This is a genomic window from Streptosporangium sp. NPDC023615 (assembly GCF_040640155.1).
Lineage (GTDB): Bacteria > Actinomycetota > Actinomycetes > Streptosporangiales > Streptosporangiaceae > Streptosporangium.
Genome location: NZ_JBFABE010000012.1, coordinates 57118 through 171279, shown reverse-complemented (window position 1 = coordinate 171279; position 114162 = coordinate 57118). Strand labels below are relative to the sequence as shown.

The following is a 114162-nucleotide window of genomic DNA, read 5'->3' as shown; positions in this document are numbered from 1 at the left end:
TGATGACCGAGGGGTGGGCCACCATCGCGGTCGCCCGTCCCTCGCGCTCGGTCCTGGCGCACAGCTCGGCGCGCAGCTCCTCGTCGAGGATCAGGGGGAGGCGGACCTCCTTGACCGCCACCTCGCGGTTGAGCAACTCGTCGTGCGCTCGCCAAACGGTGCCCATGCCGCCTCGGCCCACCGGTTCCGACAACCGGTAGCGCGCGGCGAGAAGGTATCCGGGTGGCGCACGCATGTGGTGCAGCTTACCGATTTGCGTAATGCGACCAGTAGAGACCGGGCCGAATCTTCTTGCCAACTTCGGTCAGATTTTCGCGCTTGTGATTGTTGAGACACGAAGCGTGACATCCGATAATTTTGGTACGTCGACGGATCGCGCCGTTCCGGAGCCGGCCGGTGCAGGGCACCGGTCAGCGACGGCCGATGCTCAGGACCGGGCCGGTGGAGTCGGTGAAGAAGTCGTTCCCCTTGTCGTCGACCACGACGAACGCGGGGAAGTCCTCGACCTCGATCCTCCAGACGGCCTCCATGCCCAGCTCGGGGTATTCGAGGACCTCGACCTTCCTGATGCAGTCCTGGGCCAGGCGCGCGGCCGGCCCGCCGATGGAGCCGAGGTAGAAGCCGCCGTGGGCCTTGCAGGCGTCGGTGACCTGCTGGGAGCGGTTGCCCTTGGCCAGCATGACCTTGGAGCCGCCGGCGGCCTGGAAGCGCTCGACGTAGGAGTCCATCCGCCCGGCCGTGGTCGGGCCGAAGGAGCCGGAGGCGTAGCCCTCGGGGGTCTTGGCGGGGCCGGCGTAGTAGACCGCGTGGTTCCTGAGGTATTCGGGCATCTCGCCGCCCGCGTCCAGGAGCTCGCCGATCCTGGCGTGGGCGATGTCGCGGGCGACCACGAGCGGCCCGGTCAGCGACAGGCGGGTCTTGACCGGGTAGCGGGTCAGTTCGGCGAGGATCTCGTCCATCGGCCGGTTGAGGTCGATCCTCACCACGTCGTCCGACAGCTGCTCGTCGGTGGTCTCCGGCAGGAACCGGGCCGGGTCGGTCTCCAGCCGCTCCAGGAAGACCCCCTCCGGGGTGATCTTCGCCAGGGCCTGGCGGTCGGCGCTGCAGGAGACCGCGACGGCCACCGGGCAGGAGGCACCGTGGCGCGGCAGGCGGATGACGCGGACGTCGTGGCAGAAGTACTTGCCGCCGAACTGGGCGCCGATGCCGAGCTTCTGGGTGAGCTCGAAGACCTTGGCCTCCAGGTCGGTGTCGCGGAAGCCGTGCCCGGACGGGGAGCCCTCGACGGGGATGGAGTCCAGGTAGCGGGCGCTGGCGTACTTGGCGGTCTTCAGGGCGAACTCGGCGGACGTGCCGCCGACGACGATCGCCAGGTGGTACGGCGGGCAGGCCGCGGTGCCGAGGGAGCGGATCTTCTCCTCCAGGAACCGGAGCATCCTGGCCTCGTTGAGCACCGCCTTGGTCTCCTGGTAGAGGAACGACTTGTTGGCGCTGCCGCCGCCCTTGGCCATGAACAGCAGCTTGTAGGCGTCCGCGTGGCCGCCCGGGTCCTCGGCGTAGAGCTCGATCTGCGCGGGGAGGTTGGAGCCTGTGTTCCGCTCCTCCCACATGGTCAGGGGGGCCATCTGCGAGTAGCGCAGGTTCAGCCGGGTGTAGGCGTCGTAGACGCCGCGGGAGATGTGCTCGGCGTCGGCGCCGTCGGTGAGCACGTGCCGGCCGCGCTTGCCCATCACGATCGCGGTGCCGGTGTCCTGGCACATCGGCAGGACGCCGCCCGCCGAGATCGAGGCGTTCTTGAGCAGGTCCAGGGCGACGAACCGGTCGTTTCCGCTCGACTCGGGGTCGTCGATGATCTTGCGGAGCTGGGCGAGGTGGGACGGGCGCAGGTAGTGGGAGATGTCGTGGATCGCGGTCTCGGTGAGCAGCCGCAGCGCCTCGGGCTCGACCTCCAGGAACCTGCGCCCCGCGGCCTCGACGACCCGTACCCCCTCGGGGGTGATCAGGCGGTACTCCGTCTCGTCCGGGCCCAGGGGGAGCAGGTCGGTGTAGTCGAACTCGGGCATCGTCGTCGATCCTTCGCGCGAGGGTCATCTCCGTTTTCCCTAGAGGGTAAGGCTTCGCCCGCACGCCCGATCGTGGTGGTCGGCCAGGGGGCGTTCGCCCCCCGCCCGGGCAAACAGACAGGGACATATGTGATGAAACCCGAATATTCAGGACAAGGGTCGGTGGGGTATGAGGCTTTTGTCCCTAACTGTCCGGAGAGAGGGAGGAAGCTGGAAGCAGACCGGGCCGCGCGTCCGGTGGAAGCAGGAGGGGCACCATGGACATCGGAAACACCGTCCCGGCCGGCAGCATCGTCATGCTGGTGCTCGTGGCCGTCTTCATCGTGGCCGGGCTGACCGTGTCGCTGATCGCCATCACGCTGACGAGCATCAAGGAGAACGACGGGCGGACGCCCGAGTGGCCGGTGAGCTGGCCGAAGACACCCGTCGCCCTGTCCGGGCAGCGGATCGCCGTCTCCCCGGGACGGCCGCTCGCCGTGTCGTCCTCGTCGTCCTCGTCGTCCTCGTCGTCCTCGCGGTCGGGCCACCCCGGCTGGCGGGTCAGCATGCCCCATCGGGCCGGTGACTCCCCGCGCCGGGCGAACTCCTCCCGCTGGGCCGAGGCCTCCCGGTGGCGGGTGAGCCCGCCGCGGCGGGTCGACGCGCCCCCGCAGCGCGTGAGCGTGCCCCGGCAGCGGGTGAACCCCTGGGGCTGAGGCGGGCGGGCGGACCCTCCGGGCCGGGGGCGGCGGGCGAGCCCCCGGAACCGGGACGGGCGGGTGAGCGCCCCGGACCGAGCCCGACGGCGATGCCCGCCACCACGAGCGCGGCACCGAGCAGGTCGGGTCCCGAGGGGGCGCCCAGGCCCAGGACCGCGCCGGTGGCGATGGCGCCGACCGGGATCAGCCCGGCGAACAGCCCGGCGGTCCCCGGGCCGATCCGCGGCAGGGCGTCGTACCAGAGGAGGAACGCCACGCTCGTCACGACCACCGCCTGGTAGGCCAGGCCCGCCGCCTCGACCGGGGTCGGCACCCTGATCGGCGCGGTACCGTCCGCGACCAGCCCGGCGACCGCCAGCAGCGGCACGGCCAGCGCCGCCGAGTAGGCCGAGACACGCACCGCGCCCAGCCTGGGCAGCAGCGGCAGGGCGAGCACCGAGAAGCAGACCTCGCAGCCCAGCGCGCCCAGCGACCAGAGCAGCCCGTCCAGGTCACCGCTGCCCAGGCCGGTGGCCACCGTCGCCCCGGCGACGACGACCGTCGCCGCGCCGAGGAGCCGGGGCGAGGGCCGCCCGCCGATCAGGGCCAGGGCCAGCGGGACGGTGCCCAGGACGGTGCCGACCAGGGCGGGCCCGCCGTGCCGGGTGGCCTCGATCACGCACACGTTGAACAGCACCAGCCCGGTCAACGCCAGCGCCGCCAGCAGCGCCGTCTCCCGGGCGGTGGGCCGCACCGGCCGCAGCCCGGCGAGCCGGACGACGGCGAACAGGATCACGGCCGCCACCAGGTACCGCAGGGCCTGGCCGCCGTGGACCGGATAGTCGCCGATCACCCCGGACACCCCGGCCAGGGTGCCCACCAGGAACATCGCCGCCGCGGCCTCGACGAGCCCGCGGAGCTCGCGCGGCTCCGGCCGGGACGCGGGGAGGCTGACAGTCCGCTTCATGTACGCGATGCTAGGAAGCCAATGGTTCGCCCGCCGGGTCCAATGACCCTGAGAAAAAGAGGGCCAATTGGCCGATCTCCATCTCGCCGTCGACCGGGCGGCGGGCGGCGTCGCCGCCCAGATCGCCCGCGAGCTCCGCGAGGCCGTACGGCACGGGCGGCTGGCGGCCGGGGTCCGGCTGCCCGCCAGCCGCGAGCTCGCCAGGGACCTCGGCCTCTCCCGGGGCGTGGTGGTGGAGGCCTACGAGCAACTCGTCGCCGAGGGCTTCCTGCTCTCCAGGGTCGGCGTGGGCACCGTCGTGGCCCCGGCCGCGAGCCGCCTCGCCGCGCCCGGCCTCCCCGGGGGCGGGGACGCCCCCGCGACCGGGGACGATCCGTACCGGGGGCGCCGCGCCACGGCCCCCGACCTGGGTGCCTTCCCCCGCCAGCGCTGGCTGGCCTCGATGCGGCGGACGCTCACCTCACTGCCCTCCGACGCGCTGGACTACGGCGACCCCGGCGGTGTCCTCGCCCTCCGTGAGGAGCTGGCCGCCTACCTCGGAAGGGTCCGGGCGGCCGACACCGGCCCGGACGACCTGGTGATCGTGGGCGGGGTCGCCCAGGGGATGAGCCTCGCGGTCCAGGCGCTGGCGGGCCGGCTTCCGGTGACCGCGGACCGGCACGGCCTGGGCTGGTTCGTCCGCGACGGCACGCGTCCCGCGCCGCGTCCGGGACGGATCCGGCTGGCGATCGAGGACCCCACCGGCGTCCGCCAGCTCCCGCTGCTCCGCGCGGCCGGCGCCGACCTGGTCGCGGTCGGCGTGGACGACGAGGGCGTCGACGTCGCCGCCCTCGCCGCGACCGGGGCGCGGGCCGTGCTGCTCACCCCCGCGCACCAGTACCCGACCGGGGTGGTGCTCTCCCCCCGCCGTCGCGCCGAGCTGATCGGGTGGGCCGTCGCGACCGGCGCGACGATCCTGGAGGACGACTACGACGCCGAGCTGCGCTTCGACCGCGACCCGGTGGGCTGCCTGCAGGGGCTGGCCCCCGACCGGGTGATCCTGGTCGGGAGCGTCAGCAAGTCCCTGGCGCCGGGCCTGCGCCTGGGATGGGTGGCCGCCCCGGCACGGATCGCCGGGTCGCTGCGGCTGGCCCGCGGCGAGCTGGACCTCGGCTCGCCGGTGCTGGAGCAGTACGTCCTGGCCGACTTCATCGCCACCGGCGGCTACGACCGGCACCTGCGCAGGACGCGCCGGGAGTACCGGGCCCGCCGCGACGCCCTCGTGCGTGCCCTGGCCGGGAACCTTCCCGAGATCGTCGTACGGGGCGTCTCCGCCGGGCTCCACCTGCTCGCCGAGCTGCCGGCCGGCTGGGACGAGGAGGGGGTGGCGGCGGCGGCCCTGGCGTGCGGGCTGGCGGCCGAACCGGTGGCGCCGATGAGACACGCCCCGGGCCCGCCCGCGCTGGTGATGGGCTTCGCGCGCCTGCCGGTCCACCGCGCCGACGAGACGGTCAGCGCCTTCGCGCGGGCCCTGCCCCGCTGAGACGGATCGTCCTCATGTCCTGACAAATTCTTGACGGCGACCGGCTCCTCGCCTAGAACTGGAGACCGAACGCTCTCTCCTTCCGAGGAGGCACCATGCGTGTTGGGCTGCTGGGGCTCGGCAGGATCGGGGCGCTGCACGCCTCGACCCTGGCGGCGCACCCCGGGGTCGACGAGCTGGTGGTGGGCGACGCCGACGGCCGCCGGGCGGCGGGGACGGCCGCACGGCTGGGAGCCCGGGTGGGAGACCCCTTCGAGGCCGACGCGCTGGTCGTCGCCACCCCCACGGCGACCCACGCGGAGCTGCTGGTGCGCGCCTGCGCCGCCCGGGTGCCGGTGTTCTGCGAGAAACCGGTCGCGTCCGGCGTGGCGGAGACCCTGCGCGTGCTCGACGCCGTCAGGCGGAGCGGCACGGTCGTGCACATCGGGTTCCAGCGCCGCTTCGACGCCGGCTACGCCGCGGCGCGCAGGGCGCTGGGCGACGGCGAGCTGGGCACGCTGCACCGGGTGCACATGCTCAGCGCCGATCCCCGGCCGCCCGACCCCGGGTACGTCCCGCTGTCGGGCGGCATCTACCGCGACTGCCACATCCACGACTTCGACCTCCTGCGCTGGGTCACCGGCCGCGAGGCCGAGACCGTCTACGCGACCGGCGCCAACCGGGGCGAGGCGTTCTTCGCCGAGGCGGGCGACGTGGACACCAGCGCCGCGCTGCTCACCCTGGACGACGGCACCCTCGTCACCGTGCAGGGCTCCCGCTACAACGGCGCCGGGTACGACGTGCGGATGGAGCTGGCGGGCACCCTGCGGACGCGGGTGGTGGGCCTCGGCCCGCGCACCCCACTGACCGGCGCCGAAGGGCCGCTACCGCCCGGCGAGCCCTGGCCCGACTTCGCCAGCAGGTTCGAGGCGGCCTACGTGGCCGAGCTGGACGCGTTTCTCGGCGCGGCACGCGGGGAGACGGAGAGTCCCTGCACGGTCGAGGACGCCCTGGCCGCGCTCTACCTCGCCGAGGCCGCGGAGCTCTCCCGGCGCGAGGAGCGCCCGGTGCGCGTCGCGGAGGTGGTCCTGTGAGAATTGCCGGTGCGCCGATCTCCTGGGGTGTCAGCGAGGTCCCCGGCTGGGGGTACCAGCTGGACCGGTCCCGGGTGCTCGCCGAGATGAGGGAACTGGGCCTGACGGCCACCGAGCTCGGCCCGGAGGGCTTCCTGCCGCCCTCGCCGACGCGCTGCCGCGCCCTGCTCGCCCAGTACGGGCTGCGCGCGGTGGGCGGGTTCGTCCCGGTGGTCCTGCACGAGGACGACCACGACCCGCTCCCGGTGGTCCGGGCCGCGATGCGCGCCTTCGCCGACGGCGACGTGGACACGGTCGTGCTGGCCGCCTCCACCGGCGGCGAGAGCTACGACGCCAGGCCCGAGCTGGACGCCGCCGCCTGGAAGACCCTGATGACGAACCTGCGCCGGATCCTCAGGAGCGCCAAGGAGTTCGGCCGCTCCGTCACCCTTCACCCGCACGTCGGGACCGTGGTGCAGGACCCGGACGAGGTGCGGCGGGTGCTCGACGGCAGCGCCGTGCAGCTCTGCCTGGACACCGGTCACCTGCTCGCGGGCGGCACCGACCCCGCCGAGCTGGTCTCGCGGGCCGCCGGGCGGATCGCCCACGTCCACCTCAAGGACGTGGACGCCGCCATGGCCGAGCGGGTCAGGGCAGGAGAGCTGCCCTACGGCCGGGCCGTCAGGGAGGGCCTCTACCGCCCGCTGGGCCGGGGCGACGTGGACGTGCCGGCCATCGTCTCGGGCCTGACCGCGGCCGGGTACGACGGCTGGTACGTGCTGGAGCAGGACGTCGCGATCGCCCCCGGCGACGCGGCCCACGCCGACCCCCGGGAGAACGTCGCCGAGAGCCTGGCCTACCTGAACGGCCTCGCCGGCCCCCGCGACGGGGCGGGCCCGTGATCGAGGTCCTGACGATGGGGCGCGCCGGCGTCGACGTCTACCCGCTGCGGGTGGGCGTCTCGCTGCGCGAGGTGGAGACCTTCGGCAAGTACCTGGGCGGCAGCCCCACGAACGTGGCGGTGGCCGCCGCCCGGCTCGGCCGCGCCAGCGCCGTGATCACCAGGACCGGCGACGACCCGTTCGGGCTCTTCGTGCACGACGCGCTGCGCGAGTACGGCGTCGACGACCGCTACGTCACCGCGGTGGCGCACCTGCCGACCCCGGTGACGTTCTGCGAGATCATGCCGCCGGACGACTTCCCGCTGTACTTCTACCGCCTGCCCAAGGCGCCGGACCTGGAGATCCTTCCCGAGGAGCTGGACCTGGAGGCCGTCACCGGGGCGCGGGTGTTCTGGGCCACCCTCACCGGCCTGTCCCAGGAGCCCTCCCGCGCCGCGCACTTCGCCGCCTGGCGGGCCAGGGGCCGCACCCCGCACACCGTGCTGGACCTGGACCACCGCCCGATGTTCTGGCCGCGCCCGGCCGAGGCGCGCGACCTGCTGCGCGAGGCCCTGCGGCATGTCACGGTGGCGGTGGGCAACCTCGACGAGGTCGAGGTGGCGACCGGCACGCGCGTCCCGGAGGCGGCCGCCGAGGCGCTGCTGGAGGCCGGAGCCGAGCTCGCGATCGTCAAGCAGGGGCCGGCAGGGGTGCTCGGCATGACCGCGGCCGAGACCGTGCGGGTGCCGCCGGTGGAGGTGGAGGTGGTCAACGGCCTCGGCGCCGGGGACGCCTTCGGCGGGGCCCTGTGCCACGGCCTGCTGGAACGCTGGCCGCTGGAGGGCGTGCTGCGGTTCGCCAACGCGGCCGGGGCGATCGTCGCGGGCCGGCTGGCCTGCGCCCCGGCGATGCCCCGGGAGGAGGAGGTGACGGCCCTGCTCGCCGCCCGGCCGGGCGGGCCGTCGTACGGGGTGCACGTCTTCGGCACCGGCCCTGGCACGGCGACGGGCGCGGCGGCGGACGGCGTCCCGGGCCCGGTGCCGGGCCGGGTGCCGGGCCGGGTGCCGGTCGTGGCGGCCGGGCCGGTGGGGGACGGGCCGGCGGGCGTGGTGGCGGGCATACGGGCACGTCACCCCGGCCGGATCGCGGAGGCGGCGGCGGCGCGCGAGCGCAGGAGCCTGTTCCTGGATCGCGACCGGCTCCTGATCGTCGCCGCCGACCACACGGCCAGGGGCATGGTCGGCGTCAGGGGCCGTCCCGCGGCCCTGGAGAGCCGTGCCGAGCTGCTGGAACGGCTCTGCGTGGCGCTGGCGCGGCCAGGCGTGGACGGGGTGCTGGGCACCCCGGACGTGGTGGAGGACCTCCTGCTGCTCGGCGCGCTGGAGGGGAAGATCGTCATCGGGTCGATGAACCGGGGCGGCCTGCACGGCTCGGCCTTCGAGTTCGACGACCGGTTCACCGCCTACGACGCCTCCTCGATCGTCCGGGCGCGCCTGGACGGCGGCAAGATGCTCTGCCGGATCGGCGTGGACGATCCGGTCACCGCCCGCACCCTGGAGGAGTGCGGCCGGGCCGTCACCGAGCTGGCCTCGCACGACCTGGTCGCCATGGTCGAGCCGTTCTGGTCGCGCAGGGTGGGCGGCGAGATCGTCCACGACCTGTCGCCCCAGGGGGTCGTCCGGTCGGTCCACGTCGCCCAGGCGCTCGGCGCGACCTCGGCGCGCACCTGGCTGAAGATCCCGGTCGTGGACGACATGGAACGGGTGATGCGCGCCACCACGCTGCCGACGCTGCTGCTGGGCGGCGACCCGGGCGAGGCTCCGCAGGTCGTCCACGCGGCCTGGCGCCGCGCCCTGCGGCTTCCCGGCGTGCGGGGGCTGGTGGTGGGCCGCGCCCTGCTGTACCCCGCCGGCGACGACGTGGCCGCGGCCGTCGACGTCGCCGCGCAGATGCTGGAGGAGGCCTGAACGGGCGATCGGACCGCCTCGGCGGCCCGCACCGCGCCGCCGGGCCGTCACGTGAGGAGAGAACATGACCTTCGTACCGGCGGGAAGCACCGCGCGGACGCCGTGGGCCCTGTCGATCACCCCCGAGGCCGCCGGGTGGACCTATTCGGGACTGCGCGTGCTCTGCCTGTCCGGCGAGAGCGCGAACTTCGACACCGGGGACGAGGAGATGATCGTCCTGCCGCTCTCGGGGGCGTGCGTGGTCGAGTGCGAGGGCGAGCGGGTCGCGCTGAACGGCAGGGCCTCGGTCTTCGAGGCGGTCACCGACTTCGCCTACGTGCCGGTCGGCGCGAGCGTCCGGATCACCGGGTACGGCCGCTTCGCGCTCCCGTCCGCCCGCGCGACCAGGCGCCTGCCGGTGCGGTACGGCCCGGCGGGGAAGGTCCCGGTCGAGGTGCGCGGCGCGGGCCCGGCCTCCCGGCAGGTCAACAACTTCTGCGCCCCCGAGGCGTTCGAGTGCGACAGGCTCGTCGCGGTCGAGGTGCTCACCCCCGGCGGCAACTGGTCGTCGTACCCGCCGCACAAGCACGACGAGGCCTCCGAGCACGAGGCCGTCCTGGAGGAGATCTACTACTTCGAGGGCGGCCCCGGCTACCAGCGGGTCTACGGCGCCCACGAGGTGCTCGCCGAGGTGTCGTCCGGCGACGTCGTCCTCGTGCCCAGGGGGTACCACGGCCCGTCGATGGCCGCCCCCGGCTACGACCTGTACTACCTGAACGTGCTGGCCGGGCCCGCGCCCGAGCGGTCGATGGCCTTCTGCGACGACCCCCGGCACGCCTGGGTCCGCGACTCGTGGGCGGACCGGCCGGCCGATCCCAGGCTCCCGATGACGGAGGCGCCGAGATGAGGCTCACCGTGGCGCAGGCGCTCCTGCGCTTCCTGGCGAACCAGTGGTCGGAGCGCGACGGCGCCGAGCAGCGGCTGGTGGCCGGGTGCCTGGGCGTCTTCGGGCACGGCAACGTCGCCGGCATCGGGCAGGCCCTGGCCGAGCGGGGCGCGGGCACCTCCGGCGACCTGCCGTACTACCCGGCCCGCAACGAGCAGGCCATGGTGCACACCGCCGTCGGGTACGCGCGGGCCCGCGGCCGGCTGTCCGTCCTGGCCTGCACCAGCTCGATCGGCCCCGGCGCCACCAACATGGTCACCGGCGCGGCGCTCGCCACGATCAACCGCATCCCGGTGCTGCTGCTGCCCGGCGACGTCTTCGCCACCCGCGTCGCCGACCCGGTGCTGCAGCAACTGGAGGACCCGCGCCTTCCCGGCGCGAGCGTCAACGACACGCTGCGCCCGGTCTCGCGCTTCTTCGACAGGATCGACCGGCCCGAGCAGCTCCTCGCGGCGCTGCCGGCCGCGATGCGGGTGCTGACCGACCCGGCGGAGACGGGCGCGGTCACCCTGGCCCTGCCGCAGGACGTGCAGGCCGAGGCCTGCGACTGGCCCGGGGAACTGTTCGCCCGCAGGGTGTGGCACGTGGCGCGGCCCGTCCCCGAGCCCGCCGCGCTGGCGCGGGCGGCGGAGCTGGCCCGCGCCTCGCGCCGCCCGCTGATCGTGGCCGGGGGCGGCGTGGCCCACTCCGGGGCGTGGCCGGAGCTGGCCGCCTTCGCGTCCCGGCACGGCGTCCCGGTGGGCGAGACCCAGGCGGGCAAGGGCGCGCTGCCGTACGACCACCCCTGCGCGGTCGGCGCGATCGGCCACACCGGCACCGCCGCCGCCAACGAGCTGGCCCGCGAGGCCGACCTGGTCATCGGGGTCGGCACCCGCTACACCGACTTCACCACCGCCTCGCGCACCCTGTTCGGTTCGGCCCCCGGCGGGGTCCGGTTCCTCAACGTCAACGTCGCCGCCTTCGACGCGGCCAAGAACTCCGGCGAGATGCTCGTCGCCGACGCCCGCGCGGCGCTGGAGGCCCTCGGCCCCGCCCTGGACGGCTGGCGGGCCGACCCGGACTGGACGGTCAGGGCGGCCCGGCTGACCCGCGCGTGGCAGGAGCAGGTCGCGCTGCTGACCACCGGGGACACGCTGACCCAGCCGGTGGTGCTCGGCATGCTCAACGAGGTGGCGCGGCCCACGGACGTGGTGGTCAACGCGGCCGGGTCCATGCCCGGCGACCTGCACAGGCTCTGGCGGGCGAGCGACCCGAGGTCCTACCACGTCGAGTACGGCTACTCCTGCATGGGGTACGAGATCGCCGGAGGGCTGGGGGTGAAGCTGGCCGCGCCCGAGCGGGAGGTGTTCGTGCTGGTCGGCGACGGGTCGTACCTGATGATGGCCCAGGAGATCGTCACCGCCGTGCAGGAAGGTGTGAAGCTCGTCGTGGTGCTGGTCGACAACCGGGGCTTCGCCTCCATCGGCGGGCTGTCGGAGGCGGTCGGGGCCGACCGGCTGGGCACCGCGCACCGGTCGCGCGGCCCCGGGGGCGAGCTGGACGGGGCGTTCCTCCCGGTCGACCTGGCGGCCAACGCGGCCAGCCTGGGCGCGCACGTGCTCCGCGCCGACGGGCCGGAGTCCCTGCGCCTGGCCCTGGCCGAGGCCAGGCGGGCGACCGGGACCACCGTGGTGCACGTCGAGACGGTGCCGGGTCCGGCGGCGGAGACCACGGCCTGGTGGGACGTGCCGGTGGCCGAGGTGTCGGGGCGGGAGGGGACCCGGCGGGCACGCGCCGCCTACGAGGAGGCCAGGAAGGCCCGGCGCCCCTACCTGTGAGCCGCCCCTAGGACCGCGCGCCGGGCTCGCGTGGCGCGGGTCCCGGGGAAGGGCCGGGGGCGAGCGTGGTCTTGCGCGAGGGCTCGGGGTCCGGCCGGAAGCCCCGGGCCAGGAAGACGATCAGGGCCACCAGCACGACGGCGGGCACGAACGCCACCCGGACGTTCACCGTGTCGTTGAGGGTGCCGATCACGGCGGCCCCCACCAGGAAACCGACGTAGTTGAACAGGTTGACCCGGGCGATCGCGGTCTCCGCCCCGGCGCCGAGGCGCCCCGCGGCCGAGAACGACTGCGGGGCGATGACGGACAGGCCGATGCCGACCAGGCCGAACGACACGACCGCCACCACGACGCCCGGCGCCAGCACCAGGCCCAGCATGCCCGCCGCCGCGATCACCGCGCCCGCGCGCACCACCGGCGCCGGCCCGTACCTGCGCACGGCGAGGTCGCCGGGGACCCGGGCCAGCAGCATCGCCGCCTGGTAGACGAGGTAGCCGAACGGCACCAGCCACCCGCTCGCCGCCAGCGCCTTCTCCATGTAGACCGTGCCGTAGTTGGAGACCGCGGCGTCGCCGACGTACAGGAACGCCATCGCCAGGCAGAGCGGGATGATCGGCCGCCACGGCGCCCGGGAGGCCACGGCCTCCAACGGCGTCTCGACCCCCTCCTCGTCGCGCCGGTAGAGGCGGGGGAGCATGACCACCGAGATCAGCGCGCCGATCGCCACCGGGACGGTGAACGACCAGCCCAGCGGCACGCCGAGCGCGCTGAAGGCGGAGTTGAACCCGGCGCCCAGCATCGAGCCGACGCTCCACACGGCGTGGAAGCCGGTCAGCACGCTCATCCCGTACCTGCGCTCGACCGCGACCGCCTGCATGTTCATCGCCGCGTCCACCGCGCCGACGAACAGGCCGAACGTCGCGCTGAGCGCGTACAGCCCGACGAGGTCGGTGTTCCAGCCGGACAGGATCACGGCCGTGCAGACGCCCGCCTGGGAGATCCGCAGCACCGGGCCGCTGCCGTACCGGCTCGCCAGAGGGCCCGCGACCGCGCTGCCGACACCGGCGATGACCGGCACGAGCAGCAGGACCAGCGTGAGGTCGCCGTCGCTGAGGCCGAAGCGGCGCTGGAGGTCGACCACGTGGGTGAGCAGCGTGGCGAAACAGAGCCCCTGGACGAAGAACGCCGCCCAGGTCGCCACGCGTGCCTGCCTGTCACGGGGGGTCGGCATGACGATCTCCGAAAACATGAGAGGGCTTCAAGTTCCCGTCAGGGTATGGGCGGCGTACCCGGTGGTCAATGGCCCGTCACCTGCCGGTTCCGCCCGCCCGTGCGCGGATCCGGGGCGCGCCGGGAGGGGCGCCGGAGCCCGGCGGCGTCTATGGTCGAGGGGTGGAGAGTCACCGGTCCCCCGCCGTCCGCCGTCACGTCCCCGAGCCGCGTCCCGCCGACCTCAGAGCCGGGGACGCCGACCGCGAGAGGGTGGCCGCCGTGCTCGGCGACGCGCTCGCCGACGGCCGCCTCGACCACGAGGAGTACGAACAGCGCGTCGAGGCGCTCTACCGGGCCCGGACGCTGGGGGAGCTCTCCGGCCTCACCGCCGACCTGCTCCCGCCCGAGGCGCAGCCGCTGCGCACCGACGTCCGGCCGGTGACGGCGTTCTTCGGCTCGGAGAAACGCTCGGGCCGCTGGGTGGTGCCGACCAGGTTCTCGGCCACCGCGATCTGCGCCAACGTCACGCTCGACCTGTGCGACGCGCTGCTGCAGTCCAGCCGGGTGACCCTCCAGGTCACGGTGATGGGCGGCACCCTGACCCTGATCGTGCCCGAGGGGGTGCGGATCGAGATGCCCGCCTCGGCGTTCATGGGCGGCAAGAGGAACCAGGTCCCGGGGTCGCCCGACGGCCCGGTCATCGAGATCACCGGCGTCGTCACGCTCGGGAACATCGTGGCCAAGTCCCCCAAGCGTCCCCGCCGCTCCTGGTTCCGCCGCTGACGGCGGTCCCGGTGACGGCGGTCCCGGCGGCGCGTGGGGTTCCGGCGGCGCGTGGGGTTCCGGCCGTGCGAAGGGTGGCGGCGGCGCAGGTCCCGGCGGCGCGAGGGGTTCCGCGCCGCCGGTCCCGGTGTCCTCAGCGGGCGTGCTCGAAGTCGATCGCGCTGTAGGCCCGCAGCTTCCAGAGCTGGTGCTCGCTCTCGATCTTCCGGATCGTCCCGGACCGGCCGCGCATGACCAGGGAGTTGGTGACGGCCCGTCCGGCCCGGTAGCGGACCCCCTGCATCAGCTCGCCGTCGGTGATCCCGGTGGCCGCGAAGAACACGTCGTCGGAGCTGACCAGGTCGTCGGTGCCGAGCGTGGCGTCCAGGTCGAGGCCCGCGTCCAGCGCCCGGCGGCGCTCGGCCTCGTCCTGCGGCCACAGCCTGCCCTGGATGACGCCGCCCATGCACTTGAGCGCGCAGGCGGCGATGATGCCCTCGGGGGTGCCGCCGATGCCGAGCATCAGGTCGACGCCGGTGCCCACCCTGGCCGCCATGATCGCTCCGGCCACGTCGCCGTCGGTGATCAGCCTGATCCGCGCGCCGGCCTCCCGGACCTCCCGGATGATCTTCTCGTGACGGGGCCGGTCCAGGATGACCACGGTCACGTCCGAGGGCTCGCCTCCCTTGGCGCGCGCCACCGCGGCGATGTTGTCGGCCACCGGCGCGTCGATGTCCACCGACGAGGCGGCCTCGGGGCCGGTGACCAGCTTGTCCATGTAGAAGACCGCCGACGGGTCGTACATCGAGCCGCGCTCGCTGACCGCGATCACCGAGATCCCGTTCGGCATGCCGAGCGCGGTCAGCCGGGTGCCGTCGATCGGGTCGACGGCCACGTCGCACGCCGCGCCGCTGCCGTCGCCCACCTGCTCGCCGTTGTAGAGCATCGGCGCGTTGTCCTTCTCGCCCTCGCCGATCACCACCACGCCGCTCATCGACACGGTGTTGATCAACTGGCGCATCGCGTTCACCGCGGCGCCGTCCGCACCGTTCTTGTCACCCCGCCCGACCCAGCGGGCCGCCGCCATCGCGGCCGCCTCGGTGACCCGGACGAGCTCCAGGGCGAGGTTGCGATCAGGTGCGTGTTCACCCGTGGCGAGGGCGGCGGGAACGGACGTCTGATCGGACATGGTGGGAAACCCCTCTCGTGGTTTGTTGCAACGATCGTAGTTGGCACCCCTGTGAGCGGTCGGCGGAGGATAATCTGCCCACCATGAGCAGTGACACGGAACGGCTGGTGAAGGGCGGGGGTGCGCGGACCTCCGAGCGGGGTGCCGCCACGCGCGTCGCGCTCCTGGCCGCGGCCAGGGAGACGTTCGTCACGAGCGGCTTCGCCGAGGCCGGGGTCACCGACGTGGTCTCCCGGGCGGGGGCGAGCGTGGGCAGCCTCTACCACCACTTCTCCGGCAAGGCCGACCTCTACCTCACCCTCTTCGACGAGTTCCAGACCCGGCAGACCCAGCGGACCAAGCAGGCGGTCCAGGAGGCCAGGGCCGGGGGCGAGGGCGACCCGATGCGGTTGTTCATCGCCGGGGCCCGCGCCTACCTGGAGGGCTGCCTGGCCGAGCGGGAGCTGTCGGCCCTCTTCCTGCGCGGCGACGGGCCGCCGGGCTTCGAGGTCATCATGCGCGACCGGCTCCGCCAGTGGGCCAAGCGCAACGCGGCCCTGTTCGAGGGCGACGAGGGCGCGCTGGTCGTGGTCCTCACCGGGGCGCTCGCCGCCGCCGTCTCCGAGGTCGCCCTCTCCGACGACGAGGACGCCTCCAGGGCGCTCGCCGAGGACGTGCTGGCCATCGTCGCGCAGATCCGGCGCCCCTGAGGGGGGACCACCCCGCGGAACGGATAGTGTCGGTGGTCGTGCGAAAGTTCACTGAGGGCTTCTACGGCTACGCGTTCGCGATGGCGGTCTGCCTGGCGGCCGTCGGCCTCTTCCTGCTCATCACACCGCAGAGCAGGACCGAGCACATCCCGAAGGTCGACTACGCGCTCACCCTGTCCGACCTGCGGCGTACGGCGCCCTTCCAGGTCTGGGCGCCCGAGCCGGTCGCCGCCGGGTGGGTGCCGAACAGCTCCCGCAGGACGAACGACGACGGCCGGACGACCTGGAGGCTCGGCTTCGCCACCGCGAAGCGCGCCCACGCGATGCTCGCCCAGAGCGACGAGAAGCCCCCCGCGGAGTTCGCCAACCGGCTCTCCAACACCTCCACCGTCACCGACACCGTCCAGATCGGCGGCGCGACCTGGGAACGGCGCGTCCGCGAGGACAAGAACCAGCGTTCCCTGGTGCGGTTCCTGCCCGACGCCACGGTCGTCGTCACCGGCACCGCCGCCTGGGACGAGCTGTCCGCCCTGGCCGGATCCCTCAGGCAGCAGTCGAAGATCACGTCCTAGCGGCGGGCACGGGACCCCGGAAAAGGCGCGTCCGGCCGTTCGGAGGGGGCCCGGCCCGCCCGGCAGGGGCGCGGCCGCCCGCCCGGAAAGGCGACCACCACCGCCCGCCCGGAAAGGCGAGCACCACCGGCTGTCCGGGACGGCGCGCGGCCGCTCGTTCAGAAGGGCGCGTCCGCGGCGGGGTCGGGCTGGCGCCGCTGGGCCATGGCGGCGGCGAGCTTCACCCGGGCACCCTGGAGCCACTCCTCGCAGAGCGAGGCCAGCCTCTCCCCGCGCTCCCAGAGCTCGATCGACTCCTCCAGCGTGAGCCCGCCCGCCTCGAGACGGCGGACCACCTCGGTCAGCTCCTCGCGCGCCTGCTCGTACGACGGTGTCTTCTCATCGGCCACGGACCCACCTTAGATCGTCCCACCGGCATCCCCGCCCGGCTCACCACCACCCCCGGCTGGCAGAATTCCCGGATGAGCGTTCGTGACGCGACCCCCGCCGACATCCCCGAGCTGGTGCGGCTCCGCGAGATCCTGGCCGACAGGATGGCCCAGGACGGCACCCTCCCGATCGAGGAGGACTGGCGGAAGGCGTACGCCGAGAGCCTCGCCGAGAGGCTCGGCAGCGCCGACACCGCCGTCTACGTGGTGGACGCCCCCGGCCGGGGACTGGCGGCCTGCGGGATCGGCCTGATCTTCGAGCGGATGCCCGGGCCCAGCCTCCCGGACGGGCGCTACGGCTACGTCCAGGGCATGGCCACCGACCCCCGCCACCGGCGCAGAGGTCACGGCCGGGCCGTCGTGAACGCCCTGCTGGACTGGTACCGGCGGAACGGGGTCCGCCGGGTCGACCTGCACGCCACCTCGGACGCCGAGGCGCTCTACCGGGAGCTCGGCTTCGTCGACGACGGCTACCCCTCGCTCACCTGGTGGAATCACTCCTGACCGTCACCCGGTCGTCGGGGAAGCGCACCGTGAGCTCGTCACCCGGGGAGATCTCGCCCGCGCGCCGCACGACCTCACCCGAGGGGCGCTGGACGATCGCGTAGCCGCGCTCCAGCGTGGCGGCGGGCGAGAGCGAGACCAGGCGGGCCCGCAGGTGCTCCAGTGAGTCCTGGGCGCGGTCCAGGGAACCGGTGAGGGAGCGCCTCGCCCGGTCCCTGAGCTGCTCGGCCTGCTCGGCCCTGCGCTCGACCTCGCGTACCGGGTCGGCGAGGGCGGGCCGCGAGCGGGCCGCGGACAGCCACGCCGTCTCGCGGTCCAGCCAGCCCTTGGCCACCCTGCGGCCCCGGTCGCGGAGCTGGCGGATCAGCGTGAGCTGCTCGCCGACGTCCGGCACGACCTTCTTGGCCGCGTCCGTCGGCGTGGACGCGCGCACGTCGGCGACCAGGTCGAGCAGCGGGTTGTCCTGCTCGTGCCCGATCGCGCTGACCACCGGCGTACGGCACGCCGCGACCGCCCGCACCAGGGCCTCGTCGGAGAAGGGCAGCAGGTCCTCCATCGACCCGCCGCCCCGCGCGATCACGATGACGTCCACCTCGGTGTCGGCGTCCAGCCTGCGCAGCGCCTCGATGACCTCGCCGACCGCGTACGGCCCCTGCACGGCCACCGGTTCCACGGTGAACCGCACCGCGGGCCAGCGGCGCCGCGAGTTCTCCAGCACGTCGCGTTCGGCGGCCGAGTCACGGCCGCAGATCAGCCCGACCGTGCCGGGCAGGAACGGCAGCCGCCGTTTCCTGTCCACCCCGAACAGGCCCTCGGAGGCGAGCAGGCGGCGCAGGCGCTCCAGCCGCGCCAGCAGCTCGCCGACCCCGACCGGCCGCATCTCCAGCGCGGTGAACGCGAAGGAACCCTTGTTGACCCAGAAGTCGGGCTTGAGATGCGTCACGATCCGGGCACCGTCGACCGGGCGGGGGACCGTGGCCTCGTAGACGCCGCGCGGGCAGGTGACCCGGGCCGAGACGTTGGCCACCGGGTCACGCAGCGTCAGGAACACCGTGCCGCCGCGGGCGGTCAGCTCGGTGATCTGCCCCTCGACCCAGACGGTGCCGAGCTTGCCGATCCAGCCTCCGACCATCTGCAACACCGTGCGGACCGGGAGGGGCTGCTCAGGGGTGGTCTTGGAGCTCATGGGCGGGAGCCTACGCGCCGGGCGCGACTATTCCCCGGCCTCCAGCTTGGCCAGGCGGTTCTCGTACATCCGCACGACGGTCTCGCGGGCGGACGTGGCCCGCTCGTAGGCGATCAGTTCCCTGATCTGCTCGGCCGTCCTGCCGCGCATGCGCGCCCGCAGCGACGCCACCGTCAGGCCGGCGTAGCCGGGCAGCGGCTCGGCCGGTACGGCACCGGCCGCGGCCACCACGTCGGCGACCGGCGCGGCGATTGGCCCGGCCGTCTCCGGGGGAGCGACGCGGGTGCCGGTCACCTCGACCAGCGCGGCGTCCCGGGTCTCCGGCTTCGCCACCTTGACCTCGGCGAGCTCGACCCTCGTCGCCGGGGGCGTCTCGATCACGACGTCCGCCGGGACGCCGTCCCCGGCGACCTCGGGGACCTCGGCGTCCCCGGTGGCCCCGGCGTCCCCGGTGGCCCCGGTGGCCCCGGCGCGCTCGGTGTCCTCGGTGAGGGCCTGGGCGTTCGCGGGAGCCTTGGCCTTACGGGTCCGGGCGGCCGGCGTGGCCGCCGCGCCGGACGTCGGGGCGGCCTTCTCGGCGGCCTTCGTGCCGGTCCTGCGGGTGGCGGGCTTCGCGGTGGTGGCCTCGGACTCGGTACGCGGGCTCCCGGTCTCGGCGCTCCCGGCCTCGGCGGTCTCGGCGGCGGCTGGGGTGGAGCCGGCCCGCGTCGCCTCCTTGGCGGGCTTGGCCGCCCTGGTGGCCCTGGGCTTCTTCGTCGCGGGCGTCCCGGCCGGGATGGCCGTCTCGGTCCCGGCGGCCTTCGCGCCCTCGGTCTCGGCCGTGGTGCCGGCGGCCTTCGTGCCCCTGGTCCTCGCGGAGGCGGTCTCCTCGGCGGCGGACCCTGCGGGAGCGGCCTTCGCGGCCTTGGGGGTCTTCGCGGCCTTGGGGGTCCTGGAGGGCCTGGGCTTCGCGGCGGGCGCCTCGGGGACGGGAGTCGCCTCCGCGGGAGAGGTCTCTGTGACGGAGATCTCGCCGGCCGACGCCTCGCCGGCCGAAGGCTCGGTGACCGGGGTCACGACGGCAGGCCCGGTGACCGGCTTCTGGGGAGCGGCGTCGGCCACGGGGGTCTCGACGGCCGGCGCCTCACCGGTGTCCCGGGTGCCGGCGGCCGGCGCCTCGGACTCGGCGGACTCGGGAGACTTGGCGGACTCGGCGGGTGCCGCGGGCGTGGAGGGCGCGGCAGGTGCGGCGGGTGCGGCCTCGGCCGGGCTGAGGACGACCGGCTCGGGGGAGGTCGCGGTGCCGTTGCTCTCGGCGGCGGGCGCCTTTTCCGTGGCCTTGGACGGCCGCGGCGCGAAGATGACGGGCTCGCGGCGGGCGGGCCTGTCGCTCTCCTCCGCCTGCTCGGGGGCGCTGTCCTCGGTGTCCACCGGCACGTCGGCGGCCGTCTCGCGGGACCCGTCGAGGTCCTCCTCGCGGTCGGAGGTGCCCTTGATCTTGTTCCGTACCCGGTCGCCGAGGAGCAGAGCCTGGCCGACCCCGCTCAGCGCCGTCTGCAGCATGTGCAGCGGCAGGTCTTTCGCTTTCTGTGTGAAACTGCGGATCATGTCGGGGACTGACATGGCGTCTCCCTGGAGGTCTGTGTCGGGAAGGGTGGGCGGTGCGGGAGCGGGCTCTGCCGACGGCGGCGCTTCGCGTCGCGGCCTCGCGGGTTCAAGGGCTTAAAGGCTTACGGGCTCGTGGGCTCACGAGTTTAGGAGCTCATGGGGAGTACGGGCTGTCTCGTGGGCGTGTCCACGTAGCATAAGAGCATGACTTCCGAGAGCCCTGCGAACCGGCGTGTGCTAGTGGCGAAGCCCCGTGGCTACTGTGCGGGGGTCGACCGTGCGGTCCAGGCCGTGGAGAAGGCGCTGGAGCAGTACGGCGCGCCGATCTACGTGCGCAAGCAGATCGTCCACAACACCCACGTGGTCAGGACGCTGGAGGAACGCGGCGCGATCTTCGTGGACGAGACCGAGCAGGTGCCCGAGGGCGCCATCGTGGTCTTCTCCGCCCACGGCGTCTCCCCGGAGGTCCACCGCGAGGCCGCCCGGCGCAGCCTGAAGACGATCGACGCGACCTGCCCCCTGGTGACCAAGGTGCACAACGAGGCCAAGCGCTTCGCCTCCCAGGACTACGACATCCTCCTCATCGGCCACGAGGGCCACGAGGAGGTCGAGGGCACCGCGGGCGAGGCCCCCGACCACATCCAGCTCGTCGACGGGCTGGGGTCGGTCGGCACCGTGCAGGTCAGGGACCCCGAGCGGCTGGTCTGGCTCTCGCAGACCACGCTCTCGGTGGACGAGACGGTCGAGACGGTCTCCCGGCTCAAGGAGCGCTTCCCCAACCTCATCGACCCGCCGAGCGACGACATCTGCTACGCCACCCAGAACCGTCAGGTGGCGGTCAAGGAGATCGCCGCCCAGGCCGAGCTGGTGATCGTCGTCGGCTCGGAGAACTCCTCCAACTCCAAGCGGCTGGTCGAGGTCGCCCTCGACCACGGCGCCGACGCCTCCTACCTGGTCGACGACGCCTCGCTCATCCAGGACGCCTGGCTCGACGGCGTCACCACGGTCGGCGTGACGAGCGGCGCCTCGGTGCCCGAGGATCTCGTCGCCGGGGTTCTCGCCCGCCTCGCCAGGAACGGGTTCGAGGACGTGGAAGAGGTCGAGTCCGTCGAGGAGAACGTGCGGTTCGCGCTCCCGCACGAGCTCCGCAAGAACCTGCGCGTCACGGCCTGACCGGTCCCGCGACCGGCGGGGACCCGGGAGACGGCCGAGCCCCGAGGCGCGGCCGGATCCCGGGGAGGCGGCTCAGCGGTCGTCGCGCGGCGTCCCGTACACCTTGGGCTCGAAGTACCCCTCCGGCTCCGGGGCGAAGGCGGTCTCCCCGGTCCTGGGGCGCGGCACGGAGGCCTTGGCCGCCCTGAGCTCGTCGCGCAGCTCGCGGACGCAGCGCGTCAGCCCGCGGCGCCAGGCGATCACCACCACCAGCAGCGACCCGCCGAACAGCCACGGGGCCCCCTGGGACAGCGCGGTGTACATGCCCAGCCCGAAGGCCTGGACGGGGGAGGCCGCGAACAGGGACCGGACCGTCTCGACGAACATGGTGGCCACGAAGAAGACCAGGGGCGGGGAGACCACCAGCGAGAGCAGCTCCCTTGGGTTGACCAGCACCGTCGCGACCGCGCAGCCGCCCACGAACGCCAGGCCGGTGAGCATGGACGGCCCCAGCAGCGCCTGCAGTAGGCCACCCGCCAGGGTCGCCACCAGCACGAGGACCAGCGCGCCCCGGACGGTCAGCCGGATGCCGCCGGGCCGGTCAAGCTCACTCATGCGATCACCCCGCCGGGCGGCTGCGCGCCGCCTCGCTCGTCCACCACTCGCCCCCCTGACCTCGGCCCCCGCGTCATCGGTCCCGTCGCCTCCAGTGTCCGGCCAAAGGCGTCCTCGGGGAACGGTTTCAGGGCAGGTCGTTGGTCAACCTACCGTTCAGGCGGGATACGAGAGACGGGCTTGGCTCCTCTTCCGCGAGCAGTTCGGGTGAGGTCAGGGCGCGCGGCAGGTCCTCCAGCGGCCGCGGCCCGTCCAGTTCCTCCTCGACCAGGCCCAGATCGTTGAGCTTGCGCGCGCTCACCAGCACCCGGGTCTCCAGCGACCCGACCGTCCTGTTGTACGACTCCACCGCCCGGCTCAGCGAGCGGCCCAGGGCCTCGACGTTGCGGCCCATGCTGCTCAGCCGCTCGTACAGCTCCTTGCCCACCTCGAAGATCGCCCGCGCGTTCTCGCTGAGCGCGGCCTGCTGCCAGGCGTACTGCGCGGTGCGGAGCATGGTGATCAGCGTGGTGGGGGTGGCGATGTGGACCCGCCGCCGCATGGCGTACTCCAGCAGGGCCGGGTCGCGTTCCAGGGCCGGGGCGAGGAACGCCTCCCCGGGGATGAACAGCACCATGAACTCCGGGGCCGGGCTGAACGCCTGCCAGTAGGACTTGGAGGCGAGCCGGTCCACGTGCTCGCGCACGTGCCGGGAGTGGGAGTCGAGCCGGGCCGACTGGTGATCGGGATCGGTCGACTCGGCGGCCTCCAGGTAGGCGGCGAGCGAGACCTTGGAGTCGACCACGATGTTCTTGCCGCCGGCCAGCCGCACGATCATGTCGGGCCGCAGGACGCCGTCCGGCGTGGTGACGCTGACCTGCTCGTCGAAGTCGCAGAACCGCTGCATCCCGGCGATCTCGGCCACCCTGCGGAGCTGGAGCTCCCCCCACCGTCCCCGGGCCTCGGGCCGTTGCAGGGCCCGTACCAGCGCGCTCGTCTGCGCGCGGAGCTGCTCGTTGCTCTGGCGGACGACGTCGATGTGCTTGGCCAGCTCGGCGTGGGCGGCCCGCTGGCCCGCCTGGGTGTCGCGCAACTGGGTCTCGACGCGCGCCAGGGTGTCCTTGAGCGGCTCGATCAGGTGCTCGACGGCCTGCTTGCGCTGTTCGAGCTCACCGGCCGCCTCGGCCCGGCCCGCGGCCAGCCTGGTCTCGGCCAGCTCCAGGAAGCGAAGGTTGTTGACGTCGAGCGCCCGGGTCGACAGGGCCTGGAACCGGTCGGCGAGCTGCCCCTCGACGTAGGCGAGCTTCTCCTCGGCGATCTTCGCGCGGGCCTCGGCGTCGGCCAGCCGCGCGGCCGTGGCGTCGGCCCCGGAGGCGCCCCGCGCCCGGCCCAGCAGGAACCCGATCGCGAGTCCCGCGGCGAGACCCACCGCGAGCTGGAAGGAGAGCGCCATGAGGTCCACCCCGGCATGATTCCAGGCCCGGCCCCTTCTGGCGCGCCGACACGCCTCCGGAATCGGGCCGATCGCCCCCGGTGACGGGTCCGTGGCGATCGGCCGACGGGCCCGTGGCGACCGGCACCGGGTCATTCCGCGTAAACTCGGCTCACGTGAGCCTGAGCATCGGCATCGTCGGATTGCCCAACGTCGGCAAGTCAACGCTTTTCAACGCGCTGACGAAGACCGCCAACGCCCTGGCGGCGAACTACCCGTTCGCCACCATCGAACCCAACGTGGGCATCGTCGGCGTCCCCGACCCGCGTCTTGAGAAGCTGGCCGAGATCTTCGGGTCGGCGAAGATCCTGCCGGCGAAGGTCGAGTTCGTCGACATCGCCGGGCTCGTCCGCGGCGCCTCGGAGGGGCAGGGGCGGGGCAACCAGTTCCTCGCCAACATCCGTGACACCGACGCGATCTGCCAGGTCATCCGGGTCTTCGACGACCCGGACGTGACCCACGTGGACGGCGGTGTCTCCCCGGGCCGCGACATCGAGACGATCAACACCGAGCTGATCCTCGCGGACCTGCAGACGCTGGAGAAGGCGATCCCCCGCCTGCAGAAGGAGTCCAGGACCAACAAGGACCGCAAGTCCGCGCTGGACGCGGCCGAGGCGGCCTTCAAGCTCCTCGACGGCGGCACCACCCTGTACGCCGGGGCCAAGGGCGCGGGAATCGACCCCGCGGACCTGCGCGAGCTGCACCTGCTGACCGCCAAGCCGTTCCTGTACGTCTTCAACCTCGACGCCGACGAGCTGGTGGACGACGCCCTCCGCGCCAGGCTGTCGGAACTGGTCGCCCCGGCCGAGGCCGTCTTCCTGGACGCCAAGATCGAGTCCGAGCTCGTCGAGCTCGACGAGGAGGAGGCGCTGGAGCTGCTGCAGTCCGTCGGGCAGCAGGAGTCGGGCCTGACCCAGCTCGCCCGGGTCGGTTTCGAGACGCTGGGCCTGCAGACCTACCTGACCGCCGGCCCCAAGGAGACCCGCGCCTGGACGATCCGCAGGGGCGCCACGGCCCCCGAGGCGGCCGGGGTCATCCACACCGACTTCCAGCGGGGCTTCATCAAGGCCGAGATCGTCTCCTACGACGAGCTGGTCGAGGCCGGCTCCATCGCCGCCGCCCGCCAGGCCGGCAAGGCGCGGATCGAGGGCAAGGACTACGTCATGCGCGACGGCGACGTGGTGGAGTTCCGCTTCAACGTCTGACCGCCTCACCCTCTGACCGCTTCACCGCCCGGCCGCCCCTCTCCCGCCCCTTCATATGGGCGAGAGGGGCGGCCGTGCCGGTTTTCGGCTCTTCGTCCTCCGGGTCGTGTTCGTCGGCCTCTGCGCCGGGTTGCTGGCCGACTCGCTGCTGAGGGGGCGCAGGTCGCCGGGCTCCGCGGGCTCCGCGGGCTCCGCGGGCTCCGCCGGCTCGACGGGGGCGCGCGACCACGCCGGACGCGTGTAGGTCTCCCGGGCGCCGGCCGGGCACGCCCACCGCCTCGGGGGCGGGGCTCCCCGGCCGGCGCCTCTGCGAACATTCCGCACTTGTCACACTCGGTGACGTATTTCGTATTAAATGCGCAGGTCGCGACAGTCCGGGAACCGTCCAGTTAGCAATGGGTGGCCTTTGAGTAATCGACCCGCGCCCTGGCCAGGGGTAATACACATTCGGCCGGGCATCTGCGGCATCGGCGGCCTGGCCGGGGTTCAAGACCCGGTTTGCTCAGTCATCACGATGCCTGCAGCATAGGCGTGGCTTTCCTGGAAGAATCGGCGGGGCGGCTAGAGTAAGTGCGTCACCCTGGCAGGCGGGATCGGCGGCAAGCGGCAATACGACACCGCACCGGCCGGGAGTGACGCGAGCGGAGGCGTGATGGCTCGAAGGTCGACGGTCCAGCGTGATCCCCGGATCGCTGGCGACCCCGAGCTGTCGGCATACCCGGATTCTCCGGATGATCCCGACCTCGACCGTCCTCCGGCGCGGCGCAGGGGCGCGTCCCGCAACCGCTGGTCCGGCGGCGGCGGCCGCTGGCTGGTGTGGACCGGCCGCGCCGTGCTCTGGGCGCTGATCATCGTCATCGTGGTGAACGGGGTGCGCGTCCCCTTCGACCGCATCACCCGGTCGAACGCCCCCGTCGGCACGGCCCCCGCCGCGGGGGAGAGCTTCCCCAGCGTCAGGGGCTCGGCCTTCGCGGCCCAGTTCGCCGAGGTCTACCTGAACTTCGACGGCGCGCGCCTGGAGGAGCGGGAGTCCAGGCTGGCCCCCTACCTGCCCGAGGGCGTCGAGGCGCAGTTCGGCTGGGACGGCCTCGGGCGCATGAGCGCTGGAGCGGTGCAACCGTACGGGATCGAGGTCGTCGACGACGAGAACGCCGTCGTCACCGTCGCCTACCAGTCGGAGAACCGCCGCCAGCTGCTGTCGGTGCCGATCTACCACGACCGGTCGGCCGGCAGGTTCGTCGTCGCGGGACGGCCGGGCATCCTGCCGGCGCCCAAGGCGGCCGATCTGCCGCCCAAGCCCGCCCCCGACCGCGACCGTGCCGCCGAGCAGGAACTGCGCGCCTCCCTGGAGGGATTCTTCAAGGCCTACGCGGCGAGCGACACCGCCTCCCTGCGCCTGTACGCCGACGCCGGCACCACCCTGGAGGGATTCGCCGGCGCGTTCACCTTCCTCCAGCTCAAGGACCTCGTCGTGCCCCTTCCCGCGAGCACCACCCGCCAGGTGACGGCGACGGTCTCGTGGGGCGTCCCGGCCAGGACGACGGCGCCGTCCGCCGACCCGGAGCCCGCGGACCCCGGTCAAATGGGGGGCAAGCTCGAACAGGCCTACCTGCTCACCATGGTCAAGCAGGGCGACAAGTGGTTCGTCAAGGACATTCGCGGCGCATATCGATCCGTGGCGGGGTAACTCATGATCGAATGGTGCCGGTCCACGGTGAGCAGACCCCCCTTGATCGATGATCCACCGGTCCGGGCTCCCGCGCGTACGCGCCGCGGGCCCGTCATCACCCGGCGGGCACGATCGTGAGTACGGAGGACAAGAAGTGATTCTCAAGACCATGTTGCTGAGCGCCATGGAACTCGCTCAGCCCACAGCTCCTCCCGCGGGCGTCAACACCGAGGGCCTCGCCGACTTCCTCCGCGGCTTCTTCGCCCCCCTCTTCCTGGTCATCGTCTCGGTGGTGGCCCTCTTCTTCCTCTTCACCCGTGAGATCACCAGGTTCGTCCAGTTCATCATCCTGGCGATCGCCATCGGAGTGATCTTCTACGTGCCGAACATCATCGAGGTGACGGCCAAGGCGATCGCGGGCGCACTGGGCATCTCGGGGGGTTGAGACCGCGCTCGAACGGTCAAACAAGGAGAGGCGGAGAGGAGGATCACGTGGATCTGCCCACGTACACCAATATCTGGAGGATCGAGAAGCGGCTCTACAAGCTGTACGACCTACGGCTGCCGATGCCGCTCCCGATCGTCTGGATCGGTGGGTTCGTGGGAGTACTGGCCCCGTGGTCGCTCCTGCTCTACCTGCTCGGTCTTCCCTTCGCGGCTCCCTGGCACGTCATCTACCTGGTGCCCCCCGGCGTGGTCACCTGGCTCTCCACCCGGCCGGTGATCGAGAGCAAGAGGCTCACCGAGCTGCTCCAGTCGCAACTGCGCTACGTGGGCGAGCCGCGTACCTGGTGCCGTATGGCGCCCGTCTCCGAACCGGCCGAGGTCGCGCTGAACGGCCGCGTCTGGCGTGCCGCGCCCCAGTACGGATCGGTCAAGGTCAAGGCGTCCCGCAAGGTCCGCCAGGCCCAGGCCAAGCGCGCCGCGGCCCGCGAGGTGCGTCCGGCCGTGGCCGCCGCGGCGGCTGCCGCCGCCACCGCCCCGGTCGCCCGCGAGCGGATCGCCTGGAGCGAGACCCGCGCCCAGCGCCAGGGGGTCGCCCCCGCGCTCGGCCAGGCCACGGCCGTCGAGACGGCACCGGTCGCGATGCCGGCCACGCTGCCGGTCACCGTGCCGCCGGTACGGTCTGTGCCACCGGTGCCGTCTGTGCCGTCTGTGCCCGTTCCCGCCGCGGGCGCCGCCACGGGGCCCTCGACGAGGTCCGTCACGTCCGAGAGGACCGAGGATCCGGAGAGCACGGGGAGGGCCCGGGAGCGTGTTCCCGCCTCTTCGCAGACGCCGGGAAGGTCGGAAACGCCGGAAACACCGGGGACGCCGGAGTCACCGCGGACACCGGAGGTGCCGGCGACCCCGGCGGCCGCCCAGGCTTCGGCGGCGTCCACGCCCGCGTCCGCGCCCGCATCCACGTCCCCGTCCCCGTTCCCGTCCGCGCCCATCGGCGCCGAGGCGCTGCGCCGCCTGCGCAGGCTCGCCGCGTCCGCCGACGCCCAGCGCGCCGCGGCGGCCCCGCAGGCCCCGCAGCCCTCACCGGGGCACGCGGCTCCGCCGGTGCCACCGCCCTCGCCGGTGCCATCGGTGCCGTCGGTGCCGTCGGTGCCGCAAGCGTCCGTCCCGCCCGCATCGGTTCCGCCCGCCGTGACGATCGTGCCCGCCGAAGGGCGGGAGCGGCCCGGCGCGCCCGAGCGGTCCGGACGCGCCGGAGGGCCAGGACGGCCCGGCGCCGTGCCCGTGCCCGTGCCCGGTCCCGTGCCCGACCCGGCCGACCCCGTCGTACCGTCCCTCGTACCGAGGTTCGTCGGTCCGGTACCGGCCGGCACGGCGCGCACGACCGACCCGGCCGGCACGGCGGACGCGACGGAGACGGCCGACGCCTTGAACAGGACGGACACGGCGGACAGGACGGACACAGCGGACAGGGCAGACGCAGCGGACGCAGCGGACGCGGTGGACGCGGTGGACGCCGAGGAGAGCGCGCGGCGCAGGCACCGCAGGGGACGGCCCGCCCCCATCGGACGGCCGGCCGACACGTCGAGGACCTGGCCCCCCGAGCGGCCCTCGGGTACGCAGACGGGTCCCGCCGCTCCGGCCGGGGGCGGCACCCAGCAGGGCGCCGGGATGTCGATCCGCGCGGTCCCCTCGGGGTCGGCCAAGGCCGATCCGGTGACGCCCGCGACCCCGGTTCCCGCCTCCGCCTACGGAGAGGCCGAGAGCAGGGCCTCCGCCTACGGCGAGAACGAGACCCGGGTCCGCCGCGTGGAGTCGGTCGTCGGCCGGGACTCCTCGGGAGGCTGGCGCCGGCTGGCCCAGGTGGTGATCGGACCCGGCGGCGGTGGCCGTACGGACGGCTCCGAGGTCGACGAGGCGCGGGCACGGGCGGTGTTCAGCGGCGGGCGCCGGGTCGTGGTCCTGGGATGCACCGGCGGCGCCGGACAGACCACGACCGCGCTCATGCTCGGCCACACCCTGGCCCGCTACCGGGAGGACCGGATCCTCGCGGTCGACGCCAGCACCGGCTCGCACGCCCTGTCCGGCCGGATCCAGGGCGAGTCGCCCGAGACGCTGAGCTCCCTGCTCGCCGGGCTCGACGGCGTCCAGGGCTACCTGGGGATGCGGGCCTACACCAGCCGCTGCGCCTCGGGGCTGGAGGTCGTCTCCGGGGACAGCGACGCCGGGGCCGAGCAGCGCCTGGCCGACCGCACCCTCTTCTCCGACCGGCGGCTCGGCCAGACGATGGACATGCTCGACCGGTACTACAAGATGATCGTCCTGGACCCGGCGGCGGCCCTGGCCGCCCGTGTCCTGCCCTACGCCGACCAGCTCGTCCTCGTCGTCCCCGCCAGCGAGGACGGACCGGACGCGGTGGCCATGACCTACGAGTGGCTCGACGGGCACGGCTGCGCCGACCTCCGCCGGCGGGCCGTCATGGTGGTCAACGGGGTCAGCCGCCGCAGCATGGAGGACGTGGAGCACGCCGAGTCGGTCGCGCGGGGCAGGTGCCGGGCGATCGTCCGGATCCCCTGGGAGGACGCGCTGGCCCCCGGCAGGGACGACCGGGTGGAACCGTCCCACCTGAGGGCGCCGGGCCGCCGGGCGTACCTGGCCCTGGCGGGCGTCGTGGTGGCGGGTTTCGGAACGGTGCAGTCGAGCCGACCCAGCGAGGAGGAAATAGCCCAGTGATCCCCCGGGCACGAGGAGATGTGGTGAACGGGCCGGACCGGACGCGGGCGAGCGTGCCGCGCCGGCGCCGGGCGGGCGACCCGGCGAAGGACCGCCCGGGTGCGGCCGTGAGCGGTTCGGGTAGGGCCGTGAACCGTCAGGGTGCGGCCGTGAGCGGTGCGGGCGCCGCCGGACGATCGGTCGGGGAGGGCCGGTGAGCCGCGCCTCCCGGGCGCGCAGCCGCCTGGCCGTCCGGTACTTCGACGATCGGATCCTGCTGACCGACTCGTCGGTCTGGGCCTACTTCAGGCTGCCCACCGTGAGCTACGAGTTCATCACCCCGGAGGAGCGGGAGGCGCTGGCCACCAACATCACGATCGCGCTGGCCGCGATCCGGATGCCCGACGCCGAGGTCCACCTGCGGGTGGCGCACCGCACCTACCCGGCGGCCGAGTGGGCGATGGCGTTGAACGCCACCTCCGACGAGGGACCGGGCTGGCGCGACTACCTGGAGGACATGTACCGCCACGTCTGGGCCAAGGACTTCTGGACCAAGGAGGTCTACCTCGGCGTGCGGCTCGGCCAGCGCGGACGCCAGCTCGGGACCGGGGTGCTCTCCCAGCTCTTCGGCTTCTACCAGCGCAGCGAGAAGGTCCTGGGCATCGACGACGACCACGTCCCCAAGGCGGAGATCGCCAAGTGGTCCGAGCAGGCCGAGCGGCTGGGCCGCGCGCTCTCGGCCAGCTCCCTGTACGCCAGGCACGCCACCTCCGTCGAGCTCGCCTGGCTCTTCCAGCACGCCGCGACCGGCTCGCTGGGGGATCCGCCGGCCTCGGCGAGCCCCAAGCGCAGGTGGGGGCAGGGGGAGATCGAGTCCCTGGTCGAGGGGCAGATCCACAACGGCAGGGCGCTGCTGCGGATCGAGCAGCCGCACGGCGACTCCTACGTGGCGCACATGTCCTTCGCCCGGTTCCCCGACCTGATGCCGTTCCCCGACGGGGAGCCCTGGATGCACTTCGCCGACCAGCTCCCCTTCCCGGTGGAGATCAGCTCCAGGATGCGGCTGATCCCTCCGGTCAAGGCCAGCAAGGACGTGGCGCGCCAGCTCGCGCACGCCCGCGACATGGACATCCACATCCGGGAGGCCGGGGCGGAGGCGCCGCTGGCGCTGGCCGAGCAGATCGACGCGGCCCGGATGCTGGAGCACGGCATCACCAAGGAGCGCCTGCCGTTCGTCTACGGCTGGCACCGCCTGGTCGTGTCGGCCCCGACCGAGGAGATCTGCGTTCAGCGGGTCGAGGCGGTCGTGGAGCACTACCGCGACATGGGTATCGACATCGTCAACTCCACCGGCGACCAGTTCTCGCTGTTCTGCGAGACGCTGCCGGGCGAACGGGTCCGGGTCAACGCCTACGCGCAGCGGCAGCCGCTGCGTACCATCGCGGGCGGTATGGCCACCGCCACCGTCGACCTGGGCGACCGGGCCGACGAGGGCGGCTCGGGCTGGATGGGGCCGTACATCGGGGAGACCCTGGGGCGGGCCCGCAGCATCGTGCACTTCGACCCGCTGGTGGCGGCGACGCGCAACCGGCCGACGGCCATCGCCATCACCGGCGAGCCCGGCGGCGGCAAGACCACGCTGGCGCTGCTGATGATCTACCAGATGGCGCTGCGCGGGGTGACGGTCGCGGTCATCGACCCCAAGGGCGACGCCGACTCGCTGGTACGGCTGCTGCAGCAGCGCGGCAGGAAGGCGCGGATCATCCCGCTGGGCTCGGCGGCGCCGGGCCTGCTCGACCCGTTCTCCTTCGGCGACGACCTCGCGGCCAAGAAGACGATGGCCACCGAGACCCTGCGCCTGCTGCTGCCGCGCATGTCGGAGGAGCGCGAGTCGGCGATGATCCAGGCGGTCGCGGCGGTCTCCAACGCCGACGACCCCTCGCTGGGCAAGGTCGTCGACTTCCTGGAGCAGGCCGGCGACGCCGCCTCCAAGAACCTGGGCGCGGTGCTGCGCTCCATGTCGGACATGCATCTGGCCCGGCTCTGCTTCGACCCCTCCGGCGGCGACCAGATCGACACCGAGGGCTGGACCACGGTCTTCACCCTGGGCGGCCTGACGCTGCCCGACGCCTCCACCGGCCGCGACGACTACTCCTACGAGCAGCGGCTGTCGGTGGCGCTGCTCTACCTCGTCGCGCAGTTCGCGCGGGGCCTGATGAACGGCCTGGACCGCCGGTCACCCAAGGCGATCTTCCTGGACGAGGCGTGGGCGATCACCTCCACGCCCGAGGGCGCCAAGCTGGTGCCCGAGGTCAGCAGGATGGGCCGCTCCCGGAACACGGCGCTGGTCCTGGTCTCCCAGAACGCCGGTGACCTGCTGAGCGAGCAGGTGACGAACTGCCTGTCGTCGGTGTTCGCGTTCCGCTCCACCGAACGGGTCGAGGTGGAGCACGTGATGGCGCTGCTCGGTGTCGAGCCGTCCGAGGAGCACAAGGCTGTGCTGCGCTCGCTCGGCAACGGCGAGTGCGTCTTCCGGGACCTGGACGGCCGGGCCGGCCGTATCGGGGTGGACCTGGTCTCGGACGAGTTGCTGCGCTGGCTCGACACGAATCCCACCCGAGACAGACCCGACGAGAAAGTGCATGATCTTCCTGGGGGCGGCAGAGTCGACGGTCCGGGGGCTGCGGCGCTGGAGGTGCGGTCATGAAAGGCTCCCGTGAGGGAATCGAAGGCTCGCGCGGGCGGGACCCGGGCGGGCAGGACACCGGCGGGCGGCGCCCGCGCGGGCAGGGATCGGGCAGGGCCGGTTCCATCCGGGGACCGGGATCGCCGCGAGGGCGCGTCCTCGGGCGGCTCGGCGGGCCGGGCGGGCGGCTCCTGCGGCGCGGCGGCGAGGGCCGCGTCCGCAAGGGACGGCCCGGCAGGCGACTCGGCAGGCGGATCGCCATCGGGCTGGTGGCGCTGGCGGCCTTCCTCGCCCTTCCGCTGGTCCTGCCCTCGGAGACGTCCACGGCCGCGGCGGCGGCGCCCTGCGACATGTCACCGGACCTGTCGCCGGACATCGTCGAGGGAGGCGTGGACGGGCTGATCAAGCCGCCGGTCCCCGACGCCGCGCCGGGCACCCTGCCGGCACAGGCCCCGGGGACGCAGAGCAACTACGCGACCTACGGCATGAGCGGCCAGTTCTGGCACACCCACCTGCTCGGCTGCGACGACATCGCGGCGGTGATGGGCAACGCCATGGCCAACACGGTCTTCCTGTGGGCCAAGGCGCTGGACCGGCTGACCATCACGACCTACCAGGCGGCGGCCACCGAGGGGCCGCTGGAGCCGATCAAGAACGTGGTCGACGACATGGTGACCCGGCTGGCCGACGCCATGTACTGGCCGTTCCTGCGGCCGCTCGTCATCCTCGGCGCCATCTGGCTGGCCTGGTACGGGCTGATCCGCAAACGCGCCACCACCACCGCCGAGGGCGTCATCTGGATGGTCCTCGCGGTCACGGTGGCGGTCTGGTTCTTCAGCCGCCCCGGCGACCTGACCGGGGTCGGCAAGATCGTCACCGACAAGACCGGCGAAGTGATCAACTCGGCCTTCTCCGGGCTGCCCGGGGCCGGCGGGGCGTCCTGCCTGCCGGGTCCGGGGGAGACCGCCCCGCGGGCGCAGGGCGGCGGGTACGGCCAGAACGGCGTGCCCGGCGTCGAGCAGAACGCCGACGCCCTCTGGTCCACCCTGGTCTGCAAGCCGTGGCTGATGGGCCAGTTCGGCACGGCCGACGCCGGCTCCGACATCGTCGAGAAGTTCGGCGCCAAGACGCTGGAGATCCAGACGATCGACGCGGCCGAGCTCAGGGCGTCCGAGACGCCCGACGCCGCCTCCCACCAGGAACGGTACGAGACGGAGGTCGCCGACAAGCTGGAGAACACGCCCGTCTTCCCGCTCTTCCAGGGCAAGGACTGGACGAACCGGCTGGGGGTCGCGATCGGCGCCCTGATGGCCGCGGTGGTCGCCGGGCTGCTGATCTTCCTGGTGGCGGTCTCGTTGCTGGTGCTCAAGGTCGGGTTCCTGCTGCTGCTGATCCTCGCGCCGGTCTTCCTGCTGATCGGCGTCCATCCGGGGTCCGGGCGGATCATCGCCATGCGGTGGGTGGAGATGCTCATCGGCACCCTGCTCAGGCAGGCGGTGCTGGCCCTGGTCCTGGGCGTGCTCGTGTACGGCTACGCACTGATCATCTCCACGGCGATGCCGTGGGGCATGCAGGTCATGTTCATGGCGATCCTGACGATCGCGGTGTTCTTCTACCGGCGGCCGTTCCAGCACCTGTTCGCGTCCATGGACGGGCACACCCTCACCACCCGGATGCTGGGCGACGCGGCCACCGCGCCGACCCTGCAGCGGGCCGCGTCCGCGCTGCCGCCGGTGGCGGCGGCCAGGGTGGGCCGGTGGGGCATGCGCAAGGCGGAACCGATGCTGCAGGCGGCCGCCCTGGCGAGCGGGGCCTCGGTCGGCACGGCGGCCGCGGCGGTCGCCCAGGGCAGGGGCCGCGGCGAGGAGGGCGGTGCCGCACCGGCCACCCCGTCGGGCGCCCGGGTCCCGGCCGGCGCGCAGCCGGCCCCGCTCGACACCGACGCCCAGGCGGCCGGACGGCGCAGGGGAACGGGCCGCCCGGTCACCGCGGCGCGCCCCGGTGCCGCGCCGCCGCTCAACCTCTCCGGCGCCGGCAGGGGCGGCGCGTCCTCGGCCAGGTCCGGCGGCTCCTCGGCGCGGGGTTCCGGCGGCTGGTTCGGCGGGCGTTCCGGCGGCTGGGCGCCACAGGGCGGCTCGGGGGCCGGTTCGGGGTCCGGTACGGCCGGCCGTTCCGGTGGCTCCTCCGGTTCCTCCGGGGGCAGGTCGTCCGGTTCCCCGTCGGTCAGGCCCTCGGCACCTCCGGCGGGCAGGTCCTCGGCGCCCTCCTCGGGATCCTCGGGAGGCGGCAGGCAGGGCGGGAGCATCTTCGGCGGGGGTTCCTCCCGAGGCTCGTCCGGCTCCTCCGGCTCGTCCGGATCCTCGTCCGGTTCCTCGAGGGGCGGTTCCCCGCGGGGCTCGTCGGGCGGGAGCATCTTCGGCGGCGGCGGCGGCGGGGGCGGTGCGGGCTCCGGTGGCCCGCGGAGCTCCTCGGGCGGCTCGCGGAGCTCAGGTTCCGGGGGCAGGTCCTCCGAGGCGCCCCCGCTCTGGATCACCAGGCGTTCGGAGCGCGGCGAGGAGGCCGGTGACGCGGCGCCGCCGTTCTGGCTCCGCCCGTCGAAACCCCGTAAGGACTGACGATGGCCGAGCTGGGCAACCGGAGGGGAGTCGTCTTCGCGGTACTGGTCGCGCTGCTCGCCGCGGTGGGCGTCTACCTGACCATGGAGTCGGCTCCCGGCGGCGGGACGGAGGGCCGGGCGGACCCGACCGGCGTCACCCGTACCGTGGCCGGGGCGCAGGAGTCGGCCGAGCCCGCGCGACCGGCGGCCACGGCCAGCGACGCCCCGTTCGACGTCTACTCCTACCTGCCGATGACCAGGCAGGAGCTGGCCGCCGCCGCCGACTACGCGCGGCGTTTCACCGCGGAGTACGGCACCTTCGGCCACGACGAGGACCCGGCGGTCTACGGCGACCGCCTCAGGGGCTACACCACGGCGGAGTTCTCGGGCGTGCTGCTGCGGACCGTGACCTCGCCGGGCACCATCGAGGCGAACAAGGCCGACCAGATCGTCTCGGTCGGGACGGCGCGGGTGAAGGAGATCCGGCAGATCGACAGCGCCTCGGTGGTGTTCGTGGTCGTCGGCACCCAGAACGTCACGTCCAGGAGCGGGGCGGAGCAGAGGACCGCGGAGTACGCCGTCACGCTCATCCAGGCCGGTGCCGAATGGCGGGTCCACGACCTCCAGCCGGCCGACTCCGGTCAGGAGGGAGACGACCAGCCCTTCGAGACCGGCGAGACCGGCGAGACCGGCGAGACCGGCGAGGGCGGGTGAAGGGCGGCACCGGCGAGGCCAGGAACGGCGGGATCGGCCGGATCGGCCGGGTCGGCCGGGTCGGCGCGGCCATGAGAGGCGTGGGCCCGCCCGGCGGCATCACGTACGGCGGAAGCACGCGCGGCTGGGCCACGCACGGCGGGATCGGATGAACGGCGAGGTCGTATGAAGGAGAACAGGCATGTCCGCCTCGCGCTGGTCCTCGGGGTCGCCGCGATCTGCATGATCACGCTCATCACGGCGCCGATGATGATGATCGGCGGTTTTCCCTCGTTCCCGTCCATCAGCGGCCCGGAGGCACAGGCCGCCTGCGAGGAGAGGGCGCAGACCGTGGGCGACGAGTCGGAGACGGCCACCTCCGACATCCCCGAGAAGTACCTGAAGCTCTACCGCGAGCACGGCAAGGAGATCGGCGTGCAGTGGAACGTGCTCGCCGGGGTCGGCAAGCGCGAGACCGACCACGGGCGCTCCACGCTCCAGGGTGTGCGGAGCGGCGTCAACTACGCCGGTGCCGCCGGGCCGATGCAGTTCCTCATCAGCACATGGGGCGGCAAGGCGAAAATCAAGATCCCTTCCACGTTCAACGGCTACGCCTCCGACGGCGACGGAGACGGCTGGGCCGACGTGTACAACCCGGCGGACGCCATCCTAGGCGCGGCGAAGATGCTGAAGCGGAACGGCGCGCCGGAGGATGTGCGCCGCGCGCTGTTCGTCTACAACCGGGCCTGGTGGTACGTCGACCAGGTCATGGAGATCGCCGGGAAGTACGCCAAGGACGGTGAGGTCGCCACGCCGCCCGAGGCCGACGAGAGCTGCGACGACACCCTGGTGGAGGCGGCGCCGACCGACACGGTGGCCGCGATCCTCGAGTACGCGATGGCCCAGCGGGGCAAGCCCTACATCTGGGGCGGCACCGGGCCGGCTGGCTACGACTGCTCCGGCATCATCTACATGGCCTACCGGAGCGTCGGCCTGACCATCCCGCGCACCACGTTCGGCCAGTGGCCGTTCGGCGTGCGGGTGGCCGCGGGGGAGGAGCAGGCGGGAGACCTCGTCTTCTTCAACTCCGGCCCCGGCACCGGCCCCGACCGCCCGGGACACGTGGGCATGGTGGTCTCGCCGGGCAAGATGGTCGAGGCCAGGTGCAGGTTGTGCGGGCCGATCAAGGTCACCACCTACCGGGACCGCACCGGGATCGTGGGATACACCCGGCCGCTGCAAAACCCCCAGATTCTCGAGCAACTCAGATTGAAGGAACAGGGCTGAAAGAATCGGGTGCTATGGAAAAGGTCGTTGTGGGCGCCGCCATCGTCGACGGTGCCGGGAGACTGCTCGCCGCCCAGCGCGCCGACCCTCCCGAGCTGGCCGGGGGCTGGGAGCTGCCGGGCGGGAAGGTGGACCCCGGGGAGGGCGAGCACGCGGCCCTGGTCAGGGAGTGCCAGGAGGAACTCGGCGTCCTGATCGAGGTGGGCGAGCGGGTCGGCGGTGACTGGGCACTGGCCGGCGGCTACGTCCTGAGGGTCTGGATCGCGGCCATCGCCGAGGGCAGGCCGGAGGCCAGGGAGCACCTGGACCTGCGCTGGCTGGGTGCGGACGAACTCTACGATGTCGCCTGGCTCCCGGCGGATCTTCCCATCGTGCGGGCGGTACAAGGCCGGCTCAACGATGGGCAAGATCGGTTCAATATGGATTGATCGACTCCGTGGCGTGACATAACTGCTACTGGACGTGGCGATGTCGCGCGCCCGTACTCGGGGGAACGGAGATATGCGGTGACCGGATGGTGGCGTGGTACTCGGATCGTGTCGGCAGTCGGAGCGGGGGTGCTCGTCCTCGGCGGTACCACGGGGGTACACGCCGTCCAGAGGGACGAACCGGTCAGGCCTCCCCTCGACCTGGCCGCCGCCGCGGATTCCCGGACGGCGCCGGAGGAGCGCGGTACCGGTGAGCTCATTCCCTTCCGCATCCGGCTCGAGGGGCCGGGCACCGGCGTCCTGCTGGCGGTCGCCACGGCTCCGCCCTGGGCGCTCAGAGGCGTCCTGTGCCCGACGAGGGTCCAGTCGCCGGTGCCGATCCCCCGGGGGGTGGCGGTCTGCCGGGTCGGCAACCTGTCCGCCAGGGGCGGTTCGATCGACGTCCTGCTCGACGTGCCCGCGTACGCGCGGGACGTCATGGTGACGGCGGTGGCGCGGATGCGCGCCCCCGGCGGCGCGACGGTGACGCAGCAGGCGCGGGGCATGATCAAGCTCCCGGCCACGCGGACGCGCCCGATCCAGCCGGCGCAGGGACAGACGCAGGGACAGGCGCAGGGACAGGCGCCGGGGCGGGGCGCGGTGGGAGGCTCCGACACGCTGGACCTCACCCGCCCGGTGGGAGAGCTCCGGCTCATGACGGCCGAACCCGCTCGGGGCACGGTCCCCGGCACCACGGTCCCCGGCGCCACGGCCCCGGGCACGCCGCAGGGCGCGGTCCCCGGCACTCCCGGCACCGCCGGTATCCCCGGCGCCCCCGGCACTCCCGGCAGGCCTTCCGGTGCGGTCCCCGGTGCTCCCGGAGTGCCGTCACGCGCGGTTCCCGGCACTGCCGGTACGCCGTCGGGTACGGTTCCCGGTGCTCCCGGCACGCCGTCCCGTGCGATCCCGGCCGCCCCCGGCCTCCCCGGGGCCCCGTCGATCGGCTCCGTGAGGGGCCAAGGCGCTCCGGGTGCCCCCACGGCAGGGGTGCCGGGGGCCGCGACCGCCTCCGGTCCGGGGACGGGGACCGGTCCGGTTCCCGGACGCGCGGGCGCGTCCGCCGGAAGCGGCGCGTCCGGTGTGACCGCCCCGGTTCCCACGCCCCCTCCCGGGGCCGGGCAGGCCGACGCGGCCTCGCGGAACGTGACGGCCGTGAACGTGGGCGAGGCCGACCAGCGTGTACTGGTGGCCCTGCTCGACGCCCTGGCCGGACGGCCCGTGGCCCAGGCGGCCAGCCCCGCCGCACCGGGAGCGGGCGCCGCGACGACCCCGGGGAACCCGGCGTCGGGGACGGTCGCCGGCGCCCCCGGCACCCGGGGAGGACGACCCGCCGCGAGCGCCGTCGCTCCGGGCGGTACGTCGCAGGCGAGGGGCGGTGCGCCCGGCACCGCGTCCATGCCGGGCGGTACGGCCGCCGGCGGGACCTCGGGGACATCCGGGTCCACCGCCGGAGGACCCGGCGCGCCGGGAACGACCGGCGGCCTGCCCGGTACGGCTCCGGCCGCCGGGCGGCAGCAGGCGGAAACGCCCGTCACCCCCGGCGCTCCTCGGGCCGGCGAGAACCCGGGCAACCTGGCCCTGGGGCCCGGCACGGCCCGTGACGCGGGCCGCAAGGCCGCCGGGCAGCAGCGGGCCACCGGCCGGGCCGGAACGGGTCGTCAGGGGACCACCCGGACGGCCGGACCCGGGCGTGCGGGAGGCGGTCAGAGGACGGCCGGTCGCGCCGGTGCGCAGATGCCGCAGACCGGACCGATGGTCGGCCGGCCGGTCTTCCCCGGCCAGGGCATGACGCAGGGCATGCCGCAGAACATGATCCAGCAGCTCGGGGCGTTGCCCCCGGGGACGGGCGCCCCGATGACCGGCCGGCAGCCGGGCGGAGCGGGGCGGAAAGCGGCCGCCCGGCAGGCGAGCGGGCTCGCGGCCGGGCCGATGAGCGCGCCGATGGGGCCGGGCCACCCGGCGATGGGCCACCCCGGCGCCGGTCACCCCGGCTACGGTCCGGGCATGACCGGCGGGGGCCAGGGAACGGCCGGCCCGGCCGGTCAGGCCGAGGCGATGCGGCAGATGGGCGGAGCTCAGATGCCGGGCGCGCAGATGCCGGGCATGCCGCCGCAGGGAGCCCCGGGAGCCCCGGGAGCACAGGGGGTCCAGCCGGGGCAGGTGCCGCCGATGGCCATGGGCATGGCGGGGACGATCCAGATGCCCGGCACCGAGAACGGCTCCCAGCTCCGCCTGCCGCCGGCGGGCCCCTTCCCGGCCGGCGCCCAGGGCTCCGCGCAGGCCTCCGCGCCGCAGGGCGCCCCCCTCCCGCAGGATCTGGGCACCCCGGACGGCCAGTCACGGCCGATGGCGGAGTCAAGGTCGTCGCTGACAGGGATCGGCGGCCTGCCGGTGGTCGCGCTGGCGGTGGCGACGCTTCTCGGCCTTCTCTGGCTGCAGAGGAGGATCCAGCGCCGCCGTCGGTCACGTCCCGTTTTGTAAAACGCGGTTTACTGTTACTTTGGCCCAACTAGTATTTCCTTGACGTGTTCATGATTGATTGCGTGGAGGACACCGGTGACGCGAACGCGGCGCAGGGCAGCCGTCTCCGCCGTTGTGATGTCCCTGGGACTCAGCGGTGCCGTTCTGCTCGTCGTGGCGCCGCTCACCGGTTTCCCGGCGGCAGGCGCGACGGTCAGAACGGTGCTCGCCAGTCCGTCGGAGATCCCCGGATGTGACATCGACCCGGCCGGTCCCTGCGAGGAGCCCACGTCGACCGTCACCGTCACGATCACCGAGGATCCGCCTCAGGACCCGCCCCAGGATCCTCCCGCCGTGCCGCAGAAGACCGTGACCAGCACGGTGATCGTCACGCCCAGGAAGACGAAGGCGCCGAAGGTGCCGAAGGCCACGGCGACGCCCCGGCAGGACACGGTCCAGGAGCCTCCGCCGGTCCAGCAGACCACGCCCCCTCCCGCGCTCGACCCGCCCCCGGTGATGGAGACCACCTCTCCTCCCGACACGGCGGGCGAGCAGGAGCCGGACGTCCAGTTCCCGCCCAACACGCCGGAGAACACCAGCCCGCTCCCGGCCGCCACCCCCACCGAGACCGCCACGTTCGACGACGGCGCCGCGGGCTCCTCGGTGTACGAGATCCGCAACGCCGGTTCCGAGTTCGACGGGGCCACGCTGAGCCGCCAGCTCGGCATCCCGGCGCTGATCCTGGTCCTGCTGGTGCTCTTCGCCGTCCTGATCTTCGAGGGCAGGCTGCGCCGCCTGGCCCACGCCGCCGCGGTCCGCAGGGCCGGTCCCCGCATGGCGGGCCCCCGCGGGGAGCCGGTGGACCCGATGATGTATCCGGCCGGGTCGGCGTTCGTGCCCGCCCACTACCAGTCCGGCACGGCGTACGCGCCGATCATCAGCCTCGTCCCCATGCAGATGTACGGCCCGCCCTACCCTGAGGGCTACGTTCCCGAGCAGTATCACCACGGGTACGCGCAGCCCACGGCGTACATGCCGGCGCCGGGCTACGAGCAGCCCGGCGGGCACGTCGACCCGTACGGCCGTCCCGTCCATGGTCCGGCTGGTCCGGCGGGTCCGGTCGAGCCGTTCGGCCACGACGGCTCGACGACCGCCTTCCGGGAGACCGCGCCGTCCGGGCCCAGGACCGATGAGAAGGGCTTCCCGCCCGGAGCCGTGGTCGAGTACCCGGGAGCACCGTTCCCGCAGGAGCCGCCCCGCGGTGGTACGGACCTCGGCGGCCCGCGCTTCCCGAACGGCCCGCGCGACGATTTCCGGACTTTCGGTTCTGGTCCGAAGGACACCGCCGGGACCGCGTCCGGCGCTCCGGGGACCTCCGGGGACCCGGGCGGAGGCCCGAGCGCTTTCGAGGTTCCCGGCGCTTCCGGGGACCGGCCGGCCGCGGGTGAGAAGCCCGCGGAGCCGACCCGGACGGCGGCCTACCCGCTCCAGGGGCAGGCCGGTGGAGAGGCCGGCACGGGTGAGGGCGGCGACAAGGAGCCCGGCAAGAAGAAGCGCGGCCTCTTCCGTCGCTCCTCCTGAGTCCGAGCCCGGACCCGGGCGGCCGCCTCACGTGACCCTGTGCCCCCTTCGTGCCGTCCTCGCCCCGCGTCCGCCCCGGACGATCGCCGGTCCACCCCTGGACGTTCCCGGCCGTCAGGGCGCGACCTCCGACCCGGCCGTCGACGGAGCGGGAAGCAGGGGGCTCAGCAGCGCGGCCAGGGCGAAGACGCCGACGTTGTACCAGAGCGTCGTCGCGGTCGCCGCGCCGAACCGGTCCGTGAGGTCGCCGGTCCCCGCGGCCACCAGGGCGAAGAACACGACCCCGACGATCGTGATCCCGGCCGCGGTGCCGAACTGGATGCCGGTGTTGACGACACCGGAACCGGCGCCGGCGTCGTCGGCGGGGACGTCGCCGAGCACCACGCCGGTGAGGATCGGCACGCACAGTCCCATCCCGAAGCCGATGACCAGCTCGGCGGCCACGACGTGCGGCCAGGCCAGATCGGCTCCCAGGGCCCGTACACAGACGATCATGACGAGGGTGCCCGCGGCCATCGTGAGCGCGCCCGCGCCGATGAGGCGGCGACCGTGCGCCGTGCCGTGGCGCAACGCGAGGTGGGTGGTCGCGGTGATGCCGACGGGCCAGGCCAGCGTCACCAGCGCCGTGCGCAGCGGCGTCCACTCCAGGCCGGACTGGAGCTGGTAGGTCAGCACCAGGAAGAACGACGTCACGCCGGAGAAGACCAGCAACACCACGATCACCCCGGCCGTGAAGGATCTCCGCCGGAACAGCGGGGGAGGGACGAGGGCGGAGCCGTCCCGGCGGTGGCGCCACCGCTGCTGGACGACGAACAGCCCCAGGGTCACGACGCCCGCGGTCATGACGGCGAACGTCCAGGCGGGCCGGTCCTCCGCCTGTCCCCGCACGAGGGGGTACATGATTCCCAGCGTGGCCAGGGTCACCAGGGCCACCCCCGTCAGGTCGAGCCGCAGCGGCCGGTCGGAGCGGGTCTCGGGCATGAACCTCGCCGCCGCGCAGAAGGCGAGGATCCCGACGGGAACGTTGACGTAGAAGATCGCACGCCAGCCGGTGCCCAGCACGTCGTACTCGGTCAGCAGCCCGCCCAGCAGCGGAGCGCTGACGCTGCCCAGGCTGAGGACCGCGCCCAGCAGCGAGAACGCCAGGGTCCGCTCGGCGGGGCCGAACATGGCGACGATGACCGACATGACCTGGGGCACCATCAGCGCGGCCATCGCGCCCTGCGCCAGGCGGCCGCCGACGAGGGCCCCCGGCGTCATGGCGGCGCCGCACGCGACGGAGGCGGCGGTGAACCCGGCGACGCCGATCAGGAAGAGGCGCTTGCGGCCGAAGATGTCACCGAGGCGCCCGCCGGTGATCAGCAGCAGGGCGAAGGCCAGGGCGTACCCGGCCAGGCTCCACTGCGCGGCGGTGTGGTCGGCGCCGAGGTCGCGCTGGATGCGGGGCAGCGCGATGCCGATGATGGTCGCGTCGACGTTGTCCATGAAGGCGGCGCTCAGCACGATGCCGAGGGCGATCCAGCGCCGCCGGGACGGGGGCGGGACGGTTCGGGGAGGGGATGGGGGCATGGCTTCTTCCCGGGGGATCGACTAGGCTTCCTGAACCAAAATAGAGACTCTCGAATTTAGAGCCTCTCTAATTCAGAGAGAGTAGGAAAGGAGGCCTGCCGTGTCAACGGAGCCGGGAAGCCGCACGGAGATGATCGCGGCCGTGTCCGATCAGGGACGCCTGACGGCCATGAGGGCGGCGCTGTTCCACGTCGGCATCGCCGGGCGGGCCGGGATCAACGTGACCGACTTCAACTGCCTGGCCCTCCTCGACAAGGAGGGACCGCTGACCCCCCACGATCTCGCCCTGCGGATAGGGCTGACGCGCGGCGGCGCCATCACCGCGGTCGTGGACCGCCTGCAGAAGGCGGGGTACGTGCGCCGCGACCGGGACGGCGCGGACCGGCGCCGCGTCCTTGTCGAGCTGGTACGCGAGGGCCCCTACAGCGCGTTGCAGGAGATCCTGGCGGACGTCAACCGGGCCTACGCCGATCTCGCCGGGAGCTACGGCGACGCGGAGCTGGCGATCATCCATGACTTCGCCGTCCGCGCCAACGACGTCATGCGGGAGCAGACCCGCCGGCTGTGGCGGGACTGAGGGCGGGAACGCGGCGGTCGCGGCGGGAGCGGGGGCGGGAACGCGAGGGCCGTGGCGGGAGCGGGGGCGGGAACGCGAGGGCCGTGGCGGGAACGGGGGCGGGAACGCGGCGGTCATGACGGGGGACCGAGGGGGGAAACGCGACGGCGCCGCCCGGGAGTCCCCGTGGCGGCGCCGTCGTGAGAGGCGGGACGGCTCAGCTCTTCGAGTTGGGACGCCTGAAGATCTTGTTGCCCAGCCAGACCAGCGGGTCGTACCTGCGGTCGACGACGCGCTCCTTCATGGGGATCAGCGCGTTGTCAGTGATCTTGATGTGCTCGGGGCAGACCTCGGTGCAGCACTTGGTGATGTTGCAGTAGCCCAGGCCGTGGTCCTCCTGGGCGGAGTCCTTGCGGTCGGCCACGTCGTAGGGGTGCATGTCCAGCTCGGCGATCCGCATCAGGAAACGCGGGCCGGCGAAGCCGGGCTTGTTCTCCTCGTGGTCGCGGATGACGTGGCAGACGTTGTTGCACATGAAGCACTCGATGCACTTGCGGAACTCCTGGGACCGCTCGACGTCGATCTGCTGCATGCGGTACTCGCCCGGCTTCACGTCGGACGGAGGGGTGAAGGACGGGATCTCCCTGGCCTTCTGGTAGTTGAACGACACGTCCGTGACCAGGTCCTTGATCACCGGGAACGTCCGCATGGGCGTGACGGTGATCGTCTCGTCCTCGGTGAAGGTGGACATCCGGGTCATGCAGCCGAGCTTCGGCCTGCCGTTGATCTCCATTGAGCAGGAGCCGCACTTGCCGGCCTTGCAGTTCCACCGGACGGCCAGGTCGGGGGCCTGGGTCGCCTGGAGACGGTGGATGATGTCGAGGACGACCTCGCCCTCGTTCACCTCGACCGTGAAGTCCTCGAGCTTGCCCTCGCCGCCCTCGCCCCGCCATATGCGGAACTTCGCCTTGTAACTCATGGTTACTCCTTGGCCAGCGCGTCGAAGGCGGCCAGCTCTTCCTCGGTGATGTACTTCTTCAGCTCGTCACGCTCGAACAGCGTGATGAGGTCGTCCCGCATCGGCTGCTGGACCTTCTCCTCGACGGTGACGCCGGAGCCGTCCGCGGCCAGGCCGCAACGCAGGATCTTGGTACGCCACTCGGCCGACATCGCGGGGAAGTCGTCGCGGGTGTGGCCGCCGCGGCTCTCCTCGCGCAGCAGCGCGGCCTTGGCCACGCACTCCGAGACCAGGAGCATGTTGCGCAGGTCGAGGCAGAGGTGCCAGCCCGGGTTGTAGATCCGGCTCCCGGCCGCGCCCACGCCCTGGGCCCGCTCCTTGAGCTTCTCCACCCCCTCCAGCGCCTCGGTGACCTCCTCGGCCTTGCGGATGATGCCGACCAGCTCGTTCATCGTCCGCTGCAGCTCGTGGTGGACCTCGTAGGGGTTCTCGCCCGACCGCTCCAGGGGGGCCAGCGCCTCGGCGGTCGCGGTCGCCACGCTCTCCTCGGAGATCCTCGGACGGGCCGCCAGGGCGTCCACGTACGCCGCCGCGCCCGCGCCCGCGCGGCGCCCGAACACCAGCAGGTCCGACAGGGAGTTGCCGCCCAGCCGGTTGGAGCCGTGCATGCCGCCGGAGACCTCACCGGCCGCGAACAGCCCGGGGACGGCCGCGGCGCCGGTGTCGGCGTCCACCTCGACGCCGCCCATGATGTAGTGGCAGGTCGGGCCGACCTGCATGGGTTCGGCGGTGATGTCGACGTCGGCCAGTTCCTTGAACTGGTGGTGCATCGACGGCAGCCGTCTGATGATCTCCGCGGCGGGCAGCCGGGTGGAGACGTCCAGGAAGACACCGCCCTGCGGTGATCCGCGGCCCGCCTTCACCTCGGAGTTGATCGCCCGGGCGACCTCGTCACGGGGGAGCAGCTCCGGGGGACGGCGGTTGTTGGCCTGGTCGTCGTACCAGCGGTCTGCCTCCTCCTCGGAGGTGGCGTACTTGTCCTTGAACACCTCGGGGATGTAGTCGAACATGAACCGCTTGCCCTCGGAGTTCCTCAGCACCCCGCCGTCGCCGCGGACGGACTCGGTGACCAGGATGCCGCGGACCGAGGGCGGCCAGACCATCCCGGTGGGGTGGAACTGGATGAACTCCATGTTGATCAGCTTCGCCCCGGCCAGCAGGGCCAGCGCGTGACCGTCGCCGGTGTACTCCCAGGAGTTGGACGTGACCACGTAGGACTTGCCGATCCCGCCGGTGGCCAGCACGATCGCCGGGGCGTCGAACAGGATGAGCTTGCCGTTCTCCCGCCAGTAGCCGAAGGCGCCCGAGATCGCGCCGCCCTCGCCGGCGGCGTCCGCGTCCTTGAGCAGGCGGGTCACCGTGCATTCCTGGAAGACCTTGATGAACGCCTCGGCGTCACCGTGCAGCCGCTCGTCCTCCTGCTGGAGCGCGACCACGCGCTGCTGCAGCGTGCGGATCATCTCCAGGCCGGTGCGGTCGCCGACGTGGGCCAGCCGCGGGTACTCGTGCCCGCCGAAGTTGCGCTGGCTGATCCTGCCGTCCTTGGTGCGGTCGAACAGCGCGCCCCAGGCCTCCAGCTCCCAGACCCGGTCCGGGGCCTCCTGGGCGTGCAGCTCGGCCATCCTCCAGTTGTTGAGGAACTTGCCGCCGCGCATGGTGTCGCGGAAGTGCACCATCCAGTTGTCGTCGCTGTTGACGTTGCCCATGGCGGCGGCGGCGCCGCCCTCGGCCATGACCGTGTGCGCCTTGCCGAACAGCGACTTGCAGACGATGGCCGTCCGCTTGCCCTGCTGGCGGGCCTCGATGGCCGCCCGCAGGCCCGCACCGCCGGCGCCGATGACGACGACGTCGTATTCGTGACGCTCGATTTCCACAGTGATCCTTATGCGAACGAGAAGGCGATGATGCCCTTGGCCACCAGGCGGACGTAGAGGTCGGCGCCCATGACGGAGAACATGGAGACCAGGGCGAGCTGCGAGTGCCTGGCGTTGAGCTTGGAGACGAAGCCCCAGGCCCGGTAGCGGATCGGGTGCTTGGAGAAGTGGTTCAGGCGCCCGGCCGTGATGTGGCGGCAGGAGTGGCACGAGAGCGTGTACAGGTTGATCAGGACCGCGTTGACGATCAGGATCCAGGTGCCCAGGCCGCCCGGCCTTTCGAGCAGCGCCTTCACCGCGTCGTAGGCCAGGACGAGGCCGATGACGATGGCCGCGTAGAAGAAGTAGCGGTGCACGTTCTGCAGGATCAGCGGGAAGCGGGACTCGCCGGTGTACTTCTTGTGCGGCTCGTTCACCCCGCACGCCGGCGGGGAGAGCCAGAAGCCGCGGTAGTAGGCCTTGCGGTAGTAGTAGCAGGTGAAGCGGAAGCCCGCGGGAAGGCCGAGGATCAGCAGCCCGGGGGGCAGGGTGTACCAGTCGCCGAAGGGCGCGAAGCCGAACAGCCGCGCGTCCGGCGGGCAGCTCGTCGCCAGACAGGGCGACGCGAACGGCGCGTGGTACGGGGATACGAAGTAACTCTTATCGAAGATCGCCCATGTGGCGTAGACGAGGAATGCCGTGAAGATGATGAAGGTGACCAGTGGATAGCGCCACCACTGGTCCGTACGCAGGGTGCGCTCCTTGATCTGCGCACGCTGTCTCCTGGCCGGGCTCTCGGCCGTTGTCTGGGTCATCGAGACCTCTCCACCTCCCGCGGACCCCGCTCGCCCAGGGGTCCGGGTCGTTTCAGTTCTGCCACGTGTCGGGCCATGGTCGCGCCGGCTCACACGTGCGCGCGCATATTGGTGGGGGATACGTTACGACGGAGCCCGGGGCTTGTGTGAGAGGGGTCACTCACAATTTCACTGACCCGGTGTGATTCCTGTCACGTTGGCAGCCAAGGCGCCCCGCCTGCGGCTTCTCAAGGGGTGGATGATCACGATGAGGTCTCGGGGGGCCGTGGGGACGGCCGCCGCGCGCCGGGCGGGGCCTCAGTAGTGCTGGTTGGAACTGGGCAGCTTGACGACCGTGACGAAGAAGTCGTCGATCCGCCGCACGACGCTGATGAACTGGTCGAAGTCCACCGGCTTGGAGACGTAGGCGTTGGCGTGCAGGTTGTAGCTGCGCAGGATATCCTCCTCCGACTCCGACGTGGTCAGCACGACCACGGGGATCCCGCGGAGCCGCTCGTCGGCCTTTATGTCCTGGAGCACCTCCCGCCCGTCCTTGCGGGGCAGGTTGAGGTCCAGCAGGATCAGGTCGGGCCGGGGCGCGTCCTCGTAGCCCTCCTCCTTGCGCAGGAAGGCCATGGCCTGCTCGCCGTCGTTGACCACGTGCAGCTTGTTGCGGACCTTGTTGAGCTCGAACGCCTCCCGCGTCAGCAGGACGTCACCCGGGTCGTCCTCGACCAGGAGGACGTCGATCCAGCGCAGGTCATTCATTGGTGTCTCCAGTGGGAAGGGTCCAGCGGAAGGTCGTGCCGGGCCGGTCGGGCTCGTCGGTGTCCAGCCAGATGCGGCCGCCGTGATACTCGACGATCTTCTTGCAGAGCGCCAGCCCGATGCCGGTTCCGGCGTAGGCGTCCCGGCCGTGCAGGCGCTGGAAAATCAGGAAGATGCGGTCAGTGTATTTACTGTCGATGCCGATGCCGTTGTCGGCACAGGAGAACTCCCACATGTCCCCGTCGCGGCGCACCCCGATGTGGATCTCCGGCGGGGCCTGCCCGCGGAACTTGATCGCGTTGCCGATGAGGTTCTGGAAGAGCTGGGTGAGCTGGACCCGGTTGCCGTGCACCTCGGGCAGCTCGTCGTGGGTCACCGTCGCCCCGGCGTCCTCGATCGGCGCGCCCAGGTTGTGCAGCGCGGCCTTGAACGGCACCGTGGAGTCGATCGTGACGCGCTCGCCTGCCCTGCCGACCCGGGAGAAGTCGAGCAGGTCGTTGATCAGCAGTTGCATGCGCTTGGCGCCGTCGACCGAGAAGGAGATGTACTGCTTGGCGCGCTCGTCGAGCTGGTCGCCGTAGCGCTGTTCCAGCATCCGGGTGAAGCTGGCCACCTTGCGCAGCGGCTCCTGGAGGTCGTGGCTGGCCACGTAGGCGAACTGCTCCAGCTCGGCGTTGGAGCGCCTGAGCTCGGTGGCCTGGTCCTCCAGCTTCCGCTGCGTGTCGGAGGCACGCCGCCACTCCGACAGGATGCGGCGGCGCATCGCGTCGACGTGGCCGGAGAGCTCGGCCAGCTCGGCCGGGCGCTCCACCGCGAGCCGGTGGTCGAAGTCGCCCTGGGAGACCGCACGGACCTGGTCGGTCAGCTCGGCCAGCGGGCGCAGCACCGCGTGGCGCACGATGAGCACCGCGGCGATCCCGGCGACCAGCAGCGCCACCGCGACCCCGACGAGCGCGATGTAGAGCGCCTGCCAGCCGGCGTCGAACCGGGCGGTGCCGCTCTCGTGCAACCGGTTCAGGTGGTCCTGCAGGACCGACAGGGAGCCGCGGACCTCGTTGAACCGGGTGGCGTTGATGGCGGCGTTCTCGCGGGCGGCGTCGGTCTTCAGCGTGGGCACTGCGGCGATGACCCTCTCGGCGTAGTCGCGCCGCCACTCCTGCCCTGCCGCCCTGAGGCGGTCCACCTCCGCGCCGACCGTCTCGCGCTCCGGTATCCGGGGGACCAGTGCGGCGAGCGCGTCCAGCGCGACCTTCTCGGCGAGGACGGCCTCGCGGTAGGCCGCCAGGGAGGTCTCGTCGTTGGTCCTCCCGTACGCCCGCACCGCGCTCTCCTGGGAGGTCAGCGCGTTGGTGGCCTCCAGGGTGCGCAGCGCCGCCGGGTCGACGACGTCGATCAGGCTCTCCCTGGCCTGGCGGGTCTCCTCGATCGCGTTGAGCGTGACGGCGGCCGAGATCATGAAGACCAGCGCGATGCCGACCCCGGCGAGCAGGAACCAGCGCCTCACCGGCAGCCGCCGGGCACCTCCGGGGGAACCGGGCCCGGAGGCGGGCACCGAGAGCGGGCGGGGGCTGGTGTCGGCCCTGGAGGGGCCCGTCGCCGGGGCGTCCTCGGGGAGGGGGCCGGCCGGGGAGGAGGCGGTCACCGGTGCGCGCTCCGGGAGATGAGCACGGTCGCCAGGTCGTCGCTGAGCGCGTCGCGGTTCAGCTCGATGACCCGTTCGATGAGGCGGTCGAGATCGATGCCGCCCTCCTCCTGGACGAGCCTGAGCAGGCCCTCGGTGCCCAACAGGTCGGGACCGCCGCCCACGGTGGCCTCGATCAGGCCGTCGGTGTAGAGCAGCAGCGACCAGTCCTCGCCGAGCGGGACGTCGATCGCCGACCACTCGATGCCCTGGAAGATGCCCAGCGGCGGACCCGAGGGGGTGCCCGGCACCACGCCGATGACCCCGTCGCGGATCAGCAGCGGCGGCGGGTGACCCACCACGTGCATCCGCGCGTGGTCGAGCGCGGGGTCGATCGTGACGATGCACAGGGTGGTGAAGATCTCAGCGGACTTGCGCTCCAGGCGGAGCACCGACTCCAGCGTGCCCAGCAGTTCGTTGCCGGTGTGCCCGGCCAGCACCAGGGTCCGCCAGGCGATCCTGAGGGCGACCCCCAGGGCGGCCTCGTCGGGGCCGTGCCCGCACACGTCGCCGACCACCACGTGGACGGCGCCGTCGGGGCTCTGCACGGTGTCCCAGAAGTCACCGGCGAGCAGGGCGCGCCTGCGGCCGGGCAGGTAGCGGGCCTGGTGGTCCAGCCCGTCCGAGGTCAGCAGCGGGACGGGGAGCAGGCCGCGCTCCAGGCGGGAGTTCTCCTTGGTGAGCAGCTCCACCTCGACCAGCCTGCGCTGGGCCAGGTCGGCGCGCTTGCGCTCTATCGAGTAGCGGATGGCCCGGGCCAGCAGGCGGGCCTCCACGTCCTGCTTGACCAGGAAGTCCTGGGCGCCGGCGGCCACGGCCTCCACGCCGACGTGGGTGTCGTTCAGGCCGGTCAGCACGAGCACGGCGGCGTGCGGTGCCATCGACAGCACCTGCTCCAGCGCCTCCAGGCCGGACGCGTCGGGCAGCGACAGGTCGACGAGCACGCACTGCACGTCCTCGGTCAGCCGCTCCCGGCTCTCGGCCATGCTCCGCACCCAGATGATCTTGGGGGGCTGCTCCGCCTCGCCGAGCAACTCCTCCACGAGGAAGGCGTCGCCCGCGTCGTCCTCGATGAGAAGAAGCGTGAGCGTTTCGTTGGCGGGGGCGGTCACTGACGCCTCTTCGTGAGATCGGGAGAACCTTCGACGCTACGTAGAATAGTGGGATCGTTCCGGTACTGAGGATGCCTGGGTGCGGTGACTTGTCTCCCGCCGTGAACCGAAGACGGTGAAGCGGGTGCGAAGGATCTCGATGATGTCGTCGTCGAGAACCGCCGATACCCCCGGGGAGTCCAGGGTCCGCACCATCGCGTACAGCACGTCGGCGTGTGGTTGCCGCAGAAGAGCGCCCGCTCGCCCGGACGCCCGCTGATGCTCACCGCCGGCCAGAAGCCGCGCGTAGCCACGGAGCATGTCCTCGCACCGCTCGAAGGCGTCCCTGCGTGCCCGCTCCAGCTGCCAGCGGTTCAGGCGGAAGGTGATGATGGTCGCCTCCCCCTTGGGGGTCCTCGCCCGGTAACGGCCGGTACGCAGGATGAGCCGGAGATGATCGTAGGGATCTTCGACGGACGGGTCGATGAGCAGGCGCTCACCGCTCACCGGGTCGCACGGGTAGTCGGCGCGCTTGGCGTTGCTGTCGCAGTGGTCGCAGGCGAGGAAGTGGTTGAGCCAGTCGAAGGCCCGGAGGGGGGCCAGCGTGATCGGTTCGAAATGGTCGATCGCCGTGCCGAGGCTGTCCCCGCAGTACATGCAGCGCTCCATCCCCGGCGCCATGGGCCGTAACGCCTCGCGCAGGGCTGCCCGGTCCGCGGAGGCGCCCTTCCACCGGCCACGGGCCGCGGCTCCGTCCGCCGAGCGCGCACGGAGGTGATCGCTGTGCGCCCGGAGCCGGTCGGCGAGCCTCGGGGAGAGAGACGTGCGGGTCAGCGGGATCACGAATCGGGCCCGAGGGGCTGGGATACCTCCCGCACCCGGGTGGCGGGCGAACTCGCCGGCGTCCGGCTGATCCGTTCGTACTCCTCGATCTCCGCGGGTGTGGCATCCCCGTCGAGGACCTTGACCTCGAGATCGCCCAGATCCTCGCGGAGCTCGTCCGAGCGGGGGGAGTACGCGGAGTCGACGCCGAACAACTCCGTCACGACGGCGTCGTCGCCGCTGCCGTAGACGATGCGGCGGTAGAGGTCCTCGTCCACGACGCGTGCGGAGTCCTCCTCGTCCGGTCCCGGCAGGCGGATGAGACCACCCGGGCTCGCGCTCTGGCAGACGTAGGGGCTGTGCGTGGTGACGATGAACTGGATCCTGGGGAAGTGGGCCTTCAGCCACTCGCCGATCTTCTGCTGCCAGCTCACGTGAAGGTGCGCGTCCATCTCGTCGATCAGCACGACTCCCGGGTACGTGAGAGCGGGGGCCCGGTTCACCTGGCCGAGCCCGAGACCTCCGTAGGCCAGGTACATCTGCCGCACGATGTCGAGCACGAGGGCCGTGACGGCTCGGTAGCCGTCACTCATCCTGCGCAGCGGGACCTCCTCGCCACGCCTGTCGACCCACAGGCCGTCGGAGTCGACCCGGCGTATCCGGTGGTCGTCGGGAAGAAGTCCGTCGGAGAGAAGGGTGAGCACGTTCTCCAGGAGGGACCCGGCTCCCGGCTTCTTCTCAAGCTGGAGAAGGTGCTGCTCGATGAGCCAGTCGACTCCCTCGGTCAGGGCGGCGTCCTCGTCGAACAGCGTGCTCATCCCACCGTCGTGACGCCCTCGCCGATCGTGGCCCCGTCTGATCGGGGATCCTCCGGACAGGCGGCGGAACGGGCCGTAGCCGACGCACAGCCAGCCGCGGCCGCCGCGGCCGCCGTGCCCGCCGATCGGCGGGCCGGAGAGCCCGTCGTCGGTCTCCCGTCTGACCCCGTGGTCGGGGTGCCAGTGGGTGGTCATCGTGACCGAGCTCTGAAGACCGGTGAAGAGACCGGCGTCGTCGAGGTGCTCGTCGGGGACAACCGTGACGCTCACCGTGCGGGGCTGATCGCCGGAAGGCGGGTCGGCCCATGCCTCCACGTCGGCACCGGGCATCAGCCAGGACCCGCTCATCGCCAGGCCGATGGCCTGGAGCAGCGTCGTCTTCCCCGCCCCGTTACGGCCGGCGAGGACGGTCCAGCCCGCGTACGTCCGGTCGGGACGGGCGAAGGCGAGGTTCACCTCGCGGGCGCCGGAGAAGCCGCGTACGCCGGAGATCTTCAGATGTGCGATTACACGTCACCCTCCTCTTCCCTTCTCGCGCTCGGCGGTGCGTGTCCCGGCCGTGCTCGCGGCTCACTCTAGGCGTGCGCCTGTCCCAATGTCCTGATCTTGGTCGGTGTACGGGGTCATGTCTCGGTGATCAGGTCCAGGCCCTCGGGGAGGCTGCCGTCGCGGGCGGCGTCGGTGAGGAAGAGGAGCAGGGTCGCCCGGAACGCCTGGGCCGCGCGGGTGGGCTCGACGTCCTTGCGGTGCGCGATGGCGACCGTCCGGCGCAGTCCCGGGGGCGCCAGCGGCGTCCCGGTCAGCCCCGGCCGTCCGTCCAGGACCATCGAGGGCACCAGCGCGACCCCGAGCCCGGCCTCCACGAAGCGGAGCACCGCGTCCATCTCGCCCCCCTCCACCGCGAACCTGGGCTCGAACCCGGCCTGCCGGCAGGCGCTCAGCGTGGCCTCGCGCAGGTCGTACCCGCGCCGGAACATCACCATCGGGCGGCGCCGCAGTTCCTCGATGCGCGCGTACGGCCTGCGGGCGTGCCCGGCGGAGGGGGAGGCGACGACCAGGTTCTCGCTCAGGATCTCCTCGGTGACCAGGGCGGGGTCGTCGCTGTGCAGCGGCATGATGATCAGCGCCAGGTCGAGCTGGCCCCGGGCGAGCGTGCGGACCAGGTCGCGGGAGCCGCCCTCCTCCACGAAAAGCTCGATGCCGGGATAGGCCCGGTGGAACCTGGCCAGCACGTCGGCGAGCAGCCCGGCGCACAGGGAGGGTGTGGCGCCGAGCCGGACCCGGCCCCGGCGCAGCCCGGCCAGCTCGCCCACCTCGCTCCTGGCGGTCTCGGCGTCGGCCAGCATCCGGCGGGCCAGCGGCAGCAGCGCCTCGCCCGCCGGGGTCAGCGTGACGTTCCCCCGGGCGCGGCTGAACAGCGGCGCGCCGAGCTCGGCCTCGAGCGCCTTGACCTGCTTGCTCAGCGAGGGCTGGGCGACGCGCATCCGCTCGGCGGCCTGGGTGAAGTGCCGGGTCTCGGCGACGGCCACGAAGTAGGCCAGTTGCTGGAGCTGCACGTTTCCCTAGCGTAGGGGGTGGACCTCCCGGAGGCCCGGCTCCCCGCGCATCGGGCGCCGGGGCCCGCGGCGGCGGGGTCCGCGGCGGTGGGGCGGTGGGGCGTATAGCGCACCGGGATGCCGGGGGCGGATCCGGGGCGGCCGGACGGGCCGGGGAGGATGTGAGATTGCTCGCACCAGGCAGAACGCCGCGAACCCGCAGAGGCGGGAAAGCAGAGTCAATAGCCACAGGCTATGGAAACCACATCCACGATGACTTGGACGGGGGTAAACCCTCCTGCCTACCGTCACGGTGTGACTGCCACTATTGAGCGCGGATCCGCCACCGCGCCGGTGAACCCCCCCGCGGGCACCGGGAAGAACGGGAAGAAGAGCGCGAAGCCCGCCCGGCCCGGGCGCAAGGGCGGCTTCCTCGCCTCCACCAACGGCAAGAAGGTCGTGATGGCCGTCACGGGTGCCGTGATGGTGCTCTTCCTCGTCGGGCACATGGCCGGGAACCTCAAGAGCTTCCTCGGCGCCGACTCCTTCAACGGCTACGCGGACTTCCTGCGGACCATGGGCGAGCCGCTGCTGCCGCACCGCGTCCTGCTGACCGTCGTCGAGGTGGGCCTGGTCGTCGCGGTGGCGCTGCACATGTGGTCGGCGGTCTCCCTGGCCCGCCGGGCGCGCAAGGCCCGCCCGGTCAGGTACGCGGTCAGGCGCAGGTCCCGCTCGAACGGCTACGCGGTCCACACCATGCGCTACGGCGGTGTGATCATCGTGCTGTTCCTGGTCTACCACCTGCTGGACCTGACGTTCGGCACGGCCAACCCCGCCGGGCCGGCCTCCACCCCCTACGAGCGCCTGGTGGAGGGCTTCGCCCCGTCGCGCTGGTGGGTGACCCTGTTCTACGCGCTCGCGGTCGTCATGGTCGGCCTGCACCTGCGCCACGGCCTGTGGAGCGCCTTCCAGACGCTCGGCCTGGCCAGCCGCCGCAGCTACCGCGCCCTGAGGGCCTCGGCCTCCGGCCTGTCGCTGCTGCTGGTCGTCGGTTTCCTGGCGGTCCCGGCCGCCGTCGTGATCGGAGTGATCAAGTGAACGGACCCGTCGGGAGATACACCGTGGGCGAGCCGATCCGCGACACCAAGGCGCCGGACGGCCCGATCGAGGACCGCTGGGAGAAGCGCAAGTTCGGCGCCAAGCTCGTCAACCCGGCCAACAAGCGCAAGCTGAACGTCATCGTGGTCGGCACCGGCCTGGCGGGCGGCTCGGCCGCGGCGACGCTCGGCGAGCTCGGCTACAACGTCACCTCGTTCTGCTACCAGGACTCCCCCCGCCGCGCGCACTCGATCGCGGCGCAGGGCGGCATCAACGCGGCCAAGAACTACCGCGGCGACGGCGACTCGATCTACCGGCTGTTCTACGACACGGTCAAGGGCGGCGACTTCCGCGCCCGCGAGTCCAACGTCTACCGGCTGGCCCAGGTCAGCGTGAACATCATCGACCAGGCCGTGGCCCAGGGCGTGCCGTTCGCCCGCGAGTACGGCGGCCTGCTCGACACCCGCTCCTTCGGCGGCGCGCAGGTCTCGCGGACCTTCTACGCCCGGGGCCAGACCGGCCAGCAGCTCCTGCTCGGCGCCTACCAGGCGCTGGAGCGGCAGATCGCGGCCGGCACCGTGACCATGCACACCCGTCACGAGATGCTCGACCTGATCGTCTCCGACGGCCGGGCGCGCGGCGTCATCGTCCGCGACATGGTCACCGGCGAGATCCAGCGGCACCTGGCCGACGCGGTCGTGCTGGCCACCGGCGGCTACGGGAACGTGTTCTTCCTGTCCACCAACGCCAAGGGCTGCAACACCACGGCGATCTGGCGGGCGCACCGGCGCGGCGCGATGTTCGCCAACCCCTGCTACACCCAGATCCACCCGACCTGCATCCCGGTCAGCGGCGAGTACCAGTCGAAGCTGACCCTGATGTCGGAGTCGCTGCGCAACGACGGCCGGGTGTGGGTGCCGCTGGAGCGGGGCGACGCCCGCCCGCCCGCGGAGATCCCCGAGGCCGAGCGCGACTACTACCTGGAGCGCATCTACCCGGCGTTCGGCAACCTGGTCCCGCGCGACATCGCCTCCCGCGCCGCCAAGAACGTCTGCGACGAGGGGCGCGGCGTCGGCCCCGGCGGCCTGGGCGTCTACCTCGACTTCGCCGACTCGATCACCCGCCTGGGCCGCGACGCGGTGGAGAAGAAGTACGGCAACCTCTTCGAGATGTACGAGCGCATCACCGGCGAGGACCCCTACACCCAGCCGATGCGCATCTACCCGGCCGTCCACTACACGATGGGCGGCCTGTGGGTGGACTACGACCTGCAGTCCACGATCCCGGGCCTGTTCGTGATCGGCGAGGCCAACTTCTCCGACCACGGCGCCAACCGCCTCGGCGCGTCCGCGCTGATGCAGGGCCTGGCCGACGGCTACTTCGTGCTGCCGACCACGATCGGCGACTACCTGGCGAACGGCCCGTACGGGGAGGTCGACGAGGAGGCCGTGGCCGAGGCCGAGATCGGGGTCCGCCGCCGGATCGACGCCCTGCTGACCAACGACGGAGACCGTACCGCCGACTCCTACCACCGCGAGCTCGGCAAGCTCATGTGGGACTACTGCGGCATGGAGCGCACCGAGGAGTCGCTGCGCAAGGCGCTGGAGCGCATCCCCGAGCTGCGCGAGGAGTTCTGGCGCAACGTCAAGGTCTCCGGCGAGGCCGGCGAGCTCAACCAGGCGCTGGAGCGGGCCGGCCGGGTGGCCGACTTCTTCGACCTGGCCGAGCTGATGTGCGTCGACGCGCTGCACCGCACCGAGTCGTGCGGCGGCCACTTCCGCGCCGAGTCGCAGGACGCCGACGGCGAGGCCCTGCGCGACGACGAGAACTTCGCCTACGTCGCCGCCTGGGAGCACTCCGAGAACGGCCCGGTCCTGCACAGGGAAGACCTCGACTACGAGTACGTGACGATGAGCCAGCGGAGCTACAAGTGAACCTCACCCTGAAGGTCTGGCGGCAGAAGAACCCCGACGACGCCGGGCGTATGGTCACCTACCGGGTCCAGGACGTGTCCCCGGACATGTCCTTCCTGGAGATGCTCGACGTCCTCAACGAGCGGCTCATCCTGGAGGGCGACGACCCGGTCGCCTTCGACCACGACTGCCGCGAGGGCATCTGCGGCATGTGCGGCATGGTCATCAACGGCGTCGCGCACGGCGAGCAGGTGGCCACCACCACCTGCCAGCTGCACATGCGCCACTTCGAGGACGAGGCCGTCATCACCGTCGAGCCGTGGCGCGCCGCGCCCTTCCCGGTGGTGAAGGACCTGGTCGTGGACCGCTCGGCGTTCGACCGGATCATCCAGGCGGGCGGCTTCGTCTCCGTCCCGGCCGGATCGGCCCCGGACGCTCACAGCGTCCCGGTCAAGAAGGAGGACGCCGACGCGGCGTTCGACGCGGCCACCTGCATCGCCTGCGGCGCGTGCGTCGCCGCCTGCCCGAACGGCTCGGCCTCGCTGTTCACCGCGGCGAAGATCACCCATCTGAGCCTGCTGCCGCAGGGACAGCCCGAGCGCGACTCCCGCGCCAGGGCCATGGTCGAGCAGATGGACGCCGAGGGCTTCGGCGGCTGCACCAACACCGGGGAGTGCACCGCGGTCTGCCCCAAGGGCATCCCGCTGGACACCATCGCCCAGATGAACCACGACTACCTGCGGGCCTCCAGGTAGCGGGGACGGCCCGGCGAAGGACCGGCGGCCCGTGGGGAGCGGGGCGTCAGCCCAGCTCGGTGACGACCTCCCGCCGCAGGCTCGCCGCGTCCACGCCCGCGTCCTTCAGGACGCGGGCGGCCAGGCCCCCGCTCTCGCGCAGGAGGCCGAGCAGGATGTGGCCGTCGCCGATGTAGTTGTGCTTGAGGTTCAGCGCCTCGCGCAGCGACAGCTCCAGGGTCTTCTTGGCCCGGGGGCTGAAGGGGACGTGGGACCCGCCGAACCACCGGCTCCGCCGGTCGGCGGGCTCGCGGTCCAGGGCGCCGGGACCGAAGGCGGCCTCGACCTTCTCCCTGATGGCCGCCAGGTCGATGCCGATCGTCTCCAGCGCCTCGGCGTCCAGGGCCGCGGCCGGCCGGCGCTGGGACAGGTGGGCGACGGACCGGAAGGCCCGGTCGTGGTCGAGGCCGTGGCGGCCCAGCACCCTGGCCGACAGGCAGCCCGGCTGGTTCAGCAGGCCGAGCAGGAGGTGCTCGGTGCCGATCACCTCGTGCCGCAGCCGGCGCGCGTTCTCCTGGGCGAGGATCACCGCCTGGCGGGCCTCGCGATGGAATCTCTCGAACATCGTCACCTCTCCCTTCTCAGCAGCCCTCGGCCGCCCGCGTACTTCTTGTGGACCGCCTGCCTGGTGACCTCCAGGCAGTGGGCGATCTCCTGCCAGGACCAGCCCTGGTCCCGCGCGTTCTCCACCTGGAGTGCCTCCAGCCGGTCGACCAGCGTCCGCAGCGCCCGCACGGCCCTCAGACCCACGGCCGGATCGCGGCTGCCGGCGTCGGAGGCCAGCTGTGCCGTATCGCTCATGCCGTCAATTTAGGTTGACGCAGCCCGTATGTCAACCAGAATTGACGTGGTCCCGCTGTCAGTAAATGGTTTGCCTGACGAGGGAGGGCTTTGTCAGGCTGACAGGGCTATGCGCTCCCTACCCGTCGCCGATCCCGGCGTTCCCGACGCCCGCAGCCCGGCCGACTACCTGCGGTGGGTGGTCCGCACGCAGAGGGGGCCGTTGCTCCTCGGCACCTTCTACGCCACCCTGTGGTGGCTCACCATGGCGCTCGTCCCGGCCGCCATGGGAAACGGCATCGACGCCCTCCGGCACGAGGACGTGCCCGGCCTGCTCACCTGGGGCGGGGTGCTGCTCGCGCTGGGCGTCGCGCAGGCCGTCACCGGCATCCTGCGCCACCGGATGGCGGTCTACAACTGGCTGGCCGCCGCCTACCGGACCGTCCAGGTCACCGCGAGGCAGGCGACCCGGCTGGGCGCGACCCTGCCCAAGCGGATGTCCACCGGCGAGGTGGTCAGCGTCGGCAACTCCGACATCGCCCACATCGGCAACGCGATCGACATCCTGCTCCGCGCCGTCGGGGCGCTCGTCGCCATCGCCGCGGTGACCGTGATCCTGATCCGCACCTCGCCGACGCTCGGCCTGGCGGTCCTGCTCGGCCTGCCGCTCATGGCCGCCGCGGTCGGCCCCCTGCTGCGGCCGCTGCACCGCCGCCAGAACGCCCACCGCGACCTGCAGGGCGACCTGTCCACCCGCGCCGCCGACATCGTCGCCGGCCTGCGGGTGCTGCGCGGCATCGGCGGCGAGAGGGTCTTCGCCGACCGCTACGCCGCCGAGTCCCAGCGGGTGCGCCACGCCGGCGTGCGGGTGGCCGCGGTGGAGTCGGTGCTGGAGGGGGCGCAGGTCCTGCTGCCCGGCCTGCTGATCGCCGGGGTGACCTGGCTGGGCGCGTCCTTCGCGTTGCGCGGCGAGATCAGCGTCGGCCAGCTCGTCGCCTTCTACGGCTACGCCGCGTTCCTCATCGGCCCCATGCGGACCCTCACCGAGGCCGCCGACAAGCTCACCAAGGGCCACGTCGCCGCCCGCCGGGTGGTGCGCATCCTCTCCCTGCGGCCCGAGGTCGAGGGCGGCACCGGCCGTTCCGAGGGCGGCCTGCTGCGCGACGTGACCTCCGGGGTCGCGGTCCGCCCCGGCATGCTCACCGCCCTGGCCGCGGCCGCCCCCGAGGAGGCCACGGCCATCGCCGACCGCCTCGGCCGCTACGGCGACGGCGACGTCGACTTCGGCGACGTCTCGCTCGACAGCCTGCCGGTCTCGGAGGTGCGGCGCCGGATCCTGGTCGCCGACAACGACGCCCGCCTCTTCGCCGGCGTGCTCAGGGACGAGCTGGACGTCACCGGGACGGCCTCCGCCGACGAGCTCTCCCATGCCCTGTGGGCGGCGTGCGCCACCGACATCGTCGAGGCGCTGCCCGACGGCCTCGACGGGCACGTCGCCGAGGCGGGCCGGGAGTTCTCCGGAGGCCAGCAGCAGCGGCTCAGGCTCGCCAGGGCGCTCGTCCTCGACCCCGAGGTGCTCGTCCTGATCGAACCCACCAGCGCGGTCGACGCCCACAGCGAGGCGCGCATCGCCGACCGGCTCGCCAAGGCGCGCGCCGGCAGGACCACGCTGGTCTGCACGACCAGCCCGCTGGTGCTGGACCGCGCCGACCACGTCGTCTACGTCGAGGGCGGCGTCGTGCGCGCCCAGGGGACCCACCGGGAGCTGCTGGCGGCCCACCCCGGATACACCGCCGTCGTCACCCGGGGAGAGACATCGTGAGCAGACAGATCCTGCCCGTCGCCGACCGGGCGCAGGTGCGCGCGTACGCCCGCAGGCTCGCCCTGAAGTACCCCCGCGAGCTGGCCGTCGCGCTGGTCCTGCACGGCCTGGCGGCGGTCGCCGGGCTGGCGGTGCCGTGGCTGCTGGGCGGCCTCGTGCGGGGGCTCCACGAAGGCACCGGCGTCGACGTCACCGCGGTGTCGCTGGGCATCGGCGCCTTCCTCGTCGCCCAGGCCGTGCTGGTCAGGTTCGCGGTGTACGCCTCCTCCCGGCTGGGTGAGAAGGTCCTCGCCGAGCTGCGCGAGGAGTTCGTCGGCCGGGTGCTCGGCCTGCCGCTCTCCACGGTCGAGCGCGCCGGGTCCGGCGACCTGATCTCGCGGACCTCCCGCGACGTCGACGCGCTCTCGCGCACCGTGCGGCACGCCGTCCCCGAGACGCTGATCGCGCTGGTCACCTGCGTGATCACCATCGGCGCCCTGGTGGTGGTCGGGCCGCTGCTCCTGCTGCCCTCGCTGCTGGCCGTCCCCCTGCTGTGGATCTCGACCCGCTGGTACCTCAAGCGCGCCAGGGACGGGTACCTGCGCGAGAGCGCCACGTACGCCGACATGACCGACGGGCTGGCCGAGACCGTCGGCGGCGCGCGCGCCGTGGAGGCGCTGGGCCTGCAGGAGCGCCGGCACCGGCGCACCGACACCGACATCGCCCGCTCCTGGGCGGCCGAGCGCTACACCATGGGGCTGCGCACGGTCTGGTTCCCCTCGATCGAGCTCGGCTACGTGATCCCGGTCGTGGCGACGCTCGTCATCGGCGGCGTGTTCTACGTCAACGACTGGGCCGCGCTGGACCAGGTCACCACGGCCACCCTCTACGTCCAGCAGCTCATCGACCCGCTCGACCGGCTGCTCATGTGGATCGACGAGCTCCAGGTGGGCGGCGCCTCCATGGCCCGCCTGCTGGGCGTCTCCGAGGTGCCCGACGACCGCGAGCCCGGCTCCGCCGAACCCGAGGGCAGCAGGCTGGAGGCCGACGGCGTCCGCTACGCCTACCGCGAGGGGCACGACGTGCTGCACGGCATCGACCTGACGGTCGAGCCGGGGGAGCGGCTGGCCATGGTCGGCCCGTCCGGGGCGGGCAAGTCCACGCTGGGCCGCCTGCTCGCGGGCATCCACGGTCCCCGCACCGGCTCGGTCACGGTCGGCGACGTCCCCCTGGTCGAGCTCCCCCTGGAGGACCTGCGCGGCCACGTCGCCCTGGTCACCCAGGAACACCACATCTTCCGGGGCTCCGTCCGCGACAACGTGCTGATCGCCCGCCCCGGGGCCGGCGACACGCGGGTCCGCGAGGCCCTGGAGGCGGTCGACGCCTGGGAGTGGGTCGAGACCCTGCCCGAGGGGCTCGACACGGTCGTCGGCTCCGGCGGCGAGCCCGTCCCGCCCGCCCGGGCCCAGCAGCTCGCCCTGGCCCGGCTGGTGCTGGCCGACCCCCACACCCTCGTCCTGGACGAGGCCACCTCGCTGATCGACCCCCGCGCCGCCCGCCACCTGGAACGCTCGCTGGCCGCCGTGCTGGAGGGCCGAACGGTGATCGCCATCGCCCACCGCCTCTACACCGCCCACGACGCCGACCGGGTCGCGGTGGTGGAGGACGGCCGGATCAGCGAGCTGGGCTCCCACGAGGAGCTGGTGGCGGCGGGAGGCTCGTACGCGGCGTTGTGGGGGAGCTGGCACGGCACGTCCGGTCAGGGCGACGCCGCAGAACTCAGGGCCGCCGCGGGGCCGAAGGCCCTCTAGCGCCGGAAGCTACACTCTCGCCCCATGGGTATAGGCCGCATCCTCTATCTCACCTTCGGTTCCCTGATGCTGATCTTCGCCTTGATGTGGACGTTCGACGACGACGAACCCGCGAACATGCAACGGGCACACGTCTTCGCGCTCGGGAGCATCGGGCTGATGGTCGCCGGAGCCGCCTGCGGAGCCGCCGAGCGCAAGAAGACGTACCTTCCGCCGGCCGTCCCGCGGCCCCCGGCCCAGCAACCCCCGGCTCCGCAGCTTCCGGTTCCGCAGCCCTACCTCCCGCAGGGCCACGACCCCCGGCAGGGGTACGCCGCACCGCAGCCGTACGACCCCCGGCAGGGCCACACCCTCCCCTACCCTCCCGGTCAGAACCACTGACGCCGGCCGGCCACGCCCGCGAACGGGCGGAGGACGTCCGGCGGGCGGGGACGTCCGGGCGGTGACCTCCCCGGGAGGGCCCCGGACGGGGCCCTCCCGGGGAGACCTCACGACAGGGACCTCTTCAGGAAGTCGACCTGGAGCAGCAGCAGGTTCTCCGCCACGACCTCCTGGGGGGTCATGTGCGTGACGCCCGACAGCGGCAGCACGGTGTGCGGGCGGCCGGCCGCCAGCAGGGCCGAGGAGAGCCGCAGGGTGTGCGCGGCGACCACGTTGTCGTCGGCCAGGCCGTGGATCAGCAGCAGCGGGCGGTCCAGCTTCGCGGCGTCGCCGAACAGCGACGAGGAGTCGTAGTGCCCCTCCTCGGGCAGGCCCAGGTAGCGCTCGGTGTAGCAGGTGTCGTACAGCGACCAGTCGGTGACCGGGGCGCCCGCGACGGCCGCGTGGAACACGTCGGGGCGGCGGAGCACGGCCAGCGCGGCCAGGTAGCCGCCGAAGGACCAGCCCCGGATGCCGACCCGGGAAAGGTCGAGGTCGTCGGGGAACCGCTCGGCGGCGCCGTGCAGGGCGTCGATCTGGTCCTCCAGGACCGGGCCGGCCAGGTCGTGCAGGACGGCCCGCTCGAACTCCGGCCCGCGGCCCGGGGTGCCGCGCCCGTCCGCCACGACCACCGCGAACCCCTGGTCGGCGAACCACTGGCTGGTCAGGTACACCCCGGAGGCGGCCAGCACGCGCTGGGCGTGCGGCCCGCCGTAGGGGTCCATCAGCACCGGCAGCCTGGCCGAGCCGGGCACGTGGCCCGACGGCAGGAGCACGGCGGTGGACAGCTCGCGCTCGCCCGTCCTGATCAGGGAGACCCGCAGGTCCAGGCCGGGGCGGTCGGCGTGCGAGACGATGTGGCCGCGGGGCGTGCCGTTGTGCAGGACGCGGGTGACCGAGCCCTCGCCGGTCAGGGTCTGCCCGGTGAGCACCAGGGTGCCTCCCGCGGTCCGGCCGCTGTAGACGCCGCTCTCGGCCGGGCTGACGAGCGTGATCCGGCCGTTCCGGTACGCCCACACGGCGATCTCGGTGGGCTCGCCGCTCGCCCGGAAGAGCACGGTCTCGCCGTCGATGCCGAGGATCTCGCGGACCTGCAGGCTGGGCGGCGTGACCGGCTCGTCGCCGACGATCAGCCGGTACCCGCCCTCGGAGACCGCGGCCCAGACCAGGCGGCCGTCGGACAGGTGGCCCGGGACGCCGGTGACCACGTCGACCCAGGCGGGGTCGGTGTCCTCGCGCACCACGGTGGAGGCGCCGGTGGCCGGGTCGACGTCGAGCAGCCGGATCGTCCGCTGGTCGCGGGTCATGGTGACGACCGACAGGCCGTGGGCGTCCCAGGCGGCGTTGACCAGGTACTCGTCGTCGAAGGGGACGGGGACGCGCCCGCCGGTCAGGGGCAGCACGAACAGCTCGACCGTGGCGTTGGGGGTCCCGGCGGAGGGGTAGCGCTGCTCGACGGCCGGGCGGTCCGGGTTGGCCGGGTCGGCGATGTACCACCGCTGGACCGGCGCGTCGTCGGCCCGCTCGACCAGCAGGGCGTCGCCGGACGGCGACCACCAGTACCCCCGCATCCGGTCCAGCTCCTCGGCGGCGACGAACTCGGCCAGGCCGTAGGTGACCTCCGGCGTCTCGGGCCGGGCCAGCGCGTGGTCGCTCCCGTCCCGCAGGTCCCGGACGTGCAGGGCGCCGCCGGTGACGTAGGCGACGTGGGAGCCGGCGGGGGAGACGCGGGGGTCGATCACCGCCCCGCCGGTCTCCAGGTGGCGTACGCGCGCGCTCGCGAGGTCGACCACGTAGAGGCCGCCGGAGAGCGCGAACGCCGCCACGGTCACCGCGGCGTCGGTGCCGTACCCGACGATGCCGCCGGCCTGCTCCCTGCTGCGCTCGCGGCGCGCCCGCTCCTCGGGGGGCAGGTCCTCGTCGTCCGCGGCCAGGGCGCGCGGGTCGACGACGAGCCGCTCGGAGCCGCTGAGCACGTCGTACTCCCACAGGCAGGTCACGGGGTCGGAACCGCCCCGGGTCCGCAGGAAGACGACGCGGTCGCCGCCCGGGGCGATCGTGAACCCCCGGGGCGCCCCGAGGGTGAAGCGGCGGGTCCTGGCGTGCAGGCGAGGGAAGGTCTCACTCATACGGCCATCTTGCCAGCTCCGTCCCGCCCGCCTCGTTCTCCGGCGGCGACGGACGAAACCGATCCCGATATGTCCATCGATATCGACGTCGGTACCCTCGACCCATGACGGAGCGGCTGACGGATCGGCGCCTGATGCTCGTGCACGCCCACCCGGACGACGAGACGATCGGCACCGGGGCGACCATGGCGAAGTACGCCGCGGAGGGGGCGCGCGTCACGCTGGTGACCTGCACCCTCGGCGAGGAGGGGGAGGTCATCGGCGAGGAGCTGGCCCACCTGGCCGCCGACCGGGACGACACCCTGGGCGCGTACCGCGTGGGGGAGCTCGCCGCGGCCTGCGCGGCGCTGGGCGTCACCGACCACCGGTTCCTGGGCGGGGCCGGCCGCTGGCGCGACTCCGGCATGATGGGCGCCGCCACCAACGACCGGGAGAACGCCTTCTGGCGGGCCGACCCGGACGAGGCCGCGGGCGAGCTGGCCAGGATCATCCGCGAGGTCCGGCCGCAGGTCCTGGTCACCTACGACGAGAACGGCTTCTACGGCCACCCCGACCACATCCAGGCCCACCGCGTCGCCCGGCGGGCCGTCGAGCTGGCGGCGGACCCGGCGTTCGGCCCGGGAGCCGGCCCCGGCCCGGCGTCCGGGGAGTTCCCGGCGTCCGGGGAGTTCACGGCGTCCGGGGAGTTCCCGGCGTCCGGGGAGTTCCCGGCGTCCGGGGAGGGCGCGGTGACCGGGGAGGGCGCGGGCGCGGCCGGGGGAGGGCCGTGGCGGGTCGCGAAGTTCTACCACACCGCCGTCCCCAGGTCGGTCCTGCGCAGGAGCGCGGAGGCGCTGCGCGGGAGCGGCACGCCCTTCCTGGTCGAACCGGTCGAGGACCTGCCGTTCGGCTGCGCGGACGAGGACGTGACCACCGAGATCGACGCCCGCGCCCACCTCGGCCGTAAGATCGACGCGATGCGGGCGCACGCCACCCAGATCAGCGTGGCCCCGCCCTGGTACGCCCTGTCCAACGACATCGGCCAGGAGGTGCTCGGGGTCGAGCACTTCGTCCTCGCCTCCGGCGTGCCGGGCCCTCCCGGCCGGGGGGCGCCGATCGAGACGGGAGGGCTCGGCGAGCCGTACGACCGCGAGGACGACCTCTTCGCCGGGATCCACTAGCCTCGGTGCTTGTGATGGAGCAGGTGCCGGCGGTGCGCGGGCCATCGGAGACGGTCGTCACCGTGGCGGCCTGTGCCGTGCTCGTCATGCTCGGGCTGCTGACGGGCCTCCTCGGCGGTTTCCAGCACTCCTGGTACGTCGGCCCCGTCCCGGTCTCCGCCGTCGGCTGTGTCGCCCTGCTGTTCGCGATCTCCTACGGGGCGGGCCGGCTGGCGCGCGGCAAGGCGGTGGGCCTGTCGTTCGCGGCGGGCTGGATGCTGGTCACCGTGATCTGGGCCGCCGGACGGCCCGAGGGCGATCTGGTCATCGCCAACGACCTGTCCGGGTACGTCTACCTCTACGGCGGTCTCCTCGCGGTCACGGCCGGGGTGCTGCTGGCGCCGTCCGCCGGGAACGGGTCGTGGCTGCTCACCCCGCACGGGTACGGGCCGCGCCCGCCGGTCACGCCGGCCTCCACGCCACCCGGCCCGCCCGGCCCGTCCGCCCCGCCCCACCCGCCGGCCGCGCCCGGCACACCCTTCCCGCCCGGCACACCCTTCCCGCCGGGCCCGCCCACCTCGCCGGGCGCGTCCGCCGCCGTCTGAGACGGGCGGCGAGCGCTCCCCGACGCGACAGGCGCTACCGCCGGACATCCGGATGGCGCACAATCCCGGTATGCGGCGGTTCCATCGGATACGGCGGGCACTGAACTACGTCAACCTGTCGACCCCCCTGGGGTTGCTCCTGGCACGTATCGGCCGTGCCCGGCCGTGCCCGGGGCCGGACGGGCTGATCCTCGCGTACGGCTACCGCTTCCGGTTCCCGATCGCCTCGGCCTTCACCGTGGGCAACGTGGTGCTGACCAAGTACGAGGAGGGTTTCCTCACCGGCGCCCTCCTGCGGCACGAGGACCGGCACGCCTCCCAGTACATGCTCTGCCTGGGGCTGCCGATGCTCCCCCTCTACCTCCTCGCGGTGGCCTGCTCCATGGCGATCTGCGGGAACCAGGCCTCCTGGAACGTGTTCGAGCGGCTGGCGAACCTGGAGGACGGCAACTACCTCCGCAGGTCGCCCTGGTGGCGCCGGAGCGGTCCCCCCGGCCCGGAGCCCCCTCACCCGGAGTCCCCTCACCCGGAGCCCTCCCGGCAGGAGTGTCCTCCCGGGGCGGAGTGACCCCCGAATCGGAGGGCCTCCTCGGCCGGAGGGACCCCGCGGCCGGAGAGTCCTCTCGGGGCAGGAAATCCCTTCGATCAGAGCAGATCCCCTCGAAAGGTATGAACTCCCGTGTGAGGGGATCAACAGGGAGTGAGCCGTTGATGACCGAAGGGGGCCGCTCATGCCGCAGACACCCCACCCCGAGACCGCCTCACGTATCGCCGAGAAGCCCGCCTCCCCGGTGGTCCCCGCACGGCCGGCCCGGTCGCCCGCCACCCCGAGGACCTGGCCGGGCGGCTTCAGGGACCGGCTGACCTCGCCCATTCCCACGTTCCGGGAACTGCTGGCGGTCGCCTGGCACGGCACGCTCCGCTCCGGCGTCGGGGACGCCGATCTCATCCCGGTCCACCGGGACGGCCTCCCCCGCCCGGCCGGGACCGACGCGGTCGTCACCTGGGTGGGCCACGCGACGTACGTGGTGCAGGTCGGCGGGCTGACCGTCCTGACCGACCCGGTGTGGGCGAGGAGGATCCCGGGCGTCCGCCCCCGGCTCACCCCGCCCGGCGTCGCCTGGGCGGACCTGCCCGGGATCGACGCCGTGGTGATCAGTCACAACCACTACGACCATCTGGACGCGCCGACCGTACGGCGGCTGCCGCGCGACACGCCCGTCCTCGTCCCGGCCGGGCTGAGGTCGTGGTTCACCCGGCGCGGATTCCGCGACGTCACCGAGCTCGACTGGTGGGAGAGCGCCCGGATCGGCGGCGTCCGCTTCGACTTCGTCCCGTCCCACCACTGGAGCCGCCGGTCGGTCTGGGACACCTGCAGGACGCTCTGGGGTGGCTGGGTGATCGCCTCCGGCGATCAGACGATCTACTTCGCCGGGGACAGCGCGTACGGCGAACGCTTCGCCCGGATCGGGGCGCGCTACCCGGGCGGCGTCGACCTGGCCCTGATGCCGGTGGGCGCGTTCGAGCCCCGCTGGTTCATGAAGGCCGCCCACGTCGATCCCCAGCAGGCCGTGCGGGCGTGCCTGGACGTGGGGGCGCGCCGGATGGCGACCATGCACTGGGGCACGTTCGTGCTGTCCGGCGAGCCGCTGCTCGCGCCGGTGGAGGAGGCCCGCGCGGCCTGGGCGGCGGCCGGCCGGGACCGCGCCGACCTGTGGGACCTGGCGATCGGCGAGTCCCGCGTGCTGACGACCTGAGCCGCGGTTCCCCGGCGCACCGGCACCCCGAACCACCGCCGTACCGCCGTACCGGGAAGGGAGCCCGGCCGCCGGAGGAAGGCCCGGCCGCCCGGGACGGGTCCCGTCCCCCGGGAAGGCCCGTCCCCCGGGAAGGCCCGGCCACGGGAGAGCGGCCGGGCCGGTTCTCAGGGGGTGAGGACGAGCGTGTGGACGGCCGCCTTCTTGATCGATTCCGGGCGGGCGAGCATCGGCACGGTCCGTCCGGCCGCCCACAGCGGCGCCTGGTCCCAGTAGTCGTCGTGGAAGGCGTGCCCGGAGGCGCCGGTCAGGTTGATCCAGCGGGACCCGTCCATGTCCGCCAGGTCCACCACCATCCGCATGGACGGCAGCCAGCTCACCGTGTAGCCCTTCTGCACGTCCCAGCCCGCGGCGTTGACCGCGTCGTCGCTGCCGGCCACCGGGAACGGCCCCCGGTTGAAGAGCCGTTCGATCGGGCCGATCCCCGACGTGCCGAAGGTCTGGTGGACCAGTTCGAGCGAGTGCAGGTCGCCCCAGCGCCAGTCCCGGGGTTCCGGGCCGAGCCGGGTGGTCAGCTCGTCGTAGGCGACGGCCGTCGCCCGGCGCAGCATGTCGTCGCGCGTCTCGACCCGCGAGGTGGCCCGGTCGTCCCAGAACGCGTCGTCCGGCCGCTCCAGCATGACCCGTACGACCTCGAACCAGCGGTCGCCGCCGTCGGGCCGGGCGCCCTCGGGCAGGTCGTCGTTGAAGGTCTCGATGAGCAGGTGACGCCAGACGGCGTTGAAGTACGCGGCCGGCGCCGAGTCCGCGCCCTGCGAGTGGTCCCATCCGCGCAGCAGCGCGAGGGCGTCCCTCGAGGGCCCGGCCACCTCCAGGGCCGTCAGCCTGGGCACCAGGAAGCGGGCGAAACCGGTGTGGCTGTCCTGCTGGAGCGCGCTCATCGCCGCGACGTCCACCTTGCCGTCCTTGACCGCCTGGCCGAGCCGGTCCTCGATGCGCCGGGAACGGTACCCGTACGCCCAGTCCTCGGTGAGGAGGTGCGGGTAGCGGCGGGGGTCGACGACCGCGTTGTTCGCGGTCACGATGTAGCCCTCCGGCGGGTTGTAGACGCTGGGCAGCTCGTCGAAGGGGATCGTCGACCGCCAGTCGTACTCGCCGGTCCAGCCCGGCACCGGCCAGGTGCCGTCGCCGCGGGTCCGCACCGGGATGCGCCCGGGTGCCTGGTAGCCGATGTTGCCCGCGGTGTCGGCGTAGACCAGGTTCTGCGCGGGGACCTCGAACCCGCTCGCCGCCGCCCTGAACTGCTCCCAGTCCTGCGCGGTGTTCAACGCGAAGATCGCGTCGGCGGTCCTGCCCGGCTCCAGGGCGGTCCACTTCAGGGCGACCGCGTCGGCCTTCTGCCCGGAGACCGCGTCCATGCCGGGCAGCGTGCCCTTGGCGTCCTTCATGACGTCGGAGACGATCGGCCCGTGCTCGGTGTCGCGCACCGTGAGCCGGACGTCGGCGCCGCCCGCCACCTTGATCGTCTCGACCCTGGTGGTCATCGGCTTCCAGGCGCCCATGAACAGGTAGGTGTCGTCCCGGGTCCGCTCCAGGTAGAGGTCGGCGACGTCGGGGCCGAGGTTGGTGAAGCCCCAGGCGACCCTGTCGTTGTGGCCGATGACCACCCCGGGCACGCCGGAGAAGGTGAACCCGGTGACGTCGAACGGGCACTCGGGGTTCTTGACCCGGCAGTGCAGCCCGGCCTGGTACCAGACCGAGGGCATGCCGGCCGACAGGTGGGGATCGTTGGCGAGCAGCGGCTTGCCGGACTTCGTGTGCCCGCCGCCGACCACCCAGGAGTTGGAGCCGATGCCGTTGCCGCCCGCGGGGTCGCCCATCAGGCTCGGCACCGCGCGCATGGCCGCGGCCGCCCGGGTCAGCGCCCCGACGCCCTCCTCGCCATCCGTCCCGGCGCCCGCTCTCGCTCCCGCGTCCGCACCGGCGCCCGTGCCGGCCGCCCGGGCCGGTCCCTCGGTCGGCAGGGGGGCCTGCTCGCCGGGCCCCTCGGTCGGCTCGGGGGCCCGCTCACCGGGCGACCGGGTGGAGCTCGTCCTGGGGTCCGCCGTCCTGGGGTCCGCCGTCCCGGGGTCCCTCGCCCCGGGGTCCGCCGTCCCGGGTTCCGCCTGCTGGTCGAACCCGTCCGGGCCGACCGAGCCCCGGGTGACGATCGGCGGGTTGGTGTCGTACGGGTAGTCGGGCCAGAGCTGTTCCACCCGCCCGCGCGGCAGTCTGCTCGCCGCGAGCGCGCGGCCGATCTCGCTGCTCATGTTGGAGCGCAGGTCCCAGGCCATGGCCTTGAGCCAGGCCAGCGAGTCGACCGGGGTCCACGGCTCGGGACGGTAGTCCGGGCTGGTCGCCCGGAGCAGCACGTACTCCAGGCTCCGGTCGGCGAAGCCGTCGCTGTGCCGCATCCAGGTGTTCACGCCGGCCGCGTAGGCGTTCAGGTAGCGCCGGGTCCGGTCGTCGAGCAGGAGCAACTCCTTCTCGGCCACCCGCCGCCAGCCCATGGTCCGGATGACCCTGTCCTCGACCAGCGTCGCCGCGCCGAACATCTCCGAGAGCCGGCCGGCCGTCACATGGCGGCGGAAGTCCATCTCGAAGAAGCGGTCCTGCGCGTGCACGTACCCCTGGGCCCTGAACAGGTCCTCGGGGGAGTCGGCGTAGATGTGGGGGATGCCGTTCTCGTCCCGGTAGACGGTGACCTTGGCGGTGAGACCGTCCATGGAGAGCTCGCCCCCGAGCTGGGGGAAGGAGGACCGCACGGCCCACACCCCGGTGCCGGCGAGCAGCAGCCCGAGCACCACGAGAACGGTGAGCACCCGCGCCGGCCATCTGAACGGGCGGGGCAGCCGGGCATACGGGCGGAACCTCACGAAAACCTCCTAGACGGCATGCTCCCGCAAGTGTGGCACTACCTCCGCGGTCCCGGCGTGACGATCATCAATGAGGACGCGGCTCCGGGACCGCCTCTCCCGAGAGGCGGTCCTGGAAGGCCGATCAGGTCGGGCCGATCCCCCACCGGTGGGCGACCCGGCCGCCCGGGACCAGCCGGACGACGTCCTCGCCGGTGGCGAAGGCGTTCGGCGGGCAGCTCATCGGCTCCACCGCCAGCCCCCGGCGGCGGTGCCCCTCGGGCAGGGTGTCACCGGTGTAGAGCTGGAGCCACTCGATGCCCTCGCCCGCCCAGAGCTGGATCCCGCCGTTCTCGCCGGTCCCGTCGCCGCAGGTCAGCCGGACCCGGACCAGGCCGTCGTCGCCGCGCTCCAGGTCGGTGAACGCGGTGTCGAGCTCGGTCCCGCCGATCGGGCGGGCGGTCCGGAAGTCGTACTCGGTCCCCTTGACGTCCTGGCGGCCGGTGGGGACCTTCCGCTCGTTCACCGCGATCCACTGCGCGGCGGGGAGTTCGAGCACGGTCTCGTCAAGCGGGCAGGAGTCGCCGAGGGTCAGGTAGGGGTGGGCTCCGAAGCCGTACGGCGCGTCGGTGGCCCCGACGTTCTCCGCCTCGATCTCCACCTCCAGGCCGGCGGGGCTCAGCGCGTACCGGATGGAGAGGTCCAGGATGTGCGGGTAGCCGACCTGCGGGAACAGCCGCAGCCCCATCCGGATCGAGGCGTCGCCGTGGGAGAGGACACGCCAGGGGAACGTCCTGGAGAACCCGTGGATCGCGTTGCCCGTCTTGGGCTCGCTCAGCGCGAGCTGCCGCTCCTCGCCGTCGAAGGTGTAGCGGCCGTCCTCGATCCTGTTCGGCCAGGGCAGCAGGGGCAGCCCCGCCCCGCCGATCGGCGGCTGGTCGGCGGGAAAGCCGACGACGAGCGGCCTGCCTTCCTGGGTGAGGCTCCTGAGGCCTGCCCCGAGCTCGGTGATGACGGCCTCGAAGCCGTCGGCCGCGATGGTGTGCTGGGTCCCGGTGGGCGCGATATTCGTCACCCGGTCATTGAACACCCATCGATCACGGTCGTATCCCCGCCCCGGTCACGACGGGGCCGGAGGGGAGCCGGCGCCGGAGGGCGATCACCCCCCGGCGCGGGCCTCAGGACCAGGTCTGGCCCTCCGGGGTGTCGGTGACCTTGACGCCCAGGGCGGCCAGCTCGTCGCGGAGCCGGTCGGAGGCGGCCCAGTCCTTGGCGTCGCGGGCCCGCGAGCGCCGCTCCAGCAGCTCGGCGGCCCCGGCGGGCAGGCTCCTCGGCCTGGCCGCCCTGCCGATGTCGATGGAGAGGTCCAGGGCGAGGATCTGGTCGAGGTGCAGGAACGCCTCGAAGCGGGAACCGGGGGCCACCGACTCGTCGCGCTCCAGCTCGCGCAGGAGCCGCAGCGCCAGAGGGGTGTCGAGGTCGTCGTCGAAGGCGGCCTCGATCCGGGAGACCCGGTCGGCGGGCATCGGCCCGCTGGGCGACTCCGACCACTCGGCCACCTGGGCGCGCCAGCGCCGCAGTGTCCTGTCGGCGGCCCGCAGGGTGTCCCAGGTGAGGTTCATCTGCTGGCGGTGGCGGTGTTCCAGCAGCGCCAGCCGCACGGCCAGCGGGTCCAGCCCGGCCTCCGCGACGTCCTTGAGCAGGACCACGTTGCCGGTGGACTTCGACATCTTGCGCCCGTCGAAGAGCAGGTGCTCGCCGTGCACCCAGTGCCGCACGACCTCGTGCCCGGCGGTGGCGTCCGACTGGGCGCGCTCGTCCTCGTGGTGCGGGAATCGCAGGTCGATGCCGCCGGTGTGCACGTCGATGCGCTCGCCGAGGAAGCGCAGCGACATGGCCGAGCACTCGATGTGCCAGCCGGGGAAGCCGCGGCCCCACGGGGTCTCCCAGGTCGGCTCCCCCCGCGAGGGCTTCCACAGCGCCCAGTCGGCGTGGAAGCGCTTGCGCGCGTCGACGGCCTCGATCCGGTGGGCGGGCCGCAACCGGTCGAGCCGGTTGCCGGAGATCTCCCCGTACGTCGGGAAGGAGGTCGCGTCGAAGAAGACCGAGCCGTCGGGCACCGCGTACGCGTGCCCCTTCTCGATCAGTTTGGCGATCATCTCGACCATCAGGTCGATCGTCTCGCTCGCCCGGGGCGAGTGGTCGGGCGGGCGGATGTTCAGCGCGGCCGTGTCCGCGAGGAAGGACTCCTCGTAGAAGCGCGCGACCTCCAGGGGGCTGCGCCCCTCGGCGCGGGCCTGGGCCAGCACCTTGTCCTCGCCCGAGGCGTCGATCTCGGTGTCGTCGACCAGGTGGCCGACGTCGGTGATGTTGCGGCAGACCACCACCCGGACCCGCTGCCGCTCGCTGACCCGCCTGATCAGGTCCGACAGCAGGTACGACCGGAGGTTGCCGACGTGGGCCGACCTGTAGACGGTCGGGCCGCAGCTGTACATCCGCAGGGAACGGCTCCCCTCCGGCACGATCTGCTCGATCCGGCGATTCCGCGTGTCATACAGGCGCAACATGCGTCGAGCCTACGCGGCCCGCCGCGTCCCGACCCGGGCGCGGCCGTGCCCGGACCGAGGAAGGCATGGCCCGCGGGCGCCCGGGTCCGCGGAGCGGGCGCCATGAGCACTGTCATCCCTCCAGGAAGGTGAGGATCTCCCGGTCGCCGCGGTCGCGGAGGCGGGTGATGACCTCCTCGCGGGTGCAGCCCTCCGGCAGGCCGATGCGGGCGCCGATCAGCCGCAGGCCCTCGGCCTCGGAGGCCACCGGCGCGGTGTAGCCGATCAGGTGCAGCGCCCGGTTCAGGGCGGGCAGGGTCGGCGACGCCGCGGGCAGGTAGCGGGTCAGCAGCTCGCCGCCGTCGGAGACCGTCAGGAACACGTGGTCGCCCTCGGAGGCGTTGGCGGCGATCAGGACGGGCCGGATGGAGCCCATGGTCGGCTGGTTGTGCCAGCTGATCACCACGTCGCCCGAGGGGGTGGAGGCGGTGAGCTGGCCGCCGGGGGCCATGCCGAGGTGGGCGGCGAAACCGGTCGGCAACGGGGACCCCGAGCCGCGCAGGTGCTCGGCGTTGACGTCCACCCGGTGCCACCAGCGCCCGTCGCGGCTGCGGAAGCAGCGCCGGGTCTCCGAGACGTCGCGGCGCGGCTGGTACTCGGCCTGCTCGGCTCCGGCGACCCGGATCCAGCCCCGCTGCGTACGCTCGAAGCCGGGACCGCCCGCGTACGCGCGGACCGAGCTCTCGCTCACGTCGTAGCGGCCGGTCAGGTTGGTGACGATCGTGTTGACCGACGCCTCGCCGTTGGACCGCTCGATCTCCCTGACGATCATCTCCCGGATGCCCAGGTACTGCTCGCCGCCCCAGCGCGTCAGCCCGTACTTGTTGCGGTCCACCCGCAGGAAGCGGTCGTCGGCGGTGAGCTGGTTGCGGATGCCGACCAGGCTGTAGTCCTCGCCGATGCGCTCCTGGATCTCCTCGGGGCTCAGCGGGTTCCCCGCCACCGCGAGCACGGCCTCGGCCTTGTCGTTCACGCTGCGCGGCCAGGGCACCACGTGGCCGTCCAGCACCCGTAGCTGGGGGACCGCGATGAGCCAGCGCTCGGCCACGTCCTCGCGGATGCCGAGCTGGCTGGCCAGCGTGACGGCCTCGTCCAGCGGGCGGGGCCCGTCGGTGAAGAGCTGCCGGGTCTTCTCCCTGAGCTCGTCGGCGCCCCCGGCGACCAGCCAGCCGTCCACCTGCTCGTAGCCGGTCAGCAGGGTGCGGACGAACCGCCAGGCCGGGATGCCCAGGGTGGCCAGGTCGCTGCGGTGCCAGGGCACGGCCGCCGCCAGGTCGTCGGCGGGGACCGCCGAGCCCAGCCGCCCGCGCAGCCACGAGACGTGCCCGGTGAGGGGGGCCGCCTCGTCCTTGGCGAGCCAGGCCTCGACGTGGTCGCGCAGGTCGCGCTCGATCTGGCGGATGCGCTCCCGGGTGACCGAGAACCGCTGGGCCAGGTCGTCGAGCGTGGCCCGCTGGGAGGCGTACAGCCGGTCCCTGGCGATGGCCCGCTGCCGCTCGTCCAGGCCGGCGAAGACCTCGTCGATCAGCTCCGGCAGCGGCCGGTCGGGCCGGGACGGGCGGATCCTGGCGACGCTCTCCTCGGTGACCGGTTCGAGCAGTCGCTCCAGCACCCCGGTGAACAGCTTGTGCACGGTCTCGCGGCCGAGCCCCTCGGGCGTGCGGACACCGGCGGCCGGGTCGGCGAACCTGAGCAGCGGAAGGACGTCGCCGAGCATCAGGTGGCCCCAGCAGGCCAGGGCGAGGTCGGTCAGGCGTCCGGCGACCTCGGAGGTCCCGATGGTGGAACAGGCCCGGTCGAGCGGAAGCGCCTGCCACCACGCCTCGGGGAGGCGGGGGTCGGTGGCGATCGGCGCTACCTGGCCGGGAGAGGTCCAGCGCAGGGGTGGCGCGATGTCGCTCAGGCTGAGGTTCATTGAGGTCCAACCGGCAAAGGGGAATATATCCGCAGTTCAGAGACTATGTGATCAGGTGGGAAGGAAGGGACTGGCCCGGCCGGAATGGGACACGTAAAGAAATTCCGTGGCCCGGGTGCAGGCCACGTAGAGCAGGCCGCGTTCCCGCTGCAGGTCGTGGGCCCTGGCGGCCGGGTCCTCGCCGACGGGGGTCAGTGCGTCGGGGTCGGGCACCACCCCGTCGCCGACGCCGATCACCGCGACGCGCCGGAACTCCAGCCCCTTCATGCCGTGCAGTGTCGTCACCCGTACTCCCAGTTCGCGCAGGGCGGCCCGTGCGTCGCGCACGAGACCGGAGGTCCTGGCGGCCACCGCTATCTCCTCGGGAGGCACACCCTCGTCCACCCACTGTCCCACCTGTGCCACCAGCCCCGTCAGCTCATCCCGTGGAGAATCGTAGGCTCGCACCGCCGGCCGCGGCCCGTACCGGACGCCCCGGAACCCGTAAAGCTCCTGCACACCCTTGACGAGCCCGTCCGCGGGCCCGCCCCCGCGCAGCCGCACCCCCCACGAGAGGATCTCCCTCGGGAGCCGGTACGACACCTGGAGGCGCTGCCGGACCGCGTCGATGCCGACCGCCTCCAGCGTCACCCGCGTGTCGAAGATGCGCTGGTGCGGATCGCCCACGATGAACAGGTCGTCGGGGGCGTGCGGCACCGCGGCCCGCAGCAGCCGCCACTGCGCGGGGTGCAGGTCCTGCGCCTCGTCCACCACGATGTGCCGGTACGGCTCCCGCGCCGGCTCGATCTCCTCCAGCAGGTCCCCGGTCGTGCGGCCCAGCAGCGTCGAGGCCTCGGCGGCGAGCTGGAGCAGGGTCCGCCTGCCGCGTTCCCGCAACTGCTCGGTGACGTGCCCGACGGCGTTCCACACGACGGTCCGCTCCTCGGCCGACAGCTCGACGCTGCGACCGGGCCGGGGGGCCTCCAGGTACTCCTCCAGGGTCCGCAGGTTCTGCGCCAGCACCACCTGCTCCCACTCGCGCAGCAGGAACGCCGGACTGTGGCCGGTCCGGGTCTCCTCCCAGAGCGCGGTCAGCTCGGCGGCGCCGACCAGCGAGGGCGGCCGCCCCTCGGCCTCGGCGACGATGCGGTGGGCCAGCCGGTCGACGTTGCCGACCTCGATCCGCTTGCGGATCACCCCGTCCTCGACCAGGACGTCCAGCCGGGCCGCGAGCTCGGCGCTCAGCCCCTGGGAGAAGGTGACCAGCAGGACCTGCCCCCCGCCCCGGGAGGCCAGGTGGGCGGCCCTGTGCAGGGCGACGAGCGTCTTGCCGGTGCCAGCGCCCCCGGTGACCAGCGTCGGCTGCCGGTAGGACTCCCAGTAGGCCAGACGGCGCTGCGGCGGGTAGAGGAACACGCACCAGCCGGGCGCCTCCAGCACCCGGTTCAACTCGCGCGGGTGGGGGACGAAGACGGCCCGGTCCGGGCTGCGCGTCAGCGCGGCGCCGAAGTCCTCGGGATTGATCGGCTCGTGGTCGGGGGCGACCGCGCGGCAGTTCTCCAGCTCCCGCCAGGCCCCGGCCATCGACTCGCCCCTGGCGAGCGCCGCCAGCGGCTCGTACTGCGTGGGGGGCAGCAGCGGTTCCAGGGCCTCCAGGGTGAGCTGGTCGGTGATCTGCCGCACCAGCGGCAGGAACCGCCCGTCGACGCCCAGCTCGGCCAGGTCGTTGTCGCAGATGTCGGAGAACAGCCGGGACGCGGTCGCCTCGGCGGCCCTGCGCACCGCGGGCCTGACCCGGTCCAGCGCCTCGGCGTCCCACATCTCGACCACGCCGAGCGCGGTGTTGACGCCGAACCGGTGGCGCTGCGCGTACGCCCACGCCTCGGCGTCCGGCAGCACGGTCAGCAGCCAGTAGACGTCCCGCTGCTTGACCACCACGCCCCGGTGCCGGTCGGCCAGCCTCAGGGTGACCACCCTGGGGTCCCTGGCCCCCCTGACCCGCTCCGGATGCGGCGCGCCCGCCACGTTCTGCAGGAACCTGCGCGCCGACACCACGACGTCACGCCGCACCGGCTGGGCCAGCGCGGCCAGTCCGGCCGGGAACTCGGGGGAGAGGGCGAGGCGGGGCACGGTCAGGCCAGGAGTGACAGGAGATCGCGGTCCCCGCGTTCCCGCAGCCGGGTGAGGAGGTCGGGCAGGGCCGCGGGACCGCTCATGCCGACCCGGGTGGCGATGACCCGCACGGCCTGATCGGGGGTGCCGCCCGCCGCGGTGTAGCCCACCAGGCGAAGCGCCCGCGCGGTCGTCTCGATCTCGTCCCCCGCGGCCGGCAGGTGCCTGGCGCGCAGGACGCCCTCGTCGGACAGGGTGAGGAACAGGTGGCTGCCCTCCTTGGCGCCCACGTCCGCCAGCAGCGTGCCGAGCGACTCCAGGACGGGCCTGTCCTGCCAGTTGAGGGCGAGCTCGCCGACCGCGCTGCTGACCGTGCGGGTGGTGCCGGGGGCCATTCCCAGGTAGGCGGCGAACCCGCTGGGCAGCGGGCACTCGTTCCCCCGGAGGTGGTCGGCGGTGACGTCGATCCTCAGCCACCAGCGGCCGTCCGGCTGCCGGAAGCAGCGCCGGGTCAGCGAGACGTCCTTCAGCGGGCGGAACGGAGCCTTCGCCGGTTTCTCGCCCGGCTCCGCGCGGCCCGGTCCGCCGTGGTCCGACCGCCCGTGATCCGGTTCACCGCGCGCCGGTTCACCCCGGCCGGACTCCCGGCCGGCCCGGCCGGCGTCCCGCTCCTCACCGCCACCGCCACCGCCACCTTCACCGGCGTCCCGGCCTCCCGCGCCGTCCCCGGGCTTCTCCACGGTCAGCGCGGGGGCGCCGCCGGCGCGCTGCGGGGGACGCTCGCCCGCGCCGAGGATGCGGAGCTGCGGGACGTTCTCCAGCCACTCCTGGGAGACCTCCGGATGGATACCCAGGGAGGAGACCATGTCGAGGGCCTTGTTGATGGTCAGCGGGGGCTTGGCGCCGCTGATCATGTCGCGGGTGCGGTGCCGCAGCTCGGTGATGTCGCCCTCCACCAGCCACTCGTCGACCAGGTGGTACCCGGGGAGACAGGCCAGCACGAACTGCCAGGCCGGTACGTCGAGCGAGCGCAGCTCCCGGGTGTGCCACTCGGCGGCGTCGACCAGCCGCTCCCTGGGCGCGGCCTTGCCCAGGACGTCCTTCACCGCCTCCAGGTGCTCCCGGTAGGGGGCGGCCTCGTCGGAGGCGATCCACTCGGCCAGCTCCCGGCGCAGGTCGGCCTCCAGGTCGCGGATCACGTCGGGCTGTACGGCGAACAGCTTGGCCAGCGCCTCCACGGTCGCCGGGACGTCGCTGAACAGCCTGTTCTGGGCCACGGCCCAGCGCTTGTCCTCCACGTTCGCGAAGACGCCGTCCACCAGAGCGTGCAGGTCCGTCTCCGGCCGTCCGGACACCCCGCCGACCGGCTCGGCCCCCTCGCCGTCGTCGTCGTCGCGGTCGTCGTCGCGGTCGTCGCGGTCGTCGCCGGTGTCACCGATGACGGCGCCGGCCTCCGGCTCGGGTACGGCCTCGGGCGGGGCCTCCGGTTCGGGCAGGGCCTCGGGTACGGCCTCGGGCAGGACCTCGGCCTCGGGCAGGGGCACCGGCCCGGGTACGGCATCCGCCGGGTGCGGCGCGCCGCCCGGCCCCGGTGCGGCCCAGAGGCGGTCCTCGGGGGCGTCACCGCCGAGTTCCGCTCCGGGCCGGCCGCCGTCCCCGGCCTCACCTTCGAGTGCGGTCCTGCTCCTCCTGGCCGCCGCGGGCCGGAAGAGCGATCCGGGTGCGGCGTCGTCCTCCGCGTCGCGGTCCCGGGAGTCCTGGGCGGCCGCGATGTCGGCCGCGACATCGGCCGCGCGGTCCCGTGCGGCCACGACACCGGACGCGTGATCCTCTGCCGGGGCCTCGGGGGCCTCGGGGGCCTCGGGGGCGTCGGGGGCCTCGGGGGTCTCCGGCGTCTCCGGGGCCTTCACGGTCTCCGAGGGCCCGGGCGGCGCCTGAGGTTCCGGCGCCGGCCGGACCTCCGCGACCCCCGCGACCCCCGGGGTCTCCGGGGCCTCCAGGGCCTCCGGGGCCTCCGGCGCGGCCTGGGCCCCGGACTCCTCCATCCCCGTCCGGGGCTCCGGAATCTGCGCGACCGGCTGAACGGCGACCGGCTGAACGGCGACCGGCTGAACGGCGACCGGCTGAACAGGACCGGACTCGACCGCGGCCGGCCGAACCGGAGCCGCGGCCCCCCGGGCCGCCGAACCCGCTGAACCCGCCGGATCCGCCGGGGCGGAGGCCACGAGACGTGTGAGGACCGCCGTGAACAGGGTGTGCAACAACTGGACCGGCTGGATGAACGGCTGGTCGCGCAGATCGTGACCGGTCAGCGCGAGCAGTCCGGGCCAGGACCCGGCCCGGTCGAGCGCGATGGCCGTGCACGGCTCGTCCGCGTCCTCGGGATCCAGCACGTGCAGGGCCGGGAGCACGTCCCCCACCGCCGCGGCGGGCCAGTGCTCCAGGGCGATCGTGGTCAGGACCTCGGCCAGCCTCTCCGGGCCCAGCACGGCGAGCACCCGGGCGACCGGCAGGCTCCGCCACCAAGCGTCCGGTAGGTCGGGCTGGTCGCGCAGAAGTGGGATCGTGGCCGCGTCGCTCCAGCGCAGCGGCGGCACGAGGTCACTCAGACAGAAGTTCATCCGTTCCCTTCACCAGCCCCTCAAGCCGCCCGAGACACTCCGTGTGGCCGGGGAACGAGACTCATGGAACAGACCATAGTCTGGCAAATCGCCCCGGCGTATAGGGGCGGTTCAGCGGCGTACGGCCGCGAACCTCAACCGCACGTAGTCGGCCATCCAGCCGCTCTCCCGCCGCAGGGCGGGGGCGGCCAGTTCGTTCACCCGCCGGAGCAGCGGATCGACAGTCTCCGCGGGCACCTCCCGCAGCAGCGGACGCGCGAACATCCGCACCCAGTCGGCGGCGCCGCCCGGGCACTCGTCGAGACGTGTCGGCCGGTCGAAGTATTCCAGGAGGCGGACGACGAAGCCGCCCTTCTCCAGGCGGGAGGCGTACTCGGCGGGCGTGGGGAAGTACCACGGCAGGTCGGGCTCGCGCAGCCCGTACTCGCGCCAGGCGGTGGACAGGGCGGCCGTCAGCGCGGCGCAGTTGCCCGCGCCGCCCATCTCGGCCACGAACCGCCCGCCCGGCGTGAGGGCCTCGCGGACACCGGCGATCACCGCGTCCGGCTCCCGCCCCATCCAGTGCAGGGCCGCGTTGGAGAAGACCGCGTCGTAGGGCCGGACGACGGTGAAGGCGCCGCCCTCGCCGACGACGAAGTCGAGGCCCGGATACTCCGCGCGGGCCTTCTCGATCATCGCCGACGACCCGTCGATCCCCAGGACGTACGCGCCCCGGGAGGCGATCTCCGCCGTCAGCGTCCCCGTGCCGCAGCCGAGGTCCACGATGCGTTCCCCCGGCTGCGGGTCGAGCAGCTCGACCAGGGGGGCGCCGTGCGCCGAGACGTACCCGAAGCCGTTGTCGTGGGCGCGAGCGTTCCACCTCATCAGGCTCGGGGTGTCGTATCGCAAGACGATCAGCTCGCATTCTAGGACGTCAACGCCTTCTACCGGTACTCTCCAGACACTTTAGAGCCTCTGGGCAGCCTCGACATATCAGTCCCACCGGCCCCGGGCATCTCGCCCCTCCCGCCCCTCACGGCGGTCAGCTCACCTTCTTCGCCCACTCCCGCTGGAGGTAGGCCCGCGCCCTGTCGATCTCCGGGACCGTGAGGACCACGGGCCTCGCCCTGACCGGCGGGAGCTTGGCGGCGAGCTCCTCGTTCAGGGTGTCGCGCATCTGCATGGCCTCCATCCGGACGGGGCGGGCATAACCCTTGAGGAAGAGGTTCTGTCCCCTGTCGGAGAAGAGGAACTCCTGCCAGAGCCGCGCCGCGGCCGGGTGCTCGGCCTTCTTGTTGATGGCCTGGATGTAGTACGCGCCCAGGACGGCGTCCTTGGGGACCGTGACCTTCCATCCCTTCCCGGCGGCGGCCCGCTCGGCGTTGTGGTAGTCCCAGTCGACGACGACGGAGGCCGTCCTGGGGGTGGCGGCGAGGTTGCCCGCGCTCTTGAGGCGCTCGAAGAAGTCCACGCCCCGCCGCACCTCGGCCTCACCGCCCTGGAGCGAGGCGGCCATCACCCCGTTGAAGGCGGCCGACACCTCCCGGGGGTCGCCGGGCAGCGAGACGCTGAGGCCCGGCTTGAGCAGGTCGGTGAAGGAGGCCGGGGCCTGCACCTTGGCCGGGTCGTAGCCGATCGACATGTAGCCGCCGTACGCGGCGTACCAGGCCGCCCTGTGGTCCTTCAGGTGGTCGGGGACGTCGTGCCAGTTCTGGACCCGGTAGGGGGCGAACATGCCGGCCTTGGCCACGGCGACGTCCATGCCGAGGTCGAAGACGTCGGGCTTGAGCCGGTCCGCGACCTCGATCTCCCGGGCGCTGTTCGCCTGCGGTTCGAGCTGCTCGACCTTGATGCCGTACTCGTCGCCGAAGGTGTCGATGATCTCGCCGTAGTTCACCCAGTCGCGCGGCAGCGCGATCACTCTGAGCGCGCCCTCCTTCTTGGCCGCCTCCACCAGGCGGTCCATCGTGGAGAATCCCTCCCTCATGGAGGCCGCCTGGACGTCGACCGGCGGGAGCTGTGCGTTCTGGGTGGCCGGGGCGCCACATCCGGCGATCGCGGTCGCGAGGACCGCGGCGGCGCTGACACGTCTGGTACGTAGGGTCACGGGCCGCATACTGTCCGTCCCGCGCGGCGGGGTCGAGCAGCACGGCCCTTTCCATCGGACGGCTTACACGTGTCTTGGTGAGCGGCTTACCCGGGGGTCCCCGCGCCGCCCCGCCGGGGCGGCCGGTCCTGGACGACCTTCGCCGCGGCGAGCGTCTCCTCGGTGATCTCGACCAGGGTGCCGTCGCGCTTGCGCACGCCGAGCACGCCGTCCCGCCAGAACTCCAGCTCGCCCACGGCGTCACGGAACCCCTCGGGGATCTTTCTGCGCGTGGTAACCCTTTTGCCGACGTCTGAAGGGGTTAGGCTGACGTTCAGGCGAGCACTGAAACCAAGGGCCATCGACTTTTGCCCCCTCCCGTTTCAGACATGTGGCAGGCACGGCAATACTAGGGCTTAGCAACCCGCGGTCGAAGTCGTGCCTAGGTGCGTAAAGAAGAAGGAGCCCGAGGTGACCTACGTCATCGCGCAGCCTTGCGTGGACGTCCTGGACAAGGCGTGCATCGAGGAGTGCCCCGTCGATTGCATCTACGAGGGGGAGCGGATGCTCTACATCCACCCCGACGAATGCGTCGACTGCGGCGCGTGCGAGCCCGTCTGCCCGGTGGAGGCGATCTTCTACGAGGACGATGTCCCCGAGCAGTGGAAGGACTTCTACAAGGCGAACGTGGACTTCTTCGAGGACCTGGGATCGCCGGGCGGCGCCTCCAAGGTCGGCAAGATCGAGAAGGACCACCCGGTCGTCGCGGCCCTGCCCCCGCAGGCCGAGAGCCACTAGTGGCCGTGCCGGAGGGGTGAACGCGCTTCCCCTCCGGCACGCGCCACCGGTCCGCCAACCGTCACCGGTCCGCCGGGCCCGCGATCGGCCCCGTGCCACCGGTCACGATCCGATCCAGCGAGAGACGACGGCTGATCCCGATGTACGCCATTCCCGGCCGGCCCCACGCCCCGAGCGCCCCGGCGAGGTCGCGATGACCGCCCTGCCCGACTTCCCGTGGGACCGGCTCGTCCCGTTCAAGGAACAGGCGGCGGCGCATCCCGGCGGGATCGTCGACCTGTCCGTGGGCACGCCCGTCGACCCGGTTCCGGCCGTCGTGCGCCAGGCCCTCGCGGACGCCTCCGACAGCCCCGGCTACCCGCTGACGTACGGCACCGAGCGGCTGCGCTCGGCCGCGGCCGGATGGCTGCGCCGCAGGCACGGCGTGACCCTGGACCGGGCGAACGTGCTGCCGCTGATCGGCTCCAAGGAGTTCGTGGCCTGGCTGCCGACCCTGCTCGGCGTCCGCCCGGGCGAACGGGTGATCTTCCCCGAGCTGGCCTACCCCACCTACGACGTGGGCGCCCGCCTCGCGCACGCCGAGCCGTACGCCACCGACGGCCTGCTCGCGCTCGGACCCGAGCGGGTGCCGCTGGTCTGGGTGAACTCCCCGTCCAACCCGACCGGCAGGGTCCTGCCCGCCGAGCACCTGCGCAAGGTCGTCGCCTGGGCGCGCGAGCACGGAGCGGTCGTGGCCTCCGACGAGTGCTACATCGAGCTGGGCTGGGAGGAGAGGCCGATCTCGATCCTGCACCCGGACGTCTGCGGTGGCTCGCACGAGGGCCTGATCGCCGTTCACTCGCTCTCCAAGCGCTCCAACCTGGCCGGTTACCGGGCCGGATTCGCCGCCGGCGACCCCGCGCTGATCGCGCGGCTGCTGGAGGTGCGCAAGCACGCCGGCATGATCATGCCGGCGCCGGTCCAGGCGGCCATGACCGCCGCCCTGGACGACGACGAGCACGCCGAGGAGCAGCGGGCCCGCTACGCCGCCCGGCGTGCCGTGCTCCGCCCCGCCCTGGAGGGGGCCGGCTGGAAGATCGAGCACTCCACCGCCGGCCTGTACCTGTGGGCCTCCGACGGCAGGGGCTGCTGGGAGCAGGTCCGCGCCCTGGCCGAGCGGGGCATCCTGGTGGCTCCGGGCGACTTCTACGGCACCGCCGGTGAGCGGCACGTCAGGATCGCCGTGACAGCCGGTGACGAACGCATCAGTGCGGCGGTGCGCCGCCTCCAGTAGGATCGCGCGGCATGACCCCTGCGGTCGCCGTGATACTCGGCCTGAGCGTCGCCACGATCGTCCTGCTGCTCGTCGCGTTCTTCACGACGACCCGCCAGGACAGGAACGGTCATGCTCCGGAGACTTCCGGCGAGACACCTTCCCCCCAGGTCAAAGCCGCGCCGCTGCCCGCACCGACCGCGGGCCGTGTCGGCATCGACTACCCCGACCCTCGCACGATCAAGGTCGGCGACACGATCGAGTGCCAGGGGGTGCGCAGCCGCGTCCTCGGCGGCCTGTACCTGTCCTGGCAGGGCAAGCAGTGGACCGAGTACCTCCTCGACGACGGCACCCGGCGCTACCAGTGGCTCTCGATCGAGATGCGCGAGGGCACGGCCACGGGCGAGCCGCCGCACCTGGAGGTGCTGCTGTGGACGCCGGTGCCCGCCGAGGGGATGATCCCCGCCAAGGCCACGCTGAGCGTCGAGGGCGTCGACTTCTTCCCGGTCGACCGGGGCACCGCGGCCTTCCGCGGTGAGGGGGTGACCTCGATGCCCGAGCGGGGCCTGCTGGACTTCGCCGACTACCGGGCCGCGGACGGCCGCCTGCTCAGCTTCGAGCGCCTCCAGGGGCAGGGCTGGACGTCCTCGTACGCCCAGCCGCTCGCCCCCGGAACCATCAGCATCGAGTCGAAGGGCTGACCCGCCACGGGCCGCCACGGGCCGTCACGGGCCGTCACGGGCCGGCGAGGCGGCGGCACGACAGGAGGGCGGGGCCGCGTGAGGGCGGGACGGCGAGGCGGCCTTCCCCGCCGGTGGCCCGGCCCGCCGGCGACTCGCCCCCTCGCCCCTTCTCACACCCGGGGTCAGGAGATCTGCACCTTCCCGGCGGTGAACCTGGTGTCGGCCTTCCAGCCGTCGTGGCCGTCCGCCGACACCCACGCCCGGCCGTCGTAGCCCACCCTCGCGAGCCCGAACTCCCTGGCGTGGGCGACCGCCCAGCCGGCCACCAGCCAGCCCCGGCCGCGTGAGGGCGCCTCGAACGTCGTCCCCGGCCCGAGCGCCCGGCCGAGCCTGCGCGCGGCCTCCCGGGTGTCGGGAAGCACCGTCTTCCCCGAGGGGGCGGGGTACCAGCAGTGCACGGCCCCGGGGACACGCCCGGTGAACGCCGCGGCCAGGATCTTCCCGTCCTCCTCGTGCTGGGCGTACGCCGACCCGTCGGCGGAGCGCTGCACCGCCTGGGCCGCCTCGTGCAACGGCATCTTCCGGTACCCCTTCACCTTCACCAGCGCGGTGAAGAACTTCCCGGAGGAGTAGACGGGGTCGATGAGCTGGTCGGGCCTGCCCCAGCCCTGCGAGGGCCGCTGCTGGAAGGCCCCGACGGAGTCGCGGTCGCCGTGGTCGAGGTTCTCCAGCTTCGACTCCTGGATCGCGGTGGCGTACGCGATCACGACGGCCCGCTCCGGCAGCTTCCTGCGGGCCGCCACGGCCGCGATCACCGCGGCCACCTTGGCCTGCTCGATGTCCAGGTCCAGCGAGCCCGCCGGGGTGGTGACCTTGCACCCGTCGCCGAGATTGACCAGTGGTGTGACCCTTCTGAGAAGAAAGAACAGTCCCGCGGTGATCGCCACCACGAGCACGACGACGATCACGATGATCGCGATGGTCCCTTTTGAGAACGGCCGTTGCACGGTCAAGAACCTACAGGCCCCAGCGATTGCCCGGTCTGGTGGAAGGTCGCGAACACTAGGCTCCGGGCCATGACCCAGAGCGATGCCAGCCCGCTGCCCGCGGCCGTCGACGAGCTGTGGTGGCGCCGGGACGAGCTCAGCCCGGCCGACGGCCCGGCCCGCGCGGTCGTGGTGAACGCGGTCGACATGCTCGACAGCGGCAAGGCCCGGGTGGCCGAGGTCTCCCGGACCGGCGAGGTGGTCGTGGACGAGCGTGCCCGGCGGGCCGTCGCCCTGGCGTTCCGGGTGCTCGGCCTGGCCAGGTCCCAGGTGGGCGACTTCCACCACCGCGACCGCGTCCCGCTCAAGACCACCGTGGACGGGGTACGCGTGGTGCCCGGGGCCATCGCCCGCTGGGGCTCCTACCTGGCGCCGGGCGTCGTGCTGATGCCCTCGTTCGTCGACATCGGCGCCCACGTGGACGAGGGCAGCACCGTGGAGACGTGGGTCTCGATCGGCTCGTGCGCCCAGATCGGCAAGAACGTCCACCTGTCCGCGGGGGTCGGCGTGGGGGAGGCCGCCTGCAGGGGCGCCGCGGAGGATCCCGAGGTCCTCGCGGAGCGGCCCGCGGCCGCTCCCGTGGTCGTCGAGGACGGGGCGCTGATCGGCGGGCGGGCGGTGCTCTCGGAGGGGGCCCGCGTCGGCCGGGGCGCCGTGGTGGGCGCCGGGACGATCCTGACGGGATCGACCCCGATCGTGGACGTCCGGACGGGCGAGGAGGTGGATCGGGGGCGCGTCCCCGACTGGTGCGTGGCGGTCGGGGGGACCCGGAGCCGCGAGTTCGCCGGCGGCGCCTTCGGCCTGCGCTGCGTCCTGCTGCTGGAGCGCCTGGAGGAGGGCCGCAGGCCCGGCCGTGCGGAGCTGGGACGGATCCTGCACGGACACGGACAGGGCCGAGGGCACGGATAGGGTCACGGGCATGAGTACGCGTCTGGACCTCACGCAGGATGTCGGGGAGCTCACCGCCCGGATCGTGGACGTCGAGTCGGTCAGCGGCGGCGAGAGGGCGCTCGCCGACGCCGTGGAGGAGGCCCTGCGCCCGCTGCCGCACCTGACGGTCGAGCGCGACGGCGAGTCGGTCGTGGCCCGCACCGGCCTGGGCCGCGCCGAGCGGGTGGTGATCGCCGGGCACCTCGACACCGTCCCCGTCGCCGGCAACCTGCCCGCCCGCGTGGAGGACGGCCTGCTGTACGGGTGCGGCACCGCGGACATGAAGTCCGGCGTCGCCGTGGCGCTGAAGCTGGCCGCCGCGCTCCCGGAACCGAGCAGGGACGTGACGTACGTCTTCTACGACTGCGAGGAGATCGAGGCCGAGCGCAACGGCCTGCTCAGGCTCAGCCGCACCCGCCCCGACCTGCTCGCCGGGGACTTCGCGGTGCTCATGGAGCCCACCGACGGCACGATCGAGGGCGGCTGCCAGGGCACGCTCCGGGCGCAGGTCGTCACCCGCGGCAAGCGGGCGCACAGCGCCAGGTCCTGGTTCGGGGTCAACGCGATCCACGCCGCCGAACCGGTGCTCGCCATCCTGAACGCGTACCGGGCGAGGCGGCCGGCGGTCGACGGGCTGGAGTACCACGAGGGCCTGAACGCGGTCGGGATCGGCGGGGGCGTCGCGGGCAACGTGATCCCCGACGAGTGCGTGGTGACCGTGAACTACAGGTTCGCCCCGGACCTGTCGCTGGAGGCCGCCAGGGAGCACGTGAACGAGGTGTTCGAGGGGTTCGAGGTCCGCTTCACCGACGGCGCCGCCGCCGCGAGGCCCGGCCTGAACCATCCGGTGGCGGCGGCCTTCGTCGAGGCCGTCGGCGGCACGCCGAGGGCCAAGCTCGGCTGGACCGACGTCTCGCTCTTCTCCGGCCTCGGCGTGCCCGCGGTCAACTACGGTCCCGGAGATCCGAACATGGCCCACCAGCGGGGGGAGTTCGTCGCCCTGGAGAAGATCGCCGACTGCGAGCGCAGGATGCTCGACTGGCTGTCCTGAGCCGGTGGACCGACCCCGGCCGACCGGTGGGAGGCCGGGGCGGGCCGGCCGACGGACGGCCGGGACGGGCGGAGCGGTGGGGGCCGGACGGGGGCGACCGGGACGGACGGACCCCCGGCACAAATGAAAGTGGCTTTCCTCGCCGGCCATTTGGCGGGGAAAGCCACTTTCAGTCCCGAGCAGCACCCTCGGCAGTTAGACGTGGTCTCCTCAAAGTCCGGTTCCACGTTTTCACGGAGATTTTTCAAGATTTTTCCAAGGAGTGCACCGGGAGCGGCAGTACGGTGACCGGCATGAAGAAAAAGCGTCCCGAACGTCGTCAGGGGGCCGCCGTGGTCCGTGGCGATCTCGTCTCCGACTCCACCCATGACCAGCGGCTTCTCGACAGGAGAGGGCCCGCAGACTGGCTGCACATGGACCCGTGGCGGGTCCTGCGCATCCAGGCCGAGTTCGTGGAGGGCTTCGGTCAGCTCGCCGAACTGCCCCAGGCGGTGACCGTCTTCGGCTCCGCGCGTACCCCCGCGGGCACCCCCGAGTACGAGATGGGCGTCGAGCTCGGCAGGAAACTGTCCCAGGCGGGCTACGCCGTGATCACCGGTGGCGGACCGGGCTGCATGGAGGCCGCCAACAAGGGGGCCGTCGAGGCGGACGGCGTCTCGGTCGGCCTGGGCATCGAGCTCCCCTTCGAGCAGAGCATGAACGAGTACGTCGACCTCGGCATCGAGTTCCGCTACTTCTTCGTCCGCAAGACCATGTTCGTGAAGTACTCCTGCGGCTTCGTCACGCTGCCCGGCGGGTTCGGCACCCTGGACGAGCTGTTCGAGGCGCTCACCCTGGTCCAGACCCAGAAGGTCACCTCCTTCCCGGTGGTTCTGATGGGGACCGAGTTCTGGGGCGGCCTGGTCGACTGGATCGGGAAGACCCTCGTGGAGACCGGCAAGATCTCCCCGGCCGACCTGAACCTGATCCACGTCACCGACGACGTGGACGAGGCCGTCCGCATCATCGTCGAGGCCGACGGCAACCGGGGCGGGCGGCGGGAGGACGAGCGCAGGTCCACGATGACCACGGTCGGCGACGCCGAATAGGCTGTCGGGGTGTTCATCTGCGTGTTCCTCGCGTCAAGTCAGAGGATCGACAAGAAGTACCTGGAGCTGGCCGAGCAGGTGGGGGCCGAACTCGCCAGGCGGGGGCACTCCCTGGTGAGCGGTGGGGCCACGGTCTCCTGCATGGGCGCGGTGGCCCGCGCCGCCCGCGCGGGCGGCGCCCACACCGTGGGGGTGATCCCCCAGGTGCTGGTCGACATCGAGATCGCGGACGAGGAGTCCGACGAGATGGTCGTCACCACCGACATGCGGGAGCGCAAGGGCGTCATGGACGCCCGGTCGGACGCGTTCCTGGTGCTGCCGGGAGGCATCGGGACGCTGGAGGAGCTCTTCGAGATCTGGACCGCCCGCACCCTCGGCCTGCACGACAAGCCGCTGGTGCTGCTCGACCCGTGGGGTCTCTACGCCCCGCTGCGCGAGCTGGTCGAGAACATGGAGGAGGCGGGCTTCACCCGCCCGAACGTCTTCGACGCCATCTCCTGGGCGACCACGATCGAGGAGGCGTTCGCGCTGCTGGAGAAGCGGACCAGGCACCTGGAGCCGAGTCCGGAGGAGCTAGGCGAGGCCACGGCGGGTTAGGGCGGGAGGGCGCCGCCCGGCGAGGGACTCGGTCATCTCCACCGCGAGCCGCACCTGACCGGGGCGGTCCGTACGGAAGACGCGGGCGCCGAGCCAGGCGCAGATCGAGGCCGCGGTGAGCTCCGCGGCCTCGGCGTCCGGCCCGTCCCCGGAGGGGACCCCGGCCAGCAGGGCGGGGACGACCGCCACGGTGTGCCCCGCGTGGACGAGCTCCTCGACCTCCCCGGCCGAACGGGCCCAGGTCCAGCCGGGATCGTCCTCGTCGCCGGGACCCAGCACCACGGGGCGCGCCCCCGGCCCGGACACCGGGGCGGCCGGTTCCGCCGGGCGGGACGATCGCCCCACCGCCGCGATCTCCTCGCGGGAGGAGCGCGGGACCCGCCCGCCCGCCACCTCGGCGGACGCGGACGACGGCCTGCTCTCTTCGGGCAACGGAGGAGTCACGAGCCGATCCTAGGCCAGTGGACTTGTGGCACGATTCGTATGTGCTGGTCGTCTTAGCCCTCGCTGCCATAGCCGTGATCGCCGCCGTCACGGTGGTCGCCATGGGGCGGGGAGGTGAACTCAAGGAGTTCCCCCCCGATGTGCCCCCGCTGAGCCTGCCCGCGGCGGGTCGGCTCGACGCGGTCGACTTCAGGGCCCTGCACCTTCCGGTGAGCCTCGTCGGCTACCACACCCAGAGCGTCGACGAGGCGCTGAGCCGGGTCGCCGACGCGCTGAGCGAGCGTGACACCAGGATCGCCGTGCTGGAGCAGCGGGTGTCCGAGCTGCTCGCCGGCAGGCTCCAGGCCCGCCACGAGCTGGACCCGGGCCTGCCGGTCCCGGCGCGCTCCGTGCGCGAGGCGCCCTACGAGCTCTCCGGCGCGGGCGGGTACGGGGCGAGCGAGGAGCTCTCCAACGGGCCGGACGTCGCCGGGGACACGTGGCGACGGAGGGAGTCCCCCGGCCGGCGGGACTTCGCCCGGCCCACCGGGGACCCCATCCCGGCGGACCCGGCCCCCACCCCGGACCCGGGCTCTTCGGCCGGTGCGGCCCCCTCGACCGGTGCGGCCCCTTCGACCGGTGCGGCCCCTTCGACCGGCGCGGGCCCCGTGGCCGGCTCGGACCCCCTGGCCGACTCCGACTCCACCCCGGTCTCCGGAGTCCCCTCGCTCTCCCGCCCCACCCCCACTTCGGACCCGGACTCACCCTCCGACCCGGCCCCGGCCCCGGCCCCGGCCCCGGACGCGGTCCCGGGCGCCGTCCGGGTGCCGGATTCCGTCCCGGCCCCGGCGAGCCCGTCCTCCCCGTCGTCCGTCTCCCCGTCCTCGGCCGCCCCGTCGTCCTCGGGGGCGACGTCGCCGCAGAGGGACGGGGCCGGATCGTCCTCTTCCTCCCTCGGCGTCCGCACCGGTGGACGCCCGGACGATGACCGTCCCGAGCAGGAGCGTCCGGAGGCGGAGGGGGCGCGGTGAGCGAGCCCTCCAGCCCCGTGCGCCCGGCGTCGTTCCCGGCGGCCGGAGCCCCCGGGTCCACCGGGGACACCCGGGACAGCGGGGACCCTGAGAAGACCGGAAACGCCTGGGACGCCCGGGACGTCGCGGGTCCCGCCGGGACGGAGCTCGTGCGCTGCGGCTGGGCGACCTCCGCCCTCGACTACATCGATTACCACGACCGGGAGTGGGGCCGCCCCGTCACCGGTGACGACCAGGTGTTCGAGCGGATCACGCTGGAGGCGTTCCAGTCCGGCCTGTCGTGGATCACGATCCTGCGCAAGCGGGAGAACTTCCGGGCGGCCTTCGCCGGGTTCTCCATCCCGGCCGTGGCCTCCTTCGGCGAGGAGGACGTCACCCGCCTGCTCGGGGACGCGGGCATCATCCGCAACCGGGCCAAGATCGAGGCGACGATCGCCAACGCGCGGGCCGCGCTCGGACTCGGCCTGTCCGACCTCGTCTGGAAGCACGCCGACCCGGCCTCGCCCGTCCCGGCGACCCTGGCGGACGTGCCCGCGCAGACCCCGGGCTCCAAGGCGCTGGCCAAGGAGCTCAAGTCGCACGGCTTCCGTTTCGTCGGCCCGACCACGGCCTACGCGCTGATGCAGGCCATCGGCCTGGTCGACGACCACGTCGCCGACTGCTGGACCCGCCGGGGCCGGTGACGGCCGGGTCCCCGGCCCCCTCGGCGGGCCTCTCCGCGTCCGTCGGGGCGGGTCTCTCAGCGTCCCTCGAAGACGGGCCGTTCCTTGGCGAGGAAGGCGCGGGTGGCGTTCAGGTGGTCGGCGGTTCCCGCACAGGCGTCCTGGAGATCGGCCTCCACCTCCAGGGCCTCGGCCAGGGAGCCGGTCGCGGCGGATCGCAGGGCGCGCTTGGTCGCCGCGTAGGCGCTCGTGGGACCCTGCGCGAGCCGCGCGGCCAGGGCGCGGGCCGCGCCCTCCAGTTCCTCGGCGGGGACGACCTGGGAGACCACGCCGAGTTCGAGCGCGCGGGCCGCGCCGAGAGGTTCGCCGAGCAGCAGCATCTCGGCGGCGCGGGCCGGGCCCACCAGGCGCTGGAGGGTCCAGGAGGCTCCCGAGTCGGGGGCGAGCCCGATACCGGAGAAGGCCATCGCGAACCTGGCCTTCTCCGAGGCGATCCGCAGGTCGCAGGCGAAGGCCAGGGAGGCGCCCGCGCCCGCGGCCACACCGTTCACCGCCGCCACCACGGGCTTGTCCATCTCGGTGATCGCGCGGACGATGGGGTTGTAGTGCGCGCGCACGGTGCCGTCCAGGCCACGGCCGGCCTCCAGGTTCGCGGCGTGCTCGCCCAGGTCCTGGCCGGCGCAGAACGCCCGCCCCGACCCGGTCAGCAGAACCGCCCGTACGGCGTCCGCCCGCGACGCCTCGGTCACCGCCTCCAGCAGGGCGTCCTTCGCGGAGGTCGTCAGCGAGTTCATCGCCTCCGGCCGGTTGATGACGATGACGGCGACGGCGTCGTCGACGGAGTAGAGAACGTCGCTCAACGTGTGCTCCTTCCGGATCGTTCGGCTCTGCCCGTACCGGGCCGTGGCCGCGGGGGTCTCCCACCGCGGGTCCGGCCGCGTGACCGGTTCCCGCGCGGCCTCCCGGGACACCTCCCGGAAGCCCCCTGTGGCCCGCTGAGCCTCTGTGACCTTTCGTTGTAGTTCCAGGGCTAAATATCCTGCTCTGTCCCTCTCCGTGCCCTTCAGGGGGCTCCCCGGGCACTCCGTGCCCTTCCGTGTCTCGCTCCCCGTGGGTCCGCGCGGATGCACGCGGATGCACGCGGTTCCCGCGCGGTCTCCGGGACGGTTCTCAGGGAGGTGCCTCCCGCGGGGTCTCCCAGGGTTCGCCCAGGTGGCGGTCGACGAAGGTCGCGGCGGCCGGGAGCAGCCTGCCGGCCTCGCGCTCGAAGAAGATCCGTGCCCTCTCCCCGGGCCAGCCCCGTGGCAGCAGCTCGGCGGGGAGCCCCGGGTCGCGGAAGAGGAAGTTGCGCCAGCCGTGCAGCAGCCTGCTCCGGACGGCGAACACCCGGTCGCAGCCCGCGTCCGCGGGCAGGGAACCCACCAGCTCCGTCGCCTGGGCCAGCCACTCCTCGTAGGCCGCCCCGATGCCGTCCAGGTCCCACGTCCTGGCGACCAGCGCGGCCGGATCGCCGTCGAGCACCGCCTCGAACCGGTCCGCGCGGACGTCCTGGCCGCTGAGGAGGGCGTCCAGCTCGGGGGAGGGGCGCGGCCCGATCCACGTGGTCTCGGACATGGGCGCGTACCCGATGAAGGAGAGCTCGGCCCGCAGGCGCTCCCGCCTGGACCGCTCGCGTACGGGGTCCACCACGAGGACGTGCCAGCGGCCGTTCCAGGTGATCGTCCCGACTCGGTAAATTCTCAGGGCCGCCTCGTCCAGGCGGCGCACGCATTTGGGCGTGACCTCGTACCCGGGCCCCCTGGGCAGGCGGGTCGGGGAGAGCCAGCCCTGCCGCACCATCCGCGAGACGGCGGTGCGCACGGCCGGGGCGGCGATGTCCAGGGGGGCGAGCAGCCGGACCAGGGCGGCGACGGAGGCACGACCGCCCCGGGACCGGAGGTGGTCCCCGTACAGATCGAAGAGAGCGGCGCGGGCGTTCACGAGGACAAGTTTGGTCGTCCGAGGGGTCTCGGACAACGGTCTTGATCGCCGGATGAGCCGACGCTGATACTGATCGTTCCCATTCTCCGTGCGGAGGCGGGATAATAGGACATCACAGAAGACGTGAATGCGTCGGCCACCCTCGGGTCAGTCGGAGATCCGGAGCCCGAAGCAGGAAGGGATACACGCATGGCGGCTATGAAGCCGAGGACCGGTGATGGTCCGCTGGAGGTCGTCAAGGAAGGCAGGGGCATCGTCATGCGGGTTCCTCTGGAAGGTGGCGGCCGCCTCGTCGTCGAGCTCTCGGCGGATGAGGCGAGTGCTCTCGGCGAGGAACTGAAGAAGATCGTCGGTTGATCCCGATCTGACGAAAACGGTGGAGCCGGGTCTGTTCGAGCTTGCTCGGGGAGCATGACACCTGCGATGGCCCGCGCGACCGACGATGAACACGGCCCTGGCCGTCGGACCGCCTCACGGCGGCTCGCGCCAGGGCCGAGGTGTTCTCCCCGATGTTCTCCCCGGCGCTCTCCCTCCCGCCGGGCCCGATGACTGGAGTCACCCCATGCCCATCTCCCCCCACCTGCTCCTGCCCAGCGCGCCGTACGCGCACGGGCTCCGGGTCGCCCCCTCCTCGCAGGCCCCCGCGGGGACGGATCCCGGGGAGGGCGCCGCGGACGCGCCCGCCGGCGACGCCGAACTGCTGGCCGTCCCCTTCGACGGCGACCTGGCCCCCGGGATCGACCTGCCGCTGCCCGCCGCGGCGCTGCTCGGCCACCACAAGGCCAAGGGCGAGGCCGGGGAGATCGTCGAGGTCCCCGTCGCCTCCGGCGACGCCGTGGGCCGGGTGCTCCTGTACGGGGTCGGCGACGGGTCGGCGGAGGCCCTGCGCAAGGCGGGAGCGGCCGTGGCGCGCCGCGGCAAGGGCAGGGACGCCCTCAGGATCGTTCTCCCGGCGGGGCCGGTGGCCGCCTTCGCGCAGGGCGCGCTGCTGGCCACGTACACCTTCAGGATCAGCCGGGAGAATCCGGCCGGGGTGACGCTGGAGTTCGTCGGGGACGGCGTCGAGGACGAGATCGCCTCCGCGCGGGTGGTCGCCGAGGCCGTGGCGCTGGCCAGGGACCTCGCCAACACCCCGGCGTCGGTGAAGTCCCCGGCCTGGCTGGCCGAACGCGCGCGCGAGCACGTCGCCGGGCGGGACGTCACCGTGCGGGTGTGGGACGAGCGGGAACTGGCCGACGACGGGTTCGGCGGGATCCTCGCCGTCGGGCAGGGGGCGCAGAGCCCGCCCCGGCTGATCCGGCTGGACTACGCGCCCGAGGGCGCGAGCGGCCACGTGGTCCTGGTCGGCAAGGGCATCACGTACGACACCGGGGGCATCTCCCTCAAGCCGACCTCCAACATGGTGTTCATGAAGACCGACATGGCGGGCGGGGCCGTGGTGATCGCGGTCCTGGGCGCGCTGGCCGCGCTCGGCGTGCGGGTCCGGGTCACCGGCCTGGTCGCCACCGCCGAGAACGCCTTCTCCGGCTCGGCCCAGCGCCCCTCCGACGTGATCACCCAGTACGGCGGCCGGACCGTGGAGGTGCTGAACACCGACGCCGAGGGCCGCCTGGTGCTGGCCGACGCGCTGGCCTACGCCGACGCCGAGCTGGACCCGGACGTCATGGTCGACGTGGCGACGCTGACCGGGGCGATCGGCGTCGCGCTGGGCAAGGGCCTGGGCGCGGTCTTCGCCTCCGACGACGCCCTGGCCGAGGCGCTGACCGCGGCGGGGGAGACCGGCGGGGAGCCGCTCTGGCGGATGCCGCTGATCGACGACTACGTCCCGGCCCTGGAGTCGTCCGTGGCCGACCTGGCCAACATCGAGGCCGGGTCCACCTACGGCGCGGGTTCGGTGACCGCGGCCCTGTTCCTGCGTGAGTTCACCGGCGGCCGGCCCTGGGCGCACCTGGACATCGCGGGCGTCGGACGCAGCGGCGCCGACGAGGGCCTGCTGAGCAAGGGCGCCACCGGGTACGGCGTGCGCCTGCTGCTGGAGTGGCTGGCGGGATCGCCGGGGCCGGCGGGCCCGCCGGGGACGCCGGAGCGGTGAGGGGCCGCGCCGGGACCGGCGGGAGGGCCGAGACCGCCGGCGCCGAGGGGTCGCGCGGTGCCGGCCGGTGCCTGTCCGCGTCGGTGGGCGTCGGCCGGCGTCGGTGGGCGTCTGCCGGTGTCAGTCGGCGAGCTTGACGGCCGCCAGGACGCCGTCGCCGAGCGGCACCATCAGCGGGCGGAGCCGCTCGTCCGAGCGGACCAGCTTGCCCAGCTCCCGGATGGCGACGGTGTCGGGGTCGCGCTGCACCGGGTCGGCGACCCGGTTGCCCCACAGGGCGTTGCCGAAGACCACGACGCCGCCGACCCTCAGCAGCCGGATCGACTCGGCCAGGTAGTCGGCGTACTCGTGCACGGCGCCGTCGCAGAAGACCAGGTCGTAGCCGCCGTCGGACAGGCGGGGGAGCACGTCGAGGGCGCGGCCGGTGATCAGGCGGATCCGGCCGCCGGAGAAGCCCGCCTGGGCGAAGCTCTGCCTGGCCAGGCGCTGGTGCTCGGGCTCGACGTCCACGCTGGTGAGCGTGCCGTCCGCGCGCATGCCGCGCAGCAGCCACAGGCCGGAGACGCCGCAGCCGGTGCCGATCTCCACGACGGAGCGGGCGTTGACCGCGGTGGCGAGGAAGCAGAGGGCGGCGCCGCAGCCGGGCGGGACCGGGGGGGCTCCCACCTCGGCCCCGCGCAGGCGGGCGGCGCGGAGGATGTCGTCCTCCCGGTGGAACTCGTCGGCATAGGCCAGAGTGGCCTCCAACGGACTGGGCGGCGTCTCTGCCATCGGCCTCTCCTCCCGCTTTCTCCGTACACCGTCATATAGACGCTCGGTCGCAGCCTAAGGGAGGCAGGCCCGATCGGGAACTCATGTGACCCCCGGTGCGTTGCACGGTTTAAGCGGCCTTTGCCGGTCCGGAGGACAGTCGGTGCGCACGAAGGGACGAAACCAGGCACTATGGCGATAGCGGTGGTCCCGGAGAGAGGAGTGCTGGTGGACGAGCCCGACCACCAGTCAGGAGCTCCCGTGTCTGATTGGACGCCTCCCACCTGGGAGGAAGTGGTCCGGACGCACTCGGCGCGCGTCTACCGGCTGGCCTACCGGCTGACCGGCAACGTGCACGACGCCGAGGACCTCACACAGGAGGTCTTCGTCCGGGTCTTCCGGTCGTTGTCGAACTACACGCCGGGCACGTTCGAGGGCTGGCTGCACCGCATCACCACGAACCTGTTCCTGGACATGGCGCGGCGCAAGCAGCGCATCAGGTTCGAGGGGTTCGCCGACGACGCCGCCGAGCGGCTGCGCGGACGCGAGCCCTCCCCGGCGCAGGTCTACGACGACGCCCACATGGAGCCCGACATCCAGGCGGCGCTCGACGCGCTCGCCCCCGAGTTCCGCGCGGCCGTCGTGCTGTGCGACATCGAGGGCCTGTCGTACGAGGAGATCGCGGCGACGCTGGGCGTGAAGCTCGGCACCGTCCGCAGCCGGATCCACCGTGGCCGGGCGCAGCTGCGCGACGCGCTGGAGCACCGCGCGCCGCGGAACGACCAACTCCCCCCGAGCGTTACCCACGGGGAGGAGTTCGCATGAGAAACCACAGTCATGACGAATGTCACGACGAGCCTCTTGGCAAGGAGTGCGCATGAGTCATCTCGGAGAGCGTGTTTCGGCACTGGTCGACGGTGAGCTGAACCACCACGAGCGCGACCGCGCCCTGGCGCACCTGACCTCCTGCGCCCCCTGCCGGGCCGAGGTCGACGCCGTACGGGCGCTGAAGAGCCGGCTGCGGTCCCTGGACGGGCCCGCGATGCCGACCGACCTGACGATGTCCCTGCTGCGGATGTCCGAGCCGGGCGGGCCGCTGCCCCCGCGTGAGCGCCCCTTTCCGGCTCCGCGCACCTTCGCCGGGGCGCCCATCCCGAGCATGCACAGCGTCGCTCCCCCCGACAACCGGCCCCGCGGCCGGGCCGGGGGCCGCCCCCGGCGCGCGCGGCGTGCCGGGTACGTCGCGGTGGGCGTCGCCTCGGCGGCCGTGGCGATCGGGACCCTGTTCGTGGTAGGCGGGACCGACCCGAACCCGCGCGTGGTGCCGCCGGTCGACATGTTCGCCAACCAGCACAGGAACACCGCGCCCTATGGCGGGTCGGCGACGCCGACCTTCTCGCCCACTCCGTGATCCGGCTGCCCGTCTCCCTGTTCCTGGCGGTCGTGATGCTGCTGGGACTGGTGACGGGTGGTCCGGCGCACGCCGCCCGCTCCTCGCAGGCCGTCCCGCCGGACGACGTGGAGAGCGAGGACACCGGCCTCGACCTCCTGCGTGAGGCCGCGATCGCCGGCCGGTCCCGGGGATACTCCGGCACCCGCTACGTGACCGTCTGGGGCACGTCGGGCTCCACCTCGGCGGTCCAGGAGGTGCGCAACGCCCCCGGCGTGGGGCTGACGGTGCGCGCGGAGCCCTCGGGCCACACGCAGAACGCCGACCCCGGCACCCTCGCGGGCGGCCTGTCCAGCCCGTCCGGGACGATGCTGGAGGTGCTGGCCCGCAACTACCGGGTGGTGGAGGCGGGTGAGGGCCGCGCCTGCGGGCGGGCCGCCCGCCTGGTGAACGTCCTGCGCGCCGACGGCACCCTCGCGGCCCGCTACTGGATCGACCGGGCCGCCGGGCCGGTGCTGCGCCGGGAGCTGCTGGACACGCGCGGCCGGATCGTGCACACCGCCGCCTTCGTCGACCTGACCGTCCAGCCCCCCGCCCCGGCGCGGGGCACGGCACCCGCGGCGGCCACGGCGGGAATGGCCACGGGCGGCCTCGACCTGGGGCAGATCCCCCGCCTGCGGGCCGACGGCTGGCGCTTCCCCCTCGCCCTGCCGGGCGGTCTCGAGCTGTTCTCCGCGCACCGCGCCCCCGCCGGCCACGTCTACCTCGGGTACTCGGACGGCCTGTCGGTCGTGTCGGTTTTCATCCAGCATGGGGCGCTTGATGAGGAACGTCTGCGCGATTGGCATGCCGAACGGCGTAACGGGCATACGATCTGGATTCGAGACCCGGTGGGGCAGGAGACGATCTGGGCGAGTGGGGGTCATGTCTACACCGTCTTTGCGGACGCGCCGGCCGACATGGCCGACGCCGCCGTCGCGGCGTTGCCGCACGAGCCCGTCCCCGATCTCTGGGCGAGGCTCGGCCGCGGCGCGAGCCGCGTGCTCTCCTGGGTCAATCCCTTCGAATGACCTGTGTTTTACACATCTCGTATGCCGCTCGGGGGAAGATTGCCGGGTTGACTCGGTGAGCGGCCGCCTGCGAGGCAAGGAGTGGTGAGTATTCGATGACCGACGAGTCCCGTACCCACGAGGCGCAGGATGCTGAGGGGCGTACGCCGTCGGAACTCGCCGACGGCGGACACGACGCCGAGCAGACCCGCCGCGCCGGCCGCTCCGGCCCCCCGGACCCCTCGGGCGCCGAGTTCTCCCGTCCGGAGTTCCTGCCCGCGGGGGACACTCCTCCCCCCGGGGCGGAGTACTCCCGCGACGATCGGAATCGGGCCGACGACCCGACGAGCCACGGCCGATGGGACCGCGAACGGTACGAACCACCCGGGCAGTCCGGGCAGTTCGGACAGTTGGGGCAGCCCGAGCTGATCCGCCACGACGCCGCCGGGACGCCGGGTGAGGGCGCGCCGCCCCCCGCGCCGGGAGGCTGGGGAACGGACCGGGGGACGGGAAACGGTCCCTCGTCCGGCCCGGGTCACGACCACGGTCAGCAGGGGTATCAGAGTCATCAGGGCCCCGGCCCGGGGGCGGGTCACGCCGCCCACGGCTCGGCTCCGGGCGGGGAGGGCTGGGGCGACCCCTCCGGCAGGACACGGCAGGACACGGCGGTCCTCGGCCAGCCGTTCGGGCCGCCGCCGCCACCGTCGCAGGCCTCGGGCATGGGGCCCGGCTGGGCGCCGCCGCCCGGAGGTCACGGCGTGCCGGGAGGCCACGGCCTGTCCGGCGGTTTCGGCGGCCCGGCGCCCGCGGCGGCCCGGCGCCCGCCGCGCACCACCACGCTGGTGATCCTCGGTGTGATGGTCGCGCTGCTGGCCTCGCTGCTGGGCAGCGTCGGCACCTACCTCCTCACGCGGCCGACGGACACGGGCCGCGACCCCTCCTTCAGCCTGGACAAGGCGCCGTCCGGCTCCAACGTCCGCCCTCCCGACTCGGTCGCGGGCGTGGCCTCGAAGGTCCTGCCCAGCGTGGTCTCGCTGGCCGTCGAGGGCGGGGCGAGCTCCAGCACCGGCTCGGGCTTCCTGATCAAGGGCGGGTACGTGGTGACCAACAACCACGTCGTCGCCGCCGCGGCGCCGAACGGCCAGATCCAGATCCAGTTCAACAACCGCAAGGCCACCTCCGCGGTCATCGTCGGCCGTGACCCCGAGTCCGACCTGGCCGTGGTCAAGCCGACCGAGACCTTCGGCGCGCCGGAGATCACCCTGGGCAACTCCGACAACGTGGTCGTGGGCGACCCGGTCATCGCCATCGGCTCCCCGCTGGGCCTGACCGGCACGGTCACCTCCGGCATCGTCAGCTCGCTCAACCGCCCCGTCCAGGCGGGCGAGGAGAACAGCTCCGACACCACCTGGCTGAGCGCCGTCCAGACCGACGCGGCCATCAACCCCGGTAACTCCGGTGGGCCGCTGGTCAACACCAACGGCGAGGTCATCGGCGTCAACTCGGCGATCGCCACGCTGGGCAGGTCGGTCGGCGGCCAGAGCGGCAGCATCGGCCTGGGGTTCGCCATCCCGGTGAACCACGCCCGCCGGGTCGCCCAGGAGCTGATCACCACGGGCAAGGCCAGGAAGTCGCGGATCGGCGTCGCCATCGACCCGAGCTACCAGGGCGTCGGGGTGCGGATCGCCACCGAGGTCACGCGGGGCACCCAGCCGATCGAGCCGAACGGCCCGGCCGCCCAGGCCGGCCTCAAGCCCGGTGACGTCATCCTGGAGGTCGAGGGTGTCGTGCTGCAGGACGGCAACGAGCTGATCGCGATGATCCGTAACAGGGCGCCCGGCGAGAAGCTCACCGTCAAGTACCAGCGGGGCGGTCAGGAGAGGAGCGCGACCGTGACCGTCGGGGCGGCACCGGACGAGCCGTCGCCCGAGCCCTCGTAGCCCTTCCAGGGCTCTCGTGGGCCCGCGTGGGCCCCTCGTGGGCCCGCGTGAGCCCTCGTCAGGCCCGGCGGTCACGGGTCGCGACGCGTGTCCGTGACCGGGGTACTAGTGTGGGACCTCTCCGGCGTGTCGCCGGAGAGGTGCCCATGGCATCGTCCCGGTAGGAGATCACAGTGTTCGGACTCGGCTGGCCTGAGATCGTGGCGCTGATGGTCATCGCGCTTCTCGTCTTCGGGCCGGAGAAACTCCCCCAGGCCGCCTCGCAGGCGGCCAAGACGCTGCGCAACATCCGGCGGATGGCGAACAACGCCAGGGACGACCTGAGGAGCGGCCTGGGGCCGGAGTTCGCCGACTTCGACCCGGCCGACCTCAATCCCAAGAACTTCGTCCGCAAGCACCTGACCGCGGACCTGGAGGACGACTGGAAGAGCACGACGGCGACGGCCACGGCCGAACCCGCCGTGTCCTACCAGGCGAGCGAACTGGGCTACGGCGAGATCCCCCCGTACGACCCCGAGGCGACCTGAGACGTGTCGTCGAAGCGCCATGGCCTCGACCGCGCCGAGACCGGCGTTACGGCTTGAGAACCACCTGATCGAGCGATTTACGGTTTTCCTGAAACGACAAGCACATCCTGATTCCGGTGCTTATGTATGAGCTTGTCGCTACACACCTGCTTCTAGTGGGATTTCTGGCTATTATCTGCCCAGTTCCCCGTGATCAAGCGGGGCCTCGATCGGAACGAAGGTGGCGAGGTGTCCGAGCGCGGCGAGGATCGGAACGAGGCGACGCTGAGCAGGGGGCGGCTTCCCGCGGAGATCGACACGACGAAGCCCAGCATCGCGAGGGTCTACGACTGGTTCCTGGGCGGGAAGGACAATTTCGCCGTCGACCGGCAGGTCGCCGAGGCCGCCCTGAAGGTCGCCCCGGGAGCCCAGGAGGCCGGGCAGCAGAACCGGGCCTTCCTGCAGCGGATCGTGCACCACATGGCGGCCGAGGCGGGGATCAGGCAGTTCATCGACATCGGGTCGGGCCTGCCCACCCAGGGCAACGTGCACCAGGTGGCTCAAAAGGTCGATCCGGCGGCCCGGGTGGTCTACGTGGACAACGACCCCATGGTGCTGGTCCACGGGCGGGCGCTGCTCGCCACCGACGGCAGCACGAAGGTCATCCAGGCGGACGCGCGCGACCCCCGGTCGATCCTGGAGAACGCCCAGATCAAGGATTTCATCGACTTCGACGAGCCGGTGGGGCTGCTGATGCTGAGCATCCTGCACCATCTGCACGACCAGGACGACCCCGCGGGAGTGGCGGCCACGCTGCGCGCCCCGCTGGTGTCCGGCAGCTTCGTGGCGATCTCGCACTTCTGCAATCCCGGTTCGGCGCACCCGGCGGCGTCCCAGCAGGCCACGACGGCGGAGAAGCTCTTCAACGAGAACCTCGGCACCGGCCGCTGGCGCACCACGGACGAGATCACGGGGTACTTCGGCGACTTCGAGCTGCTCGAACCGGGCCTCGTCCCGCTCCCCGAGTGGCGCGCCGAGCCGAGCCTCTCCGTCAAGAACACCCTTCTGTATCACACCTACTACGGCGGCCTGGCCCGTAAGCCCTAGGCGAGGTTCCACGGGTGGTCCGGCCGCTCGTCGCCGCGGGCGACGTGCACGGGCCACCCCGTGGCGGACGTGGGCCGTCGTACCCGGTCGCGGCGGGCCCGGTCCCTCTTCCGCGGGGTCGTGCGCCTGACATGACCGTGACCCACGCCGGGCCCGTCCCGGACGGACCACTCGGGCGACCCGCCGCTCGCGGCAACCCCTAACGTTGGCCCATGTCCGAAATGTCATCGCGGGTCGAACTGTGCCCGCTCACCCTCTCCGACCAGGACGAGTTCTGCTCGCTCGTACGGGCGAGCACCGAGCTGCACCTGCCGTGGATGCAACTGCCCGCGACCGCGGAGGAGTTCCAGGCCTGGATGCGCCGCTTCGACGACGGCACCAACCTGGGCTTCACGGTCCGTGTCCGGGAGACCGGCACGGCCGCCGGCATGGTCAACATCAATTCGATCATCCGGGGTCGCTACCAGGGCGCGTCCCTCGGCTACGCGGCCTTCGCCTCGTCCGCGGGGCGGGGGTACATGACCGACGGGCTCACCCTCACCCTGCGTCACGCCTTCACCGACCTGCGGCTCCACCGGCTGGAGGCCAACATCCAGCCCGCGAACAGGGCGTCCCTGGCCCTGGCCCGGCGCCTGGGCTTCCGGTACGAGGGGCTGTCGCCCGCCTACCTCTACATCGACGGGGCCTGGCGCGACCACGAACGCTGGGCCGTCACCGCCCCCGACCCCTGGAGACCCGATCCGTCCCTTCCAGGGGTGTGATCCGTGCGGCACCGCCACCGGGACACGTCCCCGTGCCCCGGGACCGGCGTTCCCGCCGTGATACCCGCGGCCGGGGCACGCGGCCGGGGTCACGGGCCCGCGGCGCGTCCCGGCCACGAGTCCCGTGTGCCGGGCGGCGGCCGGGTCGCCGGACCCCGGGCGCGGACCAGGGTTCCCGGGCGTGGACGGTCTCGTGGCCGGCCGGACGGTCAGCCGCGACGGGTGGGCGAGATGCCGAGCTGCATGCCCTTGAGGCTGCCCGACTTCTTGCCGAGGGCGGCGGCGATGCGGCCGAGCTCGGCCGCGGCCGGCGCGTCCGGGTCGGTCAGCACCAGCGGCTTGCCCTCGTCGCCGCCCTCGCGCAGGCGCATGTCGATCGGCACCTGGCCGAGCAGCGGCACGCGGGCGCCCAGGGTGCGGGTGAGCGCGTCGGCCACGGTCTGGCCGCCGCCCTCGCCGAAGACCGAGATCCGCTCGTCGCAGTGCGGACACGGCAGCCACGACATGTTCTCGATGACGCCGGCGATCTGCTGGTGGGTCTGGACGGCGATGGACCCGGCCCGTTCGGCGACCTCGGCGGCGGCCTGCTGCGGGGTGGTCACCACCAGGAGCTCCGCGGACGGCATCCGCTGCGCGACGGAGATCGCGATGTCGCCGGTGCCGGGGGGCAGGTCCATCAGCAGCACGTCGAGGTCGCCCCAGTAGACGTCCGCCAGGAACTGGTGCAGGGCGCGGTCGAGCATGGGGCCACGCCACACGACCGGCGTGTTGCCCTCGGGCTTGAACATGCCGACCGAGATGACCTTGATGTCATGCGCCACCGGCGGCATGATCATGTCCTCGACCTTGGTCGGCCGTTCGGAGACCCCGAGCATGCGGGGGATGCTGTGGCCGTAGATGTCGGCGTCGACCACGCCGACCTTGAGACCGCTCGCGGCCATCGCCGCGGCCAGGTTGACGGTGACCGAGGACTTTCCGACGCCGCCCTTGCCCGAGGCGACCGCGAAGACGCGGGTCAGCGAGCCGGCCTGGGCGAAGGGGATCTCCTTCTCGGGTCCCTTGCCGCCGCGCAGCTTGGTCTGCAGCGTCTTGCGCTGCTCGGGGCTCATCACGTCCATCTCGACCGAGACGCCGGTCACTCCGTCGACCTTGGAGACGGCGCCGGTGACGTCCCGGGTGATGGTGTCCTTCATGGGACAGCCCGACACGGTGAGGAAGATCGCGACGCGTACCGCCCCCTCGGGGGAGATGTCGACGCTCTTGACCATGTCGAGTTCGGTGATCGGCCGACGGATCTCAGGATCGTTGACGGTCGCGAGAGCGGCCATCACCAGTTCCGGGGTAGGTGCCATCGAAGTGTCGGCAATACACCGCCACCTTGAGGCGACGGGGATGCCGTCCCTCCTTGTCTGTTATCGAGAGGCGTGCGGCGGGCGGGACCCGCCCGCCGCGATGCCGTTATGGCGTGCGAGAGGCCGATCCATGGGAAAAGGCCGGCGTTGTGGGTCCATGGTAAGAACCCGGGAACGCCGGAGGTAATTCCGGTTCCGGTGATGGTCCCCAGATCCGGACAATTCACTGTGTAGATGCGCGTGCAACGTTCTAAGGTTACTCCGTGACCCTGACGGCGGGCGAGTCCACGCAGAGTGTCGGCCCACACGAGCCGGCGGTCTGGCGCATGCTCCAGCGGGCCCAGGTCCGCATCACCCGGAGCCTGGAGGCCGACCTGCTCGTCGAGCACGATCTGGCCCTGGCCTCCTACGACGTGCTGTCACACCTCGCCGAGGCGCCCGAGCGGCGGCTGAGGATGAACGATCTCGCCGAACGGGTGCTGCTCTCACGCAGCGGGCTGACCCGGCTGATCGACCGCCTCCAGCGTGACGGCCTGGTCGAGCGGGAGGCCTGCACCAGCGACGCGCGGGGGTTGTTCGCGGTCCTCACCGACGCGGGCGCGGCCCGGCTGGCCGAGGCGGGGTCCACCTACCTGCGCGGGGTCCGCGCCCAGTTCCTGGACCTGCTCGACGCCGACGAGCTGCGCCAGTGCGCGGCCATGCTGACCAAGCTCCTCTCCGCCTCCGCCGTGGACGCCGTCCCCGCCGTCGACCCCGCCCCGGCCGTCGCCCCTGCCCGCGCCTCCGTCCTCGGCTCTGCCCTAGCTTCCGGCTCCGGCGTCGCCGCCACCTCCGGCGCCGCTTCCGTTTCCGGCTGAACGACGACATCTCGGGCTCTGACGTCCGGCGGCCAGGGAAGTGAGCGCCGTGTCACATGCGAGACCCAGGCTGATGTCAAAGGTATAAAGAGATCTTCCGTATATATGGACATTCATGGAGATTGCGGGGTGTTTCCCCAATTTCCTGGAGGCTCCGCTTGCGGAAGTCACGAGCAGCCCTCATCGCCCTCGCCGTACTGGCGGCGGGCGTCACCCCCCCGGCCCACGCGGCCGCACGGCCCTCGATCACCGTCGAGCAGGGGAGGACCCAGCCGGTCTTCTCCTACGCCGACGCCGTCCGCGAGCACGTCTACGTCGAGTCGAGCCTCGACAGCGACTCCGACGGCAAGCTCGACCGGGTCCGTGTCGACATCATCAGGCCCCGGGAGTCCGGCCCCGGCCTCCGCGTTCCGGTGATCATCGACGAGAGCCCGTACTACGACAACTCGGGCCGCGGCAACGAGGCCGAGCGGAAGGTCTACGACGACGCGGGGAACGTGACGAAGTTCCCCCTGTACTACGACAACTACTTCGTGCCGCGCGGCTACGCCGTCCTGCACGTCGACATGATCGGCACCACCCGGTCCGACGGCTGCCCCGACGTCGGGGGACGGGCCGACGTGATGGGCGGCAAGGCCGTCATCGACTGGCTGAACGGCCGCGCCACGGCCTACCGCGCCGACGGTACGGCCGCGGTGGCGGACTGGACCACCGGCAAGGCCGGGATGATCGGCAAGTCCTACGACGGCACGCTGGCCAACGCGGTGGCCGCGACCGGCGTGAAGGGCCTGGAGACGATCGTGCCGATCTCGGCGATCAGCTCCTGGTACAGGTACCAGCGCTCCAACGGGGTGGTCTACAACTACGACTACATGTCGTGGCTGGGGAACTACGTGGACACCGACCCCCCGGCCAAGTGCGCCGCCACGTGGTCACGGCTGGACGCCGAGGACGGCGACGACACCGGGAACTACAACCCCTTCTGGGCCGAGCGCGACTACATCGCCGGTTCGATGGCCGACGTCTCCAAGGTGCGCGCCAGCGTCTTCGTGGTGCACACGGTCAACGACCTCAACGTCATGCCCGACAACTTCTCGGCCTGGTGGAAGGCGCTGGCCCAGAGGAACGTCCCCCGCAAGATCTGGGTCGGGCAGTACCAGCACGTGGACCCCTTCGACTTCGAGGGACGCCGTGACATCTGGGTCGACACGCTGCACCGCTGGTTCGACCGCTGGCTGCTCGGCGTGGAGAACGGCATCATGCGGGAGCCCCGCGCCGACGTGCAGACCAGCCTCGACCGCTGGATCACCCAGCGCGACTGGCCCGCGCCGCTCTCCCTGAAGATCCCCTTCCGCCCCGCGGCGGACGGCTCGTTCGGCCTGGTCCCGGCCAGGAAGGGCCAGAAGGCCACGTTCACCGACCTGCGCCAGTCCGAGGACGAGATGGTGGCCGACGTCGGCACGGTCAAGCCGGGCAGGGTGGCCTTCACCACCGGCGCGCTCCCGCTGGACCTGCGCATGTCCGGCACCCCGGTGGTGGACCTGCGCGTCGCACTGGACGCGCCCACCGCGAACCTCACCGCGCTGCTCGTCGACTTCGGCGAGGACAGCCGCATCGACTGGAGGCGCGGCCAGGGCATCAGCACGGTCGCCGAGGAGAGCTGCCACGGTGAGAGCACGGCCTCCGACGACGCCTGCTACCGCAAGGTCGTCACCAACCGGGCCACCCGGCCGCTGGAGATCGTCGCCCGCGGCTGGATCGACGCGCAGAACCGCGGCTCGCTCAGCGCCCCCTCCCCGATGACCCCCGGCACGTACGCCAGGATCGCCTGGGAGACCCTGCCGCAGGACTACGTCTTCAAGAAGGGCCACCGGCTCGCCCTGGTGATCGCCGGAACCGACGCCACCTACAGCGACGAGACCGCCACCGGCGCGAACGTCACGGTCGACCTGGCCGCCAGCAAGGTGCTGGTCCCGCTGACGCTCAGCACCCTGAGCGCCCGCGACGTGCCCCAGGACGCCGCCCGCTGGCGCGGCCCGGCACTGGTCGACCTGCCGGAGCCGGAGAACCTCTTCTACTGACCGGCACTCGTTCCGCCGGCCGGCGCCCGCCCGGGGTCCGCACCGGACCCCGGGCGGGCGCGACCCGGGGCGGAGGACGGATCGGCAGGACGGGTCGAGAGGACACCCGGGGGACCTGGACCCCGGGCGGACGTACGCGAGCCGGGTCCCCCTCCCGGGGTTCGGCTCGGTTCTAGCTCTCCACGGGCGTCCGAGGCTCCTGGAGGTCCTCCTGAAGGTCCTCCTGGAGGCGTTGAAGCTCCGAGCGGATGTAGTCGCGGGTGGCTACCTCGCCGAGCGCCATCCGCAGGGCGGCGATCTCGCGGGTGAGGTACTCCAGGTCGGCCTGGTTGCGCTCCGCGGCCCTGCGGTCGTGCTCGTTCTGGACCCGGTCCCGGTCGTCCTGCCGGTTCTGGGCCAGCAGGATCAGCGGCGCCGCGTACGAGGCCTGCAGCGACAGGATCAGCGTCAGGAAGATGAACGGGTAGGGGTCGAACCGCACGGAGCCCGGGGCGAAGACATTCCACAGCACCCACATGGCGACGAACCCCGTCATGTAGACCAGGAACCTGGCGGTGCCCAGGAAGCGGGCGATCTGCTCCGACAGCCGCCCGAACGCCTCGGGGTCGTAGTGCGGGCGCAGCCGCAGGCCGGGCTGCCTGGGCTGGTCGAGGCGGTCAGGCATTCTCGTCCCTCTCCGGGCGGTCGTCCCGCTCGCGCCAGTCGGCCGGCAGCAGGTGGTCGAGCACGTCGTCCACGGTGACGGCGCCGACCAGGCGGCCGGCCTCGTTCACCACGGGAACCGCCACCAGGTTGTAGGTGGCGAGGTAGAAGGTGACCTGGTTCAGGGTGAAGGAGGGCCTGATCGGGTCCAGGGAGGTGTCCAGGATGCTGCCGAGCAGCGTGGACGGGGGCTCGCGCAACAGCCGCTGGAAGTGCGCCAGGCCGAGGAAGCGGCCGGTGGGCGTCTCGACGGGCGGCCGGGCCACGTAGATCTGCGCGGCCACCGCCGGGGTGAGGTCGGACTGGCGGATGTGGGCCAGCGCCTCGGCGACCGTGGCGTTCGGCGGCAGCACCACCGGCTCGCTCGTCATGATCCCGCCCGCGGTGTTCTCCGGGTAGACCAGCAGCCGCCTGACCGGCGCGGCCTCCTCCGGCTCCATCAGCGCCATCAGCGCCTCGGCCTGCTCGGCCGGGAGGTCCTGCAGCAGGTCGGCCGCGTCGTCGGGCGCCATCTCCTCCAGCACGTCCGCGGCCCGCTCCGGGGCGAGCCTGCTCAGGATGCCGATCTGGTCCCGTTCGGGGAGCTCCTCCAGCACGTCGGCGAGGCGTACGTCGTCCAGGGCCGCGGCCACCTCGGCGCGGCGCTTGTCGGGCAGCTCGTGCAGGGCCCCGGCCAGGTCGGCGGCGCGCATGGACTCGAAGGCGACCAGCAGGTTGGCCGCGCCCTGGTCCTGCTGCACCGCGCCGAAGCCGCGGACCTCGGCCCAGTCGACGATCCTGGTCTCGCCGCGACGGCGCAGCCCCATGCCGGGCGGGCTGCCCAGCACCGCCACCTTGGTGATCAGCCACTCGGCGCGCCGGGTCTCCTCCATGGCCAGGTCCAGCACCGTCGCCCGGCTGCCGTCCACCTCCACCCTCAGGTCGAGCAGCTCGGCGATGGCCAGGGTCTCGGTCGCCCGCTGCTCGAACCTGCGCATGTTGAGCCGGCCGCTGAAGACGACCGCCCCGGCCTTGGCCGAGCGCACCCGGGTGATCGGCAGGAAGACCCGCCGCCGGGGCTGTACCTCGACGACCAGGCCGTGCACGTGCGGCGGCGTGCTGCCGGCGATGGCCACCACCACGTCACGCACCCGGCCGATCTGGTCCCCGGCGGGGTCGAAGACCGGGGTGCCGGCGAGCCGCGCGATGAAGATCCTCACATCAGAAGCGTAGGCGGCCTCCGGTACGGGCCCGCCGTCGGCACGCTCCGGGCGCGTCCCGTGAGACAGGCTTGCCGCTCCGCCGCCCGTCGTGACAGCATCAAACCCGCATAACGGTAATTACGGAAATGGTGTCTGATGAGACGTGCCGGACTGTTGATCGCGCTCACCTCCTCGCTCTGCTTCGCCTTCTCCGGCCCCATGGCCAAGTACGTCGGCGCGGCCGGGCTGGCCCCGCTGGAGGCGGTCTGGGTCCGGATGGCGGGCGCGGGGCTGCTGCTCGGGGGCATCCTCGCGGTCGCCCGCCCCTCGGCACTGCGCGTCCCGCGCTCGCGGCTGCCGTTCTTCGCGGCGTACGCGGTGATCGCGGTCGCCGGCGTGCAGGCCCTGTTCTTCGCGGCGATCACCCGCCTCCCGGTCGGCGTCACGCTGCTCATCGAGTTCACCTCGCCGGTGCTGGTGGTGCTCTGGGTACGGTTCGTCCGGCGGGGACGCCCGCCGCGCACGGCCTACGTCGGCGCGATCGTCGCCGTGCTCGGACTCGGCGTGGTGGTGGAGATCTGGTCCGGCCTCGCCCTCGACCCGCTCGGCCTGCTGCTCGCCTTCGCCGCGGCGGCCTGCTGCACCGGGTACTTCCTGCTCAGCGAGAACTCCGGCGCCGACATCGACCCGCTCGGCCTGGTCACCTGGGGCCTGCTGGGCGCCGCCGTGGCACTCGCCCCGATCTCCCGGCCCTGGGACATCCCCTGGGCGGCGCTCGGCACCGAGGCCACCCCGGCACCCGGTCACACGCTGCCGGCGGCCGTGGCGCTGGCCTGCCTGATCGTGGTCGCCACGGTGATCGCCTACATCCTCGGCGTCCTCGCGGTACGCCGCCTGTCGGCCGCGGTCGGCTCCACGGTCGCCTCGCTGGAGGTCATCGCCGGGGCGGTGGCCGCCTGGGTCCTCCTCGGCGAGGCGCTCGGCCCGTTCCAGGTCGCGGGCGGTGCGATCGTCCTGATCGGCGCCTACCTCGCCCAGCGGGCCACGATGGCCCCCGTGCCGGCGCCGGACGCGGCGGTCGTGCCCGGGGACCCTTCGGCGCCTGACACGCTCGACACGCTCGAAGCGGAGCCGCAGCCGTCCCGCACGCCGTGATCGTCACACACGCCGTTCCACCCCGCATGCGGGGGTCGACCCCATGCCGTAGGCGTCCCCGGCGGGCGCGGGTCACACGGCCGGTTCGCGCGGGACCAGGCGGATGACCCGGGAAGCGGCGGCCCAGCGCTCCGCCAGCCGGGCGGCGTCGGGAGCGTTGAGCCGCTCCTTGGCCAGCGCCGCCACCGCGTCGGGCGCCTCGGCCTGGTCCACCACCTCCACGGAGGCGTCGAAGGCCACCAGGTGCCCGCCGTTGTCCTTGCTGCGCAGCGTCACCCGGACCTCACCGGCCTCGGCCAGCCCCGGCAGCGACTGCTCGCCCCCACCGGTGACCAGGTAGATCGCGTCGTCGTGCCAGGTGTGCCAGGCCAGCCGGGGCCGGTCCAGCGACAGCCACAGAACGCTCGACTTCTTCGCGCCCTCCTCGATCACACCCATGAGACGAATGTACGGCCTGTGCCGTCCGAGACGAGGGCACAGGCCGTACGCGCCGTGGGGTCAGCGCCGGGAGAGCCTCCAGGCCGCGGGGAGCAGCCCGGCCGCGACGACGATCTTGAGGGCGTCGCCGAGCAGGAAGGGCAGCACACCCTTGACGAGACCGGTGACGAGGTCCATCTGGGTGACCGCGATCAGCACCGGAAGGCCGAAGGCGTAGATGACGAGGTTTCCCAGGACCATCGTGCCGACGGTACGCGCCACGGTGCGGTCCCCGCCGCGCTCGGCGAGCCTGCCGACCAGGGCCGCGGCGGCGATGAAGCCGATCACGTACCCGAAGGACGCCCCGCCGAAGCCCGAGGCGCCTTCGGCGAACCACGGCACGCCCGCGACGCCGGCCAGCAGGTAGAGCATCATGCTCAGCGCGGCGCGGTTCATGCCCAGGGCGGCGCCGACGAGGACGACCGCGAAGGTCTGGCCACTGACCGGAACGGGCGAACCGGGCAGCGGGAAGCTCAGCTGCGCTGCCAGACCCGTCAGCGCCGCACCACCCGCAACCAGCGCGACGTCACGGACGCGGGAACCCGGGATCAGATCGGACAGGACGGCGGGCCTGGCCATTGAAGAAGCGTTTGCCATCGTACGTGTCTCCCTTAGCCGATTCTTGATGCCATTCTCAGGCATCCCCGGTAAGGGTCCTACGAGATCCCCGCCAACAACAGACCGGGGTCTTTGTACGGAGGCCATAGTTCCGGCACCTGCTCTCCCGGGCGCCGATCGCCCTGTGGGACAGGACTCGGGAGCACCCCTTCGGAATCCCCGTGAGGCCGCGCCGGAGACTGGACCGAGGAGCGAAGGAGCCGGGCCTGAGCGGCCGAACCGCGACGCGAAGCGTCGCGGTAGATACTGTGCTCATGCGTTCCCGACGTTCGTGTCTCGCGGTCCCCGGCAGTAACCCCCGTTTCCTGGAGAAGGCCCAGGGCCTTCCCTCCGACCAGGTCTTCCTCGACCTGGAGGACTCGGTCGCGCCGTCGGCCAAGGAGGGGGCGCGCAAGAACATCGTGGCGGCCCTGCGCGAGGGCGACTGGTCGGGCAGGACGAGGGTGGTCCGGGTCAACGATCTGGGCACCCGGTGGACCTATCGCGACGTCATCGAGGTCGTGGAGGGCGCGGGGGAGTTCCTCGACTGCCTGATGCTGCCCAAGGTGGAGGACGCCGCCCAGGTGATGTGGCTGGACACGCTGCTCACCCAGATCGAGAAGGCCAACGGGCTCCCGGTCGGCCGGATCGGCATCGAGGCCCAGATCGAGAACGCCAGGGGCCTGGTCAACGTGGACGCCATCGGCGGCGCCTCCCCGCGCCTGGAGACGCTGGTCTTCGGCCCCGCCGACTTCATGGCCTCGATCAACATGCGGACCCTGGTGGTCGGGGAGCAGCCGCCCGGCTACACCGAGGGGGACGCCTACCACTACGTCCTGATGCGCATCCTGATGGCCGCCCGCATGCACGACCTTCAGGCGATCGACGGCCCCTATCTGGCGATCAAGAATCTGGACGGGTTCCGCAGGGTGGCCGGCCGGGCCGCCGCCCTCGGCTTCGACGGCAAGTGGGTGCTGCACCCCTCCCAGATCGAGGCCGCGAACGAGGTGTTCTCGCCGTCGCAGCAGGACTACGACCACGCCGAGCTGATCCTCGACGCGTACGAGTACCACACGACGGTCGAGATGCGCGGCGCGGTCATGCTCGGCGACGAGATGATCGACGAGGCGTCCCGGAAGATGGCGCTGGTGGTGGCGGCGAAGGGCCGGGCCGCCGGTCTGGAGCGGACGACCGCCTTCACGCCGCCTACAGCTTGATCCCGATGGTGGTGAAGAACCAGAACGAGGAGGTCAGCCAGAGTCCGGTCAGGGCGACGAAGGTCAGCCCGCCCAGTACCGGGAGGGTCCAGCCGGGCAGCCCCCGCTTGGGCAGGGAGAGCATCTTCGCGGTGAAGACGCCGTAGAAGAAGCAGCCGAGCAGCGAGTGGATCATCACGCGCGGCACGTCGAACTGGCTGCCCAGCGCGTACAGGCAGTGGACCGCGACCGGGATCGTCAGCACGAACGCCAGCCGCCCCGACCAGCGGTGCAGCGTCCCGATCCACGGCACGTCCAGCTTGATCCGGCCCCACATCACCAGGGCGGAGAAGAGCTGGACCAGCGCCAGCAGGAACGCGCCGGTGGTGAGCCAGGACTTCATGACCAGTGCCCCGGAGAAGCCCGCCACGCCGATCGCGTACCCGGCCGGCGCGTGGAGGCGTCCGTAGACGCCGAGGCCGACCGCGACCAGCCCGCCCACGACGAGCGGCGCGAGGAGCGGGGTGAGGTTCTGGCGCTGCGGGACCGGTGTGATCTGTGTGTCACTCATCAGAAGCCCTCGATGAACTCGTCGACGTCCTGGGGGTCGACCTCGACGCCGTCGACGACGGCGTTCTGGCCCGGCTCGGGGATCGCCACGTCGGCGACCTCGTCGTTCACCACGGTCAGGCCGACCCTGGTGCCGTCGTCCAGGTAGATCCACCCGGCGCGGACGTTGGCGCCGCGGACGACCGCGCTGGCCCGGTAGAGGCCGGAGGGCTTCTTCACGACCGGGGCGTCGAAGGTCCACTTCCTGCCGCCGAACGCCAGCGTCCCGGCGGCCTTGCCACCACCGAGCCTCGCGGTGATCGAGGCGTTGTTCCGGCCGGACAGCGTGACCTTGCCGTCGGCGGCCTTGCCCTTGAGCCAGGCCTCGATCCTGCCGTCGCAGAAGTACGCGACGGCCTTGCCGTTCCGGACGGATACGGCGATCAGCCCGCCGTTGCCGGTGACCCGTCCGGCGTAGTCGGCCTTGGCGGGGGTGGGCTTGGCGGTCCTGACGGCCGCGGGCGTGGGAGTGGCCTGCGAGGTGGCCTCGGCCACCGTGGCGGCCGTGTCGTCCTGCGCGTTGACGTTCTGCGTGGTGGGTGAGGTGGTGGCGCTGACCGTGCCGAGGACGACGGCCATCACCGCTCCGGCGGCCAATGTGTATACGGGCCCCAGCCGTTTCATGTCTGCTCCCTGGGGTGGTGGGTTCCTGCGTCAGGTCTACAGGCCGCCGTTCCGGGAGTCTGTGAACTAATGCGCACAGGACGCCATGAAGTGGGGCGCGTTCCGCGGAAGACGGCGGAAGGGGACCGGCGGGGTATCAGGAGGGACCCGGCGAGAACCGGCGAGAACCGGCGAGAACCGGCGAGAACCGGCGAGAACCGGCGAGGGCCGGCG

General features: G+C 72.7%; 100 protein-coding genes and 2 pseudogenes (1 of these 102 only partly in view). 57 read left to right on the top strand and 45 right to left on the bottom strand.

Annotated features, from left to right (window positions below; translation table 11 throughout):
- The 4 genes from AB0G16_RS12780 to AB0G16_RS12765 form a co-directional block, all read right to left on the bottom strand.
- On the bottom strand, positions 1–235 hold the beginning of the coding sequence (locus AB0G16_RS12780) for a serine/threonine-protein kinase (RefSeq protein WP_362803145.1). Its footprint begins 971 nt before the window's first position; only the first 235 of its 1206 coding nucleotides appear in the window; it begins with the start codon at positions 233–235; the stop codon falls past the left edge of the window.
- A gap of 175 nt (positions 236–410) precedes the next feature.
- A complete protein-coding gene (locus tag AB0G16_RS12775; protein ID WP_362803142.1) occupies positions 411–2063 on the bottom strand; it encodes a fumarate hydratase in 1653 nt (550 codons plus the stop codon).
- Between the two features lie 184 nt (positions 2064–2247).
- The gene (locus AB0G16_RS12770; protein ID WP_362803139.1) at positions 2248–2610 is read right to left on the bottom strand and encodes a hypothetical protein; all 363 of its coding nucleotides are present in this window, start codon (positions 2608–2610) and stop codon (positions 2248–2250) included.
- Positions 2604–3707, bottom strand: coding sequence for a DMT family transporter (locus AB0G16_RS12765; RefSeq protein WP_362803135.1), 1104 nt, complete (start codon positions 3705–3707; stop codon positions 2604–2606). The genes AB0G16_RS12770 and AB0G16_RS12765 overlap by 7 nt, the downstream gene beginning before the upstream one ends.
- 67 nt (positions 3708–3774) lie before the next feature.
- On the opposite strand from AB0G16_RS12765, the gene AB0G16_RS12760 reads away from it, so the two are divergent.
- The 6 genes and pseudogenes from AB0G16_RS12760 (at position 3775) to iolD (ending at position 11871) form a co-directional block, all read left to right on the top strand.
- Positions 3775–5229 (top strand): PLP-dependent aminotransferase family protein, encoded by a 1455-nt coding sequence (locus AB0G16_RS12760; protein ID WP_362803132.1) that lies wholly within the window; start codon positions 3775–3777, stop codon positions 5227–5229.
- 95 nt (positions 5230–5324) lie between these two features.
- Positions 5325–6302 (top strand): Gfo/Idh/MocA family oxidoreductase, encoded by a 978-nt coding sequence (locus AB0G16_RS12755; protein ID WP_362803129.1) that lies wholly within the window; start codon positions 5325–5327, stop codon positions 6300–6302.
- On the top strand, positions 6299–7183 hold the full coding sequence (locus AB0G16_RS12750) for a TIM barrel protein (RefSeq protein WP_362803127.1): 885 nt from the start codon (positions 6299–6301) through the stop codon (positions 7181–7183). Before AB0G16_RS12755 ends, AB0G16_RS12750 begins: the two co-directional genes overlap by 4 nt.
- Positions 7180–8103 (top strand): annotated as a pseudogene (iolC, locus tag AB0G16_RS12745) (5-dehydro-2-deoxygluconokinase); the annotation flags it as partial. The gene AB0G16_RS12750 and the pseudogene iolC, both read left to right, overlap by 4 nt.
- 1090 nt (positions 8104–9193) lie before the next feature.
- On the top strand, positions 9194–10015 hold the full coding sequence (iolB, locus tag AB0G16_RS12740) for a 5-deoxy-glucuronate isomerase (protein WP_362803125.1): 822 nt from the start codon (positions 9194–9196) through the stop codon (positions 10013–10015).
- Positions 10012–11871: a 3D-(3,5/4)-trihydroxycyclohexane-1,2-dione acylhydrolase (decyclizing) gene (iolD, locus tag AB0G16_RS12735; RefSeq protein ID WP_362803123.1), complete on the top strand. Its 1860-nt coding sequence runs from the start codon at positions 10012–10014 to the stop codon at positions 11869–11871. Before iolB ends, iolD begins: the two co-directional genes overlap by 4 nt.
- A gap of 7 nt (positions 11872–11878) precedes the next feature.
- Here the strand turns inward: iolD and AB0G16_RS12730 are convergent, their stop codons facing one another.
- Positions 11879–13102, bottom strand: coding sequence for an MFS transporter (locus AB0G16_RS12730; RefSeq protein WP_362803120.1), 1224 nt, complete (start codon positions 13100–13102; stop codon positions 11879–11881).
- 161 nt (positions 13103–13263) lie between these two features.
- Between AB0G16_RS12730 and AB0G16_RS12725 the strand changes: the two genes are divergently transcribed.
- A complete protein-coding gene (locus tag AB0G16_RS12725) occupies positions 13264–13866 on the top strand; it encodes a DUF1707 domain-containing protein (RefSeq protein WP_362803116.1) in 603 nt (200 codons plus the stop codon).
- 133 nt (positions 13867–13999) lie between these two features.
- Here the strand turns inward: AB0G16_RS12725 and glpX are convergent, their stop codons facing one another.
- The gene (gene glpX / locus AB0G16_RS12720) at positions 14000–15034 is read right to left on the bottom strand and encodes a class II fructose-bisphosphatase (RefSeq protein WP_362803112.1); all 1035 of its coding nucleotides are present in this window, start codon (positions 15032–15034) and stop codon (positions 14000–14002) included.
- A gap of 83 nt (positions 15035–15117) precedes the next feature.
- Here glpX and AB0G16_RS12715 point away from each other — a divergent pair, with 83 nt between their 5' ends.
- Positions 15118–15723: a TetR/AcrR family transcriptional regulator gene (locus AB0G16_RS12715; protein WP_362803109.1), complete on the top strand. Its 606-nt coding sequence runs from the start codon at positions 15118–15120 to the stop codon at positions 15721–15723.
- 38 nt (positions 15724–15761) lie between these two features.
- Entirely contained in the window at positions 15762–16295 is a 534-nt protein-coding gene (locus AB0G16_RS12710; RefSeq protein ID WP_362803106.1) for a DUF4245 domain-containing protein, read from the top strand.
- Between the two features lie 158 nt (positions 16296–16453).
- Here AB0G16_RS12710 and AB0G16_RS12705 read toward each other — a convergent pair whose 3' ends face one another.
- Entirely contained in the window at positions 16454–16684 is a 231-nt protein-coding gene (locus tag AB0G16_RS12705) for an exodeoxyribonuclease VII small subunit (protein ID WP_362803103.1), read from the bottom strand.
- Positions 16685–16756: 72 nt separating this feature from the next.
- On the opposite strand from AB0G16_RS12705, the gene AB0G16_RS12700 reads away from it, so the two are divergent.
- A complete protein-coding gene (locus AB0G16_RS12700; RefSeq protein WP_362803100.1) occupies positions 16757–17227 on the top strand; it encodes a GNAT family N-acetyltransferase in 471 nt (156 codons plus the stop codon).
- Here the strand turns inward: AB0G16_RS12700 and xseA are convergent.
- Together xseA and AB0G16_RS12690 are read right to left on the bottom strand one after the other, a co-directional pair.
- A complete protein-coding gene (gene xseA / locus AB0G16_RS12695; RefSeq protein ID WP_362803097.1) occupies positions 17205–18413 on the bottom strand; it encodes an exodeoxyribonuclease VII large subunit in 1209 nt (402 codons plus the stop codon). The two genes, AB0G16_RS12700 and xseA, sit on opposite strands and share 23 nt — an antisense overlap.
- Before the next feature lie 27 nt (positions 18414–18440).
- Positions 18441–20015: a hypothetical protein gene (locus AB0G16_RS12690; protein ID WP_362803095.1), complete on the bottom strand. Its 1575-nt coding sequence runs from the start codon at positions 20013–20015 to the stop codon at positions 18441–18443.
- A 189-nt stretch (positions 20016–20204) separates the two neighbouring features.
- Between AB0G16_RS12690 and AB0G16_RS12685 the strand changes: the two genes are divergently transcribed.
- Positions 20205–21173, top strand: a complete 969-nt coding sequence (locus AB0G16_RS12685; protein ID WP_362803093.1) for a 4-hydroxy-3-methylbut-2-enyl diphosphate reductase — start codon at positions 20205–20207, stop codon at positions 21171–21173.
- A 72-nt stretch (positions 21174–21245) separates the two neighbouring features.
- On the opposite strand, the gene AB0G16_RS12680 is transcribed toward AB0G16_RS12685, so the two are convergent.
- Both AB0G16_RS12680 and AB0G16_RS12675 read right to left on the bottom strand, forming a co-directional pair.
- The gene (locus AB0G16_RS12680) at positions 21246–21767 is read right to left on the bottom strand and encodes a DUF6542 domain-containing protein (protein ID WP_362803090.1); all 522 of its coding nucleotides are present in this window, start codon (positions 21765–21767) and stop codon (positions 21246–21248) included.
- 127 nt (positions 21768–21894) lie between these two features.
- The gene (locus AB0G16_RS12675; RefSeq protein WP_362803172.1) at positions 21895–23199 is read right to left on the bottom strand and encodes a DNA recombination protein RmuC; all 1305 of its coding nucleotides are present in this window, start codon (positions 23197–23199) and stop codon (positions 21895–21897) included.
- 155 nt (positions 23200–23354) lie between these two features.
- On the opposite strand from AB0G16_RS12675, the gene ychF reads away from it, so the two are divergent.
- The 13 genes from ychF (at position 23355) to AB0G16_RS12610 (ending at position 41038) form a co-directional block, all read left to right on the top strand.
- On the top strand, positions 23355–24443 hold the full coding sequence (gene ychF / locus AB0G16_RS12670) for a redox-regulated ATPase YchF (RefSeq protein WP_362803087.1): 1089 nt from the start codon (positions 23355–23357) through the stop codon (positions 24441–24443).
- 106 nt (positions 24444–24549) lie between these two features.
- Positions 24550–24687: a hypothetical protein gene (locus AB0G16_RS12665; protein ID WP_362803084.1), complete on the top strand. Its 138-nt coding sequence runs from the start codon at positions 24550–24552 to the stop codon at positions 24685–24687.
- A gap of 408 nt (positions 24688–25095) precedes the next feature.
- Positions 25096–26130 carry a conjugal transfer protein gene (locus tag AB0G16_RS12660; RefSeq protein ID WP_362803080.1) on the top strand — a complete coding sequence of 345 codons (1035 nt, stop codon included), beginning with the start codon at positions 25096–25098 and terminating at the stop codon, positions 26128–26130.
- 151 nt (positions 26131–26281) lie between these two features.
- Positions 26282–26557, top strand: coding sequence for a hypothetical protein (locus tag AB0G16_RS12655; protein ID WP_362803169.1), 276 nt, complete (start codon positions 26282–26284; stop codon positions 26555–26557).
- 47 nt (positions 26558–26604) lie between these two features.
- Positions 26605–29289, top strand: a complete 2685-nt coding sequence (locus AB0G16_RS12650; RefSeq protein WP_362803077.1) for a TcpE family conjugal transfer membrane protein — start codon at positions 26605–26607, stop codon at positions 29287–29289.
- 193 nt (positions 29290–29482) lie between these two features.
- Entirely contained in the window at positions 29483–31975 is a 2493-nt protein-coding gene (locus AB0G16_RS12645; protein ID WP_362803074.1) for an ATP-binding protein, read from the top strand.
- A complete protein-coding gene (locus AB0G16_RS12640) occupies positions 31972–34569 on the top strand; it encodes a type IV secretion system protein (protein WP_362803071.1) in 2598 nt (865 codons plus the stop codon). Before AB0G16_RS12645 ends, AB0G16_RS12640 begins: the two co-directional genes overlap by 4 nt.
- 2 nt (positions 34570–34571) lie before the next feature.
- The gene (locus AB0G16_RS12635) at positions 34572–35264 is read left to right on the top strand and encodes a hypothetical protein (protein ID WP_362803068.1); all 693 of its coding nucleotides are present in this window, start codon (positions 34572–34574) and stop codon (positions 35262–35264) included.
- Positions 35261–35416 carry a hypothetical protein gene (locus AB0G16_RS12630; RefSeq protein ID WP_362803065.1) on the top strand — a complete coding sequence of 52 codons (156 nt, stop codon included), beginning with the start codon at positions 35261–35263 and terminating at the stop codon, positions 35414–35416. Before AB0G16_RS12635 ends, AB0G16_RS12630 begins: the two co-directional genes overlap by 4 nt.
- Before the next feature lie 13 nt (positions 35417–35429).
- Positions 35430–36530 (top strand): bifunctional lytic transglycosylase/C40 family peptidase, encoded by a 1101-nt coding sequence (locus AB0G16_RS12625; RefSeq protein ID WP_362803062.1) that lies wholly within the window; start codon positions 35430–35432, stop codon positions 36528–36530.
- Positions 36531–36544: 14 nt separating this feature from the next.
- Positions 36545–36958 carry a (deoxy)nucleoside triphosphate pyrophosphohydrolase gene (locus tag AB0G16_RS12620; protein WP_362803059.1) on the top strand — a complete coding sequence of 138 codons (414 nt, stop codon included), beginning with the start codon at positions 36545–36547 and terminating at the stop codon, positions 36956–36958.
- 108 nt (positions 36959–37066) lie between these two features.
- Positions 37067–39478, top strand: coding sequence for a hypothetical protein (locus AB0G16_RS12615; RefSeq protein ID WP_362803056.1), 2412 nt, complete (start codon positions 37067–37069; stop codon positions 39476–39478).
- Between the two features lie 117 nt (positions 39479–39595).
- A complete protein-coding gene (locus AB0G16_RS12610) occupies positions 39596–41038 on the top strand; it encodes a hypothetical protein (protein WP_362803053.1) in 1443 nt (480 codons plus the stop codon).
- Between the two features lie 114 nt (positions 41039–41152).
- On the opposite strand, the gene AB0G16_RS12605 is transcribed toward AB0G16_RS12610, so the two are convergent.
- Positions 41153–42607, bottom strand: a complete 1455-nt coding sequence (locus AB0G16_RS12605) for an MFS transporter (RefSeq protein ID WP_362803050.1) — start codon at positions 42605–42607, stop codon at positions 41153–41155.
- A 142-nt stretch (positions 42608–42749) separates the two neighbouring features.
- On the opposite strand from AB0G16_RS12605, the gene AB0G16_RS12600 reads away from it, so the two are divergent.
- Entirely contained in the window at positions 42750–43184 is a 435-nt protein-coding gene (locus AB0G16_RS12600) for a MarR family transcriptional regulator (protein WP_362803047.1), read from the top strand.
- Between the two features lie 196 nt (positions 43185–43380).
- On the opposite strand, the gene AB0G16_RS12595 is transcribed toward AB0G16_RS12600, so the two are convergent.
- The 9 genes from AB0G16_RS12595 to AB0G16_RS12555 form a co-directional block, all read right to left on the bottom strand.
- The gene (locus tag AB0G16_RS12595; RefSeq protein WP_362803044.1) at positions 43381–44142 is read right to left on the bottom strand and encodes a succinate dehydrogenase/fumarate reductase iron-sulfur subunit; all 762 of its coding nucleotides are present in this window, start codon (positions 44140–44142) and stop codon (positions 43381–43383) included.
- Positions 44143–44144: 2 nt separating this feature from the next.
- Positions 44145–46055, bottom strand: coding sequence for a fumarate reductase/succinate dehydrogenase flavoprotein subunit (locus AB0G16_RS12590; RefSeq protein ID WP_362803041.1), 1911 nt, complete (start codon positions 46053–46055; stop codon positions 44145–44147).
- Positions 46056–46063: 8 nt separating this feature from the next.
- On the bottom strand, positions 46064–46849 hold the full coding sequence (locus AB0G16_RS12585; RefSeq protein ID WP_362803038.1) for a hypothetical protein: 786 nt from the start codon (positions 46847–46849) through the stop codon (positions 46064–46066).
- A gap of 297 nt (positions 46850–47146) precedes the next feature.
- Complete coding sequence (locus AB0G16_RS12580) at positions 47147–47596, bottom strand: response regulator (RefSeq protein WP_344902498.1); 450 nt, start codon at positions 47594–47596, stop codon at positions 47147–47149.
- Positions 47589–49238, bottom strand: a complete 1650-nt coding sequence (locus AB0G16_RS12575) for an ATP-binding protein (protein ID WP_362803035.1) — start codon at positions 49236–49238, stop codon at positions 47589–47591. The genes AB0G16_RS12580 and AB0G16_RS12575 overlap by 8 nt, the downstream gene beginning before the upstream one ends.
- Complete coding sequence (locus tag AB0G16_RS12570; RefSeq protein ID WP_362803032.1) at positions 49235–50389, bottom strand: SpoIIE family protein phosphatase; 1155 nt, start codon at positions 50387–50389, stop codon at positions 49235–49237. Before AB0G16_RS12570 ends, AB0G16_RS12575 begins: the two co-directional genes overlap by 4 nt.
- A 36-nt stretch (positions 50390–50425) precedes the next feature.
- The gene (locus AB0G16_RS12565; protein ID WP_362803029.1) at positions 50426–51037 is read right to left on the bottom strand and encodes an HNH endonuclease; all 612 of its coding nucleotides are present in this window, start codon (positions 51035–51037) and stop codon (positions 50426–50428) included.
- Between the two features lie 170 nt (positions 51038–51207).
- The gene (locus AB0G16_RS12560; RefSeq protein WP_362803166.1) at positions 51208–52500 is read right to left on the bottom strand and encodes an AAA family ATPase; all 1293 of its coding nucleotides are present in this window, start codon (positions 52498–52500) and stop codon (positions 51208–51210) included.
- Positions 52501–52631: 131 nt separating this feature from the next.
- Positions 52632–53564, bottom strand: coding sequence for a LysR substrate-binding domain-containing protein (locus tag AB0G16_RS12555; RefSeq protein WP_362803026.1), 933 nt, complete (start codon positions 53562–53564; stop codon positions 52632–52634).
- 294 nt (positions 53565–53858) lie between these two features.
- Between AB0G16_RS12555 and AB0G16_RS12550 the strand changes: the two genes are divergently transcribed.
- The 3 genes from AB0G16_RS12550 to AB0G16_RS12540 are packed head-to-tail and all read left to right on the top strand — an operon-like array spanning position 53859 to position 57309.
- Positions 53859–54641 (top strand): succinate dehydrogenase cytochrome b subunit, encoded by a 783-nt coding sequence (locus tag AB0G16_RS12550; RefSeq protein ID WP_362803023.1) that lies wholly within the window; start codon positions 53859–53861, stop codon positions 54639–54641.
- A gap of 23 nt (positions 54642–54664) precedes the next feature.
- Positions 54665–56575 (top strand): fumarate reductase/succinate dehydrogenase flavoprotein subunit, encoded by a 1911-nt coding sequence (locus AB0G16_RS12545; RefSeq protein ID WP_362803020.1) that lies wholly within the window; start codon positions 54665–54667, stop codon positions 56573–56575.
- Entirely contained in the window at positions 56572–57309 is a 738-nt protein-coding gene (locus tag AB0G16_RS12540) for a succinate dehydrogenase/fumarate reductase iron-sulfur subunit (protein ID WP_362803018.1), read from the top strand. Before AB0G16_RS12545 ends, AB0G16_RS12540 begins: the two co-directional genes overlap by 4 nt.
- 46 nt (positions 57310–57355) lie before the next feature.
- Here the strand turns inward: AB0G16_RS12540 and AB0G16_RS12535 are convergent, their stop codons facing one another.
- Together AB0G16_RS12535 and AB0G16_RS12530 are read right to left on the bottom strand one after the other, a co-directional pair.
- A complete protein-coding gene (locus AB0G16_RS12535; protein ID WP_362803015.1) occupies positions 57356–57913 on the bottom strand; it encodes a Clp protease N-terminal domain-containing protein in 558 nt (185 codons plus the stop codon).
- A gap of 2 nt (positions 57914–57915) precedes the next feature.
- Entirely contained in the window at positions 57916–58149 is a 234-nt protein-coding gene (locus AB0G16_RS12530) for an RNA polymerase subunit sigma-70 (RefSeq protein WP_362685234.1), read from the bottom strand.
- Between the two features lie 109 nt (positions 58150–58258).
- Here AB0G16_RS12530 and AB0G16_RS12525 point away from each other — a divergent pair, with 109 nt between their 5' ends.
- The 3 genes from AB0G16_RS12525 to AB0G16_RS12515 are packed head-to-tail and all read left to right on the top strand — an operon-like array spanning position 58259 to position 62121.
- Complete coding sequence (locus tag AB0G16_RS12525) at positions 58259–59950, top strand: ABC transporter ATP-binding protein (protein WP_362803012.1); 1692 nt, start codon at positions 58259–58261, stop codon at positions 59948–59950.
- Positions 59947–61740, top strand: coding sequence for an ABC transporter ATP-binding protein (locus AB0G16_RS12520; RefSeq protein WP_362803009.1), 1794 nt, complete (start codon positions 59947–59949; stop codon positions 61738–61740). The genes AB0G16_RS12525 and AB0G16_RS12520 overlap by 4 nt, the downstream gene beginning before the upstream one ends.
- A 24-nt stretch (positions 61741–61764) precedes the next feature.
- Positions 61765–62121 (top strand): hypothetical protein, encoded by a 357-nt coding sequence (locus tag AB0G16_RS12515; RefSeq protein ID WP_362803007.1) that lies wholly within the window; start codon positions 61765–61767, stop codon positions 62119–62121.
- Positions 62122–62228: 107 nt separating this feature from the next.
- Here AB0G16_RS12515 and AB0G16_RS12510 read toward each other — a convergent pair whose 3' ends face one another.
- A complete protein-coding gene (locus AB0G16_RS12510; protein WP_362803004.1) occupies positions 62229–64289 on the bottom strand; it encodes a DPP IV N-terminal domain-containing protein in 2061 nt (686 codons plus the stop codon).
- Between the two features lie 116 nt (positions 64290–64405).
- On the opposite strand from AB0G16_RS12510, the pseudogene mshB reads away from it, so the two are divergent.
- From mshB to AB0G16_RS12490, 4 genes and pseudogenes are all read left to right on the top strand, one after another.
- Positions 64406–64912 (top strand): annotated as a pseudogene (mshB, locus tag AB0G16_RS12505) (N-acetyl-1-D-myo-inositol-2-amino-2-deoxy-alpha-D-glucopyranoside deacetylase); the annotation flags it as partial.
- Positions 64913–65481: 569 nt separating this feature from the next.
- Positions 65482–66033 carry a DUF6113 family protein gene (locus tag AB0G16_RS12500; protein ID WP_362803001.1) on the top strand — a complete coding sequence of 184 codons (552 nt, stop codon included), beginning with the start codon at positions 65482–65484 and terminating at the stop codon, positions 66031–66033.
- A 70-nt stretch (positions 66034–66103) separates the two neighbouring features.
- A complete protein-coding gene (locus AB0G16_RS12495; RefSeq protein WP_362802998.1) occupies positions 66104–66601 on the top strand; it encodes a hypothetical protein in 498 nt (165 codons plus the stop codon).
- A 163-nt stretch (positions 66602–66764) separates the two neighbouring features.
- Positions 66765–67790: an MBL fold metallo-hydrolase gene (locus AB0G16_RS12490; protein ID WP_362802995.1), complete on the top strand. Its 1026-nt coding sequence runs from the start codon at positions 66765–66767 to the stop codon at positions 67788–67790.
- Between the two features lie 167 nt (positions 67791–67957).
- Here AB0G16_RS12490 and AB0G16_RS12485 read toward each other — a convergent pair whose 3' ends face one another.
- From AB0G16_RS12485 to AB0G16_RS12445, 9 genes are all read right to left on the bottom strand, one after another.
- On the bottom strand, positions 67958–70705 hold the full coding sequence (locus AB0G16_RS12485; RefSeq protein ID WP_362802992.1) for a penicillin acylase family protein: 2748 nt from the start codon (positions 70703–70705) through the stop codon (positions 67958–67960).
- 124 nt (positions 70706–70829) lie between these two features.
- A complete protein-coding gene (locus tag AB0G16_RS12480; RefSeq protein WP_362802989.1) occupies positions 70830–71759 on the bottom strand; it encodes an aldose 1-epimerase family protein in 930 nt (309 codons plus the stop codon).
- A 103-nt stretch (positions 71760–71862) separates the two neighbouring features.
- Complete coding sequence (cysS, locus tag AB0G16_RS12475) at positions 71863–73251, bottom strand: cysteine--tRNA ligase (RefSeq protein ID WP_362802986.1); 1389 nt, start codon at positions 73249–73251, stop codon at positions 71863–71865.
- A gap of 112 nt (positions 73252–73363) precedes the next feature.
- Positions 73364–75205 carry a sigma factor-like helix-turn-helix DNA-binding protein gene (locus AB0G16_RS12470; RefSeq protein ID WP_362802983.1) on the bottom strand — a complete coding sequence of 614 codons (1842 nt, stop codon included), beginning with the start codon at positions 75203–75205 and terminating at the stop codon, positions 73364–73366.
- Positions 75206–75256: 51 nt separating this feature from the next.
- Complete coding sequence (locus AB0G16_RS12465; protein ID WP_362802980.1) at positions 75257–77314, bottom strand: UvrD-helicase domain-containing protein; 2058 nt, start codon at positions 77312–77314, stop codon at positions 75257–75259.
- Positions 77315–77316: 2 nt separating this feature from the next.
- A complete protein-coding gene (locus tag AB0G16_RS12460) occupies positions 77317–79917 on the bottom strand; it encodes a hypothetical protein (RefSeq protein ID WP_362802977.1) in 2601 nt (866 codons plus the stop codon).
- 111 nt (positions 79918–80028) lie between these two features.
- A complete protein-coding gene (locus AB0G16_RS12455; protein ID WP_362802974.1) occupies positions 80029–80781 on the bottom strand; it encodes a methyltransferase domain-containing protein in 753 nt (250 codons plus the stop codon).
- 157 nt (positions 80782–80938) lie between these two features.
- Positions 80939–82003 carry an ABC transporter substrate-binding protein gene (locus tag AB0G16_RS12450; RefSeq protein WP_362802972.1) on the bottom strand — a complete coding sequence of 355 codons (1065 nt, stop codon included), beginning with the start codon at positions 82001–82003 and terminating at the stop codon, positions 80939–80941.
- Positions 82004–82089: 86 nt separating this feature from the next.
- The gene (locus AB0G16_RS12445) at positions 82090–82239 is read right to left on the bottom strand and encodes a hypothetical protein (RefSeq protein ID WP_362802969.1); all 150 of its coding nucleotides are present in this window, start codon (positions 82237–82239) and stop codon (positions 82090–82092) included.
- 214 nt (positions 82240–82453) lie between these two features.
- Here AB0G16_RS12445 and fdxA point away from each other — a divergent pair, with 214 nt between their 5' ends.
- The 3 genes from fdxA to AB0G16_RS12430 all read left to right on the top strand — a co-directional run bounded on the left by fdxA (position 82454) and on the right by AB0G16_RS12430 (position 84733).
- A complete protein-coding gene (gene fdxA, locus AB0G16_RS12440; RefSeq protein ID WP_362802966.1) occupies positions 82454–82780 on the top strand; it encodes a ferredoxin in 327 nt (108 codons plus the stop codon).
- 193 nt (positions 82781–82973) lie between these two features.
- On the top strand, positions 82974–84053 hold the full coding sequence (gene dapC, locus AB0G16_RS12435; RefSeq protein WP_362802963.1) for a succinyldiaminopimelate transaminase: 1080 nt from the start codon (positions 82974–82976) through the stop codon (positions 84051–84053).
- 11 nt (positions 84054–84064) lie between these two features.
- Positions 84065–84733, top strand: coding sequence for a DUF4178 domain-containing protein (locus AB0G16_RS12430; protein WP_362802960.1), 669 nt, complete (start codon positions 84065–84067; stop codon positions 84731–84733).
- Between the two features lie 164 nt (positions 84734–84897).
- Here the strand turns inward: AB0G16_RS12430 and AB0G16_RS12425 are convergent, their stop codons facing one another.
- Positions 84898–85722 (bottom strand): hypothetical protein, encoded by an 825-nt coding sequence (locus tag AB0G16_RS12425; protein WP_362802958.1) that lies wholly within the window; start codon positions 85720–85722, stop codon positions 84898–84900.
- A gap of 69 nt (positions 85723–85791) precedes the next feature.
- On the opposite strand from AB0G16_RS12425, the gene AB0G16_RS12420 reads away from it, so the two are divergent.
- From AB0G16_RS12420 to AB0G16_RS12405, 4 genes are all read left to right on the top strand, one after another.
- Complete coding sequence (locus AB0G16_RS12420; protein ID WP_362802955.1) at positions 85792–86670, top strand: 2,3,4,5-tetrahydropyridine-2,6-dicarboxylate N-succinyltransferase; 879 nt, start codon at positions 85792–85794, stop codon at positions 86668–86670.
- 10 nt (positions 86671–86680) lie between these two features.
- The gene (gene dapE, locus AB0G16_RS12415; protein ID WP_362802952.1) at positions 86681–87742 is read left to right on the top strand and encodes a succinyl-diaminopimelate desuccinylase; all 1062 of its coding nucleotides are present in this window, start codon (positions 86681–86683) and stop codon (positions 87740–87742) included.
- 293 nt (positions 87743–88035) lie between these two features.
- Positions 88036–88830 (top strand): TIGR00730 family Rossman fold protein, encoded by a 795-nt coding sequence (locus AB0G16_RS12410; RefSeq protein WP_362802949.1) that lies wholly within the window; start codon positions 88036–88038, stop codon positions 88828–88830.
- A 9-nt stretch (positions 88831–88839) separates the two neighbouring features.
- Entirely contained in the window at positions 88840–89427 is a 588-nt protein-coding gene (locus tag AB0G16_RS12405; protein ID WP_362802946.1) for a TIGR00730 family Rossman fold protein, read from the top strand.
- Here AB0G16_RS12405 and AB0G16_RS12400 read toward each other — a convergent pair.
- Positions 89404–89871 carry a hypothetical protein gene (locus AB0G16_RS12400; RefSeq protein ID WP_362802944.1) on the bottom strand — a complete coding sequence of 156 codons (468 nt, stop codon included), beginning with the start codon at positions 89869–89871 and terminating at the stop codon, positions 89404–89406. The two genes, AB0G16_RS12405 and AB0G16_RS12400, sit on opposite strands and share 24 nt — an antisense overlap.
- A 41-nt stretch (positions 89872–89912) precedes the next feature.
- On the opposite strand from AB0G16_RS12400, the gene AB0G16_RS12395 reads away from it, so the two are divergent.
- Both AB0G16_RS12395 and AB0G16_RS12390 read left to right on the top strand, forming a co-directional pair.
- Positions 89913–90881 (top strand): hypothetical protein, encoded by a 969-nt coding sequence (locus AB0G16_RS12395; RefSeq protein ID WP_362802941.1) that lies wholly within the window; start codon positions 89913–89915, stop codon positions 90879–90881.
- 149 nt (positions 90882–91030) lie between these two features.
- Complete coding sequence (locus AB0G16_RS12390) at positions 91031–91564, top strand: DNA-3-methyladenine glycosylase I (RefSeq protein WP_362803163.1); 534 nt, start codon at positions 91031–91033, stop codon at positions 91562–91564.
- 56 nt (positions 91565–91620) lie between these two features.
- Here AB0G16_RS12390 and AB0G16_RS12385 read toward each other — a convergent pair whose 3' ends face one another.
- Complete coding sequence (locus AB0G16_RS12385; protein WP_362802938.1) at positions 91621–92403, bottom strand: enoyl-CoA hydratase-related protein; 783 nt, start codon at positions 92401–92403, stop codon at positions 91621–91623.
- 310 nt (positions 92404–92713) lie between these two features.
- Positions 92714–93523 carry a PaaX family transcriptional regulator C-terminal domain-containing protein gene (locus tag AB0G16_RS12380; protein WP_362802935.1) on the bottom strand — a complete coding sequence of 270 codons (810 nt, stop codon included), beginning with the start codon at positions 93521–93523 and terminating at the stop codon, positions 92714–92716.
- Positions 93524–93712: 189 nt separating this feature from the next.
- On the opposite strand from AB0G16_RS12380, the gene AB0G16_RS12375 reads away from it, so the two are divergent.
- Both AB0G16_RS12375 and AB0G16_RS12370 read left to right on the top strand, forming a co-directional pair.
- Complete coding sequence (locus AB0G16_RS12375; protein ID WP_084195322.1) at positions 93713–93880, top strand: DUF3117 domain-containing protein; 168 nt, start codon at positions 93713–93715, stop codon at positions 93878–93880.
- Between the two features lie 205 nt (positions 93881–94085).
- Positions 94086–95615 carry a leucyl aminopeptidase gene (locus AB0G16_RS12370; protein ID WP_362802932.1) on the top strand — a complete coding sequence of 510 codons (1530 nt, stop codon included), beginning with the start codon at positions 94086–94088 and terminating at the stop codon, positions 95613–95615.
- Between the two features lie 120 nt (positions 95616–95735).
- On the opposite strand, the gene AB0G16_RS12365 is transcribed toward AB0G16_RS12370, so the two are convergent.
- Positions 95736–96386, bottom strand: coding sequence for an O-methyltransferase (locus AB0G16_RS12365; RefSeq protein ID WP_362802929.1), 651 nt, complete (start codon positions 96384–96386; stop codon positions 95736–95738).
- A gap of 171 nt (positions 96387–96557) precedes the next feature.
- On the opposite strand from AB0G16_RS12365, the gene sigE reads away from it, so the two are divergent.
- The 7 genes from sigE to AB0G16_RS12330 all read left to right on the top strand — a co-directional run bounded on the left by sigE (position 96558) and on the right by AB0G16_RS12330 (position 103118).
- Positions 96558–97190 (top strand): RNA polymerase sigma factor SigE, encoded by a 633-nt coding sequence (gene sigE, locus AB0G16_RS12360; RefSeq protein WP_344902381.1) that lies wholly within the window; start codon positions 96558–96560, stop codon positions 97188–97190.
- Between the two features lie 52 nt (positions 97191–97242).
- Positions 97243–97776 (top strand): anti-sigma factor, encoded by a 534-nt coding sequence (locus AB0G16_RS12355; protein WP_362802925.1) that lies wholly within the window; start codon positions 97243–97245, stop codon positions 97774–97776.
- On the top strand, positions 97773–98825 hold the full coding sequence (locus AB0G16_RS12350) for a sigma-E factor regulatory protein RseB domain-containing protein (protein WP_362802922.1): 1053 nt from the start codon (positions 97773–97775) through the stop codon (positions 98823–98825). Before AB0G16_RS12355 ends, AB0G16_RS12350 begins: the two co-directional genes overlap by 4 nt.
- A gap of 95 nt (positions 98826–98920) precedes the next feature.
- Positions 98921–100744 carry a trypsin-like peptidase domain-containing protein gene (locus tag AB0G16_RS12345; RefSeq protein WP_362802919.1) on the top strand — a complete coding sequence of 608 codons (1824 nt, stop codon included), beginning with the start codon at positions 98921–98923 and terminating at the stop codon, positions 100742–100744.
- Between the two features lie 173 nt (positions 100745–100917).
- On the top strand, positions 100918–101271 hold the full coding sequence (locus AB0G16_RS12340; RefSeq protein WP_362802916.1) for a sec-independent translocase: 354 nt from the start codon (positions 100918–100920) through the stop codon (positions 101269–101271).
- Between the two features lie 228 nt (positions 101272–101499).
- Positions 101500–102357 carry an SAM-dependent methyltransferase gene (locus AB0G16_RS12335; RefSeq protein ID WP_362802913.1) on the top strand — a complete coding sequence of 286 codons (858 nt, stop codon included), beginning with the start codon at positions 101500–101502 and terminating at the stop codon, positions 102355–102357.
- A 212-nt stretch (positions 102358–102569) separates the two neighbouring features.
- Positions 102570–103118, top strand: coding sequence for a GNAT family protein (locus tag AB0G16_RS12330; RefSeq protein ID WP_362802910.1), 549 nt, complete (start codon positions 102570–102572; stop codon positions 103116–103118).
- Positions 103119–103327: 209 nt separating this feature from the next.
- Here AB0G16_RS12330 and AB0G16_RS12325 read toward each other — a convergent pair whose 3' ends face one another.
- Positions 103328–104470 carry a P-loop NTPase gene (locus AB0G16_RS12325; RefSeq protein WP_362802907.1) on the bottom strand — a complete coding sequence of 381 codons (1143 nt, stop codon included), beginning with the start codon at positions 104468–104470 and terminating at the stop codon, positions 103328–103330.
- A gap of 263 nt (positions 104471–104733) precedes the next feature.
- Between AB0G16_RS12325 and AB0G16_RS12320 the strand changes: the two genes are divergently transcribed.
- Positions 104734–105327, top strand: coding sequence for a MarR family transcriptional regulator (locus tag AB0G16_RS12320; protein ID WP_362802904.1), 594 nt, complete (start codon positions 104734–104736; stop codon positions 105325–105327).
- Between the two features lie 158 nt (positions 105328–105485).
- Positions 105486–107408 carry a Xaa-Pro dipeptidyl-peptidase gene (locus AB0G16_RS12315; RefSeq protein ID WP_362802901.1) on the top strand — a complete coding sequence of 641 codons (1923 nt, stop codon included), beginning with the start codon at positions 105486–105488 and terminating at the stop codon, positions 107406–107408.
- Between the two features lie 172 nt (positions 107409–107580).
- Here the strand turns inward: AB0G16_RS12315 and AB0G16_RS12310 are convergent, their stop codons facing one another.
- Positions 107581–108072 (bottom strand): DUF1003 domain-containing protein, encoded by a 492-nt coding sequence (locus AB0G16_RS12310; protein WP_362802898.1) that lies wholly within the window; start codon positions 108070–108072, stop codon positions 107581–107583.
- Positions 108065–109309 carry a CBS domain-containing protein gene (locus tag AB0G16_RS12305; RefSeq protein ID WP_362802895.1) on the bottom strand — a complete coding sequence of 415 codons (1245 nt, stop codon included), beginning with the start codon at positions 109307–109309 and terminating at the stop codon, positions 108065–108067. The genes AB0G16_RS12310 and AB0G16_RS12305 overlap by 8 nt, the downstream gene beginning before the upstream one ends.
- Before the next feature lie 138 nt (positions 109310–109447).
- Here AB0G16_RS12305 and AB0G16_RS12300 point away from each other — a divergent pair, with 138 nt between their 5' ends.
- Complete coding sequence (locus tag AB0G16_RS12300; RefSeq protein WP_362802892.1) at positions 109448–110446, top strand: DMT family transporter; 999 nt, start codon at positions 109448–109450, stop codon at positions 110444–110446.
- Between the two features lie 72 nt (positions 110447–110518).
- Here AB0G16_RS12300 and AB0G16_RS12295 read toward each other — a convergent pair whose 3' ends face one another.
- Positions 110519–110884: a hypothetical protein gene (locus AB0G16_RS12295; protein ID WP_362802889.1), complete on the bottom strand. Its 366-nt coding sequence runs from the start codon at positions 110882–110884 to the stop codon at positions 110519–110521.
- 60 nt (positions 110885–110944) lie between these two features.
- On the bottom strand, positions 110945–111502 hold the full coding sequence (locus tag AB0G16_RS12290; protein WP_362802886.1) for a biotin transporter BioY: 558 nt from the start codon (positions 111500–111502) through the stop codon (positions 110945–110947).
- Between the two features lie 293 nt (positions 111503–111795).
- Between AB0G16_RS12290 and AB0G16_RS12285 the strand changes: the two genes are divergently transcribed.
- Positions 111796–112737 carry a CoA ester lyase gene (locus AB0G16_RS12285; protein WP_362802883.1) on the top strand — a complete coding sequence of 314 codons (942 nt, stop codon included), beginning with the start codon at positions 111796–111798 and terminating at the stop codon, positions 112735–112737.
- On the opposite strand, the gene AB0G16_RS12280 is transcribed toward AB0G16_RS12285, so the two are convergent.
- Complete coding sequence (locus tag AB0G16_RS12280; protein WP_362802880.1) at positions 112727–113287, bottom strand: DUF6529 family protein; 561 nt, start codon at positions 113285–113287, stop codon at positions 112727–112729. The two genes, AB0G16_RS12285 and AB0G16_RS12280, sit on opposite strands and share 11 nt — an antisense overlap.
- Positions 113287–113949: a hypothetical protein gene (locus AB0G16_RS12275; RefSeq protein WP_362802877.1), complete on the bottom strand. Its 663-nt coding sequence runs from the start codon at positions 113947–113949 to the stop codon at positions 113287–113289. Before AB0G16_RS12275 ends, AB0G16_RS12280 begins: the two co-directional genes overlap by 1 nt.
- Positions 113950–114162: the final 213 nt, after the last annotated feature.

What these genes read in the sequence shown, in the direction of transcription:
- cysS (WP_362802986.1), bottom strand. Translation starts at nt 73,251, where the DNA reads ATGTTGCGCCTGTATGACACGCGGAATCGCCGGATCGAGCAGATCGTG.
- AB0G16_RS12410 (WP_362802949.1), top strand. Translation starts at nt 88,036, where the DNA reads ATGAAGAAAAAGCGTCCCGAACGTCGTCAGGGGGCCGCCGTGGTCCGT.
- AB0G16_RS12495 (WP_362802998.1), top strand. Translation starts at nt 66,104, where the DNA reads ATGCGGCGGTTCCATCGGATACGGCGGGCACTGAACTACGTCAACCTG.
- AB0G16_RS12470 (WP_362802983.1), bottom strand. Translation starts at nt 75,205, where the DNA reads ATGAACCTCAGCCTGAGCGACATCGCGCCACCCCTGCGCTGGACCTCT.
- AB0G16_RS12420 (WP_362802955.1), top strand. Translation starts at nt 85,792, where the DNA reads ATGACCCAGAGCGATGCCAGCCCGCTGCCCGCGGCCGTCGACGAGCTG.
- AB0G16_RS12685 (WP_362803093.1), top strand. Translation starts at nt 20,205, where the DNA reads ATGACTTCCGAGAGCCCTGCGAACCGGCGTGTGCTAGTGGCGAAGCCC.
- AB0G16_RS12675 (WP_362803172.1), bottom strand. Translation starts at nt 23,199, where the DNA reads ATGGCGCTCTCCTTCCAGCTCGCGGTGGGTCTCGCCGCGGGACTCGCG.
- glpX (WP_362803112.1), bottom strand. Translation starts at nt 15,034, where the DNA reads ATGTCCGATCAGACGTCCGTTCCCGCCGCCCTCGCCACGGGTGAACAC.
- dapC (WP_362802963.1), top strand. Translation starts at nt 82,974, where the DNA reads ATGACCGCCCTGCCCGACTTCCCGTGGGACCGGCTCGTCCCGTTCAAG.
- AB0G16_RS12585 (WP_362803038.1), bottom strand. Translation starts at nt 46,849, where the DNA reads ATGACCCAGACAACGGCCGAGAGCCCGGCCAGGAGACAGCGTGCGCAG.
- AB0G16_RS12330 (WP_362802910.1), top strand. Translation starts at nt 102,570, where the DNA reads ATGTCCGAAATGTCATCGCGGGTCGAACTGTGCCCGCTCACCCTCTCC.
- AB0G16_RS12775 (WP_362803142.1), bottom strand. Translation starts at nt 2,063, where the DNA reads ATGCCCGAGTTCGACTACACCGACCTGCTCCCCCTGGGCCCGGACGAG.
- AB0G16_RS12325 (WP_362802907.1), bottom strand. Translation starts at nt 104,470, where the DNA reads ATGGCACCTACCCCGGAACTGGTGATGGCCGCTCTCGCGACCGTCAAC.
- AB0G16_RS12295 (WP_362802889.1), bottom strand. Translation starts at nt 110,884, where the DNA reads ATGGGTGTGATCGAGGAGGGCGCGAAGAAGTCGAGCGTTCTGTGGCTG.
- AB0G16_RS12430 (WP_362802960.1), top strand. Translation starts at nt 84,065, where the DNA reads ATGACCCCTGCGGTCGCCGTGATACTCGGCCTGAGCGTCGCCACGATC.
- AB0G16_RS12455 (WP_362802974.1), bottom strand. Translation starts at nt 80,781, where the DNA reads ATGAGGTGGAACGCTCGCGCCCACGACAACGGCTTCGGGTACGTCTCG.
- dapE (WP_362802952.1), top strand. Translation starts at nt 86,681, where the DNA reads ATGAGTACGCGTCTGGACCTCACGCAGGATGTCGGGGAGCTCACCGCC.
- AB0G16_RS12345 (WP_362802919.1), top strand. Translation starts at nt 98,921, where the DNA reads ATGACCGACGAGTCCCGTACCCACGAGGCGCAGGATGCTGAGGGGCGT.
- sigE (WP_344902381.1), top strand. Translation starts at nt 96,558, where the DNA reads ATGGCGATAGCGGTGGTCCCGGAGAGAGGAGTGCTGGTGGACGAGCCC.
- AB0G16_RS12375 (WP_084195322.1), top strand. Translation starts at nt 93,713, where the DNA reads ATGGCGGCTATGAAGCCGAGGACCGGTGATGGTCCGCTGGAGGTCGTC.
- AB0G16_RS12730 (WP_362803120.1), bottom strand. Translation starts at nt 13,102, where the DNA reads ATGCCGACCCCCCGTGACAGGCAGGCACGCGTGGCGACCTGGGCGGCG.
- AB0G16_RS12595 (WP_362803044.1), bottom strand. Translation starts at nt 44,142, where the DNA reads ATGAGTTACAAGGCGAAGTTCCGCATATGGCGGGGCGAGGGCGGCGAG.
- AB0G16_RS12655 (WP_362803169.1), top strand. Translation starts at nt 26,282, where the DNA reads ATGTTGCTGAGCGCCATGGAACTCGCTCAGCCCACAGCTCCTCCCGCG.
- AB0G16_RS12355 (WP_362802925.1), top strand. Translation starts at nt 97,243, where the DNA reads ATGAGTCATCTCGGAGAGCGTGTTTCGGCACTGGTCGACGGTGAGCTG.
- AB0G16_RS12755 (WP_362803129.1), top strand. Translation starts at nt 5,325, where the DNA reads ATGCGTGTTGGGCTGCTGGGGCTCGGCAGGATCGGGGCGCTGCACGCC.
- AB0G16_RS12620 (WP_362803059.1), top strand. Translation starts at nt 36,545, where the DNA reads ATGGAAAAGGTCGTTGTGGGCGCCGCCATCGTCGACGGTGCCGGGAGA.
- AB0G16_RS12285 (WP_362802883.1), top strand. Translation starts at nt 111,796, where the DNA reads ATGCGTTCCCGACGTTCGTGTCTCGCGGTCCCCGGCAGTAACCCCCGT.
- AB0G16_RS12370 (WP_362802932.1), top strand. Translation starts at nt 94,086, where the DNA reads ATGCCCATCTCCCCCCACCTGCTCCTGCCCAGCGCGCCGTACGCGCAC.
- AB0G16_RS12715 (WP_362803109.1), top strand. Translation starts at nt 15,118, where the DNA reads ATGAGCAGTGACACGGAACGGCTGGTGAAGGGCGGGGGTGCGCGGACC.
- AB0G16_RS12680 (WP_362803090.1), bottom strand. Translation starts at nt 21,767, where the DNA reads ATGAGTGAGCTTGACCGGCCCGGCGGCATCCGGCTGACCGTCCGGGGC.
- AB0G16_RS12640 (WP_362803071.1), top strand. Translation starts at nt 31,972, where the DNA reads ATGAAAGGCTCCCGTGAGGGAATCGAAGGCTCGCGCGGGCGGGACCCG.
- AB0G16_RS12300 (WP_362802892.1), top strand. Translation starts at nt 109,448, where the DNA reads ATGAGACGTGCCGGACTGTTGATCGCGCTCACCTCCTCGCTCTGCTTC.
- AB0G16_RS12605 (WP_362803050.1), bottom strand. Translation starts at nt 42,607, where the DNA reads ATGCCCCCATCCCCTCCCCGAACCGTCCCGCCCCCGTCCCGGCGGCGC.
- AB0G16_RS12510 (WP_362803004.1), bottom strand. Translation starts at nt 64,289, where the DNA reads ATGAGTGAGACCTTCCCTCGCCTGCACGCCAGGACCCGCCGCTTCACC.
- AB0G16_RS12525 (WP_362803012.1), top strand. Translation starts at nt 58,259, where the DNA reads ATGCGCTCCCTACCCGTCGCCGATCCCGGCGTTCCCGACGCCCGCAGC.
- AB0G16_RS12530 (WP_362685234.1), bottom strand. Translation starts at nt 58,149, where the DNA reads ATGAGCGATACGGCACAGCTGGCCTCCGACGCCGGCAGCCGCGATCCG.
- AB0G16_RS12535 (WP_362803015.1), bottom strand. Translation starts at nt 57,913, where the DNA reads ATGTTCGAGAGATTCCATCGCGAGGCCCGCCAGGCGGTGATCCTCGCC.
- AB0G16_RS12660 (WP_362803080.1), top strand. Translation starts at nt 25,096, where the DNA reads ATGGCTCGAAGGTCGACGGTCCAGCGTGATCCCCGGATCGCTGGCGAC.
- AB0G16_RS12460 (WP_362802977.1), bottom strand. Translation starts at nt 79,917, where the DNA reads ATGAACTTCTGTCTGAGTGACCTCGTGCCGCCGCTGCGCTGGAGCGAC.
- AB0G16_RS12625 (WP_362803062.1), top strand. Translation starts at nt 35,430, where the DNA reads ATGAAGGAGAACAGGCATGTCCGCCTCGCGCTGGTCCTCGGGGTCGCC.
- iolB (WP_362803125.1), top strand. Translation starts at nt 9,194, where the DNA reads ATGACCTTCGTACCGGCGGGAAGCACCGCGCGGACGCCGTGGGCCCTG.
- AB0G16_RS12310 (WP_362802898.1), bottom strand. Translation starts at nt 108,072, where the DNA reads ATGCCTGACCGCCTCGACCAGCCCAGGCAGCCCGGCCTGCGGCTGCGC.
- AB0G16_RS12770 (WP_362803139.1), bottom strand. Translation starts at nt 2,610, where the DNA reads ATGCTGACCCGCCAGCCGGGGTGGCCCGACCGCGAGGACGACGAGGAC.
- AB0G16_RS12610 (WP_362803053.1), top strand. Translation starts at nt 39,596, where the DNA reads ATGTCCCTGGGACTCAGCGGTGCCGTTCTGCTCGTCGTGGCGCCGCTC.
- AB0G16_RS12290 (WP_362802886.1), bottom strand. Translation starts at nt 111,502, where the DNA reads ATGGCCAGGCCCGCCGTCCTGTCCGATCTGATCCCGGGTTCCCGCGTC.
- iolD (WP_362803123.1), top strand. Translation starts at nt 10,012, where the DNA reads ATGAGGCTCACCGTGGCGCAGGCGCTCCTGCGCTTCCTGGCGAACCAG.
- AB0G16_RS12765 (WP_362803135.1), bottom strand. Translation starts at nt 3,707, where the DNA reads ATGAAGCGGACTGTCAGCCTCCCCGCGTCCCGGCCGGAGCCGCGCGAG.
- AB0G16_RS12700 (WP_362803100.1), top strand. Translation starts at nt 16,757, where the DNA reads ATGAGCGTTCGTGACGCGACCCCCGCCGACATCCCCGAGCTGGTGCGG.
- AB0G16_RS12690 (WP_362803095.1), bottom strand. Translation starts at nt 20,015, where the DNA reads ATGTCAGTCCCCGACATGATCCGCAGTTTCACACAGAAAGCGAAAGAC.
- xseA (WP_362803097.1), bottom strand. Translation starts at nt 18,413, where the DNA reads ATGAGCTCCAAGACCACCCCTGAGCAGCCCCTCCCGGTCCGCACGGTG.
- AB0G16_RS12365 (WP_362802929.1), bottom strand. Translation starts at nt 96,386, where the DNA reads ATGGCAGAGACGCCGCCCAGTCCGTTGGAGGCCACTCTGGCCTATGCC.
- AB0G16_RS12490 (WP_362802995.1), top strand. Translation starts at nt 66,765, where the DNA reads ATGCCGCAGACACCCCACCCCGAGACCGCCTCACGTATCGCCGAGAAG.
- AB0G16_RS12580 (WP_344902498.1), bottom strand. Translation starts at nt 47,596, where the DNA reads ATGAATGACCTGCGCTGGATCGACGTCCTCCTGGTCGAGGACGACCCG.
- AB0G16_RS12565 (WP_362803029.1), bottom strand. Translation starts at nt 51,037, where the DNA reads ATGGAGCGCTGCATGTACTGCGGGGACAGCCTCGGCACGGCGATCGAC.
- AB0G16_RS12280 (WP_362802880.1), bottom strand. Translation starts at nt 113,287, where the DNA reads ATGAGTGACACACAGATCACACCGGTCCCGCAGCGCCAGAACCTCACC.
- AB0G16_RS12515 (WP_362803007.1), top strand. Translation starts at nt 61,765, where the DNA reads ATGGGTATAGGCCGCATCCTCTATCTCACCTTCGGTTCCCTGATGCTG.
- AB0G16_RS12275 (WP_362802877.1), bottom strand. Translation starts at nt 113,949, where the DNA reads ATGAAACGGCTGGGGCCCGTATACACATTGGCCGCCGGAGCGGTGATG.
- AB0G16_RS12635 (WP_362803068.1), top strand. Translation starts at nt 34,572, where the DNA reads ATGGCCGAGCTGGGCAACCGGAGGGGAGTCGTCTTCGCGGTACTGGTC.